This window comes from Actinomycetospora sp. NBRC 106378 (assembly GCF_030269685.1).
GTDB lineage: Bacteria > Actinomycetota > Actinomycetes > Mycobacteriales > Pseudonocardiaceae > Actinomycetospora.
Genome location: NZ_BSTT01000002.1, coordinates 1 through 115,343 on the forward strand (window position 1 = coordinate 1; position 115,343 = coordinate 115,343).

Annotated in this window: 97 protein-coding genes (1 of these 97 running past the window's edge); 36 read left to right on the forward strand and 61 right to left on the reverse strand. The window is 70.9% G+C overall.

Annotated features, from left to right (window positions below; genetic code table 11):
• Window positions 1-159: 159 nt before the first annotated feature.
• Both QSK00_RS04405 and QSK00_RS04410 read right to left on the reverse strand, forming a co-directional pair.
• Window positions 160-1,275, reverse strand: a complete 1,116-nt coding sequence (locus QSK00_RS04405; protein ID WP_285588003.1) for an LLM class flavin-dependent oxidoreductase — start codon at window positions 1,273-1,275, stop codon at window positions 160-162.
• A 175-nt stretch (window positions 1,276-1,450) separates the two neighbouring features.
• Window positions 1,451-1,666 (reverse strand): dodecin, encoded by a 216-nt coding sequence (locus tag QSK00_RS04410; RefSeq protein ID WP_285588004.1) that lies wholly within the window; start codon window positions 1,664-1,666, stop codon window positions 1,451-1,453.
• A 593-nt stretch (window positions 1,667-2,259) separates the two neighbouring features.
• Here QSK00_RS04410 and QSK00_RS04415 point away from each other — a divergent pair.
• Window positions 2,260-3,507: an acyl-CoA dehydrogenase family protein gene (locus QSK00_RS04415; protein WP_285588005.1), complete on the forward strand. Its 1,248-nt coding sequence runs from the start codon at window positions 2,260-2,262 to the stop codon at window positions 3,505-3,507.
• A 74-nt stretch (window positions 3,508-3,581) separates the two neighbouring features.
• Here QSK00_RS04415 and QSK00_RS04420 read toward each other — a convergent pair whose 3' ends face one another.
• Window positions 3,582-3,938: a nuclear transport factor 2 family protein gene (locus QSK00_RS04420; RefSeq protein ID WP_285588007.1), complete on the reverse strand. Its 357-nt coding sequence runs from the start codon at window positions 3,936-3,938 to the stop codon at window positions 3,582-3,584.
• Window positions 3,939-4,311: 373 nt separating this feature from the next.
• On the opposite strand from QSK00_RS04420, the gene QSK00_RS04425 reads away from it, so the two are divergent.
• Both QSK00_RS04425 and QSK00_RS04430 read left to right on the forward strand, forming a co-directional pair.
• The gene (locus QSK00_RS04425; protein ID WP_285588009.1) at window positions 4,312-4,626 is read left to right on the forward strand and encodes a hypothetical protein; all 315 of its coding nucleotides are present in this window, start codon (window positions 4,312-4,314) and stop codon (window positions 4,624-4,626) included.
• A 134-nt stretch (window positions 4,627-4,760) separates the two neighbouring features.
• On the forward strand, window positions 4,761-5,903 hold the full coding sequence (locus QSK00_RS04430; RefSeq protein ID WP_285588011.1) for an LLM class flavin-dependent oxidoreductase: 1,143 nt from the start codon (window positions 4,761-4,763) through the stop codon (window positions 5,901-5,903).
• 73 nt (window positions 5,904-5,976) lie between these two features.
• On the opposite strand, the gene QSK00_RS04435 is transcribed toward QSK00_RS04430, so the two are convergent.
• The 6 genes from QSK00_RS04435 to QSK00_RS04455 form a co-directional block, all read right to left on the reverse strand.
• Window positions 5,977-7,284, reverse strand: a complete 1,308-nt coding sequence (locus QSK00_RS04435; protein WP_285588013.1) for an MFS transporter — start codon at window positions 7,282-7,284, stop codon at window positions 5,977-5,979.
• Window positions 7,281-8,453, reverse strand: coding sequence for an LLM class flavin-dependent oxidoreductase (locus QSK00_RS04440; protein ID WP_285588015.1), 1,173 nt, complete (start codon window positions 8,451-8,453; stop codon window positions 7,281-7,283). The genes QSK00_RS04435 and QSK00_RS04440 overlap by 4 nt, the downstream gene beginning before the upstream one ends.
• A 111-nt stretch (window positions 8,454-8,564) precedes the next feature.
• Window positions 8,565-8,648, reverse strand: coding sequence for a putative leader peptide (locus QSK00_RS30375; RefSeq protein WP_352231104.1), 84 nt, complete (start codon window positions 8,646-8,648; stop codon window positions 8,565-8,567).
• Between the two features lie 55 nt (window positions 8,649-8,703).
• Window positions 8,704-9,219, reverse strand: a complete 516-nt coding sequence (msrA, locus tag QSK00_RS04445) for a peptide-methionine (S)-S-oxide reductase MsrA (protein ID WP_285588017.1) — start codon at window positions 9,217-9,219, stop codon at window positions 8,704-8,706.
• A gap of 56 nt (window positions 9,220-9,275) precedes the next feature.
• A complete protein-coding gene (locus QSK00_RS04450) occupies window positions 9,276-9,470 on the reverse strand; it encodes an Lsr2 family DNA-binding protein (RefSeq protein ID WP_285588019.1) in 195 nt (64 codons plus the stop codon).
• Between the two features lie 28 nt (window positions 9,471-9,498).
• Entirely contained in the window at window positions 9,499-10,596 is a 1,098-nt protein-coding gene (locus tag QSK00_RS04455) for an LLM class flavin-dependent oxidoreductase (protein ID WP_285588020.1), read from the reverse strand.
• 83 nt (window positions 10,597-10,679) lie between these two features.
• Between QSK00_RS04455 and QSK00_RS04460 the strand changes: the two genes are divergently transcribed.
• Window positions 10,680-11,882 carry an NAD(P)/FAD-dependent oxidoreductase gene (locus QSK00_RS04460; RefSeq protein ID WP_285588021.1) on the forward strand — a complete coding sequence of 401 codons (1,203 nt, stop codon included), beginning with the start codon at window positions 10,680-10,682 and terminating at the stop codon, window positions 11,880-11,882.
• Here the strand turns inward: QSK00_RS04460 and QSK00_RS04465 are convergent.
• The 4 genes from QSK00_RS04465 to QSK00_RS30380 form a co-directional block, all read right to left on the reverse strand.
• Window positions 11,873-13,048, reverse strand: a complete 1,176-nt coding sequence (locus QSK00_RS04465; RefSeq protein ID WP_285588022.1) for an acyl-CoA dehydrogenase family protein — start codon at window positions 13,046-13,048, stop codon at window positions 11,873-11,875. The two genes, QSK00_RS04460 and QSK00_RS04465, sit on opposite strands and share 10 nt — an antisense overlap.
• A gap of 136 nt (window positions 13,049-13,184) precedes the next feature.
• The gene (locus tag QSK00_RS04470) at window positions 13,185-14,489 is read right to left on the reverse strand and encodes an MFS transporter (RefSeq protein WP_285588024.1); all 1,305 of its coding nucleotides are present in this window, start codon (window positions 14,487-14,489) and stop codon (window positions 13,185-13,187) included.
• Window positions 14,486-14,935, reverse strand: a complete 450-nt coding sequence (locus tag QSK00_RS04475; protein WP_285588026.1) for a cupin domain-containing protein — start codon at window positions 14,933-14,935, stop codon at window positions 14,486-14,488. The genes QSK00_RS04470 and QSK00_RS04475 overlap by 4 nt, the downstream gene beginning before the upstream one ends.
• A 76-nt stretch (window positions 14,936-15,011) precedes the next feature.
• Window positions 15,012-15,083, reverse strand: a complete 72-nt coding sequence (locus QSK00_RS30380; protein WP_352231105.1) for a putative leader peptide — start codon at window positions 15,081-15,083, stop codon at window positions 15,012-15,014.
• Between the two features lie 277 nt (window positions 15,084-15,360).
• Between QSK00_RS30380 and QSK00_RS04480 the strand changes: the two genes are divergently transcribed.
• Window positions 15,361-15,849 (forward strand): beta-class carbonic anhydrase, encoded by a 489-nt coding sequence (locus tag QSK00_RS04480; RefSeq protein WP_285588027.1) that lies wholly within the window; start codon window positions 15,361-15,363, stop codon window positions 15,847-15,849.
• Between the two features lie 242 nt (window positions 15,850-16,091).
• Here the strand turns inward: QSK00_RS04480 and QSK00_RS04485 are convergent, their stop codons facing one another.
• The 6 genes from QSK00_RS04485 to QSK00_RS30385 form a co-directional block, all read right to left on the reverse strand.
• The gene (locus tag QSK00_RS04485; RefSeq protein WP_285588029.1) at window positions 16,092-17,369 is read right to left on the reverse strand and encodes a sulfate adenylyltransferase subunit 1; all 1,278 of its coding nucleotides are present in this window, start codon (window positions 17,367-17,369) and stop codon (window positions 16,092-16,094) included.
• Between the two features lie 34 nt (window positions 17,370-17,403).
• Window positions 17,404-18,324, reverse strand: a complete 921-nt coding sequence (gene cysD / locus QSK00_RS04490; protein ID WP_285588032.1) for a sulfate adenylyltransferase subunit CysD — start codon at window positions 18,322-18,324, stop codon at window positions 17,404-17,406.
• On the reverse strand, window positions 18,321-19,040 hold the full coding sequence (locus QSK00_RS04495; protein ID WP_285588033.1) for a phosphoadenylyl-sulfate reductase: 720 nt from the start codon (window positions 19,038-19,040) through the stop codon (window positions 18,321-18,323). Before QSK00_RS04495 ends, cysD begins: the two co-directional genes overlap by 4 nt.
• The gene (locus QSK00_RS04500; protein WP_218890044.1) at window positions 19,037-19,165 is read right to left on the reverse strand and encodes an Insertion element protein; all 129 of its coding nucleotides are present in this window, start codon (window positions 19,163-19,165) and stop codon (window positions 19,037-19,039) included. The genes QSK00_RS04495 and QSK00_RS04500 overlap by 4 nt, the downstream gene beginning before the upstream one ends.
• The gene (locus tag QSK00_RS04505; RefSeq protein WP_285589492.1) at window positions 19,162-20,862 is read right to left on the reverse strand and encodes a nitrite/sulfite reductase; all 1,701 of its coding nucleotides are present in this window, start codon (window positions 20,860-20,862) and stop codon (window positions 19,162-19,164) included. Before QSK00_RS04505 ends, QSK00_RS04500 begins: the two co-directional genes overlap by 4 nt.
• A 183-nt stretch (window positions 20,863-21,045) precedes the next feature.
• Window positions 21,046-21,369 carry a putative leader peptide gene (locus QSK00_RS30385; RefSeq protein WP_352231086.1) on the reverse strand — a complete coding sequence of 108 codons (324 nt, stop codon included), beginning with the start codon at window positions 21,367-21,369 and terminating at the stop codon, window positions 21,046-21,048.
• Here QSK00_RS30385 and hemW point away from each other — a divergent pair.
• Both hemW and QSK00_RS04515 read left to right on the forward strand, forming a co-directional pair.
• Window positions 21,256-22,500, forward strand: coding sequence for a radical SAM family heme chaperone HemW (gene hemW, locus QSK00_RS04510; RefSeq protein WP_285588038.1), 1,245 nt, complete (start codon window positions 21,256-21,258; stop codon window positions 22,498-22,500). The two genes, QSK00_RS30385 and hemW, sit on opposite strands and share 114 nt — an antisense overlap.
• Window positions 22,500-23,357, forward strand: coding sequence for an alpha/beta fold hydrolase (locus tag QSK00_RS04515; RefSeq protein WP_285588040.1), 858 nt, complete (start codon window positions 22,500-22,502; stop codon window positions 23,355-23,357). Before hemW ends, QSK00_RS04515 begins: the two co-directional genes overlap by 1 nt.
• Before the next feature lie 52 nt (window positions 23,358-23,409).
• Here QSK00_RS04515 and QSK00_RS04520 read toward each other — a convergent pair whose 3' ends face one another.
• Entirely contained in the window at window positions 23,410-24,354 is a 945-nt protein-coding gene (locus QSK00_RS04520; RefSeq protein WP_285588042.1) for an NADP-dependent oxidoreductase, read from the reverse strand.
• 72 nt (window positions 24,355-24,426) lie between these two features.
• Here QSK00_RS04520 and QSK00_RS04525 point away from each other — a divergent pair, with 72 nt between their 5' ends.
• Window positions 24,427-25,293, forward strand: a complete 867-nt coding sequence (locus QSK00_RS04525; RefSeq protein WP_285588044.1) for a LysR family transcriptional regulator — start codon at window positions 24,427-24,429, stop codon at window positions 25,291-25,293.
• Between the two features lie 157 nt (window positions 25,294-25,450).
• Here the strand turns inward: QSK00_RS04525 and QSK00_RS04530 are convergent, their stop codons facing one another.
• The 7 genes from QSK00_RS04530 to QSK00_RS04560 form a co-directional block, all read right to left on the reverse strand.
• Window positions 25,451-25,756 carry a hypothetical protein gene (locus tag QSK00_RS04530; RefSeq protein WP_285588046.1) on the reverse strand — a complete coding sequence of 102 codons (306 nt, stop codon included), beginning with the start codon at window positions 25,754-25,756 and terminating at the stop codon, window positions 25,451-25,453.
• Window positions 25,757-25,865: 109 nt separating this feature from the next.
• A complete protein-coding gene (locus QSK00_RS04535; RefSeq protein WP_285588048.1) occupies window positions 25,866-27,008 on the reverse strand; it encodes a WXG100-like domain-containing protein in 1,143 nt (380 codons plus the stop codon).
• Window positions 27,008-27,358, reverse strand: coding sequence for a hypothetical protein (locus tag QSK00_RS04540; protein ID WP_285588050.1), 351 nt, complete (start codon window positions 27,356-27,358; stop codon window positions 27,008-27,010). The genes QSK00_RS04535 and QSK00_RS04540 overlap by 1 nt, the downstream gene beginning before the upstream one ends.
• A 43-nt stretch (window positions 27,359-27,401) precedes the next feature.
• A complete protein-coding gene (locus tag QSK00_RS04545; RefSeq protein WP_285588052.1) occupies window positions 27,402-28,043 on the reverse strand; it encodes a hypothetical protein in 642 nt (213 codons plus the stop codon).
• 23 nt (window positions 28,044-28,066) lie between these two features.
• A complete protein-coding gene (locus QSK00_RS04550) occupies window positions 28,067-28,900 on the reverse strand; it encodes an EamA family transporter (protein ID WP_285588053.1) in 834 nt (277 codons plus the stop codon).
• A gap of 201 nt (window positions 28,901-29,101) precedes the next feature.
• A complete protein-coding gene (locus QSK00_RS04555; protein ID WP_285588054.1) occupies window positions 29,102-29,275 on the reverse strand; it encodes a hypothetical protein in 174 nt (57 codons plus the stop codon).
• A 9-nt stretch (window positions 29,276-29,284) separates the two neighbouring features.
• A complete protein-coding gene (locus QSK00_RS04560; RefSeq protein ID WP_285588055.1) occupies window positions 29,285-30,133 on the reverse strand; it encodes a HemK2/MTQ2 family protein methyltransferase in 849 nt (282 codons plus the stop codon).
• Window positions 30,134-30,379: 246 nt separating this feature from the next.
• On the opposite strand from QSK00_RS04560, the gene QSK00_RS04565 reads away from it, so the two are divergent.
• Complete coding sequence (locus tag QSK00_RS04565) at window positions 30,380-31,384, forward strand: iron-containing redox enzyme family protein (RefSeq protein ID WP_285588056.1); 1,005 nt, start codon at window positions 30,380-30,382, stop codon at window positions 31,382-31,384.
• Here QSK00_RS04565 and QSK00_RS04570 read toward each other — a convergent pair.
• The 9 genes from QSK00_RS04570 to QSK00_RS04610 all read right to left on the reverse strand — a co-directional run bounded on the left by QSK00_RS04570 (window position 31,330) and on the right by QSK00_RS04610 (window position 42,819).
• Window positions 31,330-31,575 carry a CDGSH iron-sulfur domain-containing protein gene (locus QSK00_RS04570; protein ID WP_285588057.1) on the reverse strand — a complete coding sequence of 82 codons (246 nt, stop codon included), beginning with the start codon at window positions 31,573-31,575 and terminating at the stop codon, window positions 31,330-31,332. The two genes, QSK00_RS04565 and QSK00_RS04570, sit on opposite strands and share 55 nt — an antisense overlap.
• Window positions 31,576-31,654: 79 nt before the next feature.
• Complete coding sequence (locus QSK00_RS04575) at window positions 31,655-33,445, reverse strand: acyclic terpene utilization AtuA family protein (RefSeq protein ID WP_285588058.1); 1,791 nt, start codon at window positions 33,443-33,445, stop codon at window positions 31,655-31,657.
• On the reverse strand, window positions 33,442-34,227 hold the full coding sequence (locus tag QSK00_RS04580) for a TIGR03084 family metal-binding protein (RefSeq protein ID WP_285588059.1): 786 nt from the start codon (window positions 34,225-34,227) through the stop codon (window positions 33,442-33,444). Before QSK00_RS04580 ends, QSK00_RS04575 begins: the two co-directional genes overlap by 4 nt.
• A gap of 5 nt (window positions 34,228-34,232) precedes the next feature.
• Window positions 34,233-34,979 (reverse strand): enoyl-CoA hydratase/isomerase family protein, encoded by a 747-nt coding sequence (locus tag QSK00_RS04585; RefSeq protein WP_285588060.1) that lies wholly within the window; start codon window positions 34,977-34,979, stop codon window positions 34,233-34,235.
• Complete coding sequence (locus QSK00_RS04590) at window positions 34,976-36,472, reverse strand: class I adenylate-forming enzyme family protein (protein ID WP_285588062.1); 1,497 nt, start codon at window positions 36,470-36,472, stop codon at window positions 34,976-34,978. Before QSK00_RS04590 ends, QSK00_RS04585 begins: the two co-directional genes overlap by 4 nt.
• Window positions 36,469-38,418 (reverse strand): acetyl/propionyl/methylcrotonyl-CoA carboxylase subunit alpha, encoded by a 1,950-nt coding sequence (locus QSK00_RS04595; protein WP_285588064.1) that lies wholly within the window; start codon window positions 38,416-38,418, stop codon window positions 36,469-36,471. The genes QSK00_RS04590 and QSK00_RS04595 overlap by 4 nt, the downstream gene beginning before the upstream one ends.
• 75 nt (window positions 38,419-38,493) lie before the next feature.
• A complete protein-coding gene (locus tag QSK00_RS04600) occupies window positions 38,494-40,092 on the reverse strand; it encodes an acyl-CoA carboxylase subunit beta (protein WP_285588065.1) in 1,599 nt (532 codons plus the stop codon).
• Between the two features lies 1 nt (window position 40,093).
• Entirely contained in the window at window positions 40,094-41,668 is a 1,575-nt protein-coding gene (locus tag QSK00_RS04605; protein WP_285588067.1) for an AMP-binding protein, read from the reverse strand.
• The gene (locus QSK00_RS04610; RefSeq protein ID WP_285588068.1) at window positions 41,668-42,819 is read right to left on the reverse strand and encodes an acyl-CoA dehydrogenase family protein; all 1,152 of its coding nucleotides are present in this window, start codon (window positions 42,817-42,819) and stop codon (window positions 41,668-41,670) included. The genes QSK00_RS04605 and QSK00_RS04610 overlap by 1 nt, the downstream gene beginning before the upstream one ends.
• A 134-nt stretch (window positions 42,820-42,953) precedes the next feature.
• Here QSK00_RS04610 and QSK00_RS04615 point away from each other — a divergent pair, with 134 nt between their 5' ends.
• The 3 genes from QSK00_RS04615 to QSK00_RS04625 all read left to right on the forward strand — a co-directional run bounded on the left by QSK00_RS04615 (window position 42,954) and on the right by QSK00_RS04625 (window position 46,558).
• Window positions 42,954-43,628 carry a TetR/AcrR family transcriptional regulator gene (locus QSK00_RS04615; RefSeq protein WP_285588070.1) on the forward strand — a complete coding sequence of 225 codons (675 nt, stop codon included), beginning with the start codon at window positions 42,954-42,956 and terminating at the stop codon, window positions 43,626-43,628.
• Between the two features lie 250 nt (window positions 43,629-43,878).
• Window positions 43,879-45,543: an AMP-binding protein gene (locus QSK00_RS04620; protein WP_285588072.1), complete on the forward strand. Its 1,665-nt coding sequence runs from the start codon at window positions 43,879-43,881 to the stop codon at window positions 45,541-45,543.
• 1 nt (window position 45,544) lies between these two features.
• Window positions 45,545-46,558 (forward strand): LLM class F420-dependent oxidoreductase, encoded by a 1,014-nt coding sequence (locus QSK00_RS04625; RefSeq protein ID WP_285588074.1) that lies wholly within the window; start codon window positions 45,545-45,547, stop codon window positions 46,556-46,558.
• Window positions 46,559-46,621: 63 nt separating this feature from the next.
• On the opposite strand, the gene QSK00_RS04630 is transcribed toward QSK00_RS04625, so the two are convergent.
• Window positions 46,622-47,242, reverse strand: a complete 621-nt coding sequence (locus tag QSK00_RS04630) for a TetR/AcrR family transcriptional regulator (RefSeq protein WP_285588076.1) — start codon at window positions 47,240-47,242, stop codon at window positions 46,622-46,624.
• Between the two features lie 100 nt (window positions 47,243-47,342).
• Between QSK00_RS04630 and QSK00_RS04635 the strand changes: the two genes are divergently transcribed.
• Both QSK00_RS04635 and QSK00_RS04640 read left to right on the forward strand, forming a co-directional pair.
• Window positions 47,343-47,906, forward strand: a complete 564-nt coding sequence (locus QSK00_RS04635) for a hypothetical protein (protein WP_285588077.1) — start codon at window positions 47,343-47,345, stop codon at window positions 47,904-47,906.
• 104 nt (window positions 47,907-48,010) lie between these two features.
• Window positions 48,011-48,364 carry a DUF4262 domain-containing protein gene (locus QSK00_RS04640; protein WP_285588078.1) on the forward strand — a complete coding sequence of 118 codons (354 nt, stop codon included), beginning with the start codon at window positions 48,011-48,013 and terminating at the stop codon, window positions 48,362-48,364.
• Window positions 48,365-48,399: 35 nt separating this feature from the next.
• Here the strand turns inward: QSK00_RS04640 and QSK00_RS04645 are convergent, their stop codons facing one another.
• Entirely contained in the window at window positions 48,400-49,065 is a 666-nt protein-coding gene (locus QSK00_RS04645) for a Dph6-related ATP pyrophosphatase (protein ID WP_285588079.1), read from the reverse strand.
• 102 nt (window positions 49,066-49,167) lie between these two features.
• Between QSK00_RS04645 and QSK00_RS04650 the strand changes: the two genes are divergently transcribed.
• The 4 genes from QSK00_RS04650 to QSK00_RS04665 all read left to right on the forward strand — a co-directional run bounded on the left by QSK00_RS04650 (window position 49,168) and on the right by QSK00_RS04665 (window position 51,037).
• Window positions 49,168-49,464, forward strand: coding sequence for a WhiB family transcriptional regulator (locus QSK00_RS04650; RefSeq protein ID WP_285588082.1), 297 nt, complete (start codon window positions 49,168-49,170; stop codon window positions 49,462-49,464).
• Between the two features lie 44 nt (window positions 49,465-49,508).
• Window positions 49,509-49,742, forward strand: coding sequence for a PASTA domain-containing protein (locus QSK00_RS04655; protein ID WP_285588084.1), 234 nt, complete (start codon window positions 49,509-49,511; stop codon window positions 49,740-49,742).
• 414 nt (window positions 49,743-50,156) lie between these two features.
• Window positions 50,157-50,465, forward strand: a complete 309-nt coding sequence (locus QSK00_RS04660) for an excalibur calcium-binding domain-containing protein (RefSeq protein ID WP_285588086.1) — start codon at window positions 50,157-50,159, stop codon at window positions 50,463-50,465.
• Complete coding sequence (locus QSK00_RS04665) at window positions 50,465-51,037, forward strand: sortase domain-containing protein (protein WP_285588088.1); 573 nt, start codon at window positions 50,465-50,467, stop codon at window positions 51,035-51,037. The genes QSK00_RS04660 and QSK00_RS04665 overlap by 1 nt, the downstream gene beginning before the upstream one ends.
• A 3-nt stretch (window positions 51,038-51,040) precedes the next feature.
• On the opposite strand, the gene QSK00_RS04670 is transcribed toward QSK00_RS04665, so the two are convergent.
• Window positions 51,041-52,117, reverse strand: coding sequence for an enolase C-terminal domain-like protein (locus QSK00_RS04670; protein ID WP_285588090.1), 1,077 nt, complete (start codon window positions 52,115-52,117; stop codon window positions 51,041-51,043).
• An 83-nt stretch (window positions 52,118-52,200) separates the two neighbouring features.
• Between QSK00_RS04670 and QSK00_RS04675 the strand changes: the two genes are divergently transcribed.
• Window positions 52,201-53,619 (forward strand): FAD-dependent oxidoreductase, encoded by a 1,419-nt coding sequence (locus QSK00_RS04675; RefSeq protein ID WP_285588091.1) that lies wholly within the window; start codon window positions 52,201-52,203, stop codon window positions 53,617-53,619.
• Here the strand turns inward: QSK00_RS04675 and QSK00_RS04680 are convergent.
• The 4 genes from QSK00_RS04680 to QSK00_RS04695 all read right to left on the reverse strand — a co-directional run bounded on the left by QSK00_RS04680 (window position 53,616) and on the right by QSK00_RS04695 (window position 55,936).
• Entirely contained in the window at window positions 53,616-54,539 is a 924-nt protein-coding gene (locus tag QSK00_RS04680) for an SEC-C domain-containing protein (protein ID WP_285588092.1), read from the reverse strand. The two genes, QSK00_RS04675 and QSK00_RS04680, sit on opposite strands and share 4 nt — an antisense overlap.
• Window positions 54,540-54,550: 11 nt before the next feature.
• Complete coding sequence (locus QSK00_RS04685) at window positions 54,551-54,937, reverse strand: pyridoxal-phosphate dependent enzyme (protein ID WP_285588093.1); 387 nt, start codon at window positions 54,935-54,937, stop codon at window positions 54,551-54,553.
• Window positions 54,938-55,080: 143 nt separating this feature from the next.
• Complete coding sequence (locus QSK00_RS04690) at window positions 55,081-55,491, reverse strand: DUF6069 family protein (protein WP_285588094.1); 411 nt, start codon at window positions 55,489-55,491, stop codon at window positions 55,081-55,083.
• Between the two features lie 172 nt (window positions 55,492-55,663).
• Window positions 55,664-55,936 (reverse strand): helix-turn-helix domain-containing protein, encoded by a 273-nt coding sequence (locus QSK00_RS04695; RefSeq protein ID WP_285588095.1) that lies wholly within the window; start codon window positions 55,934-55,936, stop codon window positions 55,664-55,666.
• A gap of 50 nt (window positions 55,937-55,986) precedes the next feature.
• On the opposite strand from QSK00_RS04695, the gene map reads away from it, so the two are divergent.
• Window positions 55,987-56,757, forward strand: coding sequence for a type I methionyl aminopeptidase (gene map, locus QSK00_RS04700; RefSeq protein WP_285588096.1), 771 nt, complete (start codon window positions 55,987-55,989; stop codon window positions 56,755-56,757).
• On the opposite strand, the gene QSK00_RS04705 is transcribed toward map, so the two are convergent.
• Window positions 56,758-57,444, reverse strand: coding sequence for a 2OG-Fe(II) oxygenase (locus tag QSK00_RS04705; protein WP_285588097.1), 687 nt, complete (start codon window positions 57,442-57,444; stop codon window positions 56,758-56,760). It abuts the gene before it with no gap.
• A gap of 68 nt (window positions 57,445-57,512) precedes the next feature.
• Here QSK00_RS04705 and QSK00_RS04710 point away from each other — a divergent pair, with 68 nt between their 5' ends.
• From QSK00_RS04710 to QSK00_RS04730, 5 genes are all read left to right on the forward strand, one after another.
• Window positions 57,513-58,289 (forward strand): class I SAM-dependent methyltransferase, encoded by a 777-nt coding sequence (locus tag QSK00_RS04710; RefSeq protein WP_285588098.1) that lies wholly within the window; start codon window positions 57,513-57,515, stop codon window positions 58,287-58,289.
• Window positions 58,290-58,387: 98 nt separating this feature from the next.
• On the forward strand, window positions 58,388-58,825 hold the full coding sequence (locus QSK00_RS04715) for a VOC family protein (protein ID WP_285588099.1): 438 nt from the start codon (window positions 58,388-58,390) through the stop codon (window positions 58,823-58,825).
• Window positions 58,825-59,466: a winged helix-turn-helix transcriptional regulator gene (locus QSK00_RS04720; RefSeq protein WP_285588101.1), complete on the forward strand. Its 642-nt coding sequence runs from the start codon at window positions 58,825-58,827 to the stop codon at window positions 59,464-59,466. Before QSK00_RS04715 ends, QSK00_RS04720 begins: the two co-directional genes overlap by 1 nt.
• Window positions 59,467-59,593: 127 nt before the next feature.
• Window positions 59,594-60,118 carry an HI_0983 family protein gene (locus QSK00_RS04725; protein ID WP_285588102.1) on the forward strand — a complete coding sequence of 175 codons (525 nt, stop codon included), beginning with the start codon at window positions 59,594-59,596 and terminating at the stop codon, window positions 60,116-60,118.
• The gene (locus tag QSK00_RS04730) at window positions 60,115-61,005 is read left to right on the forward strand and encodes an HI_0983 family protein (RefSeq protein ID WP_285588103.1); all 891 of its coding nucleotides are present in this window, start codon (window positions 60,115-60,117) and stop codon (window positions 61,003-61,005) included. Before QSK00_RS04725 ends, QSK00_RS04730 begins: the two co-directional genes overlap by 4 nt.
• 370 nt (window positions 61,006-61,375) lie before the next feature.
• On the opposite strand, the gene QSK00_RS04735 is transcribed toward QSK00_RS04730, so the two are convergent.
• The 3 genes from QSK00_RS04735 to QSK00_RS04745 are packed head-to-tail and all read right to left on the reverse strand — an operon-like array spanning window position 61,376 to window position 63,260.
• On the reverse strand, window positions 61,376-61,807 hold the full coding sequence (locus tag QSK00_RS04735; protein ID WP_285588104.1) for a hypothetical protein: 432 nt from the start codon (window positions 61,805-61,807) through the stop codon (window positions 61,376-61,378).
• Window positions 61,804-62,949, reverse strand: coding sequence for a WXG100 family type VII secretion target (locus QSK00_RS04740; protein ID WP_285588107.1), 1,146 nt, complete (start codon window positions 62,947-62,949; stop codon window positions 61,804-61,806). The genes QSK00_RS04735 and QSK00_RS04740 overlap by 4 nt, the downstream gene beginning before the upstream one ends.
• Complete coding sequence (locus tag QSK00_RS04745; RefSeq protein ID WP_285588109.1) at window positions 62,949-63,260, reverse strand: type VII secretion target; 312 nt, start codon at window positions 63,258-63,260, stop codon at window positions 62,949-62,951. Before QSK00_RS04745 ends, QSK00_RS04740 begins: the two co-directional genes overlap by 1 nt.
• Window positions 63,261-63,329: 69 nt before the next feature.
• Here QSK00_RS04745 and QSK00_RS04750 point away from each other — a divergent pair, with 69 nt between their 5' ends.
• From QSK00_RS04750 to QSK00_RS04765, 4 genes are all read left to right on the forward strand, one after another.
• On the forward strand, window positions 63,330-64,058 hold the full coding sequence (locus QSK00_RS04750) for an alpha/beta fold hydrolase (protein WP_285588111.1): 729 nt from the start codon (window positions 63,330-63,332) through the stop codon (window positions 64,056-64,058).
• A 56-nt stretch (window positions 64,059-64,114) separates the two neighbouring features.
• On the forward strand, window positions 64,115-64,669 hold the full coding sequence (locus QSK00_RS04755) for a TIGR03086 family metal-binding protein (RefSeq protein WP_285588113.1): 555 nt from the start codon (window positions 64,115-64,117) through the stop codon (window positions 64,667-64,669).
• Window positions 64,670-64,744: 75 nt separating this feature from the next.
• Window positions 64,745-65,773: an alpha/beta hydrolase gene (locus QSK00_RS04760; RefSeq protein WP_285588115.1), complete on the forward strand. Its 1,029-nt coding sequence runs from the start codon at window positions 64,745-64,747 to the stop codon at window positions 65,771-65,773.
• A 505-nt stretch (window positions 65,774-66,278) separates the two neighbouring features.
• Window positions 66,279-67,367: an IS630 family transposase gene (locus tag QSK00_RS04765; RefSeq protein WP_285588117.1), complete on the forward strand. Its 1,089-nt coding sequence runs from the start codon at window positions 66,279-66,281 to the stop codon at window positions 67,365-67,367.
• Window positions 67,368-69,066: 1,699 nt separating this feature from the next.
• Here QSK00_RS04765 and QSK00_RS04770 read toward each other — a convergent pair.
• The 9 genes from QSK00_RS04770 to pglW all read right to left on the reverse strand — a co-directional run bounded on the left by QSK00_RS04770 (window position 69,067) and on the right by pglW (window position 91,307).
• On the reverse strand, window positions 69,067-69,879 hold the full coding sequence (locus tag QSK00_RS04770) for a hypothetical protein (protein WP_285588118.1): 813 nt from the start codon (window positions 69,877-69,879) through the stop codon (window positions 69,067-69,069).
• Window positions 69,880-71,209: 1,330 nt separating this feature from the next.
• Window positions 71,210-71,698 (reverse strand): hypothetical protein, encoded by a 489-nt coding sequence (locus QSK00_RS04775; protein WP_285588119.1) that lies wholly within the window; start codon window positions 71,696-71,698, stop codon window positions 71,210-71,212.
• Window positions 71,699-71,894: 196 nt separating this feature from the next.
• Window positions 71,895-73,991, reverse strand: a complete 2,097-nt coding sequence (locus tag QSK00_RS04780; protein WP_285588120.1) for a DEAD/DEAH box helicase — start codon at window positions 73,989-73,991, stop codon at window positions 71,895-71,897.
• The gene (brxD, locus tag QSK00_RS04785; protein ID WP_285588121.1) at window positions 73,988-75,289 is read right to left on the reverse strand and encodes a BREX system ATP-binding protein BrxD; all 1,302 of its coding nucleotides are present in this window, start codon (window positions 75,287-75,289) and stop codon (window positions 73,988-73,990) included. Before brxD ends, QSK00_RS04780 begins: the two co-directional genes overlap by 4 nt.
• On the reverse strand, window positions 75,286-77,913 hold the full coding sequence (gene pglZ / locus QSK00_RS04790) for a BREX-2 system phosphatase PglZ (RefSeq protein ID WP_285588123.1): 2,628 nt from the start codon (window positions 77,911-77,913) through the stop codon (window positions 75,286-75,288). Before pglZ ends, brxD begins: the two co-directional genes overlap by 4 nt.
• A complete protein-coding gene (locus tag QSK00_RS04795) occupies window positions 77,910-81,575 on the reverse strand; it encodes a DUF6079 family protein (protein WP_285588125.1) in 3,666 nt (1,221 codons plus the stop codon). Before QSK00_RS04795 ends, pglZ begins: the two co-directional genes overlap by 4 nt.
• 120 nt (window positions 81,576-81,695) lie before the next feature.
• Entirely contained in the window at window positions 81,696-82,487 is a 792-nt protein-coding gene (locus QSK00_RS04800; RefSeq protein ID WP_285588127.1) for a DUF429 domain-containing protein, read from the reverse strand.
• A gap of 114 nt (window positions 82,488-82,601) precedes the next feature.
• Window positions 82,602-86,480 (reverse strand): BREX-2 system adenine-specific DNA-methyltransferase PglX, encoded by a 3,879-nt coding sequence (gene pglX, locus QSK00_RS04805; protein WP_285588128.1) that lies wholly within the window; start codon window positions 86,478-86,480, stop codon window positions 82,602-82,604.
• Window positions 86,481-87,170: 690 nt separating this feature from the next.
• Entirely contained in the window at window positions 87,171-91,307 is a 4,137-nt protein-coding gene (gene pglW, locus QSK00_RS04810; RefSeq protein ID WP_285588129.1) for a BREX system serine/threonine kinase PglW, read from the reverse strand.
• Window positions 91,308-91,512: 205 nt separating this feature from the next.
• Here pglW and QSK00_RS04815 point away from each other — a divergent pair, with 205 nt between their 5' ends.
• Window positions 91,513-94,539, forward strand: coding sequence for a helicase-related protein (locus tag QSK00_RS04815; RefSeq protein WP_285588132.1), 3,027 nt, complete (start codon window positions 91,513-91,515; stop codon window positions 94,537-94,539).
• The gene (locus tag QSK00_RS04820; protein WP_285588134.1) at window positions 94,532-97,258 is read left to right on the forward strand and encodes a DEAD/DEAH box helicase; all 2,727 of its coding nucleotides are present in this window, start codon (window positions 94,532-94,534) and stop codon (window positions 97,256-97,258) included. The genes QSK00_RS04815 and QSK00_RS04820 overlap by 8 nt, the downstream gene beginning before the upstream one ends.
• A 547-nt stretch (window positions 97,259-97,805) precedes the next feature.
• Here QSK00_RS04820 and QSK00_RS04825 read toward each other — a convergent pair.
• Genes QSK00_RS04825 through QSK00_RS04835 form a run of 3 tightly spaced genes read right to left on the reverse strand, consistent with a single transcriptional unit; the run spans window position 97,806 to window position 105,444 of the window.
• A complete protein-coding gene (locus tag QSK00_RS04825) occupies window positions 97,806-99,221 on the reverse strand; it encodes a PDDEXK family nuclease (protein WP_285588137.1) in 1,416 nt (471 codons plus the stop codon).
• Complete coding sequence (locus QSK00_RS04830) at window positions 99,218-102,427, reverse strand: UvrD-helicase domain-containing protein (protein WP_285588139.1); 3,210 nt, start codon at window positions 102,425-102,427, stop codon at window positions 99,218-99,220. Before QSK00_RS04830 ends, QSK00_RS04825 begins: the two co-directional genes overlap by 4 nt.
• Window positions 102,424-105,444 carry a PD-(D/E)XK nuclease family protein gene (locus QSK00_RS04835; RefSeq protein ID WP_285588142.1) on the reverse strand — a complete coding sequence of 1,007 codons (3,021 nt, stop codon included), beginning with the start codon at window positions 105,442-105,444 and terminating at the stop codon, window positions 102,424-102,426. Before QSK00_RS04835 ends, QSK00_RS04830 begins: the two co-directional genes overlap by 4 nt.
• A 266-nt stretch (window positions 105,445-105,710) precedes the next feature.
• Here QSK00_RS04835 and QSK00_RS04840 point away from each other — a divergent pair, with 266 nt between their 5' ends.
• Entirely contained in the window at window positions 105,711-106,166 is a 456-nt protein-coding gene (locus tag QSK00_RS04840; RefSeq protein ID WP_285588145.1) for a hypothetical protein, read from the forward strand.
• Here the strand turns inward: QSK00_RS04840 and QSK00_RS04845 are convergent.
• Complete coding sequence (locus QSK00_RS04845; RefSeq protein WP_285588148.1) at window positions 106,148-108,463, reverse strand: GmrSD restriction endonuclease domain-containing protein; 2,316 nt, start codon at window positions 108,461-108,463, stop codon at window positions 106,148-106,150. The genes QSK00_RS04840 and QSK00_RS04845 overlap by 19 nt on opposite strands.
• A 278-nt stretch (window positions 108,464-108,741) precedes the next feature.
• On the opposite strand from QSK00_RS04845, the gene QSK00_RS04850 reads away from it, so the two are divergent.
• The gene (locus tag QSK00_RS04850) at window positions 108,742-109,647 is read left to right on the forward strand and encodes an HNH endonuclease (RefSeq protein ID WP_285588151.1); all 906 of its coding nucleotides are present in this window, start codon (window positions 108,742-108,744) and stop codon (window positions 109,645-109,647) included.
• Window positions 109,648-109,766: 119 nt separating this feature from the next.
• On the opposite strand, the gene QSK00_RS04855 is transcribed toward QSK00_RS04850, so the two are convergent.
• Window positions 109,767-110,168, reverse strand: a complete 402-nt coding sequence (locus QSK00_RS04855) for a hypothetical protein (RefSeq protein WP_285588154.1) — start codon at window positions 110,166-110,168, stop codon at window positions 109,767-109,769.
• 189 nt (window positions 110,169-110,357) lie between these two features.
• Here QSK00_RS04855 and QSK00_RS04860 point away from each other — a divergent pair, with 189 nt between their 5' ends.
• The 3 genes in view from QSK00_RS04860 to QSK00_RS04870 are tightly spaced (at most 3 nt apart) and all read left to right on the forward strand, a layout consistent with a single transcriptional unit that may run on beyond the window.
• Window positions 110,358-112,457, forward strand: coding sequence for a hydantoinase/oxoprolinase family protein (locus QSK00_RS04860; protein ID WP_285589494.1), 2,100 nt, complete (start codon window positions 110,358-110,360; stop codon window positions 112,455-112,457).
• Between the two features lie 3 nt (window positions 112,458-112,460).
• Complete coding sequence (locus QSK00_RS04865; RefSeq protein WP_285588156.1) at window positions 112,461-114,767, forward strand: hydantoinase B/oxoprolinase family protein; 2,307 nt, start codon at window positions 112,461-112,463, stop codon at window positions 114,765-114,767.
• A protein-coding gene (locus QSK00_RS04870; RefSeq protein WP_285588158.1) for an FAD-dependent monooxygenase crosses the window boundary here: on the forward strand, window positions 114,764-115,343 show its 5' end (the start). Its footprint extends 1,028 nt past the window's final position; 580 of the gene's 1,608 nt are visible here — the first part of the coding sequence; its start codon is at window positions 114,764-114,766; its stop codon lies off the right edge, out of view. Before QSK00_RS04865 ends, QSK00_RS04870 begins: the two co-directional genes overlap by 4 nt.

Consider the following 115,343-nt stretch of genomic DNA (forward strand, 5'->3'; position numbering starts at 1 on the left):
TCTCGAACCCTGTCCTGCCCACAGCCGAGCAGGCTGGTCACCACCGTGACCAACCCACCCAGCGGGCCTGCTCAGTGTCCGCGATGTGCTGAGACATCAACTGTCCTCGATGTCCTGAGCACAGACACCGTCCCCTGACACGGATTAGTGCTCACGGGGCTACGCCACCTGTCGCGGTCGCCCCTCGGCCTCGCGACGCGCCACCTCGGCCCGGACCAGCGGGATGACCTCGCGACCGAACTCCTCGGCGTCGGCCAGGAGGTCGTACCCGCGGGCCGAGAGGATGTCGACGCCGAGGTCCCAGTAGTCGACCAGTGCCGCGGCGACCGTCTCCGGCGTCCCGACCAGCGCCGTCGAGTTCCCCCCGCCCCCGGTCGCCTTCGCCGTGACCGTCCACAGCGCGCGGTCGAACCGCTCGCCCCGCGCCGCGACGGCGAGCAGACGCTGGGAGCCGGCGTTCTCGGGGTTCTGCAGGCGGTGGCGGTTGGTCAGCGGCACCGCCCCGCCCTGCGTCCGCTCCTCGATACGCGCCACGGTCGCGTACGCCTTCTCCCACGCCGCCTCCTCGGTGGCGCCGAGGATCGGGCGGAACGCCACCTGGATGCGGGGCATCGTCGTGCGCCCCGCGGCTCTCGCCGCCGCGTGCACGGTGCGGATCTGCTCGGCGGTGTCGGCCAGCGGCTCGCCCCACAGGGCGTAGATGTCGGCCTCCGCCCCGCCCACGGAGTAGGCGGCGGCCGACGAGCCGCCGAAGCTCAGGTTCGGCCGCGGTGACTGCAGCGGGCGGACGTCGGCGACGAAGTCCTCGAAGGCGTAGTGCTCACCGGCGTAGTCCCACGGCTCGGTGCGCGTCCACGCCTGCTTGAGGATCTGCATGTACTCCCGCGTGCGGCCGTAGCGCTCGTCCTTGGACAGGCGGTCGCCCTCGCGGGCCTGCTCGTGGTCACTGCCGCCGGTGATCACGTGGACGGTCACGCGGCCGCCGCTGATCGCATCCATCGTCGCGAAGGTCTTCGCCGCGAAGGTCGGGATCGAGAGGTTGGGCCGGTGCGCGACCAGCAGCTGCAGGTCCTCGACGTGGTCGAGGATGTAGGTGGCGGCCTGCGCGGGGTCGGGGCTGCCCGACCCGTAGGCGGTGAGCACCCGGTCCCAGCCGTGGTCCCGGTGGGCGCGGGCGAGGCGCAGCGTGTACTCGGGGTCGAAGGCGGGGCCGCTGCGGGCTCCGGTCTCCGATCCGTCGTTCGTGGCGGCGATACCGAGGAACTCGACGGGCACGGCTGTACTCCTGGGGTTTCACGACGACGGGTGGGCGCGAGGGCCCGCCTCAGGTCGCGGAGCAGACCCGCTCGAGGTCGATGTGACGCCGACGCGTCAGGAGCGGCACGCATCCACCGTCCTCCGCGGGCGGCGGCAGGTCAACGGAGGCAGGAGCCGCCCGCGGAGGAGGTGCTCACTTCGTGTCGGTGAGGGCGAACCCGACCTTGAGGGTGACCTGCACGTGCCCGACCTCGCCGTTCTCGACGTGACCGCGGATCTCGCTCACCTCGAACCAGTCGATGTCCTGCAGGGTCGACGACGCACGGGAGATGGCGCCGCGGATCGCGTCGTCGATGCCCTTCTCCGAGGTGCCGACGATCTCGGTCTTGCTGTACGTGCTGTCCGCCATGGCGAGCTCCTGGGTGTCGGGGGGTCGAGAGACCGGCGCCCGGGCGGGCGACGGCGCGCCGCGGACGAGGGCCCACCGGGGGCCGGTCGCGGGACGGTCAGCCGCGCGGACAGGCCGCGCTGCAGCGTCGCCCGAGGTCGACGTGCAGGCGGCGCACCAGGCGTCCGGGCACGGGTCTCACCTCGTCGTAGCAGGTCGGCGGCGGGCCATCGTCGTCACGCGGGGAACGCCGGGGCAAGCCGGGAGGACGCGGATGTGACCGCGACCTCCCTCCGGGGACGGGTCCGTTGACACGGTGCGCGGCTCTCCGCTTCGGTGGAGCCCGTGAGCCGACCGACCGAGGTGCTGATCCCGGCACTGCTGACGGCGCGTCTGCACGTCGACCTGCTGCTGGTCGCCTCCAGCGCCTGTCGCCCCTGACCTCGACGGTCCCCGGCGCCCTCTGAGCGCGCCGCCGCACCGCGCGTCGTCCGCGCGATCTCCCCGGCGTCCCCGCACGCCGTCCCCGGCCCGGCGCCCGCACCACCGTGCGGTCCCGCGGCCGGATCCCACGCGCGTCGGCGAGGCGCGCACATCCTGGTGGAAGGACACCCATGACCGAGGTACTCGAGCCCTTCGTGACGGCCGCCCGCGACGGCGGGGCCGACTTCGTGGCTCTACCCGTCCCGGGCACGAGCGCCGAGTGGCTGGAGCGCGCCCACCTCGTCCGGCGCATCCTGGAGGTGGACGCCGCGGAGCGCGACGCGGCCGGCGCGACGCCCTACGACGAGGTGGCCGTCCTCAAGTGGTCCGGCCTGGTCACGCTCCTGGGCCCGACGGCGCAGGGAGGCGGGGGCCAGGACTGGACGGTGGCCTACCGGGTGGTCCGGGAGGTCGCCGCCGGCGACGGGTCGATCGGCCAGCTGCTCGGCTACCACTACCTGTGGTTCTGGGCGGCGCGCCTCGTCGGCACCCCCGAGCAGATCGAGGCCGTCGAGACGCAGGCCACGGCCGAGCAGTGGTTCTTCGGTGGGGCGGTCAACCCCCGGGACGACGACGTGGTGATCCACGACGAGGGCGACGAGCTCGTCTTCCACGGCAAGAAGTCGTTCTCGACCGGCAGCAACGTCTCCGACGTGACCGTCCTCGAGGGCGTCATCTCCGGCACCGACACGCATGTCTTCGCGATCGTCCCCTCGAAGCAGGCCGGCATCGTCTACCACGACGACTGGGACAACATCGGCCAGCGGCTGACCGAGTCCGGCGGCGTCACCATCGACGGGGTGCGGGTGTCGTGGGACCTGGCGGCCGGCTTCCGCGACAAGGTCTACCAGCCGCGGGTCTACAACACCCTGAACGTCCCGGTGATCCAGCTGGTGTTCGTCAACTTCTACCTGGGGATCGCGCGCGGCGCGCTCGACACCGCGGCGGAGTACACCCGCACCACCACACGCCCGTGGCTGCACGGCGGCCAGGAACGCGCGACGGACGAGCCCTACGTCATCGACGGCTACGGCGACCTGACGGCGAAGCTCTGGGCGGCCGAGGCCCTCGCCGACGCCGTCGCCCTCGAGCAGCAGGAGATCCACCGCGACCCCGATGCCCTGACCGAGCAGGCGCGTGGCGAGCACGAGGTCCGGGTGGCCGCGGCGAAGGCGGTCGCCACGGACGTCGGCCTGGCGGCCGCGAACACGATCTTCGAGCTCACCGGGGCCCGCGCGACCCGGGCCTCCCTGGGCTTCGACCGGTTCTACCGCAACGTCCGCACGCACTCGCTGCACGACCCGGTCGCCTACAAGCGCCGGGAGGTCGGCCGGTTCGTGCTGACCGGAGAGTTGCCCCAGCCCACCTGGTACAGCTGATCGCGGTGCGTCGACGGCGCCGTGCCGGGTGCCGAGGAGAGGGAGCGAATCCGAGGCCTGGGCGTCCGGAATCGCTACCTCTCCGTGGGGACCGGCGTGCCCTGGTGGAAGAGCACCCGCCACGGCCCGCCGGGATCCCGTCGCCAGACCGAGCTGCGCAGCACGGTCCGTTCCCGACGACGGGTCCGGTAGGTGACCAGGACGACGTCGTCCGCGAGCCGGACCGCCGTCTCGTCGGAGACCTCCAGCGGCTCGTGGTCGGCGGGGAACACGACCGTCAGGACCGACTCGCGGTCCCACACCCGCCCGGAGGCCCCGTACTCGCGGAAGTCCGGGTCGATCAGCGGGCCGGCCAGCTCCCGGGACCGCCGCACGTCGAGGTCGAGCAGCCGGAGCTCGAGGTCGATCACGGCGCGCAGCTCGTCGTCCATGGGGCCAGCCTGCAGGCCGGACCACCATCTTCTCGAGAGGATGTCCATGCCCGACCGCGGACAGCGCGGCCCGGGGGCTCCGACGCCCGTGACCGGTTCCCGCCGAGGCGGGGTCCGGTCGCGCCCTGACGGTCCGCGTCGCCCCCGGGCAGCTCTGGATCGAAGGCCCGTCGAGGGCGGCGTGCGCAGGACGAGGCTGGTGACGGGTGCCCCGGACGTGTCAGAGTGGTCGGCGTGACGGGACCCGGATCGCGACTCGTGCGCCGCACGTACGTGGATCTGCTGCGGGTCGTGTCCGCGGGGTGTCGGACGAGCTGAGCTCACCGTCCGACTCGTCGGTCCACGACGGACCGCCCCTCCCCGGAGGACTCCCGTGCCCGCGTCCCGCCCTGCCACCCGCACCGTCACCACCCGCCGCCGCACCGCGGTGCGCGACCCGCTCGAGCGGGCCGTCGCGGCCGGCATCCGGGCACTGCAGACCCTCGACTCCGAGGGCACCCGCGAACGTTGGACGCGGTGCCGCCGGGTCGAGACGGCGCTGCGCGCCGCCCTCGACGAGCAGCTCACGCTCGGCCCCTCCGACGCGGTCCCGGCCGTGACCATCGCGTGCGCCTATCTCACGGCCACCGACGTCGAGGAGGCCCACGCGGCGCTGCTCCTCGCCGCGGACCGCTTGCGCGGGCGCTGACCGCGGCGGCGGGAGAGGGGGACCCCGGTGCTCCGTCACGGCACCCTGCGCCGGCACGTCGACCTGGTGCGGACGGCCAGCGCGGTGAGTCCGGGGACGCCGATCCCCGTTCCCGCCCGTCCGGAAGGTGCACCGTGCCCTCGTCCGTCCCGCTCTCGATCCTCGACCTCGGCCCCGTCCCGGCCGGTGGCACCGCCGCCGACGCCCTGCGCAACACGATCGACCTCGCTCGCGTGGCCGAGGCGGCCGGATACCGCCGCTACTGGGTGGCCGAGCACCACCTGAACCCCGGCGTCGCCTCCTCGTCGACCCCGGTGCTCGCCGGGTTGGTGGCGAGCGCGACCTCGACGATCCGCATCGGGTCGGGAGCCGTGCAGATGCCGATGACCCCGCCGCTGCAGATCGCCGAACAGTTCGGCACGGTCGCCGCCGTCCATCCAGGCCGGGTCGACCTCGGTCTCGGCCGGTTCGACATCCACAAGATCCTGTCGATGGTGCGCGCCCGGTCGGCACCGCCGGCCGACGCGCCGCCTCCACCGCCCTCGCGGTACGTCGATGGGCTCCTGATCCCAACGCCGGGTCGGGTCCCCAGGGCGGACCTCTCCACCTTCGTCTCCCTGGCCGAGCGCTTCGGGATCGACGGCGAGGCGCCCGACCACCGCGAGCAGGTCCTGGAGATCCTCTCCTACGTGCACGGGACCGCGACTCGCGACGACGGCGCGCCGGTCCATGCGCTGCCGGCGGAGGGCACCGACCTCGACGTGTGGATCCTGGGCTCGAGCCCCGGCGTGAGCGCGCAGACCGCCGGCGAGCTGGGCCTGCCGTTCGCCGTCAACTATCACACGCTGCCGACGACGGTCCTCGAGACGGTGGCCGCCTACCGGGCCGCGTTCCGGCCCTCGGAGCGCCTGGACCGGCCCCATGTCATGGTCTCGGCCGACGTGGTGGTCGCGGACTCCGACGCGGCGGCCCGGGAGCTCGCTGCGCCCTACGGACAGTGGGTGCTCGACATCCGCACCGGCCGCGGCGCCCATCCCTACGTCACGCCGGCCCAGGCCCGCGCGCGCCGGTGGTCCGACGCCGAGCGGACCGGGGTCGCCGACCGGGTCGACACGCAGTTCGTCGGCTCCCCGTGCACCGTCCGGGCGGGGCTGACGACGCTGGTCAACGCGGTCGGCGCCGACGAGCTCCTCGTCACGACGATCACCACGGAGCACGCCGACCGGGTGCGTAGCTACGAGCTGCTCGCCGACGCGGTCGGGGCGGTCGCGGCCTGAATCGCCGCTCAGGACCGAGCGAGCGGCACCCTCGCGCACCTAGATGCTGCGACAGTGCCGCTCGCTCAGGGCACTACAGGTGCTCCAGCGGCCGGGCTTTCAGGGCGGCCCAGATGCTGACCAGCGCCGCGACGAACAGGTAGCCCGCCGCGTACCAGGGCGCGCCGCCGCCGAGGGCGAGCAGCGAGGTGAGGATCAGCGGGGTGAGCCCGGAGGCGTAGATCCCGCCGCCCTGGAAGGCGAGCGACATGCCGGTGTAGCGCGTCCTCGTCGGGAAGATCTCGGCGAACAGCGTCGACTCGGCGCCGCTGGTCAGGCCGTAGGAGACCCCGAGCATCACGATCAGCACCAGTCCGACGACCACCGTCGACCCCAGCCCGAGCAGCGCGAACGCCGGGAACACCCCGACGGCGAGGACCGCGCAGCCGATCGCGAACACCCGCCCGCGGCCGATCCGGTCGCCGAGGAACCCGGCCAGCAGCACGACGAACGCGGTCACCACGGCCGCCACGGTGACGGCGACGAGCATCTCGGTCCGCGGGAGCTTCAGCGTCGACACCGTGTAGGTGAGGACGAAGACGCCCCAGGTGTTGAACGACGCGCCCTCGGCCCACCGGGCGAGCAGACCGAGACCGAGGTTCCGACGCGACTCGGGATCGCGCACGACCTCGACCGCCGGCACCCGCGAGACCTCCGCCGCCTCCTGCAGGCGCCGGAACGCCGGGGTCTCGAGGACCGCGAGCCGCACGACGAATCCGATGATCACGAGCACGACGCTCGCGACGAAGGCGATGCGCCAGCCGTAGTCGATGAACGCCTGGTCGTCCATCACGGCACCGAGCAGGGCGAACGCCCCGGTACCGAGGGCGAGGCCGAGACCGAGGCCGATCTGCGGGGTCGCGCCGTACACGCCCCGCTTCCCGGGCGGGGCGTACTCGACGGCCATGAGGACCGCGCCGCCCCACTCCCCGCCGATCGCGATGCCCTGGATGACGCGGAGCAGCACGAGCAGGATCGGCGCGGCCACGCCGATCGCGGCGTACGTGGGCAGCAGCCCGATCGCCGCCGTCGAGAGCCCGGTGAGGGCCATCGTCACGATGAGCGTGCTGCGGCGGCCGACACGGTCGCCGATGTGGCCGAAGATCAGCCCACCGATCGGGCGGGCCACGAAGCCGATCGCGAAGGTGGCGAACGAGAGCAGCGTCGCGACCGTCGGGTCGCCGTTGCCGTAGAAGAGCTGCGGGAAGACGATCCCGGCCGCCGTCGCGAAGAGGAAGAAGTCGTACCACTCGATCGTCGTGCCGATGAGGGACGCCGCGAGGACGGTGCGGCCCTCGCGGCTCCTCGCGGACGGGAGAGCGGCGTCGGCGGTGGCGGTCACCGGGCGGCGCCGGCGAACGGCACGGACGCGGCGGGGGCGTCGAGCGCGCGGGCGGCCTCGGAGCCGGCGGCCGGGGTCCACAGCCCTCGGCGGCCGAGCTCGGCCAGGGGACCCTCGCCGACCCAGTAGGCCTCCTCCAGGTGCGGGTGACCGGACAGGACGAACTCGGTGATCCCGAGGTCGTGGTACTCGGCGATGCGGTCGGCGACCTCGGCGTGGCTCCCGACGAGCGCCGTGCCCGCGCCGCCGTGGACCAGCCCGACCCCGGCCCACAGGTTGGGGGAGACCTCCAGGTCGGCGGCGGTCTTCGCCCCGCCGTCGTGCAGGGAGCGCATCCGCTGCTGGCCGACCGACTCGCTCTTCGACAGCCCGGCCTGGACGTTCTCGATCATGTGCTCGGGGATGCCGCGCAGCAGCTCCTCGGCCTGGGCCCAGGCGGCGTCGGAGGTGTCGCGGGTGATCACGTGCAGCCGGATGCCGAACCGGACCTCGCGGCCCTCGTCGGCGGCCAGTTTGCGGATCCAGGTGATCTTCTCGGCCACCTGCTCGGGGGGCTCACCCCAGGTCAGGTACACGTCGACGTGCTTCGAGGCGACCTCGCCGGCCTTCGCCGACGACCCGCCGAAGTAGATCGGCGGCACCGGGTCGGGGACGCGCTCGAGCTTTGCGCCCTCCACGTGGACCTGCTCGCCCTCGAGCGTGACCTCCTCGCCGGCCCAGAGGCGGCGGACGACGTCGAGGAACTCGCCGGTGCGGGTGTAGCGGTCGTCCTTGTCGAGGAAGTCGCCGTACGCGCGCTGCTCGGAGGGCTCGCCGCCGGTGACGACGTTGACCAGCAGGCGCCCGCCGGAGTGGCGCTGGAACGTCGCGCCCATCTGGGCGGCGAGCGTGGGGGAGGTGCCGCCGGGGCGGAAGGCGACGAGGAACTTCAGCCGCTCGCTCTCGGCGGCCAGCATGGCGGTGGTGAGCCAGGCGTCCTCGCACCACGCGCCGGTGGGCGTGAGCGCACCCTCGAAGCCGACGGTCTCGGCGGCGCGGGCGATCTGGGCGAGGTAGCCGAGCGAGGCCTCGCGGGGCGTGCCGGCGGCCGAGGCGGCCATGCCGTGGCCGCCGCCGACGAGGCCGCGGGAGTCTCCGTAGGTGGGCAGGAACCAGTGGGCGGTGATCACGAGTGCGGGGGTCCGTTTCGGCTGGACGTCGACGTGCGCTCCGCGCTCGTGAGCACTCAAGGTCGCTACAGCGACCTTGAGTGCTCAGCTGCGGAGCACACCGGGCGGCGGTCAGCTCGGACACGCGCAGGCGGTGACCCGCTTGAGGTCGACGTGGCGCCGCTGGGTGAGCAGGCGCGTGCGGTCGACCGTCATGGGCGTCCATCCTCCGGTCGCCGGACGGGGCCGACAACCGGAGGTGACGTGGACGTCAGGCCTGCGCGGACTCGCTGCGCTTCGGCAGTTTCCAGTCCGGGCGCACCCAGTGGCAGGTGTAGCCCCACGGCTGGCGGATCAGGTAGTCCTGGTGCTCCGGCTCGGCCTCCCAGAAGTCGCCCGCCGGCTCCACCTCGGTGACGACCTTCCCGGGCCAGAGGCCGGAGGCGTCCACGTCGGCGATGGTGTCCTCGGCGATGCGCTTCTGCTCGTCGGAGGTGTAGTAGATCGCCGACCGGTAGCTGCGACCGATGTCGTTGCCCTGCCGGTTGCGCGTCGACGGGTCGTGAATCTGGAAGAAGAACTCGAGGATCTCGCGGAAGGAGATCTTCTCGTCGTCGAACACGACCTCGACGGCCTCGGCGTGGTCGCCGTGGTTGCGGTAGGTGGCGTTCGGGACGTCCCCGCCGGAGTAGCCGACGCGGGTGGAAATGACGCCGGGGCGACGACGCAGCAGGTCCTGGGCGCCCCAGAAGCAGCCGCCGGCGAGGATCGCGGTCTCGGTGGCCATGAAGGTCCCTTCTCTCGACTCGTCCTGCACAACGGATCCGGGAGCCCGAACCTTCCCTATTCGCGGCTCTGCCGCCGCCGGTACTGGTCGACGATCCCGGGCGGGAGGGGCCCCGACGACGAGACGGGCAGTCCTTGCTGGCGGGCCCACATGCGCACCGACCCGACCCAGCCGGAGATGGTGCCCGCGCGGGTCGGTTCGTCGGCGTCGTGGCGACGCAGGGGGGTGATGGGCTGGTGTGCTTCAGACATACCGCCACACGTACGCCTGTGGCCGCGATCACACAAGCGCTCTCTCCACGGCTCCCGCCCGCACCAGCGGCAGCAGGTCCCGGCCGTAGGCGGCGACGTCGTCGAACGGGTCGTAGCCGCGGAGCAGGAAGGTGCTCACCCCGAGGTCGGCGTAGTCGAGCAGGGCGGCGGCGACCGTCTCCGGGGTGCCCACCAGCGCGGTGGAGTTCCCGGCTGCGCCGCTCGCGGCCGCGGTCGGCGTCCAGAGGCAGCGGTCGTGCAGCTCGCCCTGCTCGGCGGCGGCCATCAGCCGCTGCGACCCGACGTTGGTGCGGGTGGCCTCGTGGCCCTGCCGGTTCGACGACCGCCCCGTGAACGACCCGCCGCCCCCGCCGGCTGCGACGATGCGGTCGAGGACGTCGTGCGCGCGGTCCCACGCCTGCTCCTCGGTGGCACCGAGGATCGGGCGGAAGGACACCGAGATCCCCGGCATCTGCGTGCGGCCCGCCGCCCGGGCCGCGGCGTGCACGGACGCGATCTGTTCGGCGGTCGCGGCGAGCGGCTCGCCCCACAGCGCGAACACGTCAGCGTGCTTGCCGCCGACCCGGTACGCGGCCTCGGACGAGCCGCCGAAGAAGATCGGGATCGGTCGGCCGGGGCGGACGTCGGTCTGGGCGTCGGCGACGTCGTAGAACTCGCCGTGGTGGTCGAACGGCGCCTCGGCGGTCCACGTCCGCCGCAGCACGTCGAGGTACTCGTCGGTGCGCCGGTAGCGGCCCTCCTTATCGACGTGGTCGCCGTCGCGGGCCTGGTCGGCGTCGCTGCCGCCGGAGATGGTGTGCAGCGCGACCCGGCCGCTCCCGGCGAACGCGTCGAGCGTCGCGAAGGACCGGGCGGCGAGGGTCGGGGCGACGAACCCCGGCCGGTGCGCGATCAGGAACCCGAGGCGCTCGGTCGACGCGGCCAGCGCGGCCGCCACCTGCAGGCCGTCCGGGGACGAGGCGCTGTGCCCGACGAGCACCCGGTCGAACCCGGCCTCCTCGTGGGCGGCGGCGAAACGCCGCACGAACCCGACGTCGAGAACGGGTCCCGACGGCGGGTGGATCTCCGAGCCGTACCGGGTGCTGAGCTGGCCGATGAACTCCACACCGGGGGGTGCCTTCGGCTGCTGAGCACTAATCCGTGTCCCGGAACGGATTAGCACTCACGAGCCGAAGGCACCCTCCCGTCATGCACATCGTGATCATCGGAGCCGGACTCGCCGGGACCACCACGGCGCAGACCCTCCGCGAGCAGGGGTACGACGGGGACATCACGCTCCTCGCGGGCGAGGACCGTCTGCCCTACGACCGGCCGCCGCTGTCCAAGGACTACCTGGCGGGCTCCTCGGGGGCCGACGACATCCTCCTCCAGGAGCGGGGCTGGTACGACGAGAACCGGGTCGCCCTGCGGCTCGGTACCCGGGCGACGGCGGTGGACCCGAAGGCCCACCAGGTGACGCTCGAGGGCGGCGACACCCTCACCTACGACAAGCTCGTCCTCGCCACCGGCTCCACCGCCCGCACCCTCGGGCTGCCGGGGGCCGACGCCGACGGCGTGCACACGCTGCGGACCCTCGCCGACTCCGACGCCATCAAGGCCGAGTTCGGCGAGGGACGCCACGTCGTCGTCGTCGGCGGCGGCTGGATCGGGCTGGAGGTCGCAGCCACCGCGCGCGGCGTCGGCACCGCCGTGACCGTGCTGGAGCACGAGGGGCTCCCGCTGCTGAAGGTCCTCGGGCCGGAGATGGCGCAGGTGTTCGCCGACCTGCACACCCAGAACGGCGTCGAGCTGCGCCCGCTGGTCTCGGTGGGGGAGATCGTCGTGGAGGACGGCCGGGCGACCGGGGTCCGGCTCGCCGACGGGTCGACCGTCGAGGCCGACGCCGTCGTGATCGGCGTGGGCGCCGCCCCCGACGTCGAGCTCGCCCAGGAGGCCGGGCTCGACGTCGAGGACGGGGTGCTCGTCGACGCCTCGCTGCGGTCCAGCGACCCGGACGTCTACGCGGTGGGAGACATCGCCGCGCACGACCACCCGACCTACGGCCGGCTGCGCGTCGAGCACTGGAACGCCGCGTCGACCCACCCGGCGACCGCCGTGGCCGCGCTGCTCGGCGGCAACGACACCTACACGGACGCGCCCTACTTCTTCTCCGACCAGTACGACCTGGGCATGGAGTACGTCGGGCACGCCCCGCAGGGCAGCTACGCGCGCGTCGTGACCAGCGGCGACGTCGACGGCCGCGAGTTCGTCGCGTCCTGGCTCGACAGCCGGGATCGGCTCCTCGCCGTGATGAACGTGAACGTCTGGGAGGGCCTCGAGGACATCCGCTCGCACGTCGGCTCGTCCGAGCCCGTCAGCGAGGAGACGCTGCAGGTCGTCGATCAGAAGTAGCCGTTGCGGGGCAGCTCCTCGCCGCTGATCGCGAGGCGGCCGAGGGCGCTCGCCCGGTACGACGCCGGGTTGTGCAGGGTCAGGGTGCGGATGTTGCGCCAGTGCCGGTCGAGGTTCCTCGCCCGGCTGGAGGCCGACGCGCCGCCGACGTCGAACAGCGTCGTCGCCGCGTCGGCCGCCACCCGGTCCAGATGCACCTTGACGGCGCTGGCGGCCACCGACGCCGCCCGGCCAACCTCGGCGGTGGGCTCCCCGGCGCGCACCGCGTCCTCCGCGACCTGCACCGCGTCGGCCGCCGCGAGGACGGCCGCCTCCGCGACCCAGGCCGCCGACGCGAGCCGGCCCACCGTCTCCTGCAGGATCGGGTCGTCGACGGGCTGCGCGGCGGGCGCATGGTCGAACGTCCGGGTGCGGGACCGGACCAGTGTCGCGGCGTCGGCGGCGACCGACCGCAGGATGCCCGCGACCAGCGCCTGCAGGTAGAGCTGGAGGAACGGCACGTCGGACGCGGGCCGGGGCTCGTGGCGGGGCCGGACGGTGAGGAACTCCTCGTCGGCGACGACGACGTCGGTGAACCGCGTCGTCCCCGTCCCGGTCCGCGACTGGCCCATGCCGTCCCAGTCGTCGACGACGGCGACCCCCGGCCGCGAGACGGGCACGAGCACCGTCGCCACCCGGTCGCCCTCGACGCGGGCCGCCACGGAGATCCAGTCCGAGTACAGCGTCCCGGTGCTGTAGTACTTGACGCCGTCGAGCCGCCAGCCGGCGTCGGTCTCCGTCAGCGTCGTCGTGAAGTCGTGGTTCCCCGCGGCGACCGCGCCCGTCTCGGAGATCGCGTTGCCGAACACCTTGCCGGCCCGGACCTCCTCGAGCCAGCGCGTGTGCCCACCCCGGACGAAGCCCAGCGTCTGGCTGTAGTGCGTGCGCAGCACGTGCGCGACGATCGGGTCGGCCTCGGCGAGGTCGATCACGAACCCGAGCAGCTCCCGGATCGTCGCGCCCTGCCCGCCCTCGTCGACCGGCAGCGCCAGGGCCCCCAGACCCGCCGTCGCGACGGCCTTCACCTGGTCGAACGGGCTGACGTCGGAGCGTTCCCGCTCGGCCGCGCCTGCCGCGATCCCGGCGATCAGCTCACGCAGTTCCGGGGAGCCGAGGCGCACGGTCACGCCCACCCCTTTCCCCGCACGAGGGGAACCTTCGCGCCATAAGAACGCTCAAATCGTCCCCTCGCGATCAGATGCCAGGTCGCTGCTCCGTCCGCGAGGGGAGGAAATGGTCGCTCTATCGGCACGGGGGTTCCCCTCACGCGGTGACCGATCCTTCCCGACGACGGGTCGGGTCGGGTGCCAGCAGCGCCGCGGCCGTCGTCAGGACCGCGAGTCCGGCGTAGGCGAGCACGATCCACCACGGTCGCCCGTCGCCCGCGATGAGCAGCGAGGCCGCCACGAGCGGGGCGAACCCGCCGGAGAGCACCGAGCCGATCTGGTAGCCGAGCGAGGCGCCGCTGTAGCGCACGCGGACGTCGAACATCTCGGCGAACCAGGCGGCCTGCGGGCCGTACATCGAGTCGTGCACGACGTTGATCGCCAGCACCGCCGCGAGCACGATCAGCACGGTCGACCCGGTGTCGACGGCGAGGAAGAACAGGGCCAGCGCGGCCGTGCCGCCGATCGAGCCGAGCAGGTACGGACGTCGCCGCCCGATCCGGTCGGACAGGATCGCCCACAGCGGCGTCGTCGCGAGCCCGATCGCCGACACCACGACGACGGCGGTGAGCCCGGCCGACGACGAGCGCCCCAGCTTCTGCGTCACGTACGTCAGGCCGTACGTGGTGATCAGGGTGTAGAGCCCGATCTGGGAGAGCCGCAGACCCGTCGTCAGGAGCACCTCCCGCGGCGCGGTGCGCAGCACCTCGACGATCGGCAGGCGGGCGACCCGGCGCTCCTCGCGCAGGGCGACGAACTCCGGGGCGTCCTCCAGCCGCAGCCGGATCACGAGGCCGACCGCCACGAGGAGGGCGCTCGCCAGGAAGGGGATGCGCCAGCCCCAGGAGAGGAAGGCCTCGTCGGACGTGAGTGCCTGCACCAGGAACAGCGAGCCCGTCGCGAGCAGCATCCCGGCGGGCGAGCCGATCTGGGTGAAGCTGCCGTACCAGCCGCGTCGCTCGGGCGGGGCGTGCTCGGTGGACAGGACGGCGGCGCCGCCCCACTCCGCGCCGACCGCGAAGCCCTGCACGAGCCGGAGCACGACGAGCAACGTCGGGGCCAGGGCGCCGATGCTCGCGTACCCGGGCAGGAGCCCGATCAGGGTCGTGGCCCCGCCCATGGCGACGAGCGCGCCGACCAGCACGCTCTTGCGCCCGACCCGGTCGCCCAGGTGCCTGGCGACGATCGCGCCGATCGGCCGGGCGCCGAAGCCCGCCGCGTAGGTCGCGAAGGCGGCGAGCGTGCCCGCCGTCGGGCTGACCGACGGGAAGAACAGCGTGTTGAACACGAGCGCCGTGGCCGTCGCGTAGAGGTAGAAGTCGTACCACTCGATGGCGGTGCCGACCGCGCTCGCGAGGGCGACCCGGCGTGGTGTCGTGGGTCGCTCGACGGTGGCGGTCACGAGCCGTCGAGCGGGGTCAGCGCGGGCAGGTTGACCACGATGGCCTCCTGCGTCGTCCGCGAGATCACGACGACGGCCGGCGTGTCCGGGTCGAGGTTCTCCTCGCGGTGGGGCACCCACGGCGGCACGTAGACGTAGTCGCCGGGCTCGGTCTGCAGGACGACCTCGCCGGTCCCGTCGTGGAAGACGAACCGCGGGCGGCCGGAGACGACGTAGATCGAGGTCTCGGACTCGCCGTGGTGGTGGTCGGACGACGCCGTGTCGGGCGCGACGTGGGTCTCGCCGGTCCACAGCGTGGAGGAGCCCACCGACTTGCCGCTGATCGCCTCGAGGCGACGCATCCCGCCGGACTGGGCGGTGTCACCGGTGAGCTCGGACGAGCGGACCAGGTGCACGCGGGTGTGCGGGGGACGGTCGGGGAGGTCGGGGTGGAAGGCATCGGACACGGCAGGACTCCAGACGCGAGCGGGTGGGGACGTCACTCGACGACGCCCGCGACGGGCGGCGTGGGGGAGGCGCGTGCTAGCGACAGAGCGCGGACGCGGTGCGGACCAGGTCGATGTGCTCGCGCGAGGTGAGCTCCTGGCCGGACATGGTCGCGGACGCTAGGAGGCGGACCGTCGAATCTCAACCGCGGGCGGTCCGGGTCACGTGCGTTCTTGCGCCGTTCGCCGCAGGTGCGATCGAATGATGCGCATGTGCGCAGGTGGACTCCGGGCCTTCGGGCTCACGGCCTTCTGGCCGAGCCGCCGCGTCCAGGAGTTCGACCAGTGGTGTCGCCGGGCCGCGTGAGCGCGCCTCCGCTCCCCGCGTGCCTCCGCGGCCGGTCCGTGCCGTCCCCTGGTCGAACCCCTCCGAGAGGAACCCTGCCGTGTCGGTCACCGACGACTACCTGAAGAACAACGAGACCTACGTCGCGAACTTCCCCGGCGAGCTGCCGCTGCCGCCTGCCCGCAGGACGGCCGTCGTCGCCTGCATGGACGCCCGCGTGAACCCCTACGGCGCGCTGGGGCTGAAGGAGGGCGACTCGCACGTCATCCGCAACGCCGGCGGGATCGTCGCCGACGACACCGTCCGCTCGCTCGCGATCTCGCAGCACCTGCTCGGGACCGAGGAGATCATCCTCATCCACCACACCGACTGCGGGATGGTGACCTTCACCGACGAGCAGTTCGCCGACATCCTCGAGAAGGAGACGGGGGAGCGCCCGTCGTGGACCGCGAACGCCTTCCCCGACGCCGAGCAGGACGTCCGCGACTCGATCAAGCGGATCACCGACAGCCCGTTCATCAAGAACAAGGACTCGGTGCGCGGCTTCGTGATCGACGTGGCGACGGGGAAGCTGAACGAGGTGCAGTGACCGCCTCTCCGCGTTGAGCGAAGGGCCCTCCCCGTCGAGTAGATCGGCCGAAGGGGCCCTTCGCTCGTTCCCGACGGCGGGTCGGTTGTGCGTTCGCGAGTGTGACCTGAGGCATCGCGCCAGGCGTCCCGCCGTGCCTGGTGTAGGCCTCGCGCGTGGAGCCGGGCGGCCCCGACACGAGCGAAGGGCCCCTTCGGTCGATCTATCCGACCGAAAGGGCCCTTCACTCAACGACAGGAGGACTACGCGTCCACCGGCGTCGTCACCAACGGCCGCCCGACGAGCCCGGCCGCGAGCGTGTCGCCCGCCTGCGGGTCGATGACCAGGAACGAGCCCGTGGCCGCGACCGTGTCGTAGTCGTCGAGCGGCAGCGGCTCGGCGACCGTGATGGCGACGTGGCCGATGTCGTTGATCTCGAGCGTGCCCGGGTCGGCGTCGAGGGCCAGGGTCTGGATGTCCAGGCGGTCCTCGACGGCGGTGATCATGGCCTGCACCGTGTGCGTCCCGTGCTTGACCAGCAGGCGACGCCCGGGCGTGAGCGGCTTCTCGTGCAGCCACGCCAACGTCGCGGTGAACTCCGTGACCGGCTCCGGCGCCGACGACGTGGCCACGAGCACGGCACCGCGGGCGATGCCGAGGTCGTCCGCGAGGCGCAGCACGACACTGTCGCCGGCCGACGCGGAGGAGAGCGACGACGTGTACCGGTCGATGCCCTCGACGGTGGTCCGCTGCCCGTCCGGCAGCACCACCACGGAGTCGCCGACCGACACCGAGCCCGCCGCGACGAGGCCAGCGTAGCCGCGATAGTCCGGGTACTCGGCCGAGCGCGGCCGGATCACGGTCTGCACGGGGAAGCGGAACGGCGCGGTGTCGTCCGGGCCGTCGACCGGGACCGACTCGAGGTGGTCGAGCAGCGTCGGGCCGTCGTACCAGGGAGTCCGCTCGGACTCCAGCACCACGTTGTCGCCCTTCTTGGCCGACACCGGGATCGTCACGACGGCGTCCTCGCTGTAGCCCAGGGCCGTGGTGTGGTCGCGGAACTCCTTGGCGATCGTCAGGTAGGTCGCCTCGTCGTAGTCCACGAGGTCGATCTTGTTGACGGCGAGCACCAGGCGCGGCACCCGCAGCAGCGCCATGACGGCGGCGTGGCGACGGGTCTGCTCGACCACGCCGTGCCGCGCGTCGACCAGCAGCACCGCGAGCTGCGCGGTGGACGCGCCGGTCACGGTGTTGCGGGTGTACTGCACGTGGCCGGGGGTGTCGGCCAGCACGAAGGACCGCGTCGGCGTCGCGAAGTAGCGGTACGCCACGTCGATCGTGATGCCCTGCTCCCGCTCCGAGCGCAGGCCGTCGACCAGCAGCGACAGGTCGGGCTCGCCGTCGGCGCTCTTCGACGCCCGCTCCACGGCCTCGAGCTGGTCGGCCAGCACCGACTTGGTGTCGTAGAGCAGCCGACCGACGAGCGTGGACTTGCCGTCGTCGACCGAGCCCGCCGTCGCGAGCCGCAGGAGATCGGTCATCGGGTCCAGCTCCGCTCCGCTGCGTGTCCCGCCATCAGAAGTAGCCTTCCTTCTTGCGATCTTCCATGGCCGCCTCGGAGAGCCGGTCGTCGGCGCGCGTGGCGCCGCGCTCGGTCAGCCGCGACTCGCGGACCTCGGCGAGCACCTCGTCGAGCGTCGTGGCCGCCGACTCGACCGCTCCGGTGCAGGAGCCGTCGCCGACGGTCCGGTAGCGGACGGTCTTCGTGATGACCTCTTCGCCGTCGCGCGGACCGCCCCACGGACCCGACGTCAGCCACATCCCGTCGCGGGCGAACACGTCGCGGGTGTGCGCGTAGTAGATCGTCGGCAGGTCGATCTCCTCGCGCTGGATGTAGCGCCAGACGTCGAGCTCGGTCCAGTTCGACAGCGGGAACACGCGCACGTGCTCGCCCGGCTTGTGGCGCCCGTTGTAGAGGTTCCACAGCTCCGGCCGCTGGCGACTCGGCTCCCACGCGCCGAAGGCGGTGCGCAGCGAGAAGATGCGCTCCTTCGCCCGGGCCCGCTCCTCGTCGCGGCGACCGCCGCCGAACACCGCGTCGTGGCGGTGGTCGGCGATCGCGTCGAGCAGCGGCGTGGTCTGCAGCGGGTTGCGGGTGCCGTCGGCGCGCTCGGACAGACGCCCGTCGTCGATGTAGTCCTGGACGCTGGCCACTTCGAGGGTCAGCCCGTACCGCTCGACGACGGCGTCGCGGAAGGCGATGACCTCGTCGAAGTTGTGCCCGGTGTCGACGTGCAGCACCGGGAACGGGATGGGCGCCGGCCAGAACGCCTTGTGCGCGAGGTGAACCAGCAGCATCGAGTCCTTGCCGCCGGAGAAGAGGATCACGGGGCGGTCGAACTCGCCGGCGACCTCACGCATGACGTGGATCGCCTCGGACTCGAGGACGTCGAGCTGGTCGGTGGCCGCGGACAGCGGCGTGATGTCGACGCTCATCCGTGCAACCCGCATTCGGTCTTGGTGAAGCCCGCCCAGCGGCCGCTGCGCGGGTCGGCGCCGGGCGCCGGCTTGGCCGTGCAGGGCTGACAGCCGATCGACGGGTAGCCCTCGCCGACCAACGGGTTGACCAGCACCGCGTGCTCGGCGATGTAGGCGTCCATCTGCTCGTCGGACCAGTGCGCGATCGGGTTGACCTTCGCCAGCCCGTGCCGCTCGTCCCACGTGACCAGCGGGGTGTTCGCGCGGGTCGGGGCCTCGACGCGACGCACGCCGGTCACCCAGGCGTCGTAGCGCGCGAGGGTCTCCTTGAGCGGCACGACCTTGCGCATCTCGCAGCAGGCGCCCGGGTCGGTCGCGAAGAGGTTCTTCCCGAACTCGGCGTCCTGCTCGGCGACCGTCCGCTGCGGGTGCGCCTCGACGATGTTCACCCCGTAGACGTGGGCGACCGCGTCGCGGGTCCCGAGGGTCTCGGCGAAGTGGTAGCCGGTCTCGAGGAACAGCACGTCGACGCCGGGGCGCGCCTCGGCGCCGAGCTTCACCAGCACCGCGTCCTGCATGTTCGACGCGACGATCAGCCGGTCGCCGTAGGTCTCGGCGGCCCACGCCAGGATCTGCCGGGTGAGCTCGACGTGGTCGGTCGTGCCCTCCAGCGCGGCGAAGTGCTCACCGGCGGCCAGGGCGTCGGCCCGGGTCCGGTCCTCGATGCTGGTCATGCGGCCACTCCCGTGACGACGAAGGTGCTGCGGCAGTCGGCGCACTCCCAGGCGTTCTCGGGGGTCTCCCGGGGGCGCAGGTCCTGCTCGCCGCAGTAGGGGCAGTACTGGATCGCCAACCTCACTGGAGTCGGCCTTCTTCCGCCCGGAGCGCCCACTGGGCGAAGCGCTCGCCGTCGTGGCGCTCGGAGACGAACGCCCGGACCAGCCGCTCCACGTACGGCCCGAGGTCGGCGGAGAGGACCTTGTGGCCGCGCAGCTTGCGCCCGAAACCGGAGTCGAGGCCCAGCCCGCCCCCGAGGTGCACCTGGAAGCCCGCGGCGGGGTTGCCGTCCGCGTCGTTGACGATCTGGCCCTTGAGTCCGATGTCGGCGACCTGGATCCGCGCGCACGAGTTCGGGCAGCCGTTGAGATGGATCGAGATCGGGGTCTCGAGCTCCCCGGCGACGTCCGCGCACAGCTGCTCGAGCTCGGTGACGAGGTCACCCGCCCGGTTCTTCGTGTCGACGAACGCGAGCTTGCAGAACTCGAGCCCGGTGCAGGCCATCGTCGAGCGGCGGAAGACGCTCGGCCGCGCGGGCAGCCCGAGGTGGTCCAGCGCCGTCGTCAGGGTCTCGACCTGCTCGGACGGCACGTCCAGGACCAGGATCTTCTGGTACGGCGTGAGCCGGACGCGGGTCGATCCGACGTCCTCGGCGGCCTTCGCGACGCCGACCAGCGTGGAGCCGGAGGTGCGGCCGGCGGGCGGCGCGACGCCGACGTACTTGCGGCCGTCGGTCTGGTCGTGCACGCCGACGTGGTCGATCGTGCCGGCGATCGCCTCGGGGGCCGGGCCGTCGATCAGCTTCCGGTGCAGGTACTCGTCCTCCATGACCTGCCGGAACTTCTCGGCGCCCCAGTCGGCGATGAGGAACTTGATGCGGGCGCGGGTGCGCAGCCGCCGGTAGCCGTAGTCGCGGAAGACCTGGACGACGGCGTGCCAGACGTCCGGGACCTCCTCCAGCGGCACCCAGGCGCCCAGCCGCACCGCGAGCTTCGGGTTGGTCGAGAGCCCGCCGCCGACGTGCAGGTCGAAGCCCGGGCCGTGCTCGGGGTGGTCGACCCCGACGAAGCTGACGTCGTTGACCTCGTGCGCCACGTCCTGCTGGCCCGAGATCGCCGTCTTGAACTTGCGGGGCAGGTTCGACAACGAGCGGTCGCCGATGTACCGCGCGACGATCTCGGTGATCGCCGGCGTGCCGTCGATGATCTCGTCGGCGCTGATCCCGGCGACGGGGGAGCCGAGGACCACGCGCGGGCAGTCACCGCAGGCCTCCGTCGTCGTGAGCCCCACGCCCTCGAGGCGGCGCCAGATCTCCGGGACGTCCTCGACGCGGATCCAGTGCAGCTGGATGTTCTCGCGGTCGGTGACGTCGGCGGTGTCCCGCGCGAAGGTCTGGGAGATCTCGCCGATGACGCGCAGCTGCTCGGTGGTCAGCGCCCCGCCGTCGACCCGGACGCGCAGCATGAAGTACGAGGCGTCGAGCTCCTCCTCCTCCACGTGACCGGTGTCGGTCCCGGGGAAGCCCTCGGCGCGCTGGGTGTAGAGGCCCATCCAGCGGAAGCGCCCGCGCAGGTCGGCCGGGTCGATCGAGTCGAAGCCGCGGTGGGCGTAGATGTTCTCGATCCGCGCCCGCACGTTCAGCGGGTTGTCGTCCTTCTTGGACTGCTCGTTCTTGTTCAGCGGCTCGCGGTAGCCCAGCTTCCACTGGCCCTCGGCCTTGCCCTTGCGGGCGCGCTTGGGAGCCGGCGTGACCGGCTTGTCCTCGACGTCACCACGCATGCCGACGGAGGTCGTCTCGGCGTACGACTGCTCGGGAGTCGTGGCACCTTCGCTGGACGGGGCGCTGGTCATCGGTGGTGCGTCCTCACAGACGCAGGCGCGCGTGTTCCCGACGGCGGGTCGCGCGCGCCTGCTGACGATCGTGGTGGTGGGGTGCCCGTCGAGGGCGTCAGCGGCGGTGCCTCAGCACGCCGGGCAGAGTGCGCTGGAGACACGCGCGAGGTCGACATGACGTCGACCGACGAGCATCGGGTCCAGTGCACGCACGGGGACGAGCGTGCCACGTCGTTGCGCGTGATTCCACCGGCGGCCGCTGTGGGGTCCCCCTCGTGGCAGGAAAGCGTCGTTGCTTGCACCCAGTGGCAGGAAGGCCACATCGTCGGCACGCGCACAATGGACGGCGTGCCCTCCGTGCCCCCCGGCGGTGAACCCGCCCCGGCCGACGGCTCGCTCCCGCCCGACGCGCTCACCGGGCTGGGGACGCGCCCGTTCGGCGTCTACGTCCACGTGCCCTTCTGCGCGACCCGCTGCGGGTACTGCGACTTCAACACCTACACCGCCTCCGACCTGGGCCTGACCAGCACGGACGACCCCGCCTCGCCCGCCAGCTGGCTCGAGGGCCTCCGTCGGGAACTCGACCTCGCCACCCGCGTGCTCGGCTCGCCCCCGCCCGCCGACACGGTCTTCCTCGGCGGCGGCACGCCGTCGCTGCTCGGGGCGGAGGGGCTCACAGCCGTCCTCGACGCGATCCGGTCGACGTTCGGCCTCGCGCCCGGCGCCGAGGTGACCACCGAGGCCAACCCCGAGTCGACCGACCCCGCGCTGCTCGCCGCGATCGCCGACGCCGGGTACACGCGGCTCTCGCTCGGGATGCAGTCCGACGTCGACCACGTCCTCGCCGTGCTCGACCGTCGCCACACCCCGGGCGCGGCGGTCTCGGTCGCCCGCACCGCGCTCGACGCGGGTCTGCGCCACGTCAACCTCGACCTCATCTACGGCACGCCCACCGAGACCGACGACGACCTCCGCCGCTCGCTCGACGCCGTCCTCGCCTCCGGCGCCGACCACGTCTCGGCCTACTCGCTCATCGTCGAGGACGGCACCGCCCTGGCCCGCCGGGTCGCCCGCGGCGAGCTCCCGATGCCCGACGACGACGTCCTCGCCGACCGCTACGAGATCGTCGACGACGTCCTCGCCGCGCACGGGTTCGGTTGGTACGAGGTGTCGAACTGGGCGCGCAGCCTCGAAGGACGCTGCCGGCACAACCTCGGCTACTGGTCCGGCGGCGACTGGTGGGGCGCCGGCCCGGGCGCGCACTCCCACGTCGGCGGCGTCCGCTGGTGGAACGTCCGCCACCCCGCCCGCTACTCCAAGCAGCTGGCCGCGGGGGAGTCGCCCGCCGAGGCGCGCGAGCTGCTCACCCCGGCCGACCGGCACGTCGAGCAGGTCCTCCTCGCGCTGCGCACGGTCGAGGGCCTCCCGGAGCGGGTTCTCGACGACGACGGCCGCACGGCCGCCGAGCAGGCGGTCCGCGACGGCCTGCTCGACGACGGGTCCTGGGCCCGCGGGCAGGCGGTGCTCACCCGGCACGGTCGGCTGCTCGCCGACGGGGTCGCGATCGCCCTGACGGGAGCCTGATGACGCTGCCCGACCCGCTCCGCATCGCGCTCCCGGACGTCACGCTGTCCGTGTACGACGTCGGGTCCGGCCCGGCGGTGCTGCTCCTGCACGGCTTCCCCGACCGGGCGACGCTCTGGCGCGCGCAGATCGAGCGCCTCGTCGACGCCGGGTACCGCGTGCTCGCGCCCGACCTGCGCGGGTTCGGCGACAGCGACCGTCCCGACGACGTCGCGGCCTACCGCATCCGCCACTCCGTGGCCGACGTGGTGGCCCTGCTGCGCGAGCGCGGGGTGGACGAGATCGTCGTGGTCGGCCACGACTACGGCGCGGCCGTCGGCTGGGCGCTCGCGATGTCCTCGGACGTGGTGCGCGGGTACGTGGCGCTGTCGGTCGGACACCCCAACGCCTTCCGCGCTGCGGGCCTCCCGCAGCGCGGCCTGTCCTGGTACATGCTCTGGTTCCTCCACCCCGGTGTGGCCGAGACGGTGCTGCCCGCGGACGACTGGGCCTTCCTCCGCCGCTGGGCCCACCCCGGCACCGAGGACGACGAGCTGGTCCGCACCCAGATCGACGACCTCGCCCGTCCGGGCGCCCTCTCCGCGGGCCTGTCCTGGTACCGCGCCAACGTCGACCCGCGGACCTTCGCCGACGAGCACCCGGTGGATCTGCCGCCGATCACGTGTCCGGTGCTCGGCCTGATCGGGGCGGAGGACGTCGCGCTGACCGAGGCGCAGATGGCCGGGTCCGCCCCGTACGTCACCGGCGGCTTCGACTGCGTGACGCTGCCGGGCGCGGGCCACTGGCTCCCGGCCCGGCACGCGGACGCCGTGACTGAGCACCTGCTGGCGTTCCTCGACCGCCTCCCCACCCGGTGAGCGAACGGCACTCTCGCGCACGTAGATGCTGCGAGCGTGCCGCTCGTGCAGCTCAGGGGGCCAGCAGCAGCTTCCCGCCGGCCTGCATGGAGCGGCTGCGCCGGACCGCGTCGGCGAACTCCGCCAGCGGGTAGGTCCCGGCGATCGGCACGTCGACGACGCCACGTGCCGCAAGCGCGGCCACCTCCGGGAGCGCGTCGTTGCGCAGCGCACCTCCGCTGTTCCGGACGCCGAGCGTCGCGGCCTCCGCGGGCCGCGCGACCGTGAGCACGCGGTCGGGGTCGCCGGTGATCGCCACGAGGGCGGGCAGCACGCCGTCGGGCTCCGGGGGCGCCTCCGGTGGGGTCCAGGCGACGGGCGCGCTGTCGAACGCGCGGTCCACCGGTCCGCCCGCGAGGTCCCGCACCCGCTCGACCATGCCCTCGCCGTAGCCCGTCACCTGCGCCCCCGAGGCCCGCAACGAGTCGGCGTTCCGCGGTCCGGCCGTGGCGATCACCCGCACTCCACGGTGCAGGGCCAGCTGGGCGGCCATCCGTCCGATCACCGAGCCCGCGCCGTGGACCAGCAGCGACTCGCCCGGCGCGATCCCGAGCAGGTCCACGCACCGCGTCGCCGTCTCGGCCGCCATCGGCAGGGCCGCCGCGTGGGGGAGGTCCAGCCCGTCGGGGACCGCGGTCCACGTCGTCAGGACCGCGAGCTCCGCCGCGCCGGCCGACGCGGTGTCGAAGGGGACGGGGCCGAGCACGAGCCGACCGAGCTCGTCGTCGGGAACGCTCTCGCCGACCTCGTCGACGGTGCCGGACACCTCCAGCCCGATCCCGCGCGGCAGCCCTTCGGCCCCGACGAGGCCCTCGCACAGGGCCCAGTCGGCGGGATTGAGCCCGCACGCCGCGACGCGCACCCGGACCTGCCCCGCACCCGGGTGCGGCTCGTCGACGTCGTGCAGGGCCAGGACCTTCTCCGCCTCGCCGAGGCCGTCGTACTGCAGTGCTCGCATGGCTCCGACGCTAGGAACCGGGTGACGACGGCGTCCAAGACCTGTTCGGCCTGAGGGGCATACCGTGGCGGTATGACCGAGCTGGACCTGCGGCTGCTGCAGTACTTCACGGTGGTGGCGCGGCGCGGCAACGTCGGCCGTGCGGCGGTGGAGCTGCGGGTGGCGCAGCCGTCGCTGTCCCGGCAGATGCAGCGGCTGGAGGCGCAGGTCGGGGCCCGCCTGCTCGACCGCTCGGCCCGGGGGAGCGCGCTGACCGCGGCGGGGAAGGTCCTGCTCTCCCACGCCGAGGAGCTGCTGCGGGCGGCCGAGCGGGCCGTCGCCGAGGCGCGCGCGACGACGGAACCGGACCGGCTCGTCGTCGGGCACACGGGCAACCTCGTGATCACGCCCGTCGTCCGGGAGCTGCGGCGGCGGCGCCCGGACGCCGACCTCCGGACCGTCGCGGTGACCGGCCCCGTCCCGGACGCCCTGCTCACCGGACGTGTCGACGCCGTGATCGCGCGGCTCCCGCTGCCCGAGGACGGGCTGTGTCTCGACCGGCTGTACGACGAGCCCCGGGCGCTCGTCGTGCCCGTCGACCACCGGCTGGCGGACCGCCCCTCGGTGGAGCTGGCCGACTTCGCCGACGAGCCGCTCGCCCGGTACGGCGACCCGACGGTGGACGCCTGGTGGCGGGTCGACCCACGCCCCGACGGCTCGCGCGCGCCGGACGGCCCGTTCGTCGAGGCGTTCGCGAGCAAGTACGAGCTGGTGGCGGGCGGCGAGGCGCTGGTGGTGCTGCCGCGGAGCCCGGCGAGCACCGGGTTCCGCGACGACCTCGTGGCCGTCCCGATCACCGACATCCCGCCGACGCCCGTCGTCCTCGCGACCCGGTCCGGCCCTCCCTCCCCGTTGCTCGCCGAGGCGCGGGCGCTCGCCCGGGAGCTGCTCGCCCGCTGACGGCACGCGGATGCTGCTGATGCCGGCCGGCCCGCGCGTCTCCGGCCCGAAGCGTGGTCGTTCATCCGGGTCGCGGCGACTCGGATGGTCGGGCGGGAATCGGAGCACCCGGCTGCGAGCGTCGTCGGTCTCGAGTCCGAAGCGTGACGGAGACCGGTCAGCCCGCGGGACCGAGCGCCCCGGCGTCGCCCTCGCGGTAGGCCGCCGCCGTACCCCGCAGGGCTCCGCCCAACGACGACAGCCCGGCCGCCTCCCGGGCGATCGCGTCGATGCCCTCGGCGGCCTTCGGGTCGTACCGCGCCGCGAACGTGCGGCCCTGCTCGTCGTCACCCGCGACGTCCCCGAGCTGCCCGAGGGTCGAGCGCAGCGTCGCGGCCGCGTCCGCCGCGATCTGGCCGGCCTCGTCGAACCGCGTCGCGGCCGCGTCGAGGTCCTCGGGCCGGGTGCCGAATGCGCCAGTCACGACGCCGAGCGTAGGAAGCCTGCCCCGGCCGGGGGGCCCATTTCGACGAAGTGGCCTTTCCTGCCACTGGATGACAGCAACGACGCTTTCCTGCCACGGAAGGTGCGCGTCACGGCCAGAAGATGCTCCCCTCGTCGAACACGAACCGGATCGAGGACGGCAGCTCCAGCCCCTCGGCCTTCGCCCGGAGCACGGCGGCGAGCAGGCCCTTCCCGGCCTCGTCGACGTCGAGCGCGATCATGCGGCCGTCGACGACGAGGTCGCCCCCGCCCTGCCGGGCGAGCCGGCCGCTGCCCTCCAGCACCGCCGCCTCCACCGCGGACGCCGACGACACCTCCGGCACCGTCAACCGGGTGACACTGCCCCGATCGCCCGCCCCGATCCGCACGAGGGCGGCCCCGTCGGTGCGCGCGTGCACGCTGCGGCCCTCCGACCCGAGCAGCTGCGCGGTGTGCGCCTGCTCCGGTGGGAACGCCGCCCCCGGCGACTCGTGCACCCCCGGGCGGAACAGCGGACCGAGCGCACCCCGGGAGGCCGGGTCGAGCGCGGCCGAGATGCGGCCGTCGAGGGCACCCAGGTCGTCCTGGACCGTGCGCACGGCGCCGCCGCCCACCCCACGGGCGATCCCGCCGAGCACGCCCCCGAACGCGCCACCCGTGACGGCGGCGCCAGCGGCCTCGTCGAGCGAGTACCCGCCGCGCCCGAACGCCTCGACGCGCAGGGGTTGGGCGACGGCGAGGTCGACCACCGCCGCCTCGACCGCCCCGAACACGGCCCCGACCAGCACAGCGCCGAGGATCGCGGCCGCCGTCGCCGAGAGCTCGACCCCGATCGCGGCCGCGGCGGCCACGAGCCCGGCGCTCACGGCCCCGGCCGCCGCGGCCGACGTCCCGAACGTCAGCCAGGCGAGCCCCACCCCGGCGACGATCGTCGCGCCCGCCGTCACGGCCAGCTCCGTGACCCGACGTCGCGCGTCCTCGACCGCCTCGGCGAAGCGGGTCAGGGCGGTCCCGAGCGCCCGCGCGCCGGCCGCGTCCGCCCGTAGCGCCGCCTCGTGCGCGGCCCACGCCGCGGTGAACCGGTCGGCGGCCTCGCCCGACCAGGAACTGCGCGCCTGCGCCGCTCCCGAGCGCCCGACCTCGAGCGCCCGGTCGAGGTCGGCGGCCGCCCGGTCCCACGCGGCGGCCGCGCCCCGGAGCCGCTCGGGGTCCGCCGCGGGCCACCACAGCCCGACCTCCTCGACGACGTCCATCACGCCGCCCGGGCGGTGACGATCTCGCCGTGCGCGGCCGTGATCACGACGACCACCGGCCCGGTCAGCGTCCAGGTCTCGCTGCGCTCGTCGTGGACCGACGCCGTCGGGTCGGCGAGCGTCCGGGCGATCGCGTCGAGGGACACGGTGCTCCAGTCGATGCGGCGGAACCCGTAGTAGCGGCTCCCGCAGAGCAGCGCCGAGGTCTCCTCCCCGCGCGCGAACACCCGCACCACCTGGTCCTCGGGGGTGGACGGCCCGCAGATCGCGGGCGGCTCGGCGAGCGCCGAGGGAGCGGCCACGAGCACGGCGACCAGGGCGAGCACGGCGACGACGCACGAACGGAACACGGCTGACCTCCACGGCACGAGGGCCGTGTCGATCACGGCCCCTCTACCCGCTCGGACTGCCGCCGGCCGCGATCGGTTCCACCGGAATCCCCGTCCCCGCCACGAGCGTCGTGATCCGCACCCAGGACGGTGCGGTCGGGGTCGACCCGAAGCCGAACCGCACCGCCGGCGACACCGGCCGCAGCGGGCCCTGGTCGACCCCGTCGAACGTCGTGGTGGCGGAGACGATCCGCCGGAGGTCCTGCGCGCCGTAGTACTCGGTGCGCCCTCCGCCCGCGCTGCCCACCGTCCGCACGCCCGGCAGCACGCGCCGGGCGACCGCGTCGATCGTCGCGATCCACCACGGGGCGGTCGCGAGGCGCCACGGCACGCTGCGCAGCAGTACCCCGAGCGCGGACCGGCCGCCGAGCGTGAAGCGGGACGTGAGCGGACCCGCCGTCAGGAAGAAGTCCGGGCCGAGCGAACGCAGGTCGACCGGGACGTACCGGACCTCGTCGAACGTGTAGGTCGCGGCGACGAACTCCGCGACCGCCGCCGACGGGGCGAGCAGCAGCCGGTGCCCGTCGGGGCGTTCGACCATGACGTCGGTGAAGGTCCCGAGCGGCGACGAGGGCCAGTGCCCGATGACGTAGCGCAGCCCGGCCGTCGTGCCCAGTCCACCGATCCAGCCGTCGAAGCGTTCCACCGGCGCGGGGTGCCCGACCCGGCCTACAGATCCACCAGCACGATCCCGACCACGACGACGGCGGCCGCGACCGTGCGCCGCCACCCGAACCGCTCGCCGAGGAAGAGCGTGCCGATCACCGCTCCGATGACGATCGAGGTCTCGCGCAGCGCCGCCACGGCCGCCGTCGCGCCGCTGGTCTGTGCCACCAGCACGAGCCCGTACGCCGCCAGCGACACCAGGCCGCCGACGAACCCGACCGTGAGCGAGGACCACGGGACCCGCAGCAGCCCGCGACCTCGCCGGACCACGGCGAGCACCGGCATCACCGGCCCCTGCACGAGGAACATCCACGCCGCGTAGACCGGGACCGGGGTCGTGGCGACCGCACCCGCGTCGACCAGCGTGTAGCCGGCGATGAAGAGCCCGGTCGCGACGGCGGCCCCGAGGCCGGGCAGCGCGGCCCGGGTCAGCCGCCCGCCGTCGAGCGCCAGGGACAGCAGCCCGAGGGAGATGACGGCGACGCCGAGCAGCTGCCACCAGGGCAGTCCGCCGCCGAACAGCACCTCGTAGAGCGCGACGATCCACGGCGCCGTCCCGCGGGCGACGGGGTAGACCTGGCTGAACTCGCCGAGCTGGTAGCTCGCCCACAGCAGCAGCGTGTAGCCCACGTGCATGGCGGCCGAGGCGAGCACGGACGGCCAGGCGTGGGCGGGCGGTGGGCCGAGGACGAGCGCCGCGCCACCGCCGACGACGACGTAGGACAGCCCGATCAGGGCGAAGCCGACGAGGCGGTCGGCGACCCCGTGTGCGATCGCGTTCCACGTGGCGTGCAGGACGGCGGCGAGCAGGGTGATGGTGATGACGGCGGCGGACACCGGCGGCTCCTGGGGCGTCGGCCCGCACACCGGGTGCGGGCACGTCGAACTGGAGCCCTCGGGGTTTCTCTCCCGTCAGGTGTCGGCCGTGGGCCGTGGCGCCGCTCGGTCCAGACCCCGGGTCGCCCTGGTTGTGGGTCAGGGAGGCGGGCGTCGGGCGGAACCCTAGGCGCAAGCAGGCGACACCCTACGCCCGTGCGGCTAGCGGACGAGCCCGCCGAAGGTCATGTACTTGTGGCCTCGGGACGCCAGGCTCACCATCACGCCGCCGAGCACCGCGAGGACGGCGCCGACGGCGGCCTCGTGCAGGACGAACGAGGTCAGGGACCCGGCCAGGACGGCGATGATCAGGACGTCCCGGAGCCAGCGCAGCACGGGCCGACGTTAACGCTCCTGGACGGCGGGAACGGGTCCGCTCACCCGGACGAGATCGGTCGTGTCCTCCACGCTCCCGCGAGCCGCCGCCACGAGCGGGCGGCGGGCCCGCACGACGACGAGCTCCTCCGTGCGCTGACCCGGCTCGATCAGCCCGCGCTGCTCCAACCACGCGGCGCGGGCGGTGAACACCGGCCCGAACGGGTGCTCGCAGCGGGCGGCGACGTCGGCGTCGAGGCCGTGCGCGGCCAGCTTCTCCAGCGTCGTCCCGACCCCGTTGATCGCCGAGTGCACCAGCAGCAGGCAGCCGCCGGGCGCGAGGACGCGCGGCGCGGAGTCGATGACGCGGTCGATCACGGTGCGCCCGTCGGGCCCGCCGTCGAACGCGCGCATGGCGCCGCGGGTCGGCAGCGAGGCGTCGGCCGCGGGGACGTACGGCGGGTTCGAGACGACGAGGTCGTACCGCTTCCCGACGACGGGTGCGGTGAGGTCGCCGCGGTGCAGCCGGACCCGACGGCCCAGCCGCCGCGCGTTGGCCCAGGCACTGACCAGTGCGCGCCGCGACACGTCGACGGCCGTGACGTCGGTCCCGGGCACACCCGCCGCGACCAGCGACAACGCCCCAGCCCCGGCGCAGAGCTCGAGCACCCGCCGTCGGGTGGGCGACGCGGCGAGCAGCTCGCGCGCCAGCACGTCGGCGAGCAGCCAGGTGTCGCGCTGGGCCGGGTAGACGCCCGGGCCGCGCAGCACCGGCAGGTGCGGGCGCGACCCGTCGGCGGCGGGCAGCGGGACGATGACGTCGGGGACGAGCGGCTCGGGGGCGGTGGTGGTGCGCGGGGTCGGCACGGAGATCGACATACGCATGCTCCTCGGCGGTCACGGAGGGAGGGCGCGGACGCGGGGGCCGACCGGGGGAGACCGGTGGCCGGGCGTCCCCGGAGCGCAGCTGCGTACTCAACCGGCGGGGACGGAGGTGGGTCCGTGTTACCCGCTGATTACGCGCGCTGATCGTCCTCTTCGCTGTGATGCACACGCCGCGTGCACCAGGCCCGCCTTCGGGTAGCCGGAGCGCTCGATCCCCCGCACTCGTCGTCGAGGAGACCCGTGACCGACGTCCTGACCACTCCGGTGGCCCGCGCCGACGCCCTGCCGTCGTCCCGCGGCCCCGTCTCGTCCGCCGTCCTCGAGGTCCTCGCCGGCCGCCGCTCCGCGGAGGACCTGCCGTCGGACCCGGGCCTCGACCCCTACGGCGAGGACCTGCAGCTCGCGCTCTACGTCCTCTACGAGCTGCACTACCACGGGTTCGCCGACGTCGACCCCGAGCTCGAGTGGGAGCCCGAGCTGCTGCGGCTGCGCCGGTCGCTGGAGCGGACGTTCCTCGCCGCGCTGCAGGCCGAGGTGCCCGCCGGCGACGACGTGGACGCCGAGGTCGAGGCGCTGCTCGTCGAGCAGGCCGACGGCGACGGCCCCTCGTGGCGCCTCGCCCGGGACGGTCAGCTCTGGCAGCTGCGCGAGTACGTCGTGCACCGCTCGATCTACCACCTCAAGGAGGCCGACCCGCAGGCCTGGGTGATCCCGCGGATCGACGGGCAGGCCAAGGCGTCGCTGGTGACCGTCGAGCACGACGAGTTCGGTGGCGGCCGCGCCGAGCACGTCCACGCGAAGGTCTTCGCCGACATGATGGGCGAGCTCGGCCTCGACCCCCGCTACCACGGCTACCTCGACGCGGTGCCCGCCGAGGCGCTCGCGCCGGTCAACCTGATGTCGTTCTGCGGGCTGCACCGCCGCTGGCGCGGGGCGTCGGTCGGGCAGTTCGCGCTGATCGAGGTGACGTCCTCGCCGGGGTCGGCCCGCCTGGTGAAGGCGATGCAGCGGCTCGGCACCTCCGAGGCGGCCACCGCCTTCTACGCCGAGCACGTCGAGGCGGACGCGGTCCACGAGCAGCTCGTCCGGCGCGGCCTGCTGGCCGACCTCGTGGCGCGCTCGCCGGAGCTGGCGCCCGACGTCGTCTTCGGGATGCGCGCGCTGACGCTGCTCGAGGACCGCCTCGGCGATCACCTCATGCGGTCCTGGGACTCCGGGTCGTCCTCGTTGCGCACCCTGGTCTGACGGACCTTGCGCCGGTGGCTGGTGTCGCAGAACGGGAAGCGCTTGCTGCGCCGGCAGGTGCACACGGCGACCACCGGCCGGTCGGAGCGCACGATCTCGCCGTCGGGGGTCTCCAGCTCGACCGGGCCCTCGACCAGCATCGGGCCGCCGTCGGTGAGCGTGACGCGGGGGACGCGATCGGGAAGCGACATGGCGTGCGACTACCCGAGCCCCTCCCACCGTCAAGCGTGAGGGGAACCCTCGGGCCACAAGAGCGCTCGAATCCTCCCCTCACGTCCCGAGCAGGGCCTCCGGGACGTCGACGAGCCGGCTGCGCAGGTACTCGCCGAGACCCTTCGCCTGCGGGTCGGGACGGGTGGACGACGCGACGCCGTCGCCGAGGATGCCGTGCACCACGACGTTGACCGCCCGCAGGTTCGGCAGGGGGTGGACCTCGATCGCCAGGTCGGCGACCTCCGGCCCGAGCAGCTCCCGGACCCGGTCCGCCGTCAGGAAACCCTGCAGCCACGCGTGCGCGGCGTCCGCGCGGGCCCAGACCCCGATGTTCGCATCGCCGCCCTTGTCGCCCGACCGGGCGCCGACGACGGTGCCGAGGGGGACGCGGTGGGTCGGGCCCTCCTCCTGTGGCAGGAAAGCGTCGTTGCTGTCACCGGCTGACAGCAACGACGCTTTCCTGCCATCGGAGGTGGGCGGATCCGCCACGACCCGCCGCTCCCCGTCCGGCAGCACGACGGTGTGCGTGACGGCGGAGCGCGGCACGGCGGCCGGGCGGTAGACGCCGAAGGCCGACTCGGCGCTCGGCGGGGTCGTCGTGTGGAACCCGGCGTAGCCACCGAGCGCGAGCTCCATCGTCGCGTTGGAGAAGGACCGCCCGACGACGCGCGGGTCGGGGTCCTTCACCGTGACGCGCAGGTGGGCGGTGGCCTCGGCGTTCGACGCGGCGTCGGGGTGGTCGAAGCGGAGCAGCCGGACGTCGACCTCCGCGAACCGGTCGCGGCCGCCGAGCACCTCGAACAGCAGTTGCTCGGCGAACGCCGCCTTGGCCTCGATGTCCAGCCCGGTCAGTACCAACGTCATCGCGTTCCGGTAGCCGCCGGCGTCGTTGAGGGCGACCTTCAACGTCGGCGGCGGCGCCGACCCGCGCACCCCGGAGATCCGCACGCGGTGCTCGTCGTCCTGCGTGAGCGTGATCGTGTCGAAGTGCGTGGTGCAGTCCGGACCGAGGTAGGCGGGCGCGGCGATCTCGTAGAGCAGCTGCGCGGTGACGGTGCCGACCGACACCAGCCCGCCCGTCCCGGGGTGCTTCGTGATCACCGACGAGCCGTCCGCGTCGACCTCGGCGATCGGGAACCCCGGGTAGCGGCGGTCGGTGACCTCGGCGAGGAACGAGTAGTTGCCACCGGTCGCCTGGGGGCCGCACTCGATGACGTGCCCGGCGACGACGGCACCGGCCAGCGCGTCGAGGTCCTCGCGCGACCAGCCGTGCCACCACGCCGCCGGCCCGACGACGAGCGACGCGTCCGTGACCCGCCCGGTCACGACGACGTCGGCTCCCGCCTCCAGCGCCTCCGCGATGCCCCAGCCGCCCAGGTAGGCGTTGGCGGAGACGGGCTTCCCGACGACGGCGGGTTCGATCGCCTCCAGCGATCCCCGCAGGTCGTCACCCTCCACGTACGCGACGCGCGCGCCCGTGCCGAGGTCCTCGATCGCCGCCGCCAGCCCGGCCGGGTTGAGGCCGCCCGCGTTGGAGACGACCTTGATCCCGCGCGCGACGCAGTCGGCGAGCACGTCGCGCATCTGGGTCAGGAACGTCTTCGCGTACCCGGCGTCGGGGTCCTTGGCCTGGGCCTTCGCGAGGATGAGCATCGTCAGCTCGGCGAGGTAGTCCCCGCAGAGCACGTCGACGGGCCCACCGTCGAGCATCTCCCGGGCGGCGTTCAGGCGGTCGCCGTAGAAGCCGGAGATGTTGCCGATCCGCACCGGTCGTCCGCTGTGAGGGGAGGATTCGAGCGCTCTGGTGGCACGAGGGTTCCCCTCACGCGGGGTGGTGGGGGTGCTCATCGTGGCTTCCTCCCCGTGCCGGCCTCGCCCGCGAACGCCTGCCCGATGCGGGCCCACTCGGTGGCGGCCGGGCCTTCGACGGTCAGGGCCAGGTCGTCCCGGTGCCGCCGCTGGGTGATCAGCAGGGCGAAGTCCTCGGCCGGCCCGCTGATGCGGTCGGGCGCGTCCTCCGGTCCCCACGTCCACGTCGACCCGTCGGGCGCGGTGAGCTCGACCCGGATCGGGACGTCGGGCATCTCCAGCCCGTGCGCGGCGTAGCTGAACGGCCGGGCGCCGACGCCGATGTGGGCCACGTGCCGGATCCGGTCCGAGGGCGCGTGGGTGACGTCGACCGTGTCGTAGACGTCCTGTGCGTGCGCCCAGGTCTCCATGATCCGGGCCGTCAACGAGGACGCGGCGCTCATGGCGGGCCCGAACCACGGCACCCGCGTCTTCGGGTCCAGCTCCCGGAACGCGGTGATCAGGCGCGCCCGCGCCTCGTCGAACCACGCGAGCATCTCCGCTCCGGACAGCGACCGGAACCGCTCGACGAACGTGTCCGGGCTGACCCCGCCCTCGGCGTCCATCGCGGCCTTCTCCGCGGCGAACGCGTCGGGGTCGGTGGCCGAGCGCAGCGCGACGTCGTCGAAGTAGGCGAGGTGCGAGACCTGGTCGGCGATCGTCCAGCCCTCCGCGGGGGTCTCCGCGCGCCACTGGTCCTCGGTCAGCGCCGCCAGCACGGCCCGCAGCTCGGCGGACTCGGCCGCGAGGTCGTCGGCGAGCGCGTCCATCGACACCGGCATCGGTGCTACCTCCCCGTCCAGACCGGCGTGCGCTTGTCGCGGAACGCCGCCGGTCCCTCCTGCGCGTCCGCCGACCGGTAGACCGGCGCCCAGATCTCCTCGGCCCGCTCGTAGACGTCGGACCGGGACAGGTACGCCGTCGCCTTCGCCGCGCGCACCGACAGCGGGGCGTTCGCGGCGATCCTGCGGGCGAGCTGCTGGGCCCGGTCCCGCAGCTCGGCTGAGGGGACGACGTGGTTCACCAGCCCCACCTCCCGGGCGCGCCCGGCATCGACCGGGTCGCCGGTCAGCAGGATCTCCAGCGCCACCCGCGGCGGGACCAGCCACGACAGCGGCGCCGCCCAGGGCGACCCGCGCCCCACCTTCACCTCGCTGACGGCGAACCGGGCGTGCTCGGCGGCGACGACCAGGTCGCACTGCTGGGCGAGCAGGAAGCCGCCGGCGTAGGCGACGCCGTTGACCGCGGCGATCGTCGGCTTCGGCACGTCGATGTTGCGTCCGAACTGGGGCAGGAAGTCGGGCGGCGGGATCTCCAGGGAGGTCTCCGCCATCTCCTTGAGGTCGCCGCCCGCGCAGAACGCCTTCTCACCGGCGCCGGTCAGCACGAGGACGGCGGCATCGGAGTCGTCCACGAACCGGCGCGTGCCCTCCCAGAGCCCGTCCCGGACCTCCTTGGACAACGCGTTCCGCGCCTCCGGGCGGTCGATCGTCAGCCAGGCGACGCCGTCGTCGACCTCGTACCGCACGGTCACGGGAACATCCTCCGCAGGTCGGGCCGGTTGAGCTTGCCGCTGCCGGTGCGGGGCAGCGCGTCGACGATCTCGATCCGCCGCGGCCGGTGCATGCCCTGCAGGTCGGGGTGCTCGGCGCACCACCGGTGCAGCTCCTCCACGGTGATCTCCCGGCGGGTCACCACCACGGCCGTCACCTGCTCCACCCACCGCTCGTGTGCGGTGCCGATGACGGCGACCTCGGCGAGGTCGGGGTGGCCCGCGAGGTGTTCCTCGACCATCTGCGGGAACACGTTCTCCCCGCCGGAGACGATCATGTCGTCGATCCGGTCGACGTAGTACAGGTAGCCGTCGGCGTCGCGGGACATGAGGTCGCCGGTGCGGAACCAGCCGTCCACGAACTTCTCCGAGTCGTCCACACCCCAGTAGCCCGGCGTCACCGCGTCGCCCCGCACCCAGAGCTCGCCGACTCCGGCGTCACCCGGCTCCAGGTCCGGCGAGCCGTCGACCGGCACCAGCCGCGTCCGCACGATCTGGTCCAGGGCACGGCCCATGGAGTCCGGACGACGGGTCTCGCCGGCGCGGTAGGTCACGACCAGCCCGCTCTGCTCGGTCTGTCCGTAGATCTCCGTGCCGAGGATGCCGGTGCCCTTCTCCAGGCGCTCGATGGCGGCCGTCGGGGTCCGCGAGCCGCCGAACATGCAGACCCGGAAGGAGTCCAGGACGACGGGGTTCTCCACCGTCCGGTTCCCGACGTCGATCATCATCGTGGAGATCAGCCCGCCGTAGGTCGGGCGCAGCTGTTCGACGAGCTCCAGCCAGCGCACCACGTCCCAGCGCGGCATGAACGTGATCTGCCCGCCGCGCACGAGCATCGGGAGGCTCGCGAGCTGCAGGCCGCCGACGTGGAACATCGGCATGCAGTTGAGGACGTGGTCCTCACCGGTCAGCTCGTACACCTCGATGGCGCCGTCGACCTGCGCCGCGATGTTGCGGTGGGTCTGCCGGACGCCCTTCGGCACCCCGGTCGACCCCGACGTGTACATCAGCAGCGCGTCGTCGCCGTCCAGGCGCGGGACCACGCCGTCGAGCGGCTCCGCCCCGGCGACCGCCGTCGCGAACGAGCCCTCCGCACCCGTCGTCAGGAAGACGGGGGTCTCCGCGCCGAGCACTCGCTCGACGCGCTCGACGTCCTGCGCGGGCAGGACGACGAGCCGTGCGCCGGAGTCGAGGAGCGCGTGGCGCAGCGGCGCGTCGGGGAACATGTAGTTCAGCGGGACGCCGACCGCGCCTGCCTGCCAGGCCCCGACGATCGCGACGAGGTACTCCAGGCAGTTCGGCGCGAGCACGGCGACGCGGTCGCCCTCGTTCACGCCGGTCGCGCGGAGGTAGCCGGCGAACCGGGCGACCTGGTCGGCGAACTCCGCATACGGGATCTCGGTGGCGTCCAGGCGTAGCGCCACCTGCTCGGCGTGGTCGGCCGCGGCCCGCCGCAGCAGCGTCGCGAGGTTCATGACGGCTCCTCCACCACAGCCAGCACCTGGCGCGTCTCGACCTGGTCGCCCGCGCTGACGTGCAGTTCCGTGACGACGCCGTCGACCGGCGCCGCGACCGTGTGCTCCATCTTCATGGCCTCCAGGACGACGAGGGCGGCTCCCGCCGCCACGGTGTCACCGCTTGCCGCCAGCACCCGCACCACGGTGCCGGGCATCGGCGCGAGCAGGGACCCGGCGTGGGCGACGGCGTTCGGGTCGGCGAAGCGGGGCACGTCGTCGAACGCGCTCGACCCGTCCGGGCCGTCCACGAACGTCCGCCCCGCAGCGCGGTGGATCCGGTAGGTCCGGCGCACCCCGTCCAGGGTCAGCACCACCTCGGCCGGGGACGCCGACACCAGCGCGACGTCCAGCGGCTCACCGTCGACCGCGACGTCCAGGCCGGACCGGCGGAAGGAGTAGGCGACCTCGAGGGTCCGGTCGTCGGACCGATAGCCGACCGTCTGCGGCGGGCCGCCGACGTTGCGCCATCCCGACGGCAGGTCGGGCAGCACCCGCGCCTCCGCGCGGTGCTGCGCCTGCGCCGCGAGTGCCGCGGCGACGGCCCGCACCTGCTCGCCGGCGGGCGCACCCGGCGTCAGGAGCTCGGGGTGGCGCGGGAGGTAGCCGGTGTCGGTGCCGCCGGCGAGGAACTCGTCGTCGCGCAGGATGCCGACGAGCAGGTCGCGGTTGGTGGTGACGCCGTGGATGCCGGCCTGCGCGAGCGCGCGGGCCAGCGTGCGGGCGGCCTCGGTGCGCGTCGGGCCGTGGGCGATGACCTTGGCGAGCATGGGGTCGTAGTGCGGGCTGACGACGGAGCCGTCGGTCACCCCGGCATCGACCCGCACGCCCGGCAGGGCCGGGATCGCGAAGCGGTGCAACGTCCCGGTCGCGGGCAGGTAGCCCGCGGGGACGTCCTCGGCGTAGAGGCGGACCTCGATGGCGTGCCCGTCGATCCGGGCGCCCGTGACCTCGGGCGGGAGTGGGTGCCCCTCGGCGACCCGCAGCTGCAGCGCGACGAGGTCCAGGCCCGTGACCAGCTCCGTCACCGGGTGCTCGACCTGCAGGCGGGTGTTGACCTCGAGGAAGAAGAAGCTGCCGTCGCGGTCGAGGACGAACTCGACGGTGCCCGCGCCGGTGTAGCCGATGGCCTTGCCGGCGGCGACGGCCGCGGCACCCAGCTCGGCGCGCAGCGTCGCGTCGACGGCGGGGGAGGGGCTCTCCTCCACGATCTTCTGGTAGCGCCGCTGGATGGAGCACTCGCGCTCGAAGAGGTGCACGACCTCGCCGTGCGAGTCGCCGACGATCTGCACCTCGACGTGGCGCGGGTCCTCCACGTAGCGCTCGAGGAACACCGTCCCGTCGCCGAACGCGGACGCCGCCTCCCGGCGCGCGCCCTCGACGGCGTCGGCCAGATCGGACTGCCGTCGGACGATCCGCATCCCGCGGCCACCACCGCCGAAGGCGGCCTTGACCAGCACCGGGAAGTCGAGGTCGGTCGGCAGGTCCGCGCCCTCGGGGAGGAACGCGCCCGGGAGCACCGGCACCCCCGCCGCGTCCATCATCGCCTTCGCCTCGAGCTTGGAGCCCATGGAGGCGATGGCGTCCGGCGTCGGCCCGACGAACGTCAGGCCGGCTGCGGCGCAGTCGCGGGCGAACCCGGCGTTCTCGGAGAGGAAGCCGTAGCCGGGGTGCACCGCGTCGGCGCCGGTGGCCCGGGCGGCGGCGATGACGAGGTCGGCCCGCAGGTAGGTGTCGGTCGGTGACGCACCCGGCAGCCGGACCGCCTCGTCGGCGAGGGCGACGAACGGGGCGTCGGCGTCGGGGTCGGAGTACACGGCGACGGTGTCGATCCCGAGCGCCTGCGCGGTGCGCATGACGCGGGCGGCGATCTCGCCGCGGTTGGCCACCAGCAGCTTGGTGATCATGATGTGCGCTCCGCGCAGGAGAGCACTAATCCGTGCCTGAGCACGGAAAAGTGCTCACCTGGCGAAGCCACCTCCTCACATCCGGAACGTGCCGTAGCCACGACGGCCGGCGACGGGGTTGGAGTGGACGGCCGAGAGCGACAGGCCGAGCACGGTGCGGGTGTCCCGGGGGTCGACGATGCCGTCGTCGTAGAGCTTCCCGGAGATGAAGAAGCTGTGGGACTCGGCCTCGATCTGGGCCTCGATCGCCCGGGTGCGGGCGGCGTCGGCCTCCTCGTCGAACGGCTTGCCCTGCGACTGCGCCGAGGCCCGCCCGACGATCGACATGACGCCCGCGAGCTGCGCGGCGCCCATGACGGCGAGCTTCGCGCCGGGCCAGGCGAACATCAGCCGCGGGTCGTACGCCCGGCCTGACATGCCGTAGTTGCCGGCCCCGAACGACGACGCCATGTTGATCGTCAGGTGCGGCACCGCGCTGTTGGTCACCGCGTTGATCATCTTGGCGCCGTCCTTGATGATCCCGCCCTGCTCGTAGTCGGTGCCGACCATGTAGCCGGTCGTGTTCTGCAGGAAGATCAGCGGCGTGTCGGTCTGGTTGGCCAGCAGGATGAACTCGCTGGCCTTCTTCGCCTCCTCCGAGAACAGCACGCCGCGGTGGTTCGCGAGGACCCCGACCGGATAGCCGTGGACGCTCGCCCACCCGGTCACGAGCGAGGTGCCGTAGAGCGGCTTGTACTCGTCGAACTCCGAGCCGTCGACGGTGCGTGCGAGCACCTCGCGCGGGTCGAACGGCACCTTCGGGTCGGGTGGCAGGAGGCCGAGGATCTCCTCGGGGTCGTAGCGCGGGGGCGCCGCGTTCTCAGCAGGAGGAGGCCCCAGCTTGCGCCAGTGGAACCGCGACACGATCTCCCGGCCGAGCCGGATCGCGTCGCGCTCGTCGGTGGCGAAGTAGTCGGAGAGCCCCGAGACGCGGGAGTGCATCTCGGCCCCGCCGAGCGACTCGTCGTCCGCGGTCTCGCCGGTCGCCATCTTCACCAACGGCGGGCCACCGAGGAACACCTTCGCGGCCCGGTCGACCAGCACCGCGTAGTCGCACATGCCGGGCACGTACGCACCACCGGCCGTCGAGTTGCCGAACACCAGCGCGACCGTCGGGATCGCCATCGACGACAGCTCGGTGAGCTCGTGGAAGATGCGCCCGGCCGGCACGAACAGGTCGGCCTGCGTCGGCAGGTCCGCCCCGCCCGACTCGACGAGGTTGATCACCGGGAGCCGGTTGAGCCGCGCGATCTCGAGCGCCCGCAGCGTCTTGCGCAGCGAGTACGGGTTCATCGCGCCGCCGCGGACCGTCGGGTCGTGTCCGATGATCACGCACTCGACGCCGGACACGACGCCGATCCCGGTGAGGACCGACGCGCCGACCGTGAACTCCGTGCCCCACGCCGCGAGCGGCGAGAGCTCCAGGAACGGCGAGTCCGGGTCGAGCAGCAGGGTGAGCCGTTCGCGCACCGGCAGCTTCCCGCGGTCGCGGTGGCGCTGCGTGTAGCGCTCGCCCCCGCCCGCGACGGCGAGCTCGAGCTGCTCGTCGAGCTGCGCGATCACCTCGAGCTGCTGCTTGCGGTTCGAGGCGAAAGTTTCCGACGACGGGTCGAGCAGGCTGGTCAGGACCGCCACCTCAGCGCCCTCCGTAGTGCATCGCGTGGGTGTCCCGGACGACGTTCTTCTGGATCTTCCCGGTCGAGGTCCGGGGCAGTTCGGACTCGACGATCACGGCCTTCGGCACCTTGTAGCCGTCGAGGCGCTCCTTCAGGGCGGCCGTGAGCCTCTCCGCGTCGATCGTCGCGCCCGGCTTCGGCACCACGACGGCGGTGATCGCCTCGCTCCACCGTGCGTGCGGCAGCCCGACCACCACCACCTCGGCGACGTCGGGCTCGGCGTCGTAGACCGCCCGCTCCACCTCGAGCGACGCGACGTTCTCGCCGCCGGTCTTGATGACGTCCTTCGTGCGGTCGGCGAACCACAGCACGCCGTCCTCGCCGAGGCGCCCGACGTCGCCGGAGTGGAACCAGCCGTGGGCGAACGCGGTCGCCGTCGCGGCCTCGTCGTGCAGGTAGCCCTGCATCGTCGACGGCCCGCGGTAGACGATCTCGCCCTGCTCGCCGCGCGGCAGCAACCCGCCGTCGGGACCCATGATTCCCACCTGCACCCCGGTCAGCGGGGTGCCGACCGCGCCGACGTGGCTGAGCTGGTGCTCGGGGCGGAAGAGCGTGGTGATGGGCGACATCTCGGTCTGCCCGAAGAGCAGCGCGAAGTCGCACCGGAACCCGTCGAGGCAGGCCTTGATCTGGGCCTCGGGCATGGGCGCCATGGCGTAGACGGCACGCTTCAGCGAGCTCAGGTCGCGGTCGGCGAACGAGGGGTGGTCCAGGGCCGCGCGGTACATCATCGGCAGCCCGAAGACCTGGGTGATGCCCTCGGTCTCGATCGTCGTGAGGAAGCGTTCCGGGTCGAAGCCGCGGTGCACGTGGATCGTCGCGCCGACCACGATCGCGGGCGTGCAGAACGCGTTGAGCTGCGCGGTGTGGAACATCGGCATCATCGCGACGAACCGGTCGGCGGCCGTCCAGCCGGAATCGAGGGCGGCGGACATCGACTCGAGGTGGATGCCCAGGTGCTTGCCCACCACGCCCTTGGGGAACGACGTCGTGCCCGAGGTGTAGAGGTAGCTGAGCGCCGCCCGGTCGTCGATCAGCACCTCGACGGGGGAGTCGTCGGTCGACTCGAGGTCGGCCAGCGTCTGCCCGTCGGCTGTCCCGGTACCGGGCGCGACGAGCACCTCGGCCACCGAAGGGACCTTCCCGACGGCGGCCGTGATCGGCTCCAGCAGCTGGCTCTCGACGACGACGCCGCGGGCCTGTGAGTGCCCGAGGACGTAGGCGACCTCGTCGGGGCGCCAGCCGAGGTTGATCGGCACGCACACGACACCCGTCTTCGCGCAGGCGTAGTAGACGGCGAGGAACTCGGCGCTGTTGCCGGCGGCGAGCGCGAGAGCGTCGCCGACGGCGTAACCGCGGGCGAGGAGGCCGTGGGCGAGCCGGTTCACCCAGGCGTCGAACTGGGCGTAGGTGAAGCGCCGGGGGCCGTCGACGACGGCGAGCTGCTCCGGCCGGGCGAAGGCGCTGCGGGTCAGGGCGTCGCCGACGTTGACCCGCTGGATGAGGTTCTGTCCGAGGTCCCGCTGCCGGTCCATCAGTACGACCTCGGGAGACCCAGGGTCGTCTGCGCGACGAAGTTCAGCACCATCTCGCGGTTGACCGGCGCGATCCGCAGCAGGCGGGCGAGGCCCCAGTAGGGGAGGAGGCCGAACTCCTGCGAGACCCCGTTGCCGCCGTGGGTCTGCATCGCGGCGTCGCACGCGGCGAGCGCGGCCTCGGCGGCGGCGTACTTCGCCATGTTCGATGCCTCGCCGGCCGGGAGGCCCCGGTCGTGCAGCCAGGCGGCCTTCTGCGTCATGAGCGCGGCGAGCTCGGTCTCGATCTTGGCCTTGGCGAGCGGATGCGACACGCCCTGGTGGGTGCCGATCGGGCGCCCCCACACCTCCCGGTCGTTCGCGTAGCGGGTCGCCTTCGCCAGGGCGTAGCGGGCGATGCCGACGCACAGCGCGGCGCCGGTGATCCGCTCGGGGTTGAGGCCGTGGAAGACCTGCCTGAACCCCTGGTTCTCGTCGCCGACCAGCGCGGACGCGGGCACCCGGACGTCGTCGAAGCGCAGCGTGAACTGCTTCTCCGGCAGCAGCACGTCCACCGGCAGCGGCACCTTCTGCAGGCCGTCGGCGTCGGTGGGGACGAGGAACAGCGAGAGCTGCGCCTTCCCTCTCGCGTCGGTGCCGGTGCGCGCGACGAGCAGCAGCGCCTCGGCCTCGTCGACCCCGGAGATGTAGTACTTCTCGCCGCGGATGACCCACTCGTCGCCCTCGCGGCGGGCGTTCGTCGCGAGCTGGTGGGTGTTGGAGCCGGCGCCCGGCTCGGTGATCGCGAAGACCACCTTGTCCCGGCCCGACGCGAGGCCCGGCAGCCACTCCTTGCGCTGCTCTTCGGTGCCGTACTCGGCGATCACCGCCGCCGAGATCGCGTGCGTGACCAGGAGAAGCAGCATCGGTGCCCCGGCCGCCGCGGTCTCCTCGCAGACGAGCGCGAGCTCGACCAGCCCGCCGCCCCCGCCGCCGTACGCCTCGGGCACGGAGACGCCGACGTAGCCGGCGTCGCCGAGCGCGTGCCACAGCTCGGTGCACTCGGCGCCGCGCCGGGCGTGGTCGACGTAGTAGTCGCCCCCGTACGGTGCCGACACCGATGCGACGGCGGCCCGCAGGTCGCGGTGCTCGTCGGTCTCCACGAAGTCCACGCCGACTCCTCCGCTCCACGGCAGCGTTGTGACTGGCCGTTCACTCGCGGCGTACCGTAGCGTCCCGGACGGCGGGCCGGAAGGTGCCTGCGGCGACGAGTCCGGCCACGGTCGGAGCCCCCGGGGAGGCGGACATGGCGGAACCGGACGTGCCCGTCGCGCTGGCCGAGGTGGCGGACGTGAGCCGCGCCCAGTCCCGTCGGCCCCGCCGTCGGGACCCCGCCCGGAAGGACCGCATCCTCGCCGCCGCGGCGGAGCTGGTGGCGAGGCACGGCTACCACGCGGTCGGGATGGCCGACATCGGCGCGGCCGCGGGCATCGTCGGGTCGGGCATCTACCGGCACTTCGGCTCGAAGTCGGCCCTGCTCTCCGCGCTGCTCGAGCAGCTGATGGGCGAAATGCAGTCCAGCGCGGCGGCCGCGGTCGCCGAGGCGGCGGACGACCGGGACGCCCTCGAACGGCTCGTCGTGAACCACGTCCGGTTCGCCATCGAGGACCGTCGGCTGCTGCAGGTCTACTACCGCGAGGCGCACCACCTGCCCGAGGAGGACCTCCGACGGCTGCGCCGCGCGCAGCGGCACTACGTCGAGGAGTGGGTCATCGTGCTGGCGCCGCTGCGGCGCGAGCTGTCCGACGCCGAGCTGCGCGTCGTGGTGCACGGGGCGCTGGGCACGACGCAGGCCGTGCTGTTCCACCACAGCGGGCTCCCGGCGGACCGGCTCGCCGAGATGCTGGTCGGGATGGCGCGCAGCGTGTTGGGCTCCGCGTCGGGGGAGCGTGTGCCGGCGTCCGTGCGCGACGAGGGGTGACCGGAGCGGCGCAGACCGCTCCCTGGAACCCGTGCACCTGTCGAGCCGCGATCGCCCCTGGCGGACCACGCGGCAGGACCGGTGCCGGTGTCACCGGTTCTGCGGCGCCGCGCGTGGACCCGGCCGGTTCCCGGCCCGTGATCGAGGGCCGATGACGGCGGCTTTGTGAATCGTCGATAACTCGGGGCTTGCGTTCACCCGGGCCTGCTGGGAATGCTGCACGTCACACCGCAGCGGCAGGGAGGCCCGTGTGGACCTGGACGCCATCACGTTCGACGTCACGACGCTGCGGGGTCGGCGCGCCGTCCACCGGTGGGAGCGCACGTCGGTCGGCGACGTCTTCGAGCGTCTCACCTGGAGCTATCCCGACCAGGTCGCGATCGTCGGCCGCCCCGGCGCCTACGCCGACGAGCGCTTCGCCGCCGTGACCTACCGCGAAGCCGACCGGGCCGCCAACCGGGTGGCCAACGCCCTGATCGACCGGGGGCTCGAGCCCGGCGCGCGGGTGCTGCTGTTCTGCGAGAACTCGGTCGAGGCCTACCTGGCGAAGATCGGCATCGCGAAGGCCGGCCTGGTGGCGATGCCGCTGAACCCGAACCTCGCCCCCGACGTCGTCGAGCACCTCATCGCCCACGCCGAGCCCGGGTTCGCGATCGTCGACGCCGAGACCTTCCCGCGCGCGGCCCGCGCCTTCGAGGCGGCGGGCCTCGCGCCCGGCGTCACGATCCCGATCGGCGGCGGCGCGGTCGAGGGCAGCCAGGACTTCACCGCGTTCGTCGACGCCGCGAGCGACGCCGAGCCCGACGTCGAGATCCACGGCGACGACATCTGGGAGATGCTCTTCACCTCCGGGACCACCGCCATGCCCAAGGGCGTGATGATCTCCCACTCCGCGAGTCACCTCGCGGCCCTGAACTTCGCGCTCTCGCTCACGCGCGGCACCGGCCTGGAGAACGAGGTCCGCGTCGGCACCTTCCTGCCGATGATCTACCACGTCGGCGAGCTCATCTTCGCGCTCGCGGCGTTCGTGTCCGGCGGCACGCTCGTCCTGGGACGCCGCCCGATCCCGGCCGACGTGGCGGCTGCCGTCGCCGAGGAGCGGATCACCGCGCTGTGGGCGGGTTCGCCGCAGTTCGTCACGGCGCTGACCAAGGAGTTCGAGGGGCTCGAGGTGTCGTGCCTCGACGTCCTGGTCTACGGCTGGGGTGCGCTGCCGCCGGAGGTCTACGACCGGCTGATGCAGCAGGCCGGCGACCCCGTCGTGCTCGGGATCTTCGGCCAGACCGAGGCGATCGCCTGCTACCGCTTCTGGCCCCGCCGCTGGTCGGAGACCTACGCGGCCACGGCTCCCGTCGTGAACTACGTCGGACTGCCGAGCCCGCTGCTCGCCTCCGACGTGTTCGACGACGACGGGGTCTCGCTGCGCGACCGCCCGGGCGTCCCCGGGGAGGTCGTCTACCGGACGCCGACCGTCACGGCCGGCTACTACCGCAACGAGGAGGCCACCCGCGAGGCCTTCCGCACCGGCTGGTTCCACTCCGGCGACAGCGCCGCGTTCGACGACGACGGGCTGCGCGTCGTCGTCGACCGCATCAAGGACATCGTCAAGACCGGCGGCGAGAACGTCTCCAGCCTCCGGGTCGAGGCGGCCCTCTACGCCCACCCGGCGGTCGAGCGGGTCGCGGTGATCGGGCTCCCGCACGAGCGGTGGGGTGAGGCCGTGACGGCCGTCGTCGTCGCGCGGTCCGAGGTGGCGGCGGAGGACCTGATCGCGCACTGCCGCGACCGGTTGGGCGGCTACGAGACCCCGAAGGCGGTCGTGTTCACCGACGAGCTGCCCGAGACCGTCGGCGGGAAGATCCTGAAGTACAAGCTGCGCGCGCGGTACGCCGACCTGTTCGCCGCGACGGTCTGAGGTGCGGATCGGCGTCAACGTCGGGCACTTCGCGGGGGCGCCGCCGGCCGACCTCGCCGCGCGGCTGCGGGAGATCGACGAGTTCGGGTTCGCCTCGGTGTGGTTCGCCGAGGCGTACGGGTCGGACGTGTTCACCCCGCTCGCGTTCGCGGCGGCGCTGACCTCGCGGGTCCGGCTCGGGACCGCCGTCGCGCAGGTCCCCGCGCGCACCCCGGCGGCGACGGCGATGGCCGCGACGACGCTCGACCACCTGTCGGGCGGTCGGGTCGTGCTGGGGGTCGGGGCGTCCGGGCCGCAGGTGTCGGAGGGCTGGCACGGCGTCCCGTACGCGCGCCCGCTGGCCCGGACCCGGGAGTACGTGTCGGTGCTCCGGCAGGTGCTGGCCCGCGAGGCACCCGTGCGGAACGACGGCGAGTTCTTCCCCCTGCCGTCGCCGGGCTCGGAGCTGGGCAAACCGCTGCGCTCCTCGCTGCACCCCTACCGCGCCGCGCTGCCGGTGATGCTCGGCGCGGAGGGCCCGCGCAACGTCGCGCTCTCCGCCGAGATCGCCGACGGCTGGCTCGCGATGTTCCTCGCGCCGGCGTTCGACGACGTGTACCGGTCGTCTCTCGACGAGGGCTTCGCCAAGCGGGGTGGCCGACCGGAGGGCTTCGAGGTGGTCGCGACGGTGCCCGTGGTGATCGACGACGACGTCGAGCGCGCCGCCGACCGGCTCCGCCCCGACCTCGCGCTCTACATGGGCGGCATGGGCGCGCGCGGCGCGAACTTCCACCACGACGTGTTCGTGCGCATGGGCTACGGCGCCGTCGCGCAGCGGGTGCAGGAGCTCTACCTCGACCGGCGCAAGGACGAGGCGGCGGCGGCGATCCCGACCGAGCTGGTCGAGCAGGTGTCGCTGATCGGCCCGGTGTCGCGGGTGCGGCGGGAGCTCGACCGGTGGGACGGGACGGTCGTCGACGAGATCGCCGTGCAGGGGTTGCCCGACGACCTCGCGGCGGTGGCGCGCCTGCTCTGACCCTCCTCCGTGGCAGGAAAGCGTCGTTGCTGGCGTCCAGTGGCAGGTTCGCCACATCGTCGATCAGACCGGCAGGTGCGGGCGGCTCCCCGGGACGTGGACCACGGTGATCAGGCCCTCGACGCCGCGTCGGAAGGTCTCGCCGATGTCGCCGGCGTCGTCGATGGACGCCGCGCTCATGGCGCCGTCGCGCAGCATCAGGAAGTGCCGTGCGGCGCGCTCGGGTCGCGGCCCCTCGTCGTCGTCCCGGTAGACCTCGACGAAGAGGTCGCGGAGGGCTCCGACGAACCATGAGCGGTGCGCGCCCACCTCGCGGTGGACCGGGTCGTCGGGGTCGGGGAACTCGGCCGCCGCGCGGAGGAAGGCGCAGCCGCGGAACTCCGGGCGGGCGAGGTCCTCCCCGATGGACGTGGCGATGCCCCGCAGGGCGTCCGCGGGCGCCGGTGCGTTCTCGACGGCCGCCCGCACCCGCTCCCGAACCTGCGCGTCGGCCCCGCGCAGGTACGCGAGCACGAGGTCGTCCTTCGACGGGAAGTGCCGGTAGAAGGTCGCGCGGGTCACCCGCGCCTCGGACACGAGCCGGTCCACGCCGACCGCGCGGATGCCCTCGCCGTAGAAGAGCCGTCCGGCGGTCGCCAGCAGGCGCTCCCGGGCCTCGGAGCGGATCGGGTCGGTCGGCGGCACGACCGCACGCTAACAGAAAGAACGATCGGTCTTGTGTTCGCCGCCGGAGTGGTGCAGGGTCGGCGGCAGAAAGAATGGTCGTTCTACCGAGGGAGTCACGATGTCGACCACCACCTCCGCCACGGTTGCCCCTCCGGCGTCGGCCGGCCGGGAGCAGGTCCCGCTCCTGCTCGCCCGCGCCCTGGTCGCGGTGGCCTGGGCCCTCGTGGTCTGGCTCGTCGCGCCCGGCGTCGGGTGGGGTGCGGCGATCCTGCTGGCGCTCTACCCCGTGGCCGACCTGGTCCTCGTCGGGCTGGACGCGCGGCGCTCCGGGGCGACGGCGCGCATCGGGCTGGTGGCCAACGCGGCGCTCAGTGCGCTCGCCGCCGTGGCCCTCGTGGTGGCGGCCACCCAGGACGTGCCGAGCGTGCTGCGGGTGTGGGGAGTCTGGGCCGTGGTCGCGGGCCTGGGGCAGTTCGTCGTGGCGCTGTCCCGACGGCGGGTCCGCCGCGGCCAGTGGCCGCTGGTCGCGAGCGGTGGGCTGTCCTGCGTGGTCGGGATCGGCTTCGTCGTCATGGCCGCCGGGCCGGCTCCCGTGCTGACGCCGCTGGCCGGGTACGCGCTGGCCGGTGCGGTGTTCGCCCTCGTCGGGCTGGTCCGGCTGCGCAGCTCCTCGCGCGCCTGAGACTGTCGGACCCCTGGTGCACCCTCCGAACATGAGTTCGAACGATGGGGGATGCGATGTGCGGGATGTGCGACGGGTCGACCAGGGGTGCGGAGCTCCGGAAGATGATGGACCTGGTCGAGCGGTACGGCTGGGCGATCCAGTTCGTCGAGGGTGAGAAGGTCCGGGCGCAGTGGGCCTACACCGTCGGTCTCGCGCGGCACGGGCTTCCGGAGTTCGTGGTGACGGGCTTGCGGCCGGAGCGCGCGGGCGTCCTGCTGAACGACACGGCGCACGGCGTCCTGTGCCACGAGGAGCGCTGGGACCCCGGCCAGCGGTTCCGGGTGTCCGACCGCATGCGGATCGAGGTGGTCAAGGTGTCCCGTCCCGATGCGCACCTCGGCACGGCCGTCGCGCTGTTCCCCGACCAGCCGTTGCAGGCGCTCCAACTCGTGTGGTGTGACGGCCGGGGGCGCTAGCCCTGGAATCCGCGGTTCAACGGCGGAGGCGGTGGTCAGCCCGTGCTCGGCCCCCGGAGTCGCAGGGGGACGTAGTGGAAGCCGTCGCGCTGATAAGGCTGGCCGGGGGCCACGTCCACCGGGTGCGCGAACTCCGGCCCGTCGGTGACGAAGGTGTGGAACTCGCCGTTCTCTCCGCACGGGTCGACGCCGGGCGGGAGGTCGCGCAGGAGGTCCTCGTCCCAGACACGCCCGACGATCTCGGGCGGCGCCTGGCTGGGGTCGACGCACACGATCACCGCACGGAGTCCGGCGTCGAGCATGCGGCGGGCGAGGTGGTCGGTCGGACGGTCCCAGAGTGGGAAGCGGGGGCGGAGGCCGGTGCCGGCGAGGGACCGTTCGCGGTAGGCGCGGACGTCGGCGAGGAACAGGTCGCCGAACACCAGCTCGTCGACGCCCTCCGCGCGCAGGGCGGCCGACGCGGCGCCGTTGCGCGCCTCGTAGACGTCGTTCGGACACGGCCACGGCAGATCCACGGTTCGGAGGGGCAGCCCGAGGGCAGCCGCTTGGGCGTGGAGGCATGCGACGGGGACCCGGCTCATCGCCACCACGTCGCCGGTGACCGTCGTGAGCAGGCCGCTGACCTCGAGGTACGGACGCACCTCGTGCAGCGCGAATGCCCCGTCCTTCCCGCACGACCAGCTCGTGAACGCCTTCGGCACGGCTCCACCGTAGGGCGGGCGAATCGTGTCGCGGTGTGACGGTTGGCGGCTCTACCGCGGGGTAATCTCGTGTTCTACGACGTCCTGTAGGAGGTACTCGTCGTGGCTGATGTCTCACGCCTGCCCGCGGCGCTCGTGTCCCACTGGGACTGGCAACGGCACGCCGCATGCCGCGATCTGAACCAGGAGATGTTCTTCCACCCGGACGGCGAACGCGACCCGTCCCGCAGTCGACGTGTGGCCGATGCCCGGGCCGTCTGCAGGACGTGCCCGGTCCTCGATGCCTGCCGCAGCTGGGCCCACGCCGTGCAGGAGCCCTACGGCATCTGGGGCGGGGAGGGCGAGGACGAACGCCGCGCCGCGCTGCGCCGCGAACGCTCGACCCACCCGGCCGCCTGATGTCCACCGATTCCACGCACCCCGACGCCACCGGGAGATCGCCCATGTCCGACGACACCGTCACCACACCGCCCCGCCCCGCCGCCCAGGTTCCCGAGCTGACGGGCGTCCCCGTGCAGGAGGCGCACGACCGGGCGCTCGACGCGGGCCTCCTCGCGGTCCCCGAGAACGCCTTCCACACCGCGGCCGGCCGTGCCCAGGTGGGCCGGCAGGACCCGGAGCCGGGCACGTCCGTCGAGACCGGCTCGATCGTGCGGATCTGGATCAGCTCGGACTAAGCCGCCGCACCGACCCCCTGGCCGAGAAACGGGGTGGTCGGTCGGTTGTGACGGACCCGCGTGACCGGTTCGTGACGACGAGTGACACCCTCCCCGTCACCCGAGAGAGGATCTCTCGGCGTCCCGAGGGGGGAACACGTGATCCGTCCGTCACGCGTCGGCCTGTTGGTCGTCGCCAGCGCCGCGGGCGCTCTGCTCGCCCTGGGACCGATGGCCGCGGCGAGTCCGTCGGCTCTGCCGTCCCAGTCCTGTGTTCCGAGTGCTGCCGGGGTGACGCCGCCGACGACCTGTCCGACAACGCCGGCCGAGGCGCCGACCACGACCACGTCGTCCTCGCCCACGCCGACCCCGACCACCTCGTCGGACGAGCCGGCCGCTCCCGTGGCGCCCAACAGCGTCCCGGCGAATCGGCGTGTGGTCCCCGACAACGATGCGCCCGCTCCGCAGCGCGCCGGCCGCCCCGCAGGCGACCGGGACTGCGCCGACTTCGCCACGCAGCAGCAGGCGCAGCAGTACTTCGAGTCGATCGGCGGGTCGTCGACGAACAACGCCGACCGGCTCGACGAGAACCACAACGGCGTCGCGTGCGAGAGCCTGGCCGACGACGGCGACGACCAGAACGCCGAAGCCACCACCACCGGCGACGACGGGTCGACGGCGAAGACCTCCGGTGACCAGGTCACCGAGGTGCCCGAGGGCTCGGCCCAGACCGGGGGTGCCTGATGTCGCGTCCCCGCACCGCAGTCCTCGTCCTCGTGGCGGCGCTCCTCGCGCTCGTCACCGCCGCGTGTTCGGGCGGTTCCGATGACGGGCAGCAGCCCCTGGCCGCGAGTCAGCAGAGCACGGCCGGTGTCGTCCCCGGCTACACCGTCACCATCCCGAAGCTGAACGAGTCCTCGCAGCTCATCGGGTTGGGGCTCAACGCCGACAAGTCGATCCAGGTCCCGCCCCTGGCCGACCCGATGCAGGCCGGGGTCTACACCAAGGGCCCGATGCCGGGCCAGACCGGACCGGCCGTGGTCCTCGCGCACATCAACGCCAACGGCACCCCCGGGTTCGGCGAGGGCTTCCACACCCTGGCGGCGGGCGACACGATCAACGTGACGACGCCGAACGGCCCGGTCAGGTTCGCCGTGACCCGCACCGAGACCGCCCCGAAGGCCGAGTTCCCGACCGCCGACGTCTACTCCGACACCACCGGCCCCGAGCTTCGGCTGATCACCTGCGGCGGCACCCTCGATCGGAGCGCCCACAACTACCTGGGGCAGACGATCGTCTACGCGAAGAAGGTCTGACGCTCAGGCGCGGTATCGGTCGACCGCGTCCTCGTCCCAGTCGACCCCGCTGCCCGGCTCGTCGGGCAGCACCACCGCGCCGTCGACCACGCGGGCGGGGGAGCGCAGCACCCCGGCCGCGACGTCGAGGTACTCCAGCAGGAACGCGCTCGGCGTGACCGCGAGCAGGGCGGCGCTGATCTCCGGCCAGAAGTGGCTCGACACGGGTCGGCCGGCGGCGTGCGCGACGGGGGCGGACCGCAGCCAGCCGGTCACCCCGCCGATGCGGGCGACGTCGAACATCGCGTGGTCACCGGCGTCGGCGCGCAGGCTCGCCGTCATCTCGTCCTCGCCCCACCAGCTCTCGCCGAGCTGGATCGGGGTCGACACGGCCGCGCGGATGCGGGCGTGGCCGGCGGCGTCGTCGGCGCGGGTCGGTTCCTCGACCCACATCAGACCCTCGTCGGCGAGCGCCCGGATGCGCCGGATCGCCTCGGGGACGGGCAGCGTCTGGTTGAAGTCGACGGCGAGCTCGGCCTCGGGACCGACGGCCTCGCGCAGCGCCGCGATGACCTCGCGGTCCCGGGCGAGCCCCGCCGACCCGACCTTCACCTTGTAGGCGCCGAACCCCAGCCGGGCGAGCTCGCCTGCCTCCACCCGGACGTCGTCGGGAGCCATCCGCCGCAGGCTCCCGTACGCCCGCACCGGCCGAGGCGAACCACCGAGCAGCCGCACCAGCGGCAGTCCGGCCCGCCGCGCGAGCACGTCCCACAGCGCCATGTCGATCCCGGAGATCGCCATCGTCGCCAGGCCCTGCGGACGCAGGAGCCGCAACCGTCCCCGCAGCTCGGCCTCGACCGCGCGGGGCGCGTCGGAGCTCCCGACGACGGCGGCGCCCAGTTCCGAGACCAGGCTCGCCAACGCCGGCAGCACCATCGGCGTGTAGCAGAACAGGTAGGCGTGCCCGACGACGCCGTCCGAGCTCTCGACGTCGATCAGCACCAGCGGGGCTGTCGGCACCTCGCCGCTCGCGGTCTGCAGCGGCGGGTCGAGCGGGGCCAGGACCGGGCGCGCTCGGACCGACCGCACCGTCGTCGTCATGACCCGCATTCTCTGCCACCTCAACGTATAGCGGGCGGGGGGACTTGCCACAAGACCGCCCCTCGCCCGCAGACTCTGCGGCCGTGATCGACGTGCTGATCGTGGGGGCAGGGCCGACGGGGACGATGCTGGCCGCGGAGCTGCAGCTGCACGGCGTGGAGGTCGTCGTGCTGGAGAAGCGTGCGAGCGCCACCTGGCGGGCCGGTGGTCTCGGCCTGCACGTGCGCAGCGTGGAGATCCTCGACCAGCGCGGCCTGCTCGACCGCTTCGAGGCGGAGGCCACGCGCTTCAGCGTCGGCGGCCCGCTCGCCGCGATCCCGCTGCCCTGGCCGGACGACCTCGAGACCGCGCACCCCTACGGCCTCGCGATCCGACAGGAGAAGATCGAGCGCTTGCTGACCGACCGTGCGCTCGAGCTCGGCGCCGACCTCCGGCGCGGGGTCGAGGTCACCGGCCTCGACCAGGACGACGACGGGGTGACGGTCACCCTCGCCGACGGCTCCTCCCTGCGCGCCCGCTACGTCGTCGGGGCCGACGGCGGCCGCAGCGTCGTCCGCGCGGCTGTCGGGGTCGGCTTCCGCGGCGAACCGTCGACCGCCGACACCTACCTCGCCGACGTGGAGCTCACCGAGGACCCGACCGCCGTCGTCGCCGAGCTCCGGAAGACCCACCTGCGCTTCGGTGTCGCGCCGTTCGAGGGCGGCGTGTCCCGCGTGATCCTGCCCGCCGCCACCGTCTCCGACGGCCCGCAGCCGACGTTCGAGGAGTTCCGCGACCGGCTCCGGGAGTTCGCCGGCACCGACTTCGGGGCGCACTCGCCGCGCGGCGTCTCGCGCTTCGGCACCGGCGACCGTCTCGCCGATGCCTACCGCGTCGGTCGCGTGTTCCTCGCCGGCGACGCCGCGCACGTCCACCCGCCCACCGGCGGTCAGGGGCTCAACCTCGGCCTCCAGGACGCGGTCAACCTGGGCTGGAAGCTCGCGGCCGCCGTCGCCGGGTGGGCGCCGGAGCACCTGCTCGACTCCTACGAGGCCGAGCGCCGACCGGTGGCGGAGGGCGTCGTCGTCAGTTGTCGGGCCATGGTCGCGCTGCTGCGCGAGGACCCGCAGACGGCGGCGCTGCGGACCCTGCTCACCGAGGTCGGGCAGCTGCCGGGCGTCAGCGCGCACCTGACCGGCCGGATCGCCGCGACCGGCGTCCGCTACGACCTGGGCTCCGACGACGACCGCGTCGGTCGCCGCCTGCCCGACGTCGAGGTCGACTCGGATCGGCTCTACGCGCACCTGCACGAGGGCCGTGGGCTGCTGCTCGACCGGACCGGGCTCTCCGTGGGCGCCTGGTCCGACCGCGTCGATCGCCTTCCCGACAGGAGTTCTATGCAGCACGCCGATAGGGGGTCCGCTCCTGAGTCGCTGTTGCTCCGCCCCGACGGCCACGTGGCCTGGGCCGGCGACGACCAGCGGGAGCTCGAGGAGCACCTCGCCCGGTGGTTCGGGGCCTAGCTGCGTCCGCGGGGCAGGCAGCACTTCTTGTACTTGGAGCCGGAGCCGCACCAGCACGGGTCGTTCCGCCCGGGCGGCCACTCGAGCTCCGGGCCGGGCGTCGGCGCCGCGACCGAGTCGTCGGAGTCGTCGGCGAGCAGCGCCGTGAGCAGGTCGGGCGTGCCGACCTCGACGAGCGGCCGGTCGGACGGGTCGCTCTCCTGCAGGTCGCGCTCGATCATCGCGCGGTGCTCGTCCCAGGTGGCCCCGAGCTCCTCGGCCGCGTCCGGCTGCGCCTCCAGCAACGCCTCGAACGCCGCCTTCGGCCAGAAGATGTAGTCCGGCCCCTCGTCGTCGAGCTGCTCGGCGATCCGGTCGACGTCGTCGTAGGGGAGCCCCAGCTCGCGGCGGACGTGGAAGCGGCGGACCGCCAGCGCCGACTCGACCTCGCGGGCCTCGTCGGCCTCGGGGCCCGAACCCGCCCGCTCGACGATCTCGGCCGCCGTGGCCAGCGCGGTGCTCAGCCACTCCTCGGCGGTGTCGCCCCGTCCGTTCTCGGTGAGCGCCTCGGTGACGTAGACGCTCGCCATCTCGTCGCGGGTGAGCTGCGGGCGCAGCGCGTGCAGCTCGCGCATGCCCTCGTCCTCGCGCCCGAAGCGCAGCAGCAGTTCGGCGTGCCGGGCGCGGGTCCAGTGCTCGTCGGTCTCGCCGCGCGTCGCCTCGACCGAGCGCTCCGAGAGCGACAGCGCCAGGGGCCCGTCGTGCAGGCCGTCGGCGAGGTCGGCCGCCAGCCCGAGCGCGTAGGAGGCGAGGTCGGGTGCGGCGAGCCGGTCCTCGTCGACCGCTGCCACGAGCCGGTCGATGTAGGGCCGGGGGTCGTCCGACCCGATCGCCTCGGAGCTGAGTTCGGTCAGGTCGTCCTCGGTCAATGCGGGTGCCACGGGCGGCAACGCTAGGGACCGACCCAGCGTCGGTGCGCGTCCGGGTCGACGTTGCCCCCGCACACCACGGTCACGACCCGCCGCCCCGTGAACCGCTCCGGGTCCTCCAGGATCGCGGCGACGCCGAGAGCGGCCGACGGTTCGACGACGAGCCCGGCCCGCTCGTGCAGCAACCGCACCCCCGCGACGATCGACTCCTCGCGGACGAGGACCGCGTCGTCGGCCACCACGAGCAGGTCCTCGAGCACCTCGGCCAGGGGGAGCCGCCCCGCGACCCCGTCGGCGATCGTGTCGGTCGACGCCGTGGTGACCACCCGACCCTGCTGCCACGACCACGTCATCGCCGGCGCCCCGAGTGCTGCCCGGACGCGCTCGGTGTCGAGACGCGTCCGGGGCACGGTGCGGACGCTACCGACCATCCGTAGGGCCGTCGTCCACGCGCATGATCATCAGAACGAGGAGGATCCGGACGCTCGGCGTCCGGATCCTCCTCGTTCCGATGATCGAGATGCGGCGCCTGGGCTCGCCGTCGGGACGGGGCTCAGACCGCGAGTCGCCGGGCGATCACCGGGACGACGATCGCCGCCGCGACGAGGTGCGTGAGCATGAGCAGCAGCTTCGTGGCTGTCGCGGCGTCGGCGAGGACGTCCGGGACCAGCGACAGCGCGGTGAGGACGACGGTCGTCCGGACGAACGCCATCCGGGGGCTGCGGGCGGTGCGGGACAGCACCAGGGCGAGGACGAGGCCGATCACCGAGAAGATCGCGGTGAGGGAGGCGAAGCCGGGCACGGGGATCGGGGCGCCGCTGATGTCGAGGCTGATCCCGACGGCGTTCCCGGCGGCGGCGATCGCGGAGGTCGCGATCGAGGCGCCGACCGTGGCGGCGAGGCCGCCGAGGACCAGGGCGCTGGTGCGGGTGGTGGTGGCGGCGGGAGCGGTGAGGACGGACATGGTGGCCTCCGAGGGCTGGTGACCGGCTCCGTGCCGGTCTCGTACCCCTGCGTCGGACGGGCCGACGGTCCTTCGACACGGCTCCCGAAAAACTTTCCAAGATCTCATAACGCGGAGCGAAGTGGTCGCTCAGCGAGCACTTCGCTCCGCACGGCCGGATCTTGACGGGGCCTCAGGCGCTCCGGGACTCGGCGGCGTCGGGCTCCGGGCGGCACGCCGCGACCAGCGCGTCCAGCGGCAGCGACAGCTCCGTCGCGAGCGCCGCGATCGTGAAGAACGCCGGCGTCGGCACCCGGCCCGACTCGATCTTCCGCAGCGTCTCCACCGGCATCCCGACGGCGGCCGCGACCTCGGTCATCGACCGCGGCCCGCGCGCGGCGCGCAGCACCTCCCCGAGGCGGGCTCCCCGCTCGCGTTCGTCCGGGGTCAGCGGCACACGCACCATGACCGTGATACTAATACCGGGATAGTTATCCCACGCCGTCGGAGCGCCCCATGATCGAGATCAAGAACCGTCACGAGATCGAGCTGATGCGGGAGGCCGGCCGGATCACCGCGCAGGCGCTGGCGGCGGCGAAGGAGGCGGCCGTCGTCGGGAGGTCGTTGAAGGAGCTGGACGACGTCGCTGCGGAGGTCATCGCCCGGGCCGGGGCCGAGCCGCTGTTCCTGAACTACCGGCCGAGCTCGGCGTCGACACCCTTCCCGGCCGTGGCCTGCATCAGCGTCAACGACGCGATCGTCCACGGCATCCCGAACGACTACGTGCTGTGCGACGGGGACCTGGTCAGCGTCGACTGCGGCGCCCGCATCCACGGCTGGAGCGGCGACGCCGCGATCAGCTTCATCGTGGGGGAGCGCCACGACGCGGCCGACCAGCACCTCATCGAGACCACGGAGAGGGCCCTGCAGGCCGGGATCGACGCCGCCCGGTCCGGCAACAAGATCGGCGACATCGCGCACGCCATCGGCACGCTCGCGCGCGGCGCCGGGTACGGCCTGATGGAGGGGCACGGCGGGCACGGGATCGGCCGCGAGATGCACGAGGCCCCGCACGTGCCGAACGAGGGCCGTGCGAACCGCGGGTACCGGCTGCGGCCGGGCCTGGTCCTCGCGATCGAGCCGATGCTCATCGCCGGCGGCACCGACGGCTACCGCGAGGACGACGACGGCTGGACCCTCCGCACCGTCGACCGCACCCGCGCGGCGCACGTCGAGCACACCGTCGCGATCACTGCGGACGGGCCGCAGGTGCTCACGCAGGTCTGATCAGGCGGCGTCGTGGAAGATCACGCCGAGTACGTGCCGGTTGCCGCTGTGCACCGTCGAGACCCCGTGGCGCATCTGCACCCGGTGGTGGCCCCGCGCGCCCCGGCGCGGCCGGTGGTGGACCGGGAAGACGACCGCGTCGCCCTGACGCGGTCGGACGACGGTCGCGCGGGACTGCTGCCGCGGGCGCTGCTCGACGAACACGCTCTCGCCGCCGGTGAAGTCGACGTCGGGCTCGCTCAGCATCACGAGCACCTGCAGGGGGAAGACGAGGTCGCCGTAGAGGTCCTGGTGCAGGCAGTTGTAGCCGGTCGGCCCGTAGCGCAGGAGCAGCGGCGTCGGCTTCGTCTGGCCCGCGGCGGCGCACAGGGCGCGGTACTCGGCGTGCGTCGCCGGATAGCCGGGCTCGCCGAGCACCTCGGCCCACCGGTTCGCCACGGCGGCGAGCCGCGGGTAGAGGCCGGTGCGCAGGTCGGCGACCACGTCGGGCAGCGGGTCGGCGAAGTACCGGTACCGGCCCTCCCCGAAGGCGTGCCGGGCCATGACGACCGTGGACCGGAAGCGTGCGTCGTCGTCGAACATCGCGGCCAGCTCGCGGCAGGTCCCGGCGTCGAGGAGCCTGGGCAGCTGTGCGAATCCGTCGCCGTCGAGGGCGGCGGCGAGCGGGTCGTCCTGGAACAGGGTCACGCCGGGGAGAACCCCGGGGCGGACCGCGGTGTTGCGTCGCGCGACCCGTCGTCGGGAAGTCCCGGAGCATGGTGGAGCTGCGGCACGAACAGCGGACGATGCTGTGGACGCTCGCGATGCACGCGCACGACGCCGCGGCGGAGCGCCCGATCCTCGGCGACCGCTACGCCGCCGACCTGCTCGCCCGCGTCGAGGACCCGCCCGACCTGGGCGTGAGCCTCGGCGGGAACACCCCGCTCATCTGCGCCCGGGCGAAGCTGATCGACGACGCGGCGCGGACGTGGCTCGCCCGGCACGACGAGGCCGTGGTGCTGCACCTGGGCTGCGGGCTGGACAGCCGGGTCCTGCGGCTCGACCCGGGCCCGGGCGTGCAGTGGTTCGACGTCGACCAGGAGCCGGTCATCGACCTGCGGCGTCGGCTCTACGCCTCGGAGCCGTCGACGACCGTCGCCGGCGACGTGACCGACCCTTCGCTGTACGACCGGTTCCCGGCCGAGCTGCCGCGTCTCGTGATCGCCGAGGGCCTGCTGATGTACCTCGACCCGGCGGGCGTGGCGGCGGTGGTGGACCACGCGCTCACTCCGGGGAGCACGCTGGTGGCGGACACGGTCGCGCCGTGGGTCACGTGGGTGGCGGGCCTGCAGCCGGCGATGCGGGCGGCGGACGCGGGCTTCCGGTCGTCGTCGGTGGACCTCGCGCGGGTCGCTCCGCACCTCGTCGACGAGCTCTCCCTCGTCGACGCCACGGCGACCCGCACGAGCGGCCTGACGTCGACGGCGGTCCGGGTGTTCGCCCTGCTGCCCGGCGGGCGGGACGCGATGGTGCTGCAGACCTACGAGCGTTAGGCAGGGCGACGTAGCCGTCGAGCGACACGAGGCGGTCATGGCGGCGAGTATGGACCGGGACTTGTTTTTTGCAAGCGACGTCGGCACGCTCTGCGGCCATGACCCTGATGTTCGTCAACCTGCCCGTCACCGACCTGGAGCGCGCCAAGGCCTTCTACGAGGCCCTCGGGTTCCGGATCAACCCGGCGTTCACCGACCACAACGCCGCCTGCGTCGTCGTGGAGGAGGACCACAACTTCTTCATGCTGCTGCTCCGCGACTTCTTCCAGACCTTCACCGACCGGCCGATCGGCGACCCGGCCAAGGACGTCTCGGTGGCGACCGCGCTCATGCTCGACAGCCGGGACGACGTCGACGGCACCGTTGCCGCGGGCCTCGCGGCAGGCGGCACCGAGGCGCGGCCGGCGTCGGACTACGGCTTCATGTACCAGCGTCAGCTCACCGACCCGGACGGCAACCTGCTCGAGTTCGGCTGGATGGACCCGAAGGCCGCCGAGCAGGGACCCGAGGCGTTCATGGCCGACCAGCAGGCCTGATGGCGCCGCGGGAGTACGGGCAGTACGACGGGGTCACGCGCGCGATCGAGCTCATCGGGGAGCGCTGGGCGCTGCTCATCGTGCGTGACCTGCTCGTCGGGCCCCGTCGCAACGGCGAGCTCGCCGCCGGCCTGCCGCGCATCCCGAGCAACATCCTCGCCGCCCGGCTGAAGGAGCTGCAGGCGGCCGGGATCATCCGTCGGGCTCCGCGCTCGCGGGTGATCATCTACGAGCTGACGCCGTACGGGCGTGAGCTCGAGCCGGTCGTCCTGGCCCTGTCCGCGTGGGGGTTCAAGGCGTTGGGCGACCCGCGCGAGGAGCAGGTCATCACCCCGGACGCCATGACGATGGCCCTGCGGTCCGCGTTCCGGGCGCAGGTGGCGGCGTCGTTGCCGACCACGGCCTACGCGGCCCGTCTCGGGGACGCCGAGCTGCTGATCCGGGTGGACGGGCCCTCGTTGGAGGTGGCCCGCGGGGACGGTCCGGCCGACCTCGCCTTCGCCGCGGGTGCGGACATCCGCCGCGTCATCTCCGGCGAGCTCGCGCCCGACCGCGCGATCGCGAGCGGCGTCGTCGAGGTCCTCCGCGGCCCCGGGGTGCTGCTCGACCGCTTCGCGGACACGTTCCACCTGGCGGCGTGAGCCTTCCCGACGACGGGTCGGGTCGGCGGCCGCTACACCACGACGGGGTCGCGGTCCAGAGCAGTCGTACGGCTGCCCTCCCGCCACGAACCGGGGCATGCTGCCCTTCCGGCACGGAGGGGGAGACATGGGACTGTTCCGACGCAGGGTCGCCGCGCCGACGGCGCCACCCGAGGTCGAGGTGGCCGGAGTGCGCTACCGGCAGCACCGCACCGCGAGCCCGGACCCGGAGAACGCCTCGCATCTCTACCTCCCGCCGGACGAGGACCCGGCCCGGTTCCGACGACGGGTCCAGCTCGACGTCCACACCGCGCGCGGCCTGACCCCCGCCACCGTCCTCGGGCACTGGTTGCCCCTGCACGCGGCGCGACACGACGGCCCGGCCGAGATGAACCACGAGGTGTTCACGGCGAACGACGGCAGCGGTGAGTACCTGCTCGACTTCCTGCTCAGCCACCACGAGGCGGGCCTCCCGGCGTGGGAGTGGAACGCGGTACGGGTGATCCCGCACCGGGTCGGGCTCGTGGTGCTCGCGTGGACCCATCGCGCGTACGGCGAGGAGATCGACCCGTTCCTGACCGGACTCGGGGCGGAGCGCCCTGCGCTGCTCGGTCGGTTCATGGACGCGCCGGTCCCGGAGGTGACGTCGTGACGCTTCCGGCGCACGTCGCGGAACTCGTGGAGTGGATCGTGGCCGACAGCATCGAGAGCCTGCGGGCCGGCAGCGCTCCGTTCGCGCCGCACCTCATGCTCCTCGACGACCGGTCCGGCCCGCGGGACCGGGCCCTGCAGCACACCCGCTTCGGACCCGACCTCGCCGAGGGCCTCGAGCAGGCCCGGGCCACCGTGGGGCCGACCTCGCCCGCGACGCTGTACGCGATCGCGTGGGACGGCTACGCCACGGTCGACGGCGAGCGCCGCGACGCGATCCTGGTCGAGGCCGGGACCGTCGACGACCCCGACGCCTGGCTGCTCGCCCAGCCCTACGGCACGGTCGCGCGTCGGCTCCGCGGCTCGCGGGTGGAGCGGGTCGGGGACCTGCTCGAGGTCGACCGGCCCGGGTCCCGGTTGGCCGACGTCGTCCTCGTCTGGCCGGAGCGGGTCACCGTGGCCGGGCTCGTCCACGAGCTCGCGTGGCGGTCGACCCCGGTGCCCGGCTACCACAAGGCCGAGTACGTGCCGGCCGGGCAGAGCGTCGAGGCGTTCACCGCCATGGTGCTCGTCGAGGTGGACACGCGGTCGTCCGGCGCGGACGCCACGGTCGCCGCACTGCTCGACGCGATGGAGCAGAGCCCGGCCGATGTGGTCCACCGCGAGGTCGGGGACGACGGGTCGGGCGGCACCGTCGTCGAGTTCCTCGTGCGCACCGACACGGTCCGGGAGTGGAACGCCCACCGCTACGTCGACCACCCGCTCGGCGTCGTGCTGCTCGGCGTCGTCCGGCGCCTCGGCCCCGCCGACGCCGACGCCGGACCGGTCGACCGCGCGGCGGTGCTGGCCGAGCTCCGCGCGCTCCCGGTGCCCCCGCTGCAGCACTGACGTCCCGACGACGGGTCCGGCTCGCCTACCGCGCGTCGGCGGTCGCGGGGGCCGTGTCCTGCAGGGTCCGCACGGCCCGGCGGAGCGCCTCGACCGCCGGTGACCGGTCGTCGGTGCGAGTGCAGAGGGAGATGGGGCACGGCTCGACGTCGAGAACGGGGAGGAAGACCACCTCGGTGGCGGTAGTTGTCGGCGACGGAGCCGCCCGTGATGGCGATGGCCCGGCCCGAGGCGACGGCCTCGAGCAGCTCGGCGAGGGTGTGCACGACCGGCCCGTACCGCACGGGCCGCCCGCTCGGCCGCGGGTCGCAGGCCCACCAGCGGACCCACACCGGGTCGGTCTCGTCGTCGGTGACGGGACGCCGGTTGGTCAGCGTTGGTCTCCCGTGCCCTGCGGAGAGGCCGGGGGAGCCGTGTCGGGTCGCCATCCCTCCATCGCCCGCAGCTCGTTCCGCAGCGGCGGGGGCAGCTCGTCTACGACTGCACGATCTTCCTCGTTGGGTCCCGGCATCGCCTCGAGCAGACCCGTCGCGATGACGGTCCTCATCGAGTCGCCGCCCGCCGCGAACAGGTCGGCCAGTGCACTCACGGCACGAACAGCGTCCGCGGCACCCTCCGCGCCGTCGTGGACGGAGGTTCGGTACCACTCACCGACCTCGTCGAGCAGCACCGTGGACAGAACCTCGTCGAACTGTTCGATGTGCTCGTCGACGATCGTCCTGGCCGTGGTCGAGGTTGCGCTCAGCGTGTCCGCCACCTGTCGTGCGACCGCGGAGTCGATCGGCGGGTCATCGTCGCTCACCCTGTCCTCCCCAATGCGTCGAGCAGATCATCGAACTCACGTTGCGCGAGGGCGCGGTCCTCCGCGGAGGCCTCCGGATTGCGCCTTAGCCACTTTCGCAGTGCCCGTACCGTGTTGTTGGCCTTCTCGGTATGGAACTTTCCCCCGCTGGGCGAGCCCGTCGCACGCTCGTAGCGGACGGCGTCCGCGGTGGTTCCACTGCCGACACGGGACTCGGACTCCGTGCCGCGGTACAGAGGTCGGATGATTCTGTCGAGAGCGGAGTCGCTGACGTCGGGCTTGCGAGCCGCGGGCGGTCGCCCCGATCCCGAACCGCTGCCCCCGAACGGTTCCACCCTCCCGTCACCGGAGGCGGACTGCGCCACCGACATGGCCCCGACGCCGACCAGCCCCACTCCCGCGGCGATGGCGCCCGCGGACGCGGCGTGCGTCGCGATCCCGGCCGGGATCCCGACTCCGGTCGCGTCGAGGGCCAACCCGCCGAGCTGACCGCCCGCGCCGAGCGTGATCAGTCCAGCCCCGCCGAGGATCGACGCGACGGCTCCCGGGTCCTGCAGCGCCGCGTTGCCGAACGAGGCCGCGGTGTTGCCGACGTCGGCGACGAAACCGCCGACGTCGGGCCCGCTGTCCCCGACGACGGGCGGGGCAGGCTCACGCGGCACGACGGCCGCGAGCGTCGCGGCAGCCTCGCCGACCGCGCGGGCCGCGATCTCGTTCGCCCGGAGGGCGCGCTCCTCGGCGGCGAGCATGATCTCGGCCGCGTCGTCCATGGTCTGCTCGGCGGCCTCACGGGCGGCATCGGCCGTCGGCACGGCTCCCGAGCCCGCCGACGTCTTGGCCGCCTCGCCGGCGCGCATCATCTCCTCGCCCCGCGCGTACTCCTGTTGTGCGGCCCGCAGCTCGGCGGCGAAGGTTGCCAGGGGTGGCGCGGACCGGGCGACCGCGTCCACCGCGAGCTGCAGGTCTGCCGCCTGGCGGTTGATGAGGTCGAGAGCGGCCGGCGCAGCCCGGCCGCTCCAATCGGCGGTGATCGCGCTACCTCGAGCGGCAAGTCCCTCCCTCGCGACCTGGATGTCCCTGGCCGCCGACCTCAGTTCCTCCGAGGCGGTGAGGACCGCGTCCGGGTCACCGAGGACGGGCATCAGAAACCCGGGATGCTGCCGCCGATGGAGCGCGAGGCAGCAGCGTCGGAGGTCTGGTAGTTCCCCGCCGCCGCTTCGATGGCGGCCGCGGTCGCGGTGACGCTGCGCTCGATCGCGTCGACCGCCTTGTCGAGCTGCGACGACAGCTCGTTCGCGGCATGTGCCAGCGGACCCTCGCCGGACCCGCCGGCCGCCGACTGCGCTGCGGCGCCGGCCCGACCACGCGCCGCGTTCACGCCGCTCACGTCACCACGGAGTGCGCTTGCTCCCGCCCGGAGCTGGTCGGGGCGGACGTCGAAGCCGTCGGGCACGGGTCGAGGGTGGCAAACCGCGCCCGCCCTCGGGGGCCGTTTCGTCGAACTCGCGGGACAGTGGGCGACGTGTTCTTCCGCGCTCACGACGGGATCGCACTGGCGTACCTCGAGCTGGGCGCGGGTCGCCCGCTGGTGTTCGTGCACGGCTTCACGGGCTCGGCTGCCCAGCTCGTCGACGACGGTCCCGCGCCCGCGCTCGCCGCCGCAGGCTTTCGGGTGATCCTTCCCGACCTGCGCGCCCACGGGGACAGCGCTGACCCGCGCGACGCGTCCGCCTGGCCCTCGGACGTCCTCGCCGACGACGGGCTCGCGCTCGTCGAGGCGCTCGGCCTCGAGGACTACGACCTCGCCGGCTACTCGCTCGGCGGTCGGGTGGTGCTGCGCATGCTCGCACGGGGCGCCCGACCGCGGCGGGCTGTCATCGCGGGTCAGGGTCGTGCCGCGGCCGAGGCGGACGGGCCGAACACGACTGCGTTCCGGGAGCGCCTGTCGGCGATCTCGCGGGGCGAGGTGCTCGACCCGCCGTCGCGGTGGATCGTCGACCACGGCTTCGACCCCGTCGCCCTGCTGCATCTCCTCGGCACCTACGTGGCCACTCCGGACGACGTCCTCGCCGCCATCCCCGTCCCTACGCTCGTTCTCACGGAAGAGGACGACCGTGCCCGGCTCACCGCGCCCGCTCTGGCGGCGGCCCTCGGTGACGGTCGCGTCGGTGCGGTGCCGGGTGACCACGTCGCGGCGATGGCCGCTCCGGAGTTCGGCGTGGCGATGGTCGACTTCCTGGCATCCAGCTGAGCACGCCGATAGGGGACCTGGCGTAGCTGACCCGTCGTCGGGAAGGGTCTCCCGGCGTGGACGACGCCCGCCGGCTGATCCCGGCCGCCATGGACCGCTTCGGCGCGCGGGTGCACGCGGTGCCGGCGGACCGGTGGTCGGCGCCGACGCCGTGCTCGGAGTGGAGCGTGCGGGACCTCGTGGCGCACATGGTATTCGAGCACCGCTGGGCGCCGCACGTGCTGGCGGGCGAGGCGATGGACGAGGTGGGGGAGCGGTACGACGGCGACCTGGTCGGCGACGGCCCGGTCCGCGCGTGGGACGAGGCCGCTCGGCTCTCGCGCCCCGCGTGGTCCGGCGGCGCTGCGCAGGTGCACACGTCGTTCGGCTGGCTCGGGGTCGAGGAGTCCGCGGTGCAGATGCTCGTCGACCTCACCGTCCACGAGTGGGACCTCGCCCGGGGCGCCGGGCTGGATGAGCACGTGGACCCGGAGGCCGTGGGGGAGGCGTTGGCCTACATCGCGAGCGACCCGGTCATGCTCACCGGCCCGGGCCTGTTCGCCTCCCCGGTCGAGCCGCGCAGTGACGACCCGCAGGAGCAGCTGCTCGCTATGGTCGGTCGTCGGGTCTGACCGGCTCGTTGACCTTCCTGTGTGACCTGGGCCACGCTACGAGCGGATGCTGTTCCGCTCGTCGAGGAGAGGCCGATGTCCACGGACACCCCGCACGTTCCCCCGGGCCGCCTCGGCGACCCCGCCCTCACGCTCGGCACGGACCCGCGCGCCGACCCTCGCATGGTCGCCGTGTTCGGGGCCCCCGGAGCGCTGGACCACCCCCCGGCCAACCCGCTCACCCGTGACGCCGGCCGCGAGACCCTCCTCGGGTTCAGCGTCGCCGCCGAGGAGGCGTTCGAGGGCCTGTTCACCGTGCTCGCCCAAGACCTGAAGCCGGTGGACGGGGTGTCCCGCGAGGTCCGGACCGTGATCCGCGACGGGCACGACATCGCGCTTCACGTCCACCGACCGAACGGCGTCGACGGCCCGCTGCCGGTGATCCTCCAGATCCACGGCGGCGGCATGGTGATGCTGTCGGCCACCGGGGGTCTCTACGCACACTGGCGGGACGAGCTCGCGAAGGCGGGCGCGGTCGTCGTCGGGGTGGACTATCGGAACGCTGGCGGGGTGGCGGGCGCCAACCCGTTCCCGACCGGACTCGACGACTGTGCCGCGGCCGTGCGCTGGGTGCACGCGAACCTCGCCGAGCTGGGCGGCAGCCACGTCGTGCTCACGGGCGACTCCGGGGGAGCCAACCTGTCGCTCGCGCTGGCGATCAAGGCGCGCCGCGAGGGGTGGCTGGAGGAGATCGCGGGCGTCTACGCTCAGTGCCCGTACATCCTCGGCTCGTGGGACGAGCCGCCCGCCGAGCTGCACTCGCTGTGGGAGAACGACAAGTACTGGCTCGACCGGGCGCTGTTCCCGCTGCTCGCGGAGGTCTATGACCCGGACCGCACGAACATCGACGAGCCGACCTGCTGGCCGTCGCGCGCCACGACCGACGACCTCAGTGGCCTGCCCCCGCACGTCATCTCGGTCAACGAGGTCGACCCCCTGCGCGACGAGGGCCTCGCGTACCACCGCATGCTGGTGGCGGCGGGCGTCCCGTCGGTCGGGAAGATCAATCTCGGCCTCTGCCACGTCGGGGAGCTGATGTTCCAGAACGTGATGCCGGAGGTGTAAGCCGAGGCCGTCCGCGACGTGGTCGGGTTTGCGCGATCGTTGGCGTAGACGGCTTCGCCCTGTAAGCACTTTTGCGTGCCGGAGCACGAATGACTGTCCACGAAGCGAAGCGACCTCTGGTCGTCCCGACGGCGGGTCGGGTGCGGTCCCGCGGACTGCGCGGACCGGCCACGGCCGAGTGAGAGGTCCGCCCGTGGCACAGCGCCAGCCGGGAGCGGTCACCGCCTGGAGCTCCGGATTGCCGGTACCTGCGGGCGTGCTCCGCGTCAGGAGGGCACGGGCAGGCGCCGGAGGGGGCACACGTACCGAGCAGCAGGGAGGGCCACTGGGATCGACATCGGGGAAGGCGTCGGTGGCGTGCGGTGCCAGCGCTCGGAGGTAGTCGTCGAGCTCAGCGGCGGTCAGGACGAGCTGCAGTGACGCAGCGGCCGATCAGGGCCCGAGACGAGAGATGACGAAGACGCCTGCGTTCGCGTCTAGTGTCGCGCGTCGTTAGTTGCTTGACATGGCTCGAGGTGAGATCTTGAGGGGGTCCGCCCCGGGATTGGCCTTCAACGATGACGATCGTGCGGAGTTGGAGTCCTGGTTGCGCTCGTCGACCCGCTCTGCCGGGTCGGTCGAGCGCGCCAGGATCGTGTTGGCCGTTGCCGACGGCTCAGGGACGACCGCGACCGCCCGCGCCCTCGAGGTGTCGCGTCCGACGGTGATCAAGTGGCGGGACCGGTTCGCCGCGAGCGGGATCGCGGGTCTGGACGACCAGCCGCGCAGCGGGCGCCCGAAGACCATTGATGACGCCGCGATCATCGCCGCGACCCTCGACGCGCCGCCGGATCGGCTCGGGATCACCCACTGGTCGACCCGGCTGCTCGCCGGTGAGCTCAGTATCGGCGCCGCCACCGTGGCCCGGGCTTGGCGGCGCTATCACGTGCAGCCCTGGCGGGCGGAGACCTTCAAGTTCTCCACCGACCCCGAACTCGAGGCCAAGGTCCACGACGTGGTCGGGCTCTACCTCGCCCCACAGCGCAATGCGGTGGTGCTCTGCGTGGACGAGAAGTCCCAGATCCAGGCGCTGAACCGGACCGCGCCGATGCTGCCGATGCGCCCCGGGCTGCCGGCGCGAGCGACGCATGACTACAAGCGCAACGGCACCACCACTCTGTTCGCCGCCCTCGAAGTCGCGACCGGACATGTGGTCGACCAGTGCTACGAGCGGCACGGCAAGGCCGAGTTCCTCGACTTCCTCAAGAAGGTCGCCAAGGCCTACCCGCGGCGCAGGCTGCACGTGGTGCTCGACAACTACCACACCCACAAGCACGCCGAGATCAACGAATGGCTCGCCAAGCATCCGCGGATCACGCTGCACTTCACCCCGACCTCGGGATCATGGCTCAACCTCGTCGAGGTCTTCTTCGGGATCATCACCCGCCAGGCCATCCGCCGCGGCTCGTTCGACAACGTCGCTCAGCTCGTCGAGAAGATCCGCACCTTTATCGACGGCTGGAACGACCGCTGCCACCCCTTCACCTGGACCAAGACCGCCGACGAGATCCTGCCCCACACCATCCGTCAGCGAACTCCAGACGCGCGACACTAGTAGCTCTCACTCATCGGGCTCTCCTCACGGCGCGCGGTGGCGGGGAATGGTGGGTGAGCACCTTCGCGTCCTGGCCGGCGATGGCGACGATCGGGTAACAGTCGACCTCCCAAGGACTCTGCTTCACCGGGTCGCCGCTTGCCAGCTCCAGCGCCGTCACGATCACGCGCTTCTGTGTTGCGACCTCAAGTGCCTTCCGCGCGCGTAGGCCATATCCTGCACGATCCGGGCCAGTGCCCCGGTGGCTCCCCGAACCGCAGGTAGTCCCCGCCCGTCAGGACGTTGCACTCCTCCTGGCCCAGGTCCCCGTCACCGTGCACCTTGAGCAGCCACTCCTGCTGAGGAGCCTCGAACGGCAGAACCGCCGCCGGACGGCCCTGATCGCGGCGTGGTCTCGAAGAACTGGTCGTAGTTGGTCGTCACCACCTGCGCGACCGGCGGTGCTCCCAGCGAGGCATGCGTGAGCCTGTAGCGGCGCTGGAGAAAATCGCCTGCGCGTGCATTTCCGGGTGCGACTGTCAACTTGCTCGTCGCCACGCCCGGGCCGTCCGTGCGCATCCGACGCTGAGCTCTATACGGACCGCTGTCTTAATCGACCTACGCGTTGGCGCGCTATTTTTCGCCCTCACCAGCCGACCCCCGCGACGATCGTGGCAGAGTGAGTGGACGTACCAGCCACGCTCTGATTTCTATACCGCACACATACTGGCACAGACGAGCCTAGAACAGTCTCATAGAGGGAAGGGAGGTATGGCAGGAGTAGGCGTAGGGGTAGGAGCCGTCGAGGTAGGACTGGTCTGCGTGGGCTGCATCGGAGGTGAGGTAGTGGATTTCGGAATTGTTGTAGTCAGGGGAGCTGGCGTTCTAACATCTGGCGCAGTCAGATGTTCGGCAACAGTGCCGGAGAAGAAGGTCGCTGCGACCACCAAGGCGCCGGCGAGTATGTACTTCGCCGTACTGGCGTTCTTCTTCTCGCTCACCGCCGACTGCCTTCTTTGCCAGTAATTCACGAGCAAATCCGAGAGATTTGCCTCGAAGGTGGCGCTATCGTGATCTGACGAAATTCGCCGCATCCCTCTTTCGCTCGATTCTGTGAGTTGCCACGCACCATCAACCCCTGAGTGACACGCGAGCATTAGGAGCCAGGCGGACACCGAGCTGTCTACATCTGATATTATCGATCTTGGCAGCTCAGATTGTTCTGGCGCCAATTTTTTGTGCTGGTTGGTTGCGTACGAATGGTATTCAAAGCCGCGAGCGCCTCGTGAAGTCGAGAGCAGAAATTCGTTCACGGGTTGTGAGTCTGCTTGATGAGGCGCGGCGATACGCGCCACACCTAGTTCTAGCTGGTTCCGGAAAGTGCCTCGTAGCCTCCTTACGAGCCATAAAAAGGTTGGTATAATTGATTCTTCATCCACTTCTATGCCGTGTAGAAAGACTATGCCTCGACGCCCGAACTCGTCAGGCGCGGTAGACTTTAAGCCGTATGCGACGACCGGCAACCGCTTCGTGCGCTTATGGCTTACGCATAAGAATGGGTCGACAAAACTGTCTTTCGAACTTGCTAGAGCAAATTGCCGAAGAACTTCCAAATAGTTTCCCGCCTTCTCGTCGATTGTGCAATCAACGTGGACTGATCCTCTTTCCACGCAGGCGGACATGTAGCCTTTCCCTGCCACATTCAAATAGTAGAAGTCTCTCATGCGTTCCGCGCCTCCTGGTCCTCGCTCTCTGGAGTATCGGCCGTGGAGGTCGGTTCGTCCTTTAGTATGCGCACTGGGTCTTGATGGAGGTGTCCAACGCTTTCACTTTCGAGGCGCTTCAAAACTTCGTCCACAAAGCCATCTGCTGCATAGCCAAGTACTATTGATGCGTTTTTTGTATTGATGTCTTCGTCATTAGTACTAAGTACAGTCGCCACTGTTCTTACATCGTGCCTCCTGAAAGTATCCCTGATCTTCTCGATCGCCCTCTGAAATGTGCTCTCGCAACGCGCCAGCAGGGCTCCATGATTCTCGCCCGGTCGCGCCGATTCAAGCTGATCAAATTTATTATACACAATGATCACTCGTCGTACGAATATCTCTGCACCTCGAAGTGCAAGGCTAATATTGCCGAAGAGCTTGTTGGTGTAGTATTCATCTGATCGATCTGAGGATGCCATGTCTATCGCTTCGGTCGCGTCGAACATGAATATGAGAACGACACCTGCACGTCCGCCATTCTCACTTCTGATCTTCTGGCTCTCTGTCCTTGCCTCCGACAGGGGTAAGTCTTGGAGGGTGACCTCGCCTCTGAAGTCGTGAACTCGCAACGCAAAGTGTCCTGTTACGGAAACCTTGACGGTTGGATCAGCGAAGTGCGGAACTTGAGGAAGGTCTTCTTTGTCGGAGAACGGAACGCGAGCTGTCCTTTGGAAAGGCGAGCCTGGCGTGTCATGTAACACCCATGGTGCTTCCCATTGCTTCAGCAGTGAAGACTTGCCGACATACCTGGGGCCGATCAGCAACACGGGCTGCTCGTAGCGACGTACGACTCTAGATTTACTTAGCTTTGTTCGGATCTGTCGAAGATTCTCCTCGGCTTCGCTAAGTCTCGCTCGGTTCTTCCTGCTCTGTTTCGAATAGCGCCTTGAGATGTAGCCCAAGCCGAAGGACAGGAATGCTGCGATGATGGTTGCATACGCTTCCCAGGAAATCGGTTGATTCAAAGCATGTCCTACTCGATCAGAGGTCAGGGTGGTGGTACTAGGTCGACGTGCGTCGGGTCTTCGCCTGGAGGCGTTAGACCGCTTTGGGACGCCGCGGCGAAATCGTAGCTGGAGTGATCTCGACGCCTACCGACGAATCGTTACGGCCATCCGGGTGTATCGCGCAACGTAAGCAGCTGACCGCTCCGCGTAGGGTTGCTTGCACGGCTGATGCAACCTCAAAGCATTCTGATCATGGATGGTAAGGCCAAGGACGAGTGCGTCTCCGTCGAACGGACCCCAAACGCTTCCTGGCGCTGTGTCTGATTTGACTGGAATTGGGTAATGCGTGTCTATCTGCGAATTTTCGCGCCAGTTGATGCGAAAGCATCAAGGCAGTCCTCGAGAACGGTCGTCGCCCCAACACCGCGGCACTCTCCGCGCACCGTTCCTTCGAGCATAGCTGAGCGCAATCTGCGCGCTACAGCATCGCTATCATCGATGCCTCCGAGTCGTACTCGATCGGCAAGTTGCTGACAAGGAAACAGTTGGAGCGTGGACGACGGGCTGTATGACTCCCGGGGCCGTGGTCTGGGGGCTATTGGTCTGGGAGCTAAAGGTCTGGGGTTGTTGGTCTGAGAGCCTCGAGCGTCGACTGAAGGGGCTCCTCAACTATGTCGAGCTCTTCATTAGGAAGATCGACTACTCCCGCGATGAGGATGTCCTTACCTGCCCTTGATCGCATGCAGGAAAGACAGGCAACGTCGTCAGCCTCCGTCACCGCGCTCGTCTGTCCCGCTCTTGACCCTGAGGAGGGAGGGAGAATAAGGAGTTCGACCCAGTACCGCCAGTACCCGATCTCTGTCGTCGTCTTCTAGTTACGGTTCAAGAATTCGACCATCATTGCGTCAGCGGTGGTCGTTGCCAACTCTCGATCGCAGAAGCCACGTTCGTTTGTTAACGCTTACCGCTCAAAAGAACAACTGCGGCGGCGGCGCAACCTTTGTGGCCTGGCCACAACAACTTCTGTGGGCGACCAGGGCAAGCGGGCAATCTGGATCACGGGGCGGTAGGCTGACCGATGCCGCGCCAGGTCATCCACACTGGCGGCGTGGATGCGGCAGCTAGGCCTTGGGTTCAACGGCGCTATCGGTCAGAGCTGGGACAGCAGAGCGGACCAGGCGTCGAAGGACTCGATCAACCCTTCCACGACGTCGGGGTCTTGATCGTGCCCCTCACCCATCGCTACGGCGAACAAAGCATAAGTCCAGGTGCAAGCTCCTTGCTGCGTTTGGTTCCCAACGCAGCGTTCGAGCTCGCCGACCATTGCAGGTAGAACCCGCTGTTCAAGCAGCATGTCGAGGCCGGCCTCGCCGTACGAAGCTAGAGCGTTCGCTCCCAGTGCGACTCGGTCTCGTGCTGCCGAGATCTTCGCAGTCTCAGGAGGCGATGCAGAAAGGGAAGTGTTCCCGGCATCGTCGAGACCTGTGAACAGTGCGCCTGCAAGGTAGGAGGCGTGGGAGCGGTTGTAGTCACTCCCGGGGTTCTCTTCGGAGAACACCCAGGCCATGACCCCCTGCAGGAATAGCAGCTCGAGGGCGGGCACGTCCTCGCGACGCAGTCGAGCAAGGGCATCGATCATGGTGCCCCGAGTGACGCTACTTGTCACGATCTATCCTCCAAAGTCGCACTTGCCGCGCCTTGCTGGACCGACCGCTCACGCGGACGTGCTGCCGACCGTAACTCGACCGTGATTGCGCAGGGTTGGCGGGGGCCGGTTGAAAGAGGGCAGGAAGTCTCCGACCCCATAGTCGGTCGCCAGACTGTCCAGCTGCGCGCTAATCGTGTGCGATAGATCGAGTCTCCCCGAGGACAGCTCGTGCACCTGAGCGGTCGACGAGCCGTTCGGAGACGGTACGGCGGGCCATCTCCACGGGCAGAGCCGCGGAGAATTTGAGCCCACGCACCGCCTGATCGTTCACCGGCGGCGCGACCAGGTCTACGTCCCCGGCCGCTCGCAGAGCCTCGGCGGCCTTTCGTGGGTCGAGCCCGTGCCGGAGCCGGACGACCTGGTCCCCGAAGCGTTGCGCCGGGTCCACGAGAGACGGCAGCGACGCGGCAAGTGTCCGATTCGCTGCGGTCCCGGCCCACGTCCACCAGTGCAGGTCCCCGTCAGGCGAGGATCGAAGGATCGTCGAGCCGGCCGCGACGTCTCCGGAGTGGTGCGCTCGAAGCTCGTTGAGCGCCGCGAGCGCACGCCGAGACATCGTGACGCCCGCCGGGTTCGCGCCGAGGAGGACGTCCCGCATTCCGCGGGTGATCTCGAAGGACAACCCGCCGCCCGTGCCCGACCACCGTGCCCGCCCGGGTAGATCCGTCGGCTCCACCCAGCACCGCCGGCGCTTCCAGTCCACGTGAATGACCAGCCAGGTGCGGCCGCCGAGCAGAAGGACGCGCGGAGCGCCTCCCGTGTCGGCGACCAGTACATCGTCGCCGACCATGCCGACCTCGGCGCGCCCATGCAGCACCGTGAACTCCGGCGGCGCGGTGAAGACGGCGAGCAGCTCCATGAAGTGGCGCCGTCCGAAGCGACGCTCGGCCTCTGGTCCGATAGCGAGTAGGTCGCCGTCGGGCTCGAGGAAGCCGCCGTCCTCTAAAAACGCCAGCACCTCGGCACCGTCGTCAAGCACAGAGAGCCCAGACCACCAGTCGTGCCACGTGCGTCGGCCGAGCGCACCCTCCTGGAGCGCAAGCGCCAAGAGCTGCTGAGCGGCGATGTGCCGAGGAAGAGGCGGTGCCGAAATCGGTTCCACCCAGTCGGTCGCCCAGCGGTGGAGAAGCCCGGCTGCATGGAGCACCTCGTCGAGACCAAGACCCAGGAACAGGCAGTTGCGCACGGAGTCAGCTCGCCGGCCAGTGCGTCCCAGCCGTTGCAGGAACGAGGCGACGGTGCGCGGAGCGCCGAGCTGGATCACGCGGTCGAGGTCACCGACGTCGATACCGAGCTCCAGGGTCGACGTCGCGACGATGACGCAGTCGCGTGCTTCGGCGAACGCCTCCTCCGAGCGTCGTCGTTCGGCGGCGGACAATGAGGAGTGCGAGAGGAAGGTCGACACCTCGCGGGCGCGGAGGGCGTTTCCCAGCTCCTCGGCGCGACGGCGACTGTCGACGAACACCAAGCGCTTTTCACCGCGATGCAGCGTCGAGATGACCTTGGCGGCCCCCTCGACCGACCCGACGTGGTCCAGGGTGACGTCGCTGACCGGCGGAGGACCTGACACAGCGACCACATCGCGGCGGCGGGTCACGTGCGGGCCCTGCAACCAGGCGAGCAGCTCGGCAGGGTTGCCCACCGTTGCCGAGAGGCCGATTCGCTGCAGCGGTCGACTGGCCAGCACCTCCAGCCGCTCCAGAACGGCCAACAAGTGCGAACCACGGTCGTCACCGGCGAAGGCATGCACCTCATCGACCACGACGGCCTGCAGATCGGCGAAGAACCGGTGGGCGTCGAGAGAGGTCGAGACCAGCATCGACTCGAGCGACTCGGGGGTCGTGAGGAGCACGTCCGGCCGGTCGCGGCGGATAGCAGCACGCGCGGTCGCCGAGGTGTCTCCGTGCCAGAGTGCCGCTGTCCGACCTAGCCATGCCGCGTACGACGCCAACCGTGGCTGCAGGTTCGACAACAGCGCCCGCAGCGGGCACACGTACAGCACGGAAACCCCGGCCCATCCCTCACCGGTCATCCGCGAGAGGACGGGGAAAGCAGCCGCCTCTGTCTTTCCACCGGCCGTCGGGGCTAGCAGCAACGCGTCGACTCCGTCGAGGACCGGCCCGACCGCTGCCTCCTGCAACGGACGGAGCCCCGGCCACCCCAGGGTGTTGACGATGTGGTGCTGGAGGACGGGGTTCAGGCGGTCCGCGGGGGAGGAGCTCACAGCTCGATGTCGTCCACGGACACGGCCGACGCCTCGGCCTCGGCGGCGGTGAGTTCGGAACGGTTCACGGTCAGGGCGTAGTGCTGACGCGGATCGAAGTCAGCGAACTGATCTACCCGGTCGAGGACGTCGGCCACGAGCTTGCGTAGGAACAGCCGGGGCGCGACTCCCACCCGTCCGCCCAGCCGTCCCGCCACGGCTGACGCGAGGTCGCGCACGTAGGCGTCGTCGACCAGCGAACGAATCCGGTCTGGCGCTGCGGACCCGTCGGCGTAGAGATCCCGAACCCGAACACCCAATTCAGTGAGACCGTCCAGGTCGAACCCGAGCAGCCGCACCTGCGGGGCTCGCGGGTTGTCGAAGCGAGCGTCGGTACCGAAGTCGGTGTGGAGTCGGTCGGCGAGCGGCTGGAGGGTCTGCACGCCCTGCCGCCCGTCGAAGAACGCCGGCGTCCCCGTGATGACGAGGTACAGCCCGGGGAAGCGACCGGCGTCGACCTCGTCGATCAACTGCCGCAGCGCGTTGAGCGCCTTGGCTCGGGCATCGCTCCGGACCCGTTGCAGGGTCTCGACCTCATCGAGGATCAGCACGAGTCCGGGATGACCGGCGTCGCGCAGTACGATGAGGAGCCCCTGCAGGAACGAGAGCGCCATGAAGTGGTCGACCTCGCCCTTGACGCCCCCCGCACGCCGAGCCGCCGCTGCGACGTGCGGCTCTCCCGCCAGCCACGCTGCGAGACCGTCCGCGACCCCCGCGTCGTCGGAGGCGACGGCGGCGCGGTAGCCGCGCAGTCCGGTTGCGAAAGCCGGCGTGCTCGTCGCCAGCGCCGCGAGCCGCGACCCCATCAGCTCGTCAACCGCCGCGCCCAGAGCCTCGTCGTCAAGGTCGCCCGCGGCGAGGGCGTCCTCCTCCAGTGTGAACAGCCAGGCGTCGAGCACTGGGCGGAACGCACTGGGCGGCGCCGTTGCCGTGGTCAGCCGTTCACACAGTCGGCGATAGACCGTCTCCAGCCGATGCAGAGGAGTCTCGGTCTCCGAAATCTGCACCTCGGCAACGGCCATGTTCGCGGCCTTGGCGCGCTCACCTAGCCAGCGGGAGACGAACGTCTTGCCGGCTCCGTACTCGCCTCGAATCGCCGTGAAGGAAGCCCCACCCGAGCGGCAGGTCGCGAGGGACTCCTCCAACCCAGGGGCCAGACGCTCGAGACCGACCGCGAGCAGGTCAAGCCCCGAGCCCGGCACGGTTCCTCGCCGCAGCGCGCCGAGGACAGCGTCTCGCCGGACGGGACTGACGCTCACGTCGGGAACTGCCGGTCGAGCAGCTCGCGGTCAACCGCGACGAAGGCTCCGCCGTCAACCAGTGAGATCACCGGGTAGGAGTCGCGGTTCAATACCTGGGCCATCACCGTGATCAGACCACGTAGGCGTCCGACCTGCCGTCCCGCCGCGGCGGCAACCACCGACGCCGGCGCTCGACCGCCGGCGTTGAAGACGAGATCGACGACAGAGGCAAAGACGGCGGGCTCGGGGACCGAGCGGCTCGCCGCTCCGCTGTGAGCCTGGCGGAACGCCGCTCCGGCGATCAGCTTCTGCCCACGTGATGTCGGAACGGCTGCCGCCGGTGCCGGCGTCTCCACCGCAGCCGGAGCGTCGAACAGTCCGTCACCTTCCTGCACGGCCGCCTTCCGTCGAGGCTGCTTCCGCGACGGAGCAGGTACAACGACCTCGGGGGTCGGCGTTTCATGGCCGTCCCACCAGGCCGGTGCCCCGCCGACTCGCACCGACCAACCGTCGGGAATCTCGGCCCCCGGCGGCACCAGCCCGATCAGCGGGATCGCGACCTCCGCGAGCGTTGCACCGCCGTGGTAGCCGGCCGCCGCCTTGCCATAGCGAAGACCCTCGACAGCGGCGAGCACGGCGCGGCCGGACTCGGTCAGCACCCGTGGACCGGAGACCAGTACCTCGTCGGCCTCGACCGCGCCGTTCTCCGGTCGCCACCGAGCCCCGCCACCGGTCGCCGGACGATGGACGGAGCCATTCTCCAGCACGTGCCCGTGGTCGGAGACGAGGAGCACGAAGCGGCCCGTCTCCCGCGCCCGGCCGAGAACCTGCGTCAAACCTGGAATGTCATCCGGCGTCCATTCGGGTCCTGACGACGACCGCCCCTTCCCGAGCGCATCGTCGACGGCGTTGAGGACAACGGCGACGGTTCCGCACCGCGAGTCTGGGGCAAGTGCCTCGTCGAGCTCGGGTCCGATGTCCCACCCCGGATCGCCCTTCACTGCTGCTTTGTGCAGGAGGCGAGCCGAGCGGCCTCGCCAGACTTCGAGCTGCCCGAACTCTGCGGCCTCTCTGTCCTGCTTCCCGCGCACAAGACGCCCGCGCAGCAGGGAGGACCGACTGAACTCCGTCTCGGTGGGCAAGACAGCGAGAACGGCCTCGCGCCCGCCATCCTCCGCGGCGGTTGCTTCGGTCCAACCCTGCCCCGCGAGTGCGTCGGTGAGGTCGCCGGCGACGGCGCCTGACATCCCGTCCACCACAACGACGAGGGCCTCGTTCCGCAGGGACGCCACCCGTTTGGCGAGGAAGGTCTCGACGGCGAGCAGCTGAGTCGGAGTCTCTCCAGCCGCCGCAAGGCGACGCGCAAAGGCCACGTCGATCTGCGCACGCACCGCGACCACGTCGCGACCAATGTCGCGTAGGGTCGCCCTGACCCGTTCGTCGGGATCGCCCGCGTGCACCTGATGGAGGGCCCGGTCGACCCACGACAGCTCTTGAGCATGCCTGGTCAGGCCCTCGGCGATCCCGTTGACCGCTGTCTCCGGTTCCGTGGCAAGCCAGCGACGCAGCCGCAGCCCTGCGTGCAGTCGGTCGTAACGATGCGGTTGCCGGGTTGCGTCGTCATGTTCGCGGACGTACTCCAGCGATCCTGACGACAGGTCGTGCGCGGCCAGGGCAAGCCGCTCGGTGTAACCCCTGGGCAGAAGTGGACTGTGAATCACGAGTTCGGGGGCAGCGAGCTCGTCGAGCATGGCGCTCGCGCGTGCCAAGACGCCTTCGGAGGGACGCAGTCGCACCGCTTCGAGGGCTTGGGTGGCCAGGGCAGCGACTGCAGAGCGAGCCGGGTCCATGCCGAACCTGGACTGGGTGGCTCGCCCATAGGCGATGTCTGCCGTAGACCCAGTGCCACCAAGGACGGCCTGCAGCACCAGCAGGTCGGCGAGGACGTCGTCGCGCCGCTGAGCGAGGTCGCACAGGACTCCCGCGCCGTCGCCGAGGAGAAAAACGAGGTACTCGCGCAGCCCCGCCCGTTCAGCGGCTTCGCGCTCCCGCCACCGTGCGCGAACCGAAGACTCGTCGAACCGCAGGATCAAGTCGGCCAGGTCGGCCGACTCCGGGTCCTGCCCGAGGCGATCGGTCGCCACCATGGAGAGCGCCCGACGACGGGTGAGGTCGGTGCCGAGCTGGCGGCGCAACTTCTTCTCCGCAGCGAGATCCAGCAGAGCATCGACCAACCAGACGTCGCGCTGAATGCGGCGGTCGACAATGCGGGAGCCGAGAACGCTTTGCAGCAGGGTGTACCGGTCAGCGTCGTGCAGCATTTCGCTGTCGAGCCGGGCGAGCACCGCATCGCCGAGGTCGGCCTCCGGGACATCGGTGACGATCGCCAGGACCGATTTCTCGCGAGACGTCCAGGTAGCGAAGGCGTCAAGCACCGCAAGGACCGAGCTGCACGGCGCCACGGTCACGGTCCAGCCGGATTCCGTGGTGTGTTCGGTCGGCCCACTCCACGCGTCAGGTGCGTCATTACGGATCCCGACTGCGAAGGCAGCGCTGCCGTCGCGTCGCTTGCTCCGCGTGCGTTCTTCGACCTTCGCGACGACGGCTCGCTCGGTGGCGGGTAGCGCGGGCGCCGTGGTCATCGCTCGACGACGCGGTAGGTGATGTCGATGGTGGCATCCTTGGACACCGCGTCGCGAAGCCGGGCCAGCACTTCGTCACGTGGTCCCACATCGCGATGTTGCATCGACCCCGACTCGCCGGCGCCGGCGCCGGTGGCACCGGTCGTGACGACGGACTTACCGGTGGACGAACCGCCGATGACCGGCTCGCGCCCGACGGTCTGCGTTATCAGTCCAACCGTCGCCCGGTGGGCATCGGCGAGGGTCTTCCGCAGGCTGACGACAAGCTCATCCGCAGCGGCGCCCTCGGCGAGGGCACTGCGAATCGCCTGGGCGCGCTCGTCGGTCGAGGCCCGGAGGTGCTCGAAGATCTGACGGTCGACGCCGCGGAGCGCCGCGGTGACGTCATTGGCCGACGACATTGAGGTGAGCAGGGTTCGCAGCGGCACCTCGTCGAGGTCGGCCTCCGCCAGCGCCTCGGCGACCTCGGTGGGTTCCGAGCGCACCCGCAGTGCGTCCAGCACCCGGACCGCCACCGTGGCCGTCCGGCCACGCGCCGGGTTGTCGGTCGGGTCGACGCCGAAGAGGGCCCAGTCCTTCTCCAGCACGGCCAGCAGGTCCGCTGCCGGCTCGCGTCGAGTCGCGGCGGCTGCGGTCACCGTGCGGGCCATGCGTGCGACGGACCGCGGGGAACGGACACGAGCGTCGAGGTTCGCCCCGAACAGCACTGCGGCCCGCTCCACCGCGGTGGCCCAGACCTCCGGCTCCGGAAGCCGGGCGCGCCGCAGCACCATCTCGTCGCGCACGTCATCGACGGTATTCGGCGGCTCGATCGCGTCCCCGCGATAGGACCAGGAGCGTCGGCCGAGCTCGGCGTAGGTGAGGATCACGAGGTTCGCGACCTTTGGGTCGAGCCCGTACTCCTTCGGGATGGACCGCCGCACCTGGCCGACGCTCGGCTCGTCGTCCGGAATGAGGCGGTCGAGCTCCCGCTCCCAGAAACGGTCGAGCGTGAACGGCCCGTCAAGCAATTCACCGAGGCGCAGCGGGTGCGCCACGCGCTGGAGCGCGGGTCGCTCCTGACGCTCGGTCTCCGAGAGACGCTGGTCCTCGGACTCCGCCGCGCGGCGGACGACGTCGAGCACCGTGCGCAGTTCGGCCGCCGTGACAGCGGTCCCCTTGTGCTGCGGGTCGAAGTCGGGGTGCTGCGGAAAGGTGTGGGCGAAGCACTGGTCGACGAGGCGATCGAGCGCGTCGGCGAAGGGGCGTCCGACGCCGAGCTCGGGCGAGAACGTGGGGTCGAGGCTCGCGAGGTGCTGGGACCAGTCGAGCACACTGGCCGAATCGGGCTTCGCGAGCCCGTAGGCCTGGCGCAGCACGGTCCGCAGTTCGGCGCGCAGCGAGTCGCCCTGATTACGGAGCAAGTCGATCGCGCGATAGCGGTCCTCGGGCCCGAGGTGAGTGGCGGTCTCCTGCAAGCGATTGCCGAAGAGGAGGTGGTCGATCCGTACGAGAGTGCCGATCTTGCGCTGGACGTCGCCGGTGACGAACGCCGGGAGCCAGGCAACGGTATTGCGCGGGGCCGCCGCCCGCAGGTCGCGGACGCGGGCGAGATCGTCGGCCGCGTTGTGCGTCGCCTGGTCGAAGGGATAGTCGATAACGAGGCGCCAGCGGTCGCTCTGAGACGGCTCGAAGAGCTCATCGCGCAGCTCGGTGCGATCGCGGACGTTGCCGTAGACGATCTCCAGGACCCGCCGGCTGCCCCGCCAAGTGACGGTGTGCGTGACGTCAAGTCCGCCGTCGTGCTTGACGCCTAGCTCAGCGAAGAGCAGGTCGCGGACCAGCCTCCGTTGGGCGCCGGCGTTGTCGACGTGCGCGACGCGCTCGTAGATCACCGACAGGTCGATGCCCACGAGCTGCAGTCGCACGCTCGGGTCGTCCTCGTCGCCGACCTTCAGCTCTGCGACGCGGCTCGCCCAGGTGCGGAGCCGCCGGACCACCTCGGCGACCTCCTGGCCGGGGATCATCGAGGTGACGGTGCCGTGGTTGAGGTGGGCGAGACGGCGCGCGGTGAGACCCTGCAACGCTCCGACGTGCGGGGCCAGCGCGGCAAGGAGCAGCGTCTTGACGAGGCGGTCGTCGGATCGGAACGCGTTCCAGGCCGCGGTTTCCACGGGCGCCCGGCGCTGCGCCTGCTCCTCGGTCATCGAGCGCTGCTCGAGCAGCAGGGGGCGGAGGGTGTGCTCGTAGAGCGAGCGGGCCTGGTCAAATTGGACCTTCAGCTCATGGGTGAACGGCTGGTCGGCGCCGTCGGCGATGGCGTCGTAGAGGTCGCCCAGCGGGACGATCTGGCCGAGTCGCAGATCGTCGCGCCGCTCGACGAGGATCGTCCACATCAGCTTGATCGCGGTGCGCTCGCGCTGGAGGGCCGACGACACCTCGATCAGCGTGGCCATGAAGGCGGGACTAAACGGATAGGTGCGTCGGAAGCCCTCTGCGTCGCCGTCGGAGAGCAGGACGTCGCGGGTGGCTCCCGGGAGACGGTCGGTGCGGGCGAACGCCGCCGCGATCTGCTCGCGGGCACTCTCGCTCACGGGCTTCAGCACGCGCTTCTCGGCGATCATCTCGAGGTTGCGGTCCTCGAGGTCGACGCGCCCGAACCGGCCATCCCAGTAGGACAGCTGATCCTGGAACGACAGCGACTCCGCGCCGGTGCCGTGCTGGCCGATGAGTTCGCGCAGGTCGCGTTGCCGGGCGATGAGGCTGACGATCGGGATCGGGCGGTTCGCGTCGGACGACTCGACCAGCTTCGCGACCTTCTCGGCCTCGCGACGGACGAAGTCGTCGTTGCCGATCCGGCCCGCGAGCCACAGGACGAGTTCGTCGAGGAAGAGCACGACACCGTCGAACCCGAGTGCCTTCGCGTGGCGGCTGATCGCGGCGAGACCTGCGTCGAGGGTGACGAAGGCGTTGGCGGAGCCCTGCACTGTGCGCGTGTAGTTGGGGAAGAACACCGGGACGACGTCGGAGATCAGCGCGCGGGCCTCCGAGGACTCGGGACCGGCCGCAAAGGCAGCGTCGAGACGCTCAGGGGTCCAGCCGGCCTCGAGGTCGCCCCACTCGTCGTCGCCGGATGCGGGCAGCTGGGCGAGGAACGCCTCGTCGCCGAGGATCTCCCGCTGGCGGCGAGTGTCGTCGAGCAGGCCCTGAGCTCGGTAGACCGCGGGCAGGGGGGCACCGGGGTGGTGGGCCTGGATGTACTTGACGTAGTCGCCGAGGATGGCCGACTCGAGCGTCTCGGCGCCGATCAGGTGGAACGGCACCTGGAGGAACCGCTTCTCGCCGAGCCAATGGTAACGGGCAAGCGTGTCGGCGAACTCCGGCTTGGACCGGGCGCTGACGTCGCCGTCGAGCAGCGCGTCGAGCACGGCCATGAAGTGGCTCTTCCCGGAGCCGAATGACCCGTGCAGGTAGGTCGCCTTCGAGCGGCCCTCCGCGAGCGCGGAGTCGATCAGGCCGAGGGCCTCGTCGAACGCCACCCGGAGCTGTGGCGTGACGACGTACTGCTCGACAGTGCGCAGACGGTCGGAGACACCCTCGGTCAGCTTGAGAACGAAGTCTCCCTGGTGGACGCGCTCCGGGATGTCGATCAGTTCGCGCAGCAGCGGCTGTGGTGTCGTCACCCTCGTGTGCCCCCTCGAGATCCGTTCTGCCGGCTCATTGTGGTCACCCGTCCCGGCGCGCCGACACCCCGGTAGGGGTACGGGGCCGGAGCAGCGGCGCGTCCGGTCGTTGGTGGACGTTCAGGGAGAGGCTGGCCTCGGATCGACCTCGTGGAGAGGGAGGGACGGGACCGCGATCCATCCTTCGATCTCTGCGATCCGGCGCTCGTCGGTGTCCGACGCGGGCGGCGGCTCCACTCCACCGGGTGTCATGGCCGACGCAGCGACGAGTGCGGCAACCAGCGCGTCGATGACGTCGTCGCCGTAGGTCTTCGACTGGAGCACCGCCTCGCGAACTTCCTCGACGTCGACTGTGTGGCCGACGGCGTTCAGGATGTCTTTTCGAGCTTTGGCCCAATTGTCGCCGTTCTTGTAGCCCGGCATATCGAGGTGCCAGTGCCGCATCGCGAGGGCGGGGTAGACCTCGATCAGTCGCCCGGTGCCGACCCGATCATGCTTGGGGTCCCTCGAGCGCCACGCGTTGAGGATCGAGGCGCACCGCATCGCCGTCGCGCCGATGTAGGTCGAGGAGACTGATAGGGGCTCTTTGAAGCGGGCAGCAACTTCCCGATCGGTCAGTCGCAGGCGCAGTATGCGGCGCGCTGCCGGACCCTCTCCACCAGGCCATGTCCGCCCCGCGGCATGAGCAGACACAGCGTCCACGAACCCTGCGGGCCAGCCGAAGGGGCAGTCGATGCCGACCTTCGCGATGCCAATTCCAGCTATGGCCTCCACAAGCTGAGCATCGGACATTCTCCGCGGTAGGACAGTCGCTCGCGGCTGAGCGTCGTCCCAGTCAAGCCGAACTACTGCCGTCCCGACGGGCTCGGCAGCGAGGTCGACTCCAAGGGTTGCGACAGTCACAGCTGCCACCAGCAGAGCGGGTCGGCGTCAGAGCCCGACTGTGCACCTCCGGTCGTCGGCAACGCGCCGCGGTGTCTTGGCGGGCTCACGCATCGGTCCTGTTGCCGTCGGACTGGGCGCGCCTCATGGCAGCTGGTAGCGAGTGCCACGCTTCTGGCCAATGGTGCTGAGCCGGGCGTCCTTGACGAGAGAGGTCGCAACTGCCCGGGCGCCCGCAGCGTCGAGACCAGTGACGTTGCGGATGTCTTCGTTGGACAGCGGACCGGAGACGGCCGCGGTCAGGACGGCGTCGATGAGGGCGGGGTCGATCGTCTTCGGCGCGCGCGAGGTCTGGGCTCTCCCGGTGCCGGATGTGGCCTGCTTGCGGGGGAGCGGCGAGACGTCGACACGCCCCTCGGGGCGCCAGGCCGCGAGACCCGCCGTTGTGACCCCATACTCGACGAGCTGGGCGTCGAGGAAGCCTTGGTAGACCTCGGCGGGAGAAGAGCCGTAGGCGGGATCGATCTCGCCGTGCCATTGCTTCACCCAGGGCATGAGTTCGGCGAAGCCGGCGAGCAGGGGGAGCATGCGTTCGTCACTCCAGCCGTCGTCGCCGCGTCGGATGGTGATCAAGACGGCAAGGGCTTGAGCCTGTTCGCGGTGGTCCCAGCCGGCCCAGCCGAGCAGGAGGCTGCCGTCGCCGTCGCGGGAGGCGGCGGGATAGGAGATGAAGCGCTCTTTGGGTACGTCGAGCTTGCCACGGTGGTGCCAGTACGAGGTGCGCAGGAAGTCGCCGGAGCCATATTTCGGGGGCACCGGGACGTCGCCGACGACCTTGCGGACCCGGTCGCGGACCTCGGGGTGGGTGGGGTCGTCATACCCGAGTTCTGCGGCGACCCGGTCTTCCTGTCGCTGCAGGTCCCAGGTCCGCTCCCATTCGCGACGGTGGGCGAGTCCAGCGGGCTTGTAGCGGAAGGCGGCGAGAAACGGCACGTGCTCCCCATCGACGAGGACGCCGACGACCGAGGCGAGGTCGACGTCGGTGCGCCCGTGCGTCTCCTGCGCCCACAGCCCAGCCACCGACACGAAGTCCTCGTCAGCGCGCAACGCGTCAGCCAGGGTGGCGACGGTGCGCGGGCTCGGCTGCTCGGCGCCTGAGTCGTCCATGGCGAACCACAGCGCGCGATCCTCTAGCCGGTCAAGCAACCACGTCTCAAGTGCCCGTGCCTGCTGCTTGTCCCATGGCTCGCTCGCCCACCGGCGTTTGCACTCCGGCCGCTCGATTAGGGCGATGTCCCTACGTCGCTCGATGAGCTCTATCCGGTGCTCGACGATGGTGCGGTACCAATCCGGCCAGTGTCCCGGGAGTTCGGTGATCGGTGTTGAGCCGTGCCGAGCGAACCACTGAGTCTCGGTCCGCCCCGCCGCGACTTCGCGTGCCAGGACGATCTCAAACGCCCGTTCACCAAGGTCCAAGCCCGGCACATCTTCGGGTTTCCCGACAACGACATCGACTCGCTCGGCGTCCGACAGCAGCCCGTAGAGGTCGTAGACCCCCCAGTCCAACTCCTCCTGCTCGGCGATCATGCGCGCCCGAAGGTGCAGGTATCGGTCGTGCGCGTCGGCCAGCAGCTCGCGGGTCGGCGTGTACTCACTGGCCACCGACTCCGGCGAGACCGACGACAGCTCCGTCGCGAGCCCGTCCAGCCGCCGCCCCGCCTCTCGCGGCAACCGTTCCGGCAACGGGAACTGCTCAAGCTTCGTACCGGTGAACTCGTAGCGGTGTTCCCACGGTTCATCTGCACCTGCCTGCTCGGCGCCTGGTCGTCCTTTGTTGTGGCTGACTTGTCTCATCCAAAAGCACGCCGCCGACGAGTTTAGGATACCGAGCAGCTCCAGGTGGTCGTCCTCGTCCGCCCCCTCCGGCAGCTTGATCACCGGCGCCGAACGGTTGAAGACCTTTCCGCCCCTGTCGAGCACGAAGTGGTTGTGCGTCGCCACGAACGCCAGAATGATCGTTGCGGGTGCGGCCTTCGGGTCTCGGGTGAGCTGATGCCACTGAAACCATGGTCGACCTTCGCAGAAGTAGGTCGAACCGCCGAAAGTCGCTCTGTTGCCCAGGACGGTTCGACTAGGCCAGAGCCATTGCGCTACATGCTCTTCGAGTGTGTTCGTTGCCTCACATTCTGGCGGTGCAGAATATGGAAATACCGATGAGGTCGTTGGCAAGCTGCGCCAGTCTCGCAGTTCGTCGCCGAGCAGAAGTGTGCGAAACGAATTGTTTTGAAGACCGCGGCGTTCGAAACTAATTCGCGGCGCCAGGAAGACTTCGTCGGCATTGGTCATACCGAACACGCCGATTCGGAGGATCGAAGAGCCGAGAGTGGAGAGCGCTCCATGCTCCAAGCGCTCAAATAGCTCCCCTGACCCGCCACCCGAAAGTGACCAGGGGTGCGAGGTGAGCCTATCGCGAGGAAGGTCGACGACACTGACCCAGTCGGACTCGCTGTCGGGCTGGTCGACCTGCTCGACTATTGCCGTCCACACCAGACCCATCTCTGGGTCGGCGGGCTGCTTGGGCTCGCCGCGGGTGCCGAGGACGGCGCGGACGGTTCCACCCGCGCGCGGGTAGGCGCGGCGGCCGATGAGGATGACGGTGGGGGTGCCGTGTCCAGGGATGTAGGCGCCGGAGGTGTCGATCACGTCGGTCAACGTAATCGTTGGAAAGAACTCGCCGATCAGCTTTGTGCCGAACTCGCGCTTCATGAACGCGTTGGATGTAATTTGACCGGTGTAGCCGGCGGCGCGGCCGTCGTAGTCGACGGTCTTCGCGAGGCGGAAGAAGAGCTGCGCGAAAGGCACCGTGAGCTGGTACTTCAGTCGACAGGCCGACCAGAGTCGGCGATACTCCTCGTTGTCGATGCTGTCCTTCGGCGTGATGTAGGGCGGGTTACCGACGACGACGTGGTAGGTGCCTTCCTCGAGAAGGTGCTGGTCGCGGTAGCGGTAGACGTCTTCGAACATGGTCGGGACCCCGACCTGCTCGTCGATCGACTCGAAAGACCCCTGCCGGGCGAGCGAACGCAGGGAGTCGCCGCAAGCGATGACTGGGCGCCAATCCTGCCCGATCGTCTCGTCGAGTCGGCGCACACCCGCGACCTGCCACGCTGCCATCGAGAGCCGGAAGCGAGCGATCGCGACGGCGAACGGGTTGACGTCGACGCCGTGGACCGAGGCCAGCGCGGTCGTCGCCAACGCGTAGGGCTCGAGGGTGGCCTGGTTGCGCCAGGCGTCGACGAGCCGGGCGAAGGCGTCGAGGAGGAAGTGCCCGGAGCCGCAGGCGGGGTCGACGATTCTGAAACCGCGGACGCCGAACTCCTCGAGTGCCGGGGTCATGGCGCGGTCGAGGATGAAGCTCTCGACGAACCGCGGGGTTTGCAGCAGGGCGTATTGCTTCTGGGCGGCCTCGGAGAGGTCCTGGTAGAGGTCGCCGAGGAAGCGGGTGTCCCAGTCGGGGTCGGTGAAGTCGTGACGCAGCGTGCCGTCGGCGTGGGTGCGACGCCAGAAGGCGACGAGGTCGCGGGCGGCGTCGTGGGAGATGGGGACCGAGTAGAGAGGGTTGTGATCACGGTCGAACAGCAAGCGGCCGGCCTCGCTGGAGCGAAGGACCTCGAACCGGCCTTCGAGCCAGACGGCGTCGTTGTGGTCGCGGTGGGCGCGGAAGTACTCGGCCTGGGCTTCTTCGGCGGCGTCACCGACGAGCGTCCCGTCGATCAGGCCGTTGTCCTCAGTGAAACGTAGGAAGACCGTGGAGAGCACCCAGGCCACGGCGACCTGAGTGAACTGGGCGTCGCGCCAGGCGGGCCACTCCGCGGCGGTCCGGCGGACGCGGCGCTGCTCCTCGTACTCCGCGCGCAGCGCGCGGGCGTGGTCGGCGACCTCATCGGTCTGGCGGTGCAGGTCGGTCTCGAGAAGTGTCACCTGCTCCTGCAGGTCAGCCAACAGCACCTTCGCGTCGATCATCGAGCCCCCACCGCTTCGGTTGTGCCGAGGCCGATCATCGTCTCAGGCGCCACCGCCGCTCGGCCATGGCGTCCGCCAACCAGCGGTCCGGAACCTTCTGATTCGACCGACCGGGCTGTTCGCTACGTTTTTCGACCGGTCCGTGATGGAGGGGGTTGCGTTGTCGATGTCCCGACGCGTGGTCGTGGTGTTGGGCGTCCTGTTCGCGATGGGGGTGGCAGCCACGACAGCCTAAGCCGCAGCACCTCGCGCGGCCGCGCCCACCATCAACGGCTGTGTGAATAAGCAAACCGGTGTGCTCCGTGTCGCGACACCGTCGCGGCCGTGTTTCACGCGGCCAGGGTTCCTACAGGAGACGCCCATCCAGTGGAACCTGACCGACGGCGGTGCACCTCCGCCGGTGACGGCTGGACAGCCCGCCGCGGTGGAGAAGCGCACGGTCACGCAGACCGTGGCCTCTGGCACCGGAGCGATGGTGAAGTCGACCTGTCGCGCCGATGAGACGGTCGTGACCGGCTCGTGGAAGGCCGACGGTGCTCAGCCCGGCAGTAAGCCTGCTGTCGGATACAGCCTCGGAACCACTGGCGAGTTCGACAACGGCTATCAGGCCGACGTGACCGCTGGTCCGAGGTACCCGGGTGATCCCGCACGGTGGTCGTCACGCTCAGTGCGACCCGTGTGAGCAGCTCATCAGGCTGCGTCGGAACCTTCCAGCCAGGCGGGGGAAGCCACGAGCCACTCCTCGCTCGACACCATGCCGATCGCTGCGCGGTCGACGTGGGGTGCCGCGCGCTCGTCCGCGGCGACGCAGAGTAGAACGAGTGACGTCGGTCCGCCGTCGCGTCCGGCGTTGCGTGCGGAGGACATCAGCCGCTCCAGCATGGCCATAGCGCCGTCGTAGCGTCCGAAAGGCGTGAGACCGTCGAGAGCGAGCACCGACTCAGCCCGCCACGACGACTCCAGTCGCGCCAACGCCAGTTTCACGATCTTGGTGAGATTTGTGCGCGCGCGATCCGGGGCGTCGTCGGCGTCGGCCCGGAGCACCGTCGCAAACGACCGCACCTTCTGCTCCGCGGCGATCTCGCGCATGGCGGTGGCGAACTCCGTCCCAGCGTCATGGACTGTCGCGCCCGTTGCGGCCGCGAGGCGACTGCGCGCCTCTTGCCACCGCGAGCGACGGGCGGTGACGATCCGGACGCCGCCATTCCGCAAGACGCGGTCGAGCCGTGGGTCTGCGCCGTCTGAGGCGATGGGCGCGGGGGTGAAGAGCGAGCTCGATGCAGCCGTCGTGGTGACGGGACGAATCTTCTGCCCGGTCCAGTCGACCGCAATGTCCATCGACCGGAGCAGGTCTCGGAGTGCGGCGCCGGAGGGCAGTGGGGGGAGCCCTGGAAAGCGGGCGGCGACCCGCGACTCGAAGACCTCAGGCTCCAGGCCGTCCGGCGGGATGGCCGCACCGGCCTGCGAGAGGCGCAGCGCTCGGGCGGGGGAGAGGTCAGCGGGGTAGAGCTCGAGCCGAGCATTGGCGAGCACTGATCCAGAGGCCGCAGCCGCCAGCCGAACGAGTCGCTGCTCGACAATGCCCGGCACGACGTCGCCGGAGATGGCACTGAGCTCGCGGATCACGGTCGTCGGGGTTGGGAGGGGCTCCCGGGCAGCAAGATCGACGGCCTTATCGCCGAGCCGCGCAGCCACTTCCAGCAGCGCGAAGTCGCTGGGGATGTCGAGGTCCTCGTCCTCAGTTACCTGCAGCGCGATGAGCATCCGGTCGTGATGACGGCGGGTTCCGAAGCGTGGATTCTCGGGGTCCTCGCCTTCCACGACGGCGCGCAGGGCGGCAAAGCCGTAGGCCCGGCGTCGGGTGGGGTCGGTCTCCGACGGGCAACCCCGCACTGCGAGGAGCTGGTCGGCCAGCTCGCTGGCGGTGGCGACGCGCCCGAGTTGCCGCAGAGCGGTCACGACCTGGGCTCGGGCCGCCGCGAGCTCGGCGTCACCAGACCAACGGTTGCGTTGCTTGTCCAGGAGATCGTTGAGCTGTCTAGGCGCGAGCCCGAAGCGGTCGGCCAACGCCTTGACCGTGGGCCATCGCGTATCTGGGAGTCGGCCACCGCGGTCGTCGGGAAGACCGAGAGCCCCGCGCACGATGGCGGCCTGATCGGCTCCGCGCTTCGGCGTGGCGGGAATCAGTCGCTCGACGAGCAGGTCGAGAGACAGCGCGGCGTCGTCGTCTCCTGATGCTTCGACTGGGGGCGTAGCGCTGCCCGCTTCCAGCCGGTCCTGCCATTCCCGCACCCGGCGAAGCAGTTCGTCGCGCGTCGGCTTCGACAGCCCGCGGGCCCGCCAGAGGTCGCGGATCGGGAGTGCGAGCAGCTGGCCGACCGTCGATGCTCCGAGGCGCTGGGCAACGGCGACGGCGCGCGGGCTCAGTCCAGCGGTGTCAAGGGCAGAGTCGAGCGAGGCGAGCGAGGCAACGCGGTCGCGGACGTCCTGCGGGTCGTCCGACATCGACGGGAGCGTGGTCGCCGGGCCAGTGCTGTCGGCCTCGGTGAACACGTCGTCCCACGCGCGGCGCATTGCCTCGGCAGACGGATGCCGATCGCCGGCCTCGCGGGCGAACGCGCGACGGAAGAACTCGGTGAGGGGTTCACGCAGGGCCGGGCTGAAGACCTCCTCGGAGATCGAGGCCTCGGCGCGTGCGACTCGTGGGTCAGACCCATCGTCGCCCCAGGTAGGCAGCTCCAAGCTGGCCATCTCGTGCAGTGTTACGGCAGCGCCGTAGAGGTCGGCGGCGTCGTCCCAGGCCGGTCGTCGGGCCGTGCCGAGCATGGGGTCGCGGTAGCCGTTCGTGCCGGCGGTGACGTCGGCGTCGGGGATCCCAGCAAGGGAGAAGTCGAAGAGGACGACGGAGGTGCCGCGCTTGGCGTGGGTGAGTACACCGATGTTGTCGGGCTTGATGTCGCGGTGCCGGACGGCGTTGCGCTCGAGGTAGGCCACGGCGTCGAGGAGCTGCGAGCCGTAGCGCTGCAGCATGTCGGGCAGCAGCGCGCCTTCCTCGCGCAAGTACCGCGACAGCGTCGTCTGCCCGGCGAGCGTGACCTCGATGGCCGTCCGAGTGCCCAGCGGGAACACGCCGCGTCGGAGCCGGACGATGTAGTCGTTCGCTAGGTCGGCGAGGACGGCGGCTTCGTCGTCGAGTCGGGCTGCGGCCTTGTCGTCGCGGCCGATCTTGAGGACGGCTTCCTCGTTGTCGCGGCGCACGAGTAGGGCGCGCGCGGTAGCGCCGGTACCGAGCCTGCTGACGACCCGGTACTCGCCGCCGACCACGTCGTCCGGTCCCGCTTCGTACGGGTCCGGCTCCGGGTCGGGGTGCACCGACTCGCGCAGCGAGGCCTCGGCGAGGCTAAGCAGCGTCAGGAAGTCTTCGATGTCCGGACACCGGTCGCTGATGATCGGGCGGGTGGCCTCCGCGACGAACGCGTCGACGTCGTCGGGCAGGGAGTCGTCGACGGCCTTGGGATGTAGTCCGTCGTCGGTGAGGAGGCGCTCGATCAGCTCGGCCTGCGTGGAAGCGGGCGCCTGACCCGTGAGGATGAGGTAGGCGGTGGCGCCGAGGCCAAAGATATCGATGGTCGTCGTGCCGTCGGCGTCTTCGCGGAACTCCGGGGCGAGGTAGGCCTGGGCGGCCTGCTCGACGTGCCGTCCGGCGTGGCTCGTGACCTCGACGCGGTGCCGGGTCTTCGACGAGGACAGTCCGCGGGCGGCGGTCTGCCACTCGCCAACTCGCAGCCGAGGGCCCTCGTCGGGAAGGTCCTCGACGATCACCGCGCGCGGGGAGAGCGCCCGGTGGACCAGCCGCCGGTCGTGGGCATAGCGGACGGCCTCGGCGAGCTGACGAATGAGGCCGAGCTTCTCAGGAAGGTCGAGGTCGCGGCCGTGTGTGACAAGCCAGTGATCCAGGCGCTGTGCGTCCGGCGACTGATCGATGAGGAGGGCTGGCCCCATCTCGTGGTCCAGCATGTCGGCCGGCACGAGTAGGCCGGGGTGCTGGATCCCTTGACCGGCTGCGAACTCACGCTGGGCAGCGAGTCGGGTGGACTCGCGTGCCTCGGGGTCGTCCTCGCGCTCGTAGAGGTAGATCCGCGCGCGGCGGTACGCGGCCTCGTTGTCCGGACGGCGGGCGTGGTGGTCCTGCCAGGTCGGGCCCGACTCGTACGGCTGCGGCTCGATGCGCCACGGACCGATCGAGATGCTCTTCTGCGTCCGGTGGATGCCGACCTTCTGCAGCAGCTGGTGCAGGCGCCGAGCGAACTGCTGGTCGATCGGCTCTCGCTGCGGCGGGGCCTCGATGAGGTCCATGACATGCGGCAGGTGCGCAACGTTGCCCTGAACGCCATAGAGGTGGTGCCGCTGGTTCTCCGACAGGTCCGCCTTCATCCCGTGCTCGGCCAGGAAGATCGACGCGGTGACGTAGGGCAGCCGCATGCGTTCGCCGCGACCTGCCGCCGCGAGGAGCGACTTCAGCTCCTTGGCCTTGAGGTCGGCGAGGGGGACCGGTGAGTCGAAGGGCGGCCGGTGGCGGCCGTCGTCAAGGATCCAGGTAGAGCCCTGGTTCGTCAGCCGGCCCTTGAAGTTCTTGATCTCGATGAGGTGCAGCCCGTTGGGGCTCGCGACCAGGAGATCTACCTCGCGGATGTGGCCCTGCTGCGAGACGAAGGTGAAGTTCGACCAGGCCTGGTAGGGGTGCCGTGGCGGCAGGCGCTCCTTGACGTAGTCAAGCGCTGCACGCTCCCACGGAAAGCTCGAGGGCGTGATCTGGTTCCAGACCATCGTTGACTCCCTCCCGTGTCAGCAGCGGTGATCCTGCCAGGCCGTCGCACTTCGGCCGCATCGGCGGGCCGCAGCCGGCGAGAACCTGACTGATGGCCCCAAAGGTGCGTCGACGGCATCAAGGTGATGTGGGTAACGTGCTTTGCCTACTGATCGACAGATCTCCGGCTAGGCACACGGCAGCGGGTCCCACGCGGAGGCAGACATGCGGCTCGAGGAGCTCGTCCCCGGGACGCTGGTGACCGGCGTTGCCATGAACGCTCCCGTCTCCGTCGTCGCGGTGGAGTGGTTCGGAGGCAACCGGCTGCTCCTGACCTATCGGCCCGCAGACGGAAGCACGGCTCGGGAGCTGGTGCTCAGTCGCAAAGACGAGGAGCGGCTCGCCGCCGCCACGACGAGCAAGCGGCAGTTGGATGCCGACCCAACAGCGTGGCTGCTCGGTACAACCGCGCTCCGCCTGAAGCATGCCGCGTTGGATCAGATGCTGGCGGTGAGCGGCGGCAACCTTCAGCCCCTCCCGCACCAGATCCGGGCTGTCTACGACGAGCTCTTGCCGCGCACACCCCTCCGTTTCCTCCTGGCGGATGACCCCGGCGCAGGTAAGACGATCATGTGCGGGCTGTACATCAAGGAGCTCCTGCTCCGCGGAGACCTTGAGCGCTGCCTGGTCGTGGCCCCTGGAAGCCTCGTCGAGCAGTGGCAGGACGAACTGTTCGACAAGTTCCAGCTGCGCTTCGAGCTGCTGACGCGGCCGCTGGTCGATGGAACTCTGGACGGAAACGTCTTCGACGAGCACCCGCTGCTCATCGCCAGGATGGATCAGCTCAGTCGCAACGAGGAGCTTCTGACCGCCCTCGGCGCGACCACGTGGGACTTGGTTGTCGTCGACGAGGCCCACCGGATGAGCGCGCAACGCTTCGGTGGTGCGGTGAACGCGACGAAGCGTTACAACCTGGGACGGCTGCTGGAGTCCACGGCTCGGCACTTCCTCCTCATGACGGCGACCCCGCACGCGGGAAAGCCGGAGGACTTCGAGCTCTTTCTGGCGTTGCTCGATCCTGACCGCTTCGAACCGGGGAACGTCCGCCGGTCGACGCGGGCCGAGGTGGACGATCTTGTGCGGCGCATGGTCAAGGAAGACCTGCTCACCATGGAGGGCAAGCCTCTCTTTCCCGAGCGGCGCGCTTACACCGTGGAGTACCAGCTCTCGGTCGAGGAGCAGGGCCTGTATGAGGCGGTGACGGACTACGTGCGCCACGGGATGGACCGGGCGCAGTCGCTGGAGGCCGAGGGGAAGACCGCACGGGGACGCACGGTCGGCTTCGCGCTGACCGTCCTGCAGCGTCGGTTGGCGTCGAGTCCCGAGGCGATCCTGCGCAGTCTGCAGCGTCGGCGCGACCGGCTGCATAAGCAGCTCCAAGAACCCGTGGTCCGCTCTGGGGTCCTTGGCGAGAAGCTTGACCTCCTCGAGGTGGACGAGGTGCCTGGGGGTGAGCAGGAAAGCCTCGAGGACGAGGTCGTCGACCTGGCTACGGCAGCGCGGTCACGCCAGGAGCTGGCTGGCGAGGTTGAAGAGTTGGACGGACTCATCCGTATCGCGGCTGACGTACGACGCCGGGATAACGACCGCAAATGGCAAGAGCTGAAGAACATCCTCGACCGCGGAGCCAGTGACAAGTCCGGTCGAGAGCTCTCGAAGCTGATTGTCTTCACCGAGCACCGTGACACCTTGCGCTATCTCGTCGACCGTATCGGTGGCCACTTGGGGGATCCGTCGGCGGTCGTCGCGATTCACGGCGGGGTTCCTCGCGAGCAGCGGCGGGCCATCCAGCACGAGTTCACGGCCAACGCGCGGGTCACAGTCCTCGTAGCGACTGACGCCGCTGGCGAAGGCCTGAACCTTCAACGAGCGCATCTCATGGTCAACTACGACCTGCCGTGGAATCCGAACCGTATCGAGCAGCGGTTCGGCCGAATTCATCGCATTGGTCAGTCCGAGGTCTGCCACCTGTGGAACCTCATCGCCAGCGACACCCGCGAGGGCGATGTCTATCTGACGCTGCTGAAGAAACTGGAGCACCAGCAGACCGTGTTCGCAGGCAAGGTTTTCGACGTCCTCGGGGAGGCTTTCCGGGAACGTCCTCTGCGCGACATGCTGCTCGAGGCTGTGCGCTACGGCGACCAACCGGAGGTGCGGGCGAGGCTCCGCCAGACCGTCGATGCGACCGTGTCCGACGGGCTCACACAACTGCTCGAGGAGCGGGCGCTCCTTCAGGAGACTCTCGATCCAGCAGCGGTCAGCGAGGTCCGTCGCGAGATGGAACAGGCGCGCGCCCGACGTCTCCGGTCGGCCGATGTGCGCGACTTCCTGGTCGCCGGCCTCCGCCATGCGGGAGGCCGGGTGACCGCTCGCAGGGACGGAAGCTGCGAGGTTCAGCGGGTCCCCACTGACCTCCGAGAGCGTGCACGAGGCAGGGTGCGACCAGCTCGCAGCTACGAGTCCCTGCGCTTTGAAGCCGACCCGTCCGACGTCTCGTCCACGGCTGATCTTGTGCGCCCTGGTCATCCGCTGCTCGATGCCCTCGTCGACCAGGTCCTCGATGACACGGTGACCGAGCGACGTCAGGGCTGCCTCCTCGTCGATGACCGCGGTGGCGCAGAGCCGCGACTCCTCGTCGCATTGGTGCAGTCCGTTGTCGACTCGCAGGAACCTCCAATGTCGGTCATGCGGCGCTTCGAGGTCATCGAACTCTGCCGGGACGGCTCCGCGGCCAACGTCGGGCCGCAGGCCCTACGGACGTACCGGGCGGCCACGGACGGCGAACGGGACAGGGCTACCTCGTTGCTCAACGAGGCGTGGCTATCGGACGGCCTGGAGAAGGCTGCGCGCTCGTGGGCCATCACGATCGCGCTCCCTCAGCTCGAGGATGAGGTGTCGGCAACGGTCGGCAATAGGGTTCAGCGCACCCGCAGGGCGGTCCTCGATCGTCTGAAGCAGCAGATCGCCCACTGGGACGGCGAGGCTGAACGGCTCGCGGCCGCGGAGCGGGCGGGGAGCCGGACGCGGATGCGCCCGGACAGCGCCGAGCGGAAGGCACGTGAACTTGAGGATCGACTGACTCGACGGTTGGCAGAGCTCGCCGCTCAAGAGCGGGTGGTCGCGGAGCCCCCGCGTATTGAAGCGACGGCCCTGGTCGTACCGGCGCGCTTGGTGGCGGGATCGCGTGGCTGAGGATCGGGAGAAAGCCCGCGCAGCCCTCCTGCAAGCCGAGGCTCTTCTCGCCCTCGCCGAGCAGGTGGAGGACGCGGTCGGCGAGCAGGACGCGGCCTTGCGGCGCGCTGTCGACGGCTCCCTGCTGAAGCTGCCACTGCCACCTGAGCGCGGCGCGGCGAATTCCGGCGTGGCGGCCATCGCTCTTGGCGTCTCCGGTCGCCCGAGTGTCCTTGTCGACACAGTTGCGGCTCAAGCGCACGCACGCCCTGCGCTGCAAGCGCAGCTGAGCAGTGCGTCGGCCATCCGACGCAGCCTCCCGAGTCTCGTCGAAGAGGCCCGGCCAGTAACCCAGGGACGTCTGCGCGGCCTCTTCTCGTCGAAGAAGACCCGTGAGCATGCCGAGATTCAGTTCGCAGCACTCGTCAAAATGCTCGACCACGTCAAGGCGAATGGCGTCGCGCAGGCGTGGAATTCGGCTCTCACGAACACCACATCTGGTCGAGCCGACGCGGTAGCGGCCACATCGGCCGCGTCCAAGGTCCTCGGCCTCGCCGCGCCTCGTGGACCGCACGTGTCAGTCAAGGTCGAGCAGCTCGACGTCATCCGACGCTTCCTGGCCATTGCGCCTTCGGTGCTCCGGCACCGTCCGCCCCTCGTCAGCGAGGTCAAGCGGACCTTCGAGTCCGTGCAGGACCGGATGGTCAGCAAGCAACTGGCCGAGATGCCGACAACGGCGCTGAAGCAGGCGACGGCAAACCGAGTACGGTTCAAGTCCTTGAGCGAAGCTCGCTGCCACACCGTTGATGATGTGCTGCGCGCCGGCTCAGCCAGGCTCGGCCAGGTGAACGGCATCAGCGAGACCACCGCCCGCCAGCTGTTTGCAGCAGCGCAGCGACTGCGCCAGGCCGTAAAAGATGATCTGCGGTTTCGCATCGATCTCGATCGCTCGGACACGCTCGTCACCCGACTTCTCACAACGCTCTTCCTTTTGCGTCAGTACGACCGGGTCTTGGAGGGACGAGGGCGCGACCTTCAGGCGGCTCTCGATCTGCTCCGTCCGCTCGCTGCCATTTCGAAGGAGGTCACTCAGCTCTCCATCGTTGGAGGCTCCGATCCTACGAACTTCCTGATGCAGATTCGGGAGACGGTCTCCGACCTCGAGGGAAGCGGCCTACTCCAACTGCTGACACAGGTGAGTCCTGGTCAAGGCCATGCCCCGGGCGCCGACAGGGTGTGGGACGACTTCGAGCGAGACAGTGCCGGCTACTACACCGTGCTCGGACAGATCGTCGAGCTTGACCTCGGCGAAGACGCTGCAGCCGGCAACCTACCGGCCGAGATCGTCGCAGCAGTCCACGCCCAGCCGTTGGACGAGGTGCTCCTCGAAGGCAAGGTCTCGCTGCGCGGCTATCAGTCCTTCGGGGCACGGTATGCGCTGGTACAGCGTCGGACGCTGCTCGGGGATGAGATGGGTCTGGGCAAGACGGTCCAGGCCATCGCCGTCATGGCACACCTCAGTGGCGGTGGCGCGAAGCACCACCTCGTGGTGTGCCCCGCCTCCGTGCTCGTGAACTGGACGAGTGAGGTACGCCGTCACAGCGCGCTCGAGGCGTTCCTTGTGCATGGCAGCGACCGCGACCGAACCTGGAGAACATGGCAACGTCGCGGCGGCGTCGCGGTGACTACCTTCGGAACACTGCCGGTGCTGCCGGCCCCACCTGCTCAGCTGCCCCTGATCGTGGTGGACGAAGCGCACTACCTGAAGAACCCGCAGACCCAGCGGGCGCGAGCGCTTCTGCCCCTCGTTGACCGCGCCGAGCGGGCGCTGTTTCTGACAGGCACGCCACTCGAGAATCGCCTCGGAGAGTTCCAACAGCTCGTCACGTATCTGCAGCCAGAGGCCGCTCGCCGCCTAGCGCAGATCGATGGCCTGGCTAGTGCGCGTCGATATCGGGAGGAACTGGCGCCGGTATATCTACGGCGCAACCAGGAAGACGTGCTGCAAGAGCTTCCCGACTTGGTGGTCACGCCCGAGTGGAGCAGCTTTACCGCTCATCAGATGCCCGGTTATCGCATGGCCGTCGCGGCCCGCAACTTCATGCGCATGCGCCGCGTGGCGATCGTGGACCATCCTGGACACTCGGAGAAACTCGCTCGGCTCCAGGAGATCACGAATGACGCTGCAGCGAACGGTCGGAAGGTAATCGTCTTCTCGTACTTCCGCGATGTGCTGGAGGAGGTCGCTGAGGTCCTCGGTGAGCGAGTCGTCGGCCCATTGACAGGCTCCGTACCCGCGACCAAGAGGCAAGCGATCATCGACGAGTTCGGTCGTGCTGGCGCGGACGCGGTGCTGCTGTCGCAGATCACCGCCGGCGGTACGGGTATGAACATGCAGGCGGGCTCGGTCGTGATCATCTGCGAGCCGCAGGTCAAGCCATCTCTCGAAAGTCAGGCCATCGCCCGGGCGCATCGCATGGGGCAGCTCCGGGGCGTGCAGGTCCACCGCCTGTTGACAACCGACAGCGTCGATCAGCGCATGGTCGAGTTGCTCGAGGAGAAGCAGCGCCTGTTCGACGAGTACGCCCGCGGCAGCGAGGTGGCGGCGTCCAGCGCCGAGGCCGTCGATGTCTCAGAGAAGAAGCTTGCTGCCGAGGTCATTGACCTTGAGATGGAACGGCTGGCGGTCAGCCGCGCTGAGCAGCTCGCCGCTGAGAGGGAGGACGAGGAGGACAACTGAACCGCCCTCCCAGGAGAACATAGATGCCGTGGCTCGTCTCAGACACCGGAGGAGCCAGTGAGTCCGGCTCGGACGCGACGAGGGAGGCTGGGGCGGATGGCTGTGGGCTGCCAGTCTTTCTTCTGCAATCTCTGCAGTAGTTGGTACTGGTACGCCCCCTGCTGCGCACAGACGTCTTTCCAGACTTGAGCGAAAGGTTCCCGTTCAAGCTGAACCTTCATGCCATCGGCCCATATCTTCCACGTGGCGTCAGTGATCCATCCTTTCTCGCGAAGCTCGCACTCGTCCTCACAGAGGCGAATATACGATCGAACGGCCTTCTCGTCACGAGTGCGAAGCTTATAGTCAGCTTCGAGCCTGAGGGCTGCGAGTGACATGGAGTCCATGAGGGACCAATATCGTTGCACGTAGAACGCCTCGAAGGATCGGAGTCTCTGGCGTTGTGCGGCGCGGATCGATAGCGCAGCGAGTACAACTCCAACCGCAGTGACGACTGCCGAGATATTCTGAATCATGACCTTTGCTTCTTGCAGAGTCTAGTTTCGGTTTATTGCAACGCGTCGGCAATTTTGCTGAGTGTTCGACCATCGGCGACTTGGAACCAGTTGGGACCCCAGACCTTGTCGGCGTCAACGCCGAGACTCTGCCGAAGGATTTCGCGCGCAAGCTCCTTCATGTCCCAAGTCTGCTCGTCGAAGGCCCAGACCACCTGCGCGTCAGCGTCCTGGCGCCACGTCGCGATGCCACGCTTCGGTTCGCTGGCCAGCCAGGCGCGGATCCCGTCGACGTCTTGCTTAATAGGCGGCACAACAATGGTGAGTGCCTGACCTTCGGAGGGCTCGTCCGCGGCCAGGAGACGATCGATAATCGGCGCGCGGCGTTCCCTATAAGAGTATAAGCCGAGTCTTTGCGCGATATCGACCAGTGTCTTGCCTTGGAGCTCGTCCCATTGCTCGGGGTTCGCGTCCGTCGGGTAGGACGGGTCCGCAAGGACAAACCATGCTGGGCCCTGGATCGCTCCCTTGCTCCTGGTGGCCTGGCCGAGAACCTCGTTCGCGAGGCCGGTTGGGGTGTAGTCCTCGCCACGCCAACGGATGGCTTTCGGTGCCTCCCCGGTCCAAAGCGCAGAGCGACGCGCGTTGTCGTCGTCCAGCCAAGCCTCAAGCGTCTCTCGAGTCTCGGCCACCATTCCGTGGGGGACGATTCGTAGCTCTGTTCCCGCGGGAATAAATCCGGACTCAACGAGGAGCTGCACGATGTTCTTGCTGCGCGCTCGTTGTTCGATGCGCTTGCCGACCTCGCCGGCCTTCACCCGTTCTGGACCGAGGGTAAATTCTTCCACCTCAGGGACGGGGTAGATGGTGGAGAAGTCCGCCACCAGCTGATCGGCCACCCGCCACAATGAGACCTGGACCAGCGAGATGTCCAGGCTCATCTCAGAAAGCCAAACGACTGACGAGGTAACCTGCTTCGGGAATGACGACGCGATGAGGACCAGGCGCGGGCGCTTGAGAACGTCGGGATCGAGATCGTCACCGACGTGATCGAGGATCCGCGATCGTGCCTCATCCACCGCGACCGTCGTCTTGAGCCTGCGGGTCAAGAAAACGGCGTTGGCCTGCGCAAGGGTCTCAAGGGTAAAGCGCGAGACCAGGGAGGCGTAGGTGATGGCTTGCAGATGGATGTCGCGGGCGGCGACGCCTCGTTTGAGCTCGACGACGACAAGCCGTCCGGCCCCGTCGATCCCGAGGACGTCGAGGCGGTCGCGGGCCGGCACGCCATCGCTCTCGGCGGCCCAGTGGTTGTATTCAGAGGCGATCACCATGACGTCTTCGCCGAGGACCGACGGGTTGTCGATCACCCACTCCTGGAGGTGGTCGCGCTCCTTCAACTTCGCGTCGGGGAGGCTCGTGGCCTCCGCCGGGCGGGCCTGCTCGTCGTCGACGATGAACAGCTGACTCATCGGGCCCCTTCTTCTCCGATGGGCGACGTCTGCCGGGCTACCGCGCCACCGGGGCGCGGGAAGAGCAAGAACGACCTGACGACGGTCTCACCGGCCGCGTTGGACAACGCCCGCTCGTACACGTGAAGCTGCCGTTCGTAGGCCACAAGCGTCTCCGGGGTGACAGACGAGTCGGTCTTGAAATCCACGATGACGAGGCCGTCGTCGTCGCGGTAGAGAAGGTCGATGTAGCCCTCGACGAGCTTGCCGTCGACCATCGTGCCGACGTAGGTCTCGCGCCAGTGCGGCCGGAGCGCGGCGCGCTGCACCACCTCCGAGCCGAGTGCTGACTGCACCGCTGCTTCGACGTCGTCGACCGCGTCCACGACGCCCTCAGCGAGCGCCTGCGACTCGGCGAGATCGCGGAGGCCGTCTCCGGTGGCGAGGTCGATCGTCTGCAGGACGGCGTGGACCGCTCGACCGAAGGCTTCGCCGTAGCGACCCTTCCGCCAGGGCGGGAGTTCGAGGTCGACCGGGTCCTTCGCCAGGCCCGGCGGGAACGACGGCAACGACACTTCACGGTGGGCGATCGCCGTCGCCGACACGGCTTCGCGCGCCGCCGACCGATTCACCGCGAGCGTGTGCGCCGAGCTCCACGATTCCCACGGCGGCGGCTCGGGCCGAGCCGGCTCGGCCTCCGGGAACCACCGCGACGGTCCGGGCGTCGAGAACGTCGAGGACGGGACCTCGAAGGCCGCCCGAGCCAGCACCTCGGAGGAGACGCAGGCCGGGTCCTCCTTGCCGGGCGGCGTCTCCTTACGGTGCAACGACACGGCTAGGCGCGACTCGGCCCGCGTGCACGCGACGTACAGCAGGCGAAGGCGCTCGCCGTGCTCGATCGCCTTCTCGACGACGTCGACGTCCGCGTAGCCCGTCGTGCGCAGCTTGGCCGACAGCGCCACCTCGACACCTCGCGACGACGGCCACAGCACCGTCGGCCGACTCTGATAGCCAGGCGACCACAGCCCGCCCACGATGACGAATGGGAACTGCAGGCCCTTCGAGGCATGGATTGTGGTGATCCGGACGGTGCGGGTGTCAGTCTCGGGTAGGACGGTTTCGGTGACGCGCACCGAGTCGTCCGCCTGCCGCGCCGCCCACGCCAGGTACTCCCGCAACGATCCGCGCTCCGCCTCGGACCACGCGCGAGCCTGGTCGACGACGAAGCGGAGCCGGCGCCACACCTCCCGGTACCGCGGCGAGTCGGCCGCGACCTCCAGCACCCGGCGCTGCTCCAGCACCAGGTCCAGCAGCTCCGCCGGCGCAAGTCGCGAGCGGGCCCGCGACCAGTCCCGCAGCTGATCGAGCGCCGATCCGACCGGCTCGGACCCGGCACGCGGCGCGAAGAGGTTCCACGACTCGCCGTCCTGACGCCACCGCCACAGCTCGACGTCCGAGCAGCCGAAGAGCGAGCTGCGAAGTGTGGCGACAACGGCCAACTCGTCGGTGGGGTCGTCGACCGCCCGCAGGCAGGTCATGAGCTCCCGCACCTCGGCGGCCGAGTAGACGATCGACGCAGCCTCGGTGCGGTACGGGATGCCGGCCTCGTCGAGCTCCGACTCAATTGCGAAGATCGCGTTGCGGGTCGGCAGGAGGATGGTGATGTCGTCGGGACGAAGCGGCCGCTCGATCCAACCGGCACTGCGGTCGGCGACGCGCCACCCCTCGCGCAATGCCGTCACGATCAACCCGGCGATGTCGCGGGCCTCGGCTTGACGAAGGTCGTCGACGGTTGTCTCGCGGCCACCAGGATGCGCCACTGACCCCAGCACCGTCACCGAGCCGCACCCGTCGCTGCGATTCGGTCCGACGTCCAGCGCCCGGTACTCCGGCTGCACCCCCGGCTCATCGACGATCAGCCGGCCGAAGACCGCGTTGATCCAGTCGAGGACGGCGGGGGAGGACCGGAAGTTGGTCGTCAGCGCGACGGTCTCGCCGAGGCGCTGCGCCTCCAGGTAGATCGCGATGTCGGCCCGGCGGAAACGATAGATCGACTGCTTGCCGTCGCCTACGAAGAAGAGCGCGCCCGCGGGCACGGCGACGTCGGGCCACGGCCCCTCCGCTGTCTCGCCGCCGGCGATGCGCACGGCGAGCTCGACCTGGATGGGGTCGGTGTCCTGGGCCTCGTCGAGCAGCAGGCGCTGGTAGCGGTCCTGCAGGACTCGACGCGCCGACGACGACCGCCGCACCAGCCGCCGGGCCAGCACCAGCAGGTCGTGGAAGCGGAGGCGGCCCTCGCACACCCGGTTCTCCGCTGCCGTCAGGACCTCGCGGGCGAGCCGCGGCAGCAGGCAGCGCACCACCTGGTCCATGACGCTGGCCTGCTCGGTCCTGCCGTCGTCGCTCAGCGACTTCAGCTCGGACCGGACGGACGCCACCTGCCCACCCCACGCGGGCGCCTTCCCGACGTTGCCGCCGGGCGCGGGAATCTCGTCGATCAGGTCGAGCAGCTGGGCCTCGTCGTCCGTCGCCTCGGCCTGCCGCACCCAATCCTCGAGGAGCGGGAAGCGTGCCAGCAACCTGTCCGAGGGATCGGTGCACTCCCGACGGCGTTCGAGCAGGGCGCGCGCTCGCGCCAGGTAGGCGCCGATATTCACGTGGGGCCGCGGCGGCGGTTCAGCGTCGGCGAGACGTTCCTCGACGAGGTCCCAGTTCGCCTCGAGTTCCATGACGAGCTCGCGGAGATGGTCGAGCTTCATGTCAGCCGCTAGGCCGAGCCGGATCAGGGGCGCGGTCTCGTCGTCGTCGAGCAGCTCGATCTGGAGCTGCCGCCACCAGCGGTCGGCGGCAACCTGCGATCCGACGTCGTCGAGTACGTCGACCAACGGCGGCAGCCGGACTTCGAGCGGGTGCTCGGACAGGATGCGCCGCGCGAACGAGTGCAACGTCCCGATCGCGGCGCCGTCCAGTTCGCGGCACGCGTCGTCGAGCCCGGCCTCTTCCAACGACTCCCGCAGCCGGTCGCGCAATTCGGCGGCTGCCTTCTCGGTGAAGGTGACCGCCGCGATGTGGCGCAGCGGCACGCCCGACTCGACCAGCCGCACGATCCGGTCGACCAGCACCGTGGTCTTGCCCGATCCTGCGCCGGCGTCGACGAAGAGCGTCGAGTCGAGGTCGTTACGGATCCGGTCGCGGACGTCGTCGTCAGGAAGCACGGCCGTCGTCATGAACCCTCCCCGAGCATGACCCGCAACTGCTCAGCACCGGACTGCTTGCGGCCCCAGACCTCGCGGACGTGTTCGGTGCTCAATCCATCCGGCGCGCACCAGGCGCAACCCCAGAAGGACGACTTCGGTGGTCGGGCGAGGAAGACGCCATCACGGATGCTGTCGACGATCACGCGGAGGACACGTCGGGTCTCGTCGAGGACGTCGTCGGTCACGTCGTAGCCGACCGGTGTGAACCCACCCTTCAGACTCGTGAACCAGTACTCCGAGTGCACCGGGCCCTCGCCGTACTGCTCGCGTGCCGCCAGGGCGTAGACCGGGAGCTGGAGACGCTGACCGTGGTCGGTCGGGTCCTCGGGTGTGATCGTCTTGTAGGAGTCGGCGCGGCCCGTCTTGTAGTCGGTCACGGCCAACCCGCCATCCCGACGACGATCGACGCGGTCGATCTTGCCGCGCAGCCTCAGCTCCCGGCCATCTCCCAGCGCGATGCCGATGGCGGGGGTGGCCCCCTCGCCGAAGGCGTACTCGGCCCCGATGGGGACAGCCTCGTCGAGACGAAGCCGGCGCTCATCGTCCTTCGTCAGCCAGGTGGTGAGGTCGCGCATCAGCGTCCGCTGGTCCTGCTCCCACAGCAGCCGTGCGCCCGTCACACCCCGCTCGACGACCTCCGCGAACGCGGACTCGGCGAGCGCCTCGATGCGGTCGGCGGCTCGCGGCGGCCACGGCTCGCCGGGGCCGGGTGCCCAGCCTTCATCGAGGGCAGCGTTGACCAGCTTGTCCCAGACGTCATGCAGCACGAACCCACGTTCCATCGCGGAGATCTGCACGACCTCCTCGGGCTCCTCCACCGGACCCACGCCGAGCAGGCGGAACTGGAAGTAGGCGTGCGGGCAGCGCACCCATTCCTCGAGCGCCGTAGGGGAGAGGCGGTCGCTGGCGGTCGGGTCGGGCACATCCTCGCCCACGAGGTTGCCGTCGTAGAGCGTGAACTGATCCGAGGCCCGTCCCCGACGAAGGCGGTGGGCACGCGCGATGGTCTCGTCGCCCTCGAGCGTCCCGGCGACCGCCGCGACCTGCCGCCATTCCTGCGCTGAAGCGGGCGTGTGAGCGGCGAGCAGGGCGGCGGGATACGACGACGACGACTCCAACCGACGCCCGATCTCGCGCCACTTCGTGGCCTGCAGGCCGCGGTCGCGACCGAGCACGCGCAGCGTCGGCAATAGCCAGCGGCTCGGGACCCGCTCGCCGCCTCGGCGAAGGTCCCCTCGGGGGAAGCTCATCGTGCGGCCTTCCCGTGGCGCTGCCGCCAGGGCTGCGAGGACGTGTCGGTGCTGGCGGGCGGTCCGCTCGCGGGTGGTGGGAAGGGCTCCATTCGTGCGTTCGCGAGCACGGTCCGGCAGTAGCGGGTCGTCCGCGGTGCGCGGCGGAAGAAGGCCTTCGGCGGCACCGAGGATGTAGACACGGTCGACGTCGTCGCCGACGCCTTCCGACACCGGGCCGACGTGGACGCCGATGCCGATCGTCCCGACGCGGTCGAGGACGGCGTCGAGCTCCAGCTCCAGAAGCTCGACCACCCGCCGTCGGGACGGTGGGGTCGTGCCGGTCGCGGCGGCGGTCAACGTCGCGTCGACGCGACGGGCCGCCGTGGCGTCCTCGGGAGGAAGGTCGTCGGCCAGGAGCTCGAGGAGGCGCCGAACGGCCGAGGTGGCGTCGGCCCACGTTGTGGCGGCATCGATGGCAGCGAGGCTGGATTGGAGACCCTCGACGAAGGCACGGAGGTCGTCGGCGGTCTCGGAGTCACGCTCGTGGCGAGCGATGAGCCAGTCGCGAGCGCCTTCCCGTTGCCGCTCGTTGGCGGCTTTGGCGCGTGTGTGGCGCGCGAACGTCTCGAGCCGCGACCATGCCGCGCCACGAGTGACACCGGCCGCGCGAGACACACGCTCCCATGCGCTGCTCGGGGCGTGCCGGTCGCCGTGGCGCACCGGTCCTCCCGCAACGACAGCGAGAACCTCGGTGCGGGCGAAGTCGTGCTCCGGCAGCGCAAGAAGGCGCATGACGGTGCGGCCGTAGGCGGACTCGACGGCGGGGCGGATGCCGCGACCGAAGAACGTGATGTCAGCGCGCGCGAGATGTTCGTGGAGGAGCCGGGCGTAGGGGTCGGAGCTCGCGTGTAGAACCGCGATGCGGTGACCCTTGTGAGTCGCGAGGTCGTCAACGACGCGACGGACGACGGCGCGGACCTCGTCATCAGGGTCGGAGGCGTGCAGGACACGCGCAGCGGTGGGGACTGCCTCGCCGTCGGGATGGACGTCGTGACCGAGGGCTCGCGCGACCGCGAGGGGTCCGGCATCCGCGTCGTCGTGGCCGGTGATGCCAAGCAGGATGCGGAGGTCGACCGTGGTGCTCAGAGCCTCGAGGAGCGCGACCTCGGGTGGGTCGAGGTCCTGGGGGAGTAACACGACCACCGGTTCGTCGCCGCCACCATGCTCAGCGGCTCGGCGTAGGAGATCGGTCTCGTCGTAGGTGCTCGTCCGGAGGTCTGCTTCGAGCGCGCGATGGACGGCGACCGTCGCTGCGACGACCTCGTCGTCGCCGAGTGCATCGAGCACGTCGTCCCTGTATGGCTTGAGCGTGCGGTGGGCGTCAGCGAGGGCGCGCACCGTGCCGATGTGGTCAGCGACTGGTTCGAAGGGGCCGGGGTCGTTTGTCAGTCGGCGCCGCACCGCGTCAGCGAGCGCTGGCCCTGTGAGTGGCCGCCGACCCTCGGCAAGCAGCGCCCGGGCGGAACGCGTCTCTGCTACCCGCCTCAAGGTCATGATCGAGATCGCGGCGATGCCCGCCGGGTGCTCGTGGTCACCTCGGGCGAGGGCTCGTCGGGCTGCGACACCGATGCGCTCAGACGGCACGACGACCGTGACGAGCTGCAGCGGGTCCCCGGCCTTGGCCTCGTGGACGGCCCGCCGCAGGGCGTTGTAGGCCGCCGCGCCGTAGGGCGTGGTGGTGACGGTGGTCGGCATCGGATCTCCCCCCGACGGGTGATGCTGGTGATCGCGGGGATCAAACAAAAGCGCTCTGCGGTCAGATCACGACATCGGGCGATGGACGGCTCCTCGTGGGGGACGTCCGGGTCGGGGTGCCGCTCGTCGATGCTCTTCGCTGTCGCGACTTTCAATCCTGAGGCCGGTCCCGCACGGCCGGCGGGGGCCATGCCGCGCGGAAGATCCACCCGAACAGGCCAACGGCGCACGGATACGTGGGCAGGAGTGGTTCCGATAGCTCCTTCGTGACCCTCACCTTGGAGCGCCGAGTCGACACGTTGCTGCGTGAGATCGACGCGGGTCGTCGGCCTGCGTCTCACGAGGTGAGCGCGGTGTGCGCCGAGATCGCCGCAATCCCGCGTGGCACAACCACGATGCCGGTGTGGAAGTGGCGTGAGCTCGACGAAGCCCGGCGCGAGCTACAGCGAACGCGAGCCGAGCGGGCCATGCCACCTATCACGTCCGCGTTGCCCCCGAACCCGCTCGAGCTTGAGGCGGATCAGATGCGGCGCCGATCAGGGCGTTACGCCGCCGGCGTCGCGCGTGGTCTGCCTGCACCCCAGCGCGCCATCCACGACCTGCTCGCCGGCTTCCGCACCCGCCGCTCCGCACTCGATGCGGGGCAGCGTCTCCTCAACGATGCCGCTGTGCGCGAACTGACCCAGGCCCTCATCAATCGGGGCTACGCCGCGCCAGAGTAGCCAAAGTCGTCGAGGCGGGCCCGTGCCACCTTGCGCTCCGAGTCCGTGAAGAGGTCGGCAAAGCGAGGATCAAGTACGAGCGTCTCCGGGGTGAGGTCGAGTCGCTGGTTCTCCCATAGCTTGACGAAGCCGTCGCTGGGTCCCGGCGACGTCAGCAGGCGCTGAGTTGCTCCAAGGGCTCCATGCTGAGAGATCGTCAGCCTGAAGTAGCGAGGGTTGTAACGAAGCTCCCTCATGCAGCGGTCGAGCAGTGCCTGTATGGCCCCACCGAATTCGTCCTCAAGGGATGTCTCTGACTCGGGTTCGAGGGTTCGATCAGGCTCGGTCTCGACTGCTGGCTCTGCTCCAGCGTTCCCGTGCGCAGTCCCTTCGTCGGTGCGATCTCCGCCTGCCAGCTCACCGCGCCGGCGAACGTGAGCGAGCAAGGCGTCGACGGACGTGAAGACCTCGTAGCCGAGCTCTGAGAGCCTGGCAAGATCGGCCTCCTCGGGATCGAGCTCGAGGACGACAGGATTCCCGAGCCCCGCCTGCAGGCCTTCCGACCAGAAGGCTTCCGCGACGGCGAGGGTGCGGCCGGTGCCGGGGTCGGGGATCTCGCAATCGACGGCTGGGACCGCGAAACCTCGATCGGCGAAGTCGTCGAGAAGTGCCTTGATCTGCGCGGAGCGTGGGCTATTCTCGTCCTCGTCGACGAGGCCCATCGCGTACAGGGGAGGCGACGGCCAGGCCGCCGTGCCGGCCGCCAGCTCTCCGAGGAACCGGTCCGCTTCCTCGGCGAGGAGCGAACGGCGAGCGGCGAGGAACTCGCGATAGCGGTCGACCCGCCACAGAGCCCGGTCTTCCGGGATCCACTGTGCGCGGAGGCCGTCGGGCGAGCACTCTGGGAGGTGGTCCTCCGGAAGGCGCGTTCCAAGCCTGCGCGCGGAGTCCTGCGTCACGAAGGCAAAGTTGGCGATCGCGTTGATCTCGCCGGTGCTGTATCCGGCGGCCCGGAGCTCCGCACGCGGGAAGATTTCCTGAACGTGAAGGGAGGTGGTCCGCCCTGCGAAGGGCGCGCCTACGAGCAAGTCGAGCCCGGACACGCTGCGTGTCAGAAGGTAGAGCAGTGGATACGAGCGTGCGCCCCGTCCGACGCCCTCAAAGTCCTCAGCGCGAACCGCGAGTGAGCCCTTGTGCAACTTCCGGAGCGACTCGAGGAGGCCGTCGACCCCCTCGCGGTCCGCAATCTGAAGGTCTTTATTGAGATTCGTCTCCACGGAACCCGTGAATCGACTCCGGATGGCAGCCTGCACGTACCAGGCCATTGCCTTATTCGCCTCGATGCCGTCATGGAAGCGTCCGTTCTCGCGTTGGCTAAGAATGCGGGCGAGAACCGGAAAGGCGTAGCGGCCGAACAGCACACGATCGTGGTCGATCCCGAGGCGCTCGACGGCGACGCCGAGGAGATGCTCAATGTGCTCGCGGGTGCCCTTGAGTGCCTGCTCGAACTGCTCTGCTGAGACGTCCTCCAGGTTGGAGAACTGCGATCGCCCCACAGCTACGGCCGTGACGCTGCGCAGGAGCCAGTCAAGGTTGAAGATGTAGTCGCGTTTGGCCCACTCGTCGAGGTAATGCCGCATCCACGGCCGCGCCTGGTCCCACTCGGAGCAGATCCGCGCGAGGGCAAGATCGCCCTTCGAGAGCTTCGTCCCGCCCGAGTTAACGCGGTTGAAGATGTCGACGACGACGTCGATCGTCTTATCCGGCCCGGTGATCTGCTCGATATGAAAGTCGCGGTTGAGGACGTTGTGCAGGCGAGCGACTCGGCCCATGTAGTCCGATAGCTGCTGCGGGTCGGTTGTCACGGCCATGAGTCGGCCGATTGATGGTGCCGTGCCCTCGAGGAAAAGCTTGGTGACGTCGAGCCAGCGGGCGTCGTTCTTCATCTTCATGGGCGCGTAGAAGGCGAAATCCTCGGTCTCTACGTTGAAGTGCAGGCCGGTGAAGGCGCTGGCATCGCCGTCGAAAAAGCCTGGCGCGCGGCCGCGAATGACGCCGTACAGGGTGGTCACCCGCTGCTGACCATCGAGCAGCAGATGACGCTGACCGCCGACCTGCGCCAACACCCCGCCACCGCGGGTCTGGTCGGCGCTGACCTCGGTCTCCCACACGAGCAGCGCGCCGACCGGGAACTCCCGGTACACCGACTTCATGAGCCCGCGCACCTGGTCCCGGTTCCAGACGTACCCGCGCTGAAACTCGGGCAAGAGCATCACCCCGGCGTCGACCTGGTCCAGCACCGTCGACAGCTTCGTCACGCCGTACCCCCTCGGTGGATCTCGCCCGCGATGCTGCCTGATCGATCGCGAGGGGTCAGGCATGGGGTCACTCCTTCGAGTGCCGACCGAACGAGGGCTGTCACGACTTCACGACGATCCGGCTGGCACGGGTCTGGCCGAACTTGTCGACGAAGTGCTCAGGGCGCGTTGGAGTCAAGCAAGGAGGTGGCGCAGCAGTGAGACGCTCTGTCTCCTCGGCGACTTTGTCGCCGACGGGTGAGCCCGCTCAGGCCGACGAGGTGGCACCATGCCGGCTCGTGGCGTTCCTCGACGAGCTGGCGGCTCGCGAAGCGGCGATGCGTTGGCTCGACGAGCGGACGATGCTCGCGACACAGACGGTGTCTCAGCCTGACGTCGCGAACTTCCCGTTCCAGGGCGAGGACGTTGCTCTCCTGCTTCGCCAGCAGGGCATCTGCAAGCCGCGGCAACTGGGCGCCGCGCTGTCGATTCGGACCACCTGGACTGCGCCCGGGCAGAAGCCGCCGTACGAGGACGTCGAGGGTCCGGATGGTCTGATCCGGTATGCGTACCGCGGTGAGGACCCGCAGCATGCCGAGAACCGAGCTCTTCGTCGGGCCTTCGAACAGCAGCTTCCTTTGGTGTGGTTCGTGGCGGTGGCGCCGGCGGTCTACCTCGCTCGCTACCCCATCTACATCGTGGCGGACGAGCCCGAGCAGCTCCGGGTGGCCATCGCCATCAGTGAGGACCAGCGCTTCCTCGGCATCCCGGGGCTCGAGGAGGTCGACCGCCGGCGGACGGTGCAGCGGCTCACGAAGCTACGGTTGCATCAGCCCGTCTTCCGCGCGCAGGTGCTCGGCGCCTACGAGCGATCCTGTGCCATGTGCAGGCTGAAGCATGTAGAGCTGCTCGACGCTGCACACATCATCCCCGACGGCAAGGAACGCGGAACGCCGATTGTCCCCAACGGGCTGTCCCTGTGTTCCATCCACCATCGGGCTTTCGACGCCAACGTCCTCGGCATCCGCCCCGACCTCAAGGTCGAGGTGCGGCGAGACATCCTGGACGAGATCGATGGTCCGATGCTGAAGCACGGCCTGCAGGCGATGTCGGGGGTGCCGCTCACGTTGCCCAAGCGTGTCGCTCAGCATCCGGACCGCGCACGAGTTGAAGAGCGCTATGAGGAGTTCCGCGCCGCGGGCTGAGCTCGGGCGCTGGCTCGACGGTCCCGGCGATCGTCGATGGCTGAAGGCCCGCTCTGTCGGCAGATTGGCCGGATCGGGCCCTCGGGGACGTGTGCGCCCTCCCGCCTGCCTGGCATCGATCAGGAGGCGTCGCTGCCTGTCCTCGTTCCAGCGACCGCTACCCGCATCGGTACGCCGCTGAGGGCACGAGGTCGCGGAATGTCGCCTGTGAGCCCATTGACGATGACGAGCCCATCGACAGCTGGATGCTCCGCGTACCGCCGAAGCCGCGCGGTCACGGCACCGTCGATGCCACCGAGAGCGGGTACTACCCCGAGCGACGCCTCTACCCGCGGGAACGGCTCCGCGACCAGCAGGGGCAATGAGTCCCCGCCACCCAGCGCGTAGTCGCGCACGATCACCAACCCCGCGCCGGCCAACACCACGGCGAGCGCCGCCACGAGCGCACTGCTGTCGAGGTGGGGGAGCGCCGCGCTCTCGATGATCTCGACCACGCGTTGGGTCAGCAGCTCGGCGTGCACGTCCACCTCCGGGGCGATCGACGACGGCTCCGATGATGGCTCACCGCCAGTCGTCACACGAGCCCCACGAGCACCAACCAGCACTGCTCCACAACTCCGCCCTTGACGAGGCTTCGCCAGTGTCAGATAGTCGACGCCACCGTCAAAGTCGTGGCGCGGGTCACGAGCGAGTTCAACGAGGAGCACCGCATGGCCTACGTGATCGGCGTGGACGTGGGCGGGACCTTCACCGACGCGGTCCTGGATGACGACTCCGGGTCGGTCATCGCCGCGAAGGCCCCGTCGACACCTCCGGACTACTCGCAGGGCGTGCTCGACGTCCTGGAGCTGCTGGCCGAGCAGCTGGGGCGGTCGCTGGAGGAGATGCTGGCCGAGACCCACCACATCGCCCACGGCACCACCTCAAGCCTGAACGCCCTGGTGCAACGGAAGGTCCCCGACGTCGGGTTCCTGACGACCAAGGGTCACCGCGACTCGATCTTCATTATGAACGTCGAGGGCCGATACCTGGGTCGGTCACCGCACGAGCTGCAGCACGTGCTGGCCCAGGACAAGGACCACTACCTGCTGCCCAAGCGGCACGCCCTCGAGGTCACCGAGCGGATCGACCGCGACGGCAACGTCATCGTCGCCCTCGACGAGGACGAGGTCCGCACGCAGGTCGAGAAGCTCCGCAGCGAGGGCATCACCGCCATCGCCGTCTCCCTGCTCTGGGCCTTCCGCAACCCGGTCCACGAGCGCCGCATCCGCGAGATCGTCGCCGAGATCGACCCCGACATCTACGTCGCGCTCTCCAGCGAGGTCAGCCCCCGCATCCGCGAGTTCGCCCGCAACTCGACCACGATCATGTCGACGCAGGTCGGCCCCGGTCTGCGCGACTACCTCGCCAACCTCGAGTCGAGCCTCAAGCAGAAGGGCCTCGGCGGCCCGCTGCTCGTCATGCAGTCCAACGGGGGAGCGGTCGCCGCGGGCGAGGCCCCGCAGCAGGCCATCTCCACGGTCGGGTCGGTCCTCACCGGCGGCGTCATCGGCTCCGTGCAGCTCGGCCAGAAGCTCGGCCACCGCAACATCATCTCCACCGACGTCGGCGGCACCACGTTCCTCGTCGGGCTCATCGTCGACGGCGAGCCCGAGCGCGACACCACCACCGTCATCAACCACCACCCGATCAACGTCCCCACGCTCAAGGTCCACGCCATCGGCTCCGGCGGCGGCGCGATCGCGTGGGTCGACGCCGGCGGCAACCTCCGCATCGGTCCCCACAGCGCGCAGGCCGTCCCCGGCCCCGCCTGCTACGACCAGGGCGGCACCGAGCCCACCAACACCGACGCCAACCTCGTCCTCGGTATCCTCCCGACGACGGGTCTGCTCGGCGGCCGCAAGGCGCTCAGCCTCGAGAAGGCGAAGCAAGCCATCAAGGCCAAGGTCGCCGACCCCCTGGGCCTGTCCGTCGAGGACGCCGCGGCCGCCGTCCACGCCGCGCAGAACGCCCAGACCGGCGACCTGCTGCGCAAGAGCGTCGTCGAGGCCGGGCACGACCCGCGAGACTTCGTCCTCTACGCCTTCGGCGGCTCCGGCCCGGCGTTCTGCGCGAAGTACGCGACGCACCTCGGGGTCGACGAGGTCGTCGTCCCGCTCGGCCCGGTCGCCTCGGCGTTCTCCGCCTACGGCCTCGCCGCGTCCGACATCGCGCTCGCCCAGGAGCTCTCCGACCCCGCCCAGCTCCCGGTCGACGCCGTCCGCGCCGAGAAGAACTTCGCCCAGCTCGAGGACCAGGTCCGCCAGGGCCTCGACCGGCAGGGCCTGAAGTTCGACCGCGTCGAGATCGTCCGCGAGATCGACATGCGCTATGCCATGCAGCTGGCTGAGGTCACGGTCCCGGTCGCCGACGGCCCCGTCGACGCCGGTGCGCTGCAGGATGCCGCCAACCGCTTCGAGCAGAAGTACGCCGACCTCTACGGCAAGGGCACCGGCTTCTCCGCCGCGGGCATCCAGGCCATCACCTACCGCGTGCGCGGCCGCGGCGTCCTGCCGTTCAGCCCGGAGCTCCCGCCGCTCGAGCGCGCAGACGGAGCGGCCCCGACGTCGGGAACGAGGCCCGTCTACCTCGAGATCGGCCAGGGCTTCGTCGATACCGCGATCTACGACTACACGACCCTGCGCGCGGGCCACGTCATCACCGGACCCGCCGTCATCGAGGTCCCGACGACGACGGTGGTCGTCCCCGAGGGTCGCACCGGCACCGTCGACGAGCTCGGCAACCTCCACATCAAGAAGACCGGAGCCTGATTCATGACGATGGCCGTCCCCGGCTCCGAGCACTTCGCGAGCCGCCCGATCGACCCCGCCACGCTCGCCGCGCACCTGCCGGAGAGCCTGCCGATCCACACCGTCACCCAGGAGCAGATCGACGCGCTCGACCCGCTGACCTACGAGGTCATCCGGCACCGCCTCTGGTCGGTGACCGACGAGATGGGCGAGGCGCTCAAGCGCATGTCCGGCTCGCCGATCGTCACCGACGCGAACGACTTCGACTTCGCGGTCTCCGACGAGCTCGGCCAGGAGGTGCAGGTCGGGCTCTACAACACGATGCTCGTCGGCGCCGTCGACCTCGCCATCTACTGGACCCTGCAGCACCGCTCGGTCAACCCCGGCATCGCCGAGGGCGACATGTTCCTCACCAACGACCCGTGGGTCGGCGGCGGGCTGCACCAGAACGACGCGATGGTCTACCAGCCGGTGTTCTGGGAGGGAAAGCTCTTCGGCTGGACCTCCGCGATCGCCCACCAGGCCGACCTCGGCGGCGTCGGCCTCGGCTCCTTCTCCCCGGCCGCGCAGGACGTCTTCTCCGAGTCGCTGCCCACCCCGCCGATCAAGGTCGTCCGCGACGGCGTGCTGCAGGACGACGTCGCCGACGTCTGGGTCCGCCGCTCCCGCGTGCCCATGATGATCGGGCTCGACCTCCGCGCGAAGGTCGGCGCCAACTCGGTCGGCCGCGACCGCCTCATTGCCGTCATCGAGCAGTACGGCGCCGACACGGTCAAGGCCGTGATGAAGCGGATGATGTCCGACGCCGAGTCGCGCCTGCGGGGCAAGCTCATCGACCTTCCCGACGGCAGGTGGCGCGCCACCGGCTACCAGGACCAGTCCCACACCGGCGACCGCGGCCTGCACAAGATCACCGTCGAGATGCGCAAGGCCGGCGACCACCTGACCTTCGACTTCACCGGCACCGACCCGCAGTCCGGGGTCGTCAACTGCACCTACGCCGGAATGCGCGGCGGCGTCATGCTCGCGCTGCTGCCGATCCTCGCGGGCGACATCCCCTGGTCGGCCGGCGGGCTCATGCGCTGCTTCGACCTCGTCGCCGAGGAAGGCACGATCAACAACGCGAGCTTCCCGGCCGCCGTCGGGCGCGGACCGATCGGGCCGGCCTGGCTGACCGGCAACCTCGTCGCCGAGTGCCTCTCCCAGATGCTCGACCAGGCGCCCGAGCTCGACGCGCACGTCCAGTCCGCCTGCTGCGGCACGTGGGACACCGCCGTCATCGCCGGGCTCGACCAGCGCGGCGCGGTCCCGACCCCGTTCCTCTCCATCCTCATGGACCCCATGGCCGGCGGCTACGGCGCCCAGCCGCAGGCCGACGGCATGGATACCGGCGGGCTGTTCTGCATCCCGATGGGTCGCGTGCCCGACGTCGAGATGACCGAGTTCCTCTACCCGGTCCTCGCGCTGTGGCGTCGTGAGGAGCCGGACTCGGGCGGTCCCGGACGACGCCGGGGCGGCGTTTCGGCGTCGATGGCGGTCACCCCGCACGGCACGAGCTTCCCGATCGGCCTCGTCCTCGCCTCCAACGGCAAGGCGGTCAGCCAGAACAATGGGCTCGCCGGCGGCTACCCCGGCAACACCGGCGTCGAGTACATCGCCCGCGGCGCCGAGGTCACGACGATGCTCGGGTCGGGTCAGCTGCCCGCGGACCTCACCGAGGTCGGCGGCACGGCCGAGCTGCAGCCCTGCTACGGCGAGACCTACGTGGCTCCCGGCGAGGTGTTCACGATGTTCTGGCAGGGCGGCGGGGGCTACGGCGACCCGCTCACCCGGGAGCCGGAGGACGTCGCCCACGACGTGCGCGAGGAGAAGGTCACCGCGGCGGCCGCCGAGCAGGCGTACGGCGTGGTCGTCTCTGCCTCGGGCGAGGTGAACGCCGAAGCGACCGAGACCCGTCGTCGGGAACTGCGGGAAGCCCGCCGCACCCGGGGCGAGAGCGACGGCACGCGGGAGACGATCGACCTGACCGACGCCCGGCGGCTCGACGACAACCTCGTCGCGGTCGGCGAGCAGGTCGCGTGCGTGCACTGCTCGACGGTGCTCGGGTCGGGCGCGGTGGGCGAGCTCGACCTGGTCCGCTACGAGGGGCCGGTCAGCGACGCGGGCCCGCAGGTCGTGGACAACGCGGGGGAGTACGTCGACGGCGCGGTGCACTTCCGGCAGTACTGCTGCCCGGGGTGCTTCACGGCGGTGTCGACGGCGGTCGTGCCGGTCGACCACGTCGACGACGTGACCCGCGCCAGCCGCGTCCTCGCGGACGCCCGCTCGTGAAGCTGGACCGCGTCGCCGTGCTCGGCGGGGGACCGGGAGGTCTCTACGCCGCACGGCTGATCAAGCTCGCGCAGCCGGAGTGCGAGGTCGTCGTGCACGAGCAGGGCGTGCCGGACCAGACGTTCGGGTTCGGGGTCGGGCTCGCCGCGCGGACGCAGCGCAAGCTCGCCGAGGCCGACCCCGCCTCGCTCGACGACATCCTCGACTCCGCGTGGTCGCACGACATGCGGATGCGCGTCGGCGAGCGTTCGGCGGGGATGAGTGTGAACTCGCTGGTCGCCGTCGGGCGCGCCGACTTGTTGCGGGTGCTGCAGCGGCACGCCGAGAACGCTGGGGTGAAGCTGGAGTTCGGGGTCCGGCGCACCGCCGACGATCTGGACGCGGACCTGGTGATCGCGGCGGACGGGGTCGGGAGTGCGACCCGGTCGAGCGGGGACTTCGGGGAGGACGTCGAGGTCGGGAGCGGGTGGTACCTGTGGGCCGGCGTCGACACGGCGCTGCCCCACGCGCTGTTCGCCCCGGAACGGACCGAGCACGGGGTGTTCGTGACGCACGCCTACCCCTACGCGGCCGACC

Bases quoted from the DNA above. Each gene is read 5' to 3' on its own strand.
- QSK00_RS04450 (WP_285588019.1), bottom strand. From the start codon at position 9,470: ATGTCTGAAGCACACCAGCCCATCACCCCCCTGCGTCGCCACGACGCC.
- QSK00_RS04575 (WP_285588058.1), bottom strand. From the start codon at position 33,445: ATGAGCACCCCCACCACCCCGCGTGAGGGGAACCCTCGTGCCACCAGA.
- QSK00_RS04860 (WP_285589494.1), top strand. From the start codon at position 110,358: ATGGCCTACGTGATCGGCGTGGACGTGGGCGGGACCTTCACCGACGCG.
- QSK00_RS04415 (WP_285588005.1), top strand. From the start codon at position 2,260: ATGACCGAGGTACTCGAGCCCTTCGTGACGGCCGCCCGCGACGGCGGG.
- QSK00_RS04695 (WP_285588095.1), bottom strand. From the start codon at position 55,936: ATGGTGCGTGTGCCGCTGACCCCGGACGAACGCGAGCGGGGAGCCCGC.
- QSK00_RS04605 (WP_285588067.1), bottom strand. From the start codon at position 41,668: ATGGACCGGCAGCGGGACCTCGGACAGAACCTCATCCAGCGGGTCAAC.
- QSK00_RS04725 (WP_285588102.1), top strand. From the start codon at position 59,594: ATGGGACTGTTCCGACGCAGGGTCGCCGCGCCGACGGCGCCACCCGAG.
- pglW (WP_285588129.1), bottom strand. From the start codon at position 91,307: ATGGTCTGGAACCAGATCACGCCCTCGAGCTTTCCGTGGGAGCGTGCA.
- QSK00_RS04515 (WP_285588040.1), top strand. From the start codon at position 22,500: ATGACGCTGCCCGACCCGCTCCGCATCGCGCTCCCGGACGTCACGCTG.
- map (WP_285588096.1), top strand. From the start codon at position 55,987: ATGATCGAGATCAAGAACCGTCACGAGATCGAGCTGATGCGGGAGGCC.
- QSK00_RS04825 (WP_285588137.1), bottom strand. From the start codon at position 99,221: ATGAGTCAGCTGTTCATCGTCGACGACGAGCAGGCCCGCCCGGCGGAG.
- QSK00_RS04765 (WP_285588117.1), top strand. From the start codon at position 66,279: ATGGCTCGAGGTGAGATCTTGAGGGGGTCCGCCCCGGGATTGGCCTTC.
- QSK00_RS04505 (WP_285589492.1), bottom strand. From the start codon at position 20,862: ATGCGTGGTGACGTCGAGGACAAGCCGGTCACGCCGGCTCCCAAGCGC.
- QSK00_RS04535 (WP_285588048.1), bottom strand. From the start codon at position 27,008: ATGGACGTCGTCGAGGAGGTCGGGCTGTGGTGGCCCGCGGCGGACCCC.
- QSK00_RS04665 (WP_285588088.1), top strand. From the start codon at position 50,465: ATGTCGCGTCCCCGCACCGCAGTCCTCGTCCTCGTGGCGGCGCTCCTC.
- QSK00_RS04865 (WP_285588156.1), top strand. From the start codon at position 112,461: ATGACGATGGCCGTCCCCGGCTCCGAGCACTTCGCGAGCCGCCCGATC.
- pglZ (WP_285588123.1), bottom strand. From the start codon at position 77,913: ATGACCACGGCGCCCGCGCTACCCGCCACCGAGCGAGCCGTCGTCGCG.
- QSK00_RS04715 (WP_285588099.1), top strand. From the start codon at position 58,388: ATGACCCTGATGTTCGTCAACCTGCCCGTCACCGACCTGGAGCGCGCC.
- QSK00_RS04560 (WP_285588055.1), bottom strand. From the start codon at position 30,133: ATGTCGATCTCCGTGCCGACCCCGCGCACCACCACCGCCCCCGAGCCG.
- QSK00_RS04720 (WP_285588101.1), top strand. From the start codon at position 58,825: ATGGCGCCGCGGGAGTACGGGCAGTACGACGGGGTCACGCGCGCGATC.
- QSK00_RS04830 (WP_285588139.1), bottom strand. From the start codon at position 102,427: ATGACGACGGCCGTGCTTCCTGACGACGACGTCCGCGACCGGATCCGT.
- QSK00_RS04835 (WP_285588142.1), bottom strand. From the start codon at position 105,444: ATGCCGACCACCGTCACCACCACGCCCTACGGCGCGGCGGCCTACAAC.
- QSK00_RS04590 (WP_285588062.1), bottom strand. From the start codon at position 36,472: ATGAACCTCGCGACGCTGCTGCGGCGGGCCGCGGCCGACCACGCCGAG.
- QSK00_RS04410 (WP_285588004.1), bottom strand. From the start codon at position 1,666: ATGGCGGACAGCACGTACAGCAAGACCGAGATCGTCGGCACCTCGGAG.
- QSK00_RS04520 (WP_285588042.1), bottom strand. From the start codon at position 24,354: ATGCGAGCACTGCAGTACGACGGCCTCGGCGAGGCGGAGAAGGTCCTG.
- QSK00_RS04485 (WP_285588029.1), bottom strand. From the start codon at position 17,369: ATGACCGATCTCCTGCGGCTCGCGACGGCGGGCTCGGTCGACGACGGC.
- QSK00_RS04710 (WP_285588098.1), top strand. From the start codon at position 57,513: ATGGTGGAGCTGCGGCACGAACAGCGGACGATGCTGTGGACGCTCGCG.
- QSK00_RS04670 (WP_285588090.1), bottom strand. From the start codon at position 52,117: ATGACGACGACGGTGCGGTCGGTCCGAGCGCGCCCGGTCCTGGCCCCG.
- QSK00_RS04740 (WP_285588107.1), bottom strand. From the start codon at position 62,949: ATGCCCGTCCTCGGTGACCCGGACGCGGTCCTCACCGCCTCGGAGGAA.
- QSK00_RS04580 (WP_285588059.1), bottom strand. From the start codon at position 34,227: ATGCCGGTGTCGATGGACGCGCTCGCCGACGACCTCGCGGCCGAGTCC.
- QSK00_RS04815 (WP_285588132.1), top strand. From the start codon at position 91,513: ATGCGGCTCGAGGAGCTCGTCCCCGGGACGCTGGTGACCGGCGTTGCC.
- cysD (WP_285588032.1), bottom strand. From the start codon at position 18,324: ATGAGCGTCGACATCACGCCGCTGTCCGCGGCCACCGACCAGCTCGAC.
- QSK00_RS04570 (WP_285588057.1), bottom strand. From the start codon at position 31,575: ATGTCGCTTCCCGATCGCGTCCCCCGCGTCACGCTCACCGACGGCGGC.
- hemW (WP_285588038.1), top strand. From the start codon at position 21,256: ATGGACGGCGTGCCCTCCGTGCCCCCCGGCGGTGAACCCGCCCCGGCC.
- QSK00_RS04495 (WP_285588033.1), bottom strand. From the start codon at position 19,040: ATGACCAGCATCGAGGACCGGACCCGGGCCGACGCCCTGGCCGCCGGT.
- QSK00_RS04460 (WP_285588021.1), top strand. From the start codon at position 10,680: ATGCACATCGTGATCATCGGAGCCGGACTCGCCGGGACCACCACGGCG.
- QSK00_RS04775 (WP_285588119.1), bottom strand. From the start codon at position 71,698: ATGATCGATGCCCTTGCTCGACTGCGTCGCGAGGACGTGCCCGCCCTC.
- QSK00_RS04690 (WP_285588094.1), bottom strand. From the start codon at position 55,491: ATGTCCGTCCTCACCGCTCCCGCCGCCACCACCACCCGCACCAGCGCC.
- msrA (WP_285588017.1), bottom strand. From the start codon at position 9,219: ATGGCCACCGAGACCGCGATCCTCGCCGGCGGCTGCTTCTGGGGCGCC.
- QSK00_RS04595 (WP_285588064.1), bottom strand. From the start codon at position 38,418: ATGATCACCAAGCTGCTGGTGGCCAACCGCGGCGAGATCGCCGCCCGC.
- QSK00_RS04760 (WP_285588115.1), top strand. From the start codon at position 64,745: ATGTCCACGGACACCCCGCACGTTCCCCCGGGCCGCCTCGGCGACCCC.
- QSK00_RS04635 (WP_285588077.1), top strand. From the start codon at position 47,343: ATGTCGACCACCACCTCCGCCACGGTTGCCCCTCCGGCGTCGGCCGGC.
- QSK00_RS04420 (WP_285588007.1), bottom strand. From the start codon at position 3,938: ATGGACGACGAGCTGCGCGCCGTGATCGACCTCGAGCTCCGGCTGCTC.
- pglX (WP_285588128.1), bottom strand. From the start codon at position 86,480: ATGATCGACGCGAAGGTGCTGTTGGCTGACCTGCAGGAGCAGGTGACA.
- QSK00_RS04640 (WP_285588078.1), top strand. From the start codon at position 48,011: ATGATGGACCTGGTCGAGCGGTACGGCTGGGCGATCCAGTTCGTCGAG.
- QSK00_RS30375 (WP_352231104.1), bottom strand. From the start codon at position 8,648: ATGACGGTCGACCGCACGCGCCTGCTCACCCAGCGGCGCCACGTCGAC.
- QSK00_RS04655 (WP_285588084.1), top strand. From the start codon at position 49,509: ATGTCCGACGACACCGTCACCACACCGCCCCGCCCCGCCGCCCAGGTT.
- QSK00_RS04525 (WP_285588044.1), top strand. From the start codon at position 24,427: ATGACCGAGCTGGACCTGCGGCTGCTGCAGTACTTCACGGTGGTGGCG.
- QSK00_RS04615 (WP_285588070.1), top strand. From the start codon at position 42,954: ATGGCGGAACCGGACGTGCCCGTCGCGCTGGCCGAGGTGGCGGACGTG.